Below are 113,262 nucleotides of genomic sequence, written 5' to 3'. Positions count from 1 at the left end.
CTGCATGACTAAACCGACAGCTTTGCGGATTTCATGCGGATGATATTGGCGCAGATCGACGCCATCGACGAGGATTTCGCCTTTAGCCGGCGCGTAGAATCCCGCCACCAATCGTCCGAAGGTCGTCTTGCCGGAACCGACCTTACCGATGATGCCAACTTTCTCACCAGGCGATATCGTGAGATTGATTCCGTCGAGCACAAGCCGCGTATTCAACGGATATTGAAATGCGACATTGCGGAATTCGAGCTTGCCATGTTCGACGGCCCGATTGACGAAACTCTCGGTCGCGACGCGCTCGTCCTGAAGATTCATAATGCCGTTGAGCGTCTTCATCGCGGAAATGGCGTAACGGAGACGCGTGAGCATTAGCGCAATTTGCGTGAGCGGCGCGACGGCCCGGGATGACAGCATCACCGCGGCGATAATGGCGCCGGTCGTAATTTCGCGATCCGCGAAGCGATAGGCGCCCGCGACGATGATGCCGATCGTCACAAGCTGCTGAAAGAACAGCGTAACGTTGACGCCCATCGAAGATATCGACTTGATCCGCTCCTGCGTCGCCGAGGCAACGCGGATCAGCCGATCCCAGCGCCTTAGAAATTGACCTTCGGCGCGCATGGTCTTGATCGTTTCGATCGCGCCGACAGCCTCGACGAGCATCGCATGGCGGAGCGAGCTCTCCGTCTGGGCTTTACCGATTTCTTCGCCAACGAGATATTGAAGCAGCACGCCGACACCGACCACCGCAATCATCGCAACGATCGGGATGGCCACGAGCCAGCCGGCGACCGCATAGATGACGATCAGATAGACGAAAACAAATGCCGCATCGACGAACAGCACGATGGTGCTCGACGTGAAAAACTCGCGCACAAATTCATATTGCGTGACGCGGTTGACGAATTCGCCTGTCGAATTCGATCGTGCCACGAGCGGCGTATTCATGATCTTTTCGAAGATCGCACTGGAGAGCGCGATGTCGAGGACCTTGCCGACCGTATCAAGGAGAAGCGCCCGCGCCGTTTTCAGAACGAGGTCGAACGTCAGAACGACGGCGAAACCGATCGCGAGCACCCAGAGCGTCGCCATCGCCGTATTCGGCAGCACGCGATCGTAGACGTTCATCGTGAAGAGCGGCGTGGCGATGCCGACAATATTGATGATGGCCGCTGCAAGACCGATCGATGCAAAACTTCGCCAATGCACCGCAAGAGAGCCGAAGAACCAATGCCCGCGATGCAGCGCTGTTGGAACGCCGGGATCGACCGCGCCGCGGCCGAAGAGCGGCGTGATCGTAATGGCGAGACCGGAATAATGATGTTCGATCTCGACCCGCGGCGCCTCCATGATCGAATCGAAATCCGGTGCATAGACCCGACACGTCGTGGGCGTGCATTCGAGCAAAACGATCGCGCGCCCTGCGCTCGTGAATACGATGCACGGCAGATAGAGGGGCGTGAGCTCGGCGAGCGACCGTTTCAGAATTTTCGCGCCGAGACCGATGCGGGCTGCAGCGGTCGGCACGAGTTCCGGCGTCAATCGGCCTTCGACAAGCGGCAAACCAGCGGTCAGCGCGGTTTCCGACGACGGTCGTTCATAGTTTCGGGCAAGAAACTGCAGACAGAGCAGCAGATCGTCCGGCGTGCTGGGATCTGTTGCTCTCTCAGCCGCGTACGAGAGGTCCGTCAAAGCTGCTGCCAAATCTGGTTCCGCTCGGGATGCCGAGCGGAAGAAGTTTAAATTAAAGTATTTACCACGGTGTCTGCTGGCGCGCGGGCGAGTAGCGCCCGTCGATTTCCGCCGGGGCCGTCGTCGGCACGCCATTCTGCGCGCGGGCAATCGCCTGGGCTTGCGGCGGGGGCGCCAAATTCAGGCCGCGTAGCAGGTCGCCATTCGCCGCCAGAAGCTGGTAATCGGCGAAGAGCGATGCGTATTGCGAAGCCGCTACGAGAACTGCTGCATTGAAGCGGGTGTTCTGCGCATCGAGAACGTCCAGTAGCGAGCGGCGTCCGACCTTGAATTGATCTTGATAGGAACCGAGAACCTGACCGCCCTGGTTCGCCTGCGTGGCGAACGTCTTCTGAAGATCGGCTTCTCGCACCCGCTTGTCCCAGGCAAGACGAACATCCTGCTCCACCTCGCGGCGGATTTCGTCGAGCTTCAGGCGGGCTTCGCTATCGCGACGGATTTCTTCTTGTTCGCCCGCAGCCTTCATGCCCCCATCATAGATGTTCCAGCGCATGACCAGCCGAGCGGAAAGATCGGTCGTCCGGCCCGGGTTGAGGTCGATATCATGGCCGGCGCGCGCACGGCCCTCGAAAAAGACTTCCGGATAATATTGCGCCCGCGCCTTCAAGATCGCCGCGTCGGCAGCGTCGACGTCGGCCCAACCGATCGCAACCGTTGGGTTGGTCTGTTCGGCATGACCAAGCGCCTGCGCGAGGTTGCGTGGCAGGAAGCCGCTGAGATTGGGAAGCGGCGCCAACGAGTCGAGAGGTTTACCGACGAGCGTGTAGAAGCGTATCTTCGCCTCGCTCAGGTCCTCTTCCGCCTGCTTGCGTTTTGCCAACGCCGCGGTGAGGCGCTCTTCGGCCTGGAACTGGTCGGCATCGGTGAGCGTGCCATCCTTCACGCCAGAGGTAATTTCCCTGACCTTATTGCGATGAAAGCTGAGATTTTGATCGGCAATCTGAACGATCCGCGCCTGCAGCAGGACCTGAATGTATTCGCGCGTGATGGCGAGCGCGATATTTTCGGAACGCTCCCAAACCCGGAAAGACGTTGAATCGACACGAGAAGCCTCGCGCTCAATGTCGGCAATCGTGGCGAAGCCATCGAAGATTTTCTGCGTTACCACCAATCCGGCTTCATCGGGCTGGAACATATCCTGCAGCGACGACCCGAAAATGTCAGATGAACTTGGATTCTGGCGATCGTATTTTTGAACGCCGACGGAACCTTCGAAATCGACGCGTGGTAGATATTCGCCGTGCGCTTGTTTCAGCTCAAATTCGAGAGCTTCGCGATCCTGGATCGCCTGGCCGATCTGCGGATTGGAGATAAGCGCCAGCGAGACTGCGTCCCGCAGGTTCATGGCGTGCGCCGGCTGGAAGCACAACCACGATGCTCCCAATCCAACGAGAAGAAATCGCGGAACTCGCGCAGAAAAATGTGACTGCACCACGCCACCCCAAATGCCTAGAGCAACCAATAGCTTCCAAGAAAAACCCCGGAATAAACTTCCCGAGGTCCGTTTTTAACCTTTTGTTAGGAAACGACGTTAGTGGAGACGCTTAAGCTCGCCCAGCAAAACTTCTCAGTAGCGTTAACATTGTCACAAGCTGTTGCAATCGGGCTACAGCAGCCTCGGTTGCGTGACGCAAGCCCGGCAAATTTCGCAAGACCGATGAAAGAAGTGCCGGCCGCCTTAATAGCCGCCGCGCGTCACGTATTGCTGCATGAGCGAGTAGAAGCACTCACACTGGGAAATGGTCTGGACGTCGAATTCGCCCGTCCGAAAGAAACCTGACGCAAATCCGCAATAATTCTTCGTCTCGTTGGCCCAGATCAACAGCGGCGACGTGTCATAGGCCGCGCGAGGACTTTGCGAGATGGCAATCGAGAGGGCCAGATGCTGCCACACGATTTGCCGGGTGGATTCGAAAACCGCGGGCGACACCGGCCCGCCATATTCGCTGCCGCCGCAGAAGCCGGCGTTACTTTCCCTCAGGTAACCTTGCGGGAGATCGGCGGCTGTCGCCACGGAAAGACCAGCTAAAATAAAAAGGTTCGCGGTAAAAAGAACAAATCCGCGCATTGCAAGTGTCGCCATGAACAGAGGCTTGTTAATCACGCGACAATAATTGCGCTTTGTTAATTGTCAATCCTGTTACGCCTCCGCATAGCGGCCCAAGATAAATCGTCCCGCCGCCCATCAATCGGACAGCAGGCTGCTGTCGCCCACGGCAGCATCGGCGACTTGCGATTTGATTTCGAGTTGCGAGACGGCTTGGCTGCGGCGGACGCCGTGAATCCAGCTCCCTATCGTGCTGACGGAATAAAGCGGCTGATAGCGAGCGATCGTCCGATCGTCGCGCACACGGGTCGTTAGATTGTCGAGGACTAGGTTAACGTGCCCGAGGCTGACGCTCAGGATCGCGTGCCCCTCACCATTTTCGAGGTCTTTGACAACGACAATGCGCATGTTCGCATTCGGAACGCCGAGCGCCGCCAGCATCCACATCTTGACCAGGGCGAATTCCTTGCAATCCGCCGAATGGCGACGCGCAACTTCTGCTGGCGACGCCCAATAATCCGGCACGCCATAATTGTCGGTGTCGCTGCGATAACGGATGCCGGCATTCACCTCGGCATTGACGCGCCGCAGGATCTCCACCGGCGAGGCGGTCTTGTCCGAAAAGCTGGCGCGCAGCTGCGCCCAAGTATGCATAAGCGGCGAGCCGCACAACTCACGATCGCCATTGCAGCTTGCACCGAAAAGCTGGCGCGGGGCGATGGGTGCAATCGCGTGCCAGCGCGCCTCGACGGCAAGATGGGATACGGCGATCGATACTGTGCCGAAAATTTGCGGATCTGCGACGGAGGCGAACATCGTTGTGACGGCCGGGCTCTTCGGCTTCGATGGTGCCGCGGCGACGATTCCGGTCAGGGGATAGGTGGCAAAGTCGACGGCGGCGATCTTGAGAGGCGAAGATTGTTGCCGATTTTCACCCTCCGTCGTGAACATTCCGACCGCATTGACCAATCCGATTTCTTCGGCGGCGCGAGCCGGATGGATGCCGCATATCAACATGACGGCGAGGAGGAGCGCAGCGAACGCATTGAAATTGCGTCGGGCGTCCAGCGACGCAACACGGCCGCCCTTTGAAACAATACGCATGACGATTGCGCCTCCGCGCGAAATTACGCGGCCGGTCGCCCAGCCTGCGCAGAGACAATTACGTGCAGGACGTTTAAACCCATTGAAAAAACTGGGATAATTCGATCTGAACCGATTGTATAAAATTCGAACTATTCGTCCGAAGGCGGCACAGACTTGCCAGATTCCAAAGCGCGAAACACGGCTTCAGACTGGTATGTCGGCCTTGATCACAGCGCGAGGATCGCAGTCGTCAACCTCGAAATCCTCGATGCGATAAGTGTCCATGCTGTCGGGTTTACGAATCAGCCGCATCTTCGCGACGCCGCGACGCGCGCCAAAGCTATCTGCGCGCTTGCTCGAGTGGGCGAGACAAAGATGAATTCGCCGCCCTTGTCCTCCGCAGACAGGTCTCCGTGGCGGCGCGTAGGAGCATGAACATCAGAAATTTACGAGCGGCCGCAATTGCGCTCCGGCGATCGCGTTCAATTCCTGGCACACATTGCAGCTTGCGTACGGTTTCGTACTTTCAGCTTCTTCATGATCCGATGCACGTGAACTTTGATCGTACTTTCGCTGATCCCGAGTTCCTGTGCGATGACTTTGTTTGGCCGTCCCTGCCGGACCGCATCCAAAACTGCAATCTCCCTTGGCGTAAGCGCATACATCGAGTCCTGCTTAGACTCTCTACCAAGGGCGCAAACCGAAAATACACAGGTCGGGTAATACGTGCCGCCGGCGATTCCGAGCTTTATCGCTTCGGTCATGACATCAAAGCTAACGCTCGTCGGTATGTAGGCACATACGCCGAGGGAAAACGCCGCGAGAACTTCATCAATATCCTCAGAATCTGCGAGGACGGCAAAGGGCGGGCAGGTACCTAGTTCGCCAAGAAGAGTCTTGGCTACTGCGACCGCGCGACTCGGATGCATGCCTTGTGCGAAAAACATGAGCAGATGATAGGACGCAACGCTTTTCTGCAATGTGTGATCGTTGACATCCGAAAAAGCCACGGTCTCAAAATACCCGCGGTCCGAAAATTCGCGTAACAGGCATTCTTTTAAAAGCGGGCTCACGCCGATCAGGCCAAGCTTCGGCCGTCCGCGAAAGCTTTCTTGAGGCGCCTCAGCGCGATGCGTGGTTTGAGCAAAAGAAGACATGGGACGGGCAAATTCCGTCCGAAATTCATCAGAAGAATAAATCATAACGTCTCGCTACTCCCCAACTAGCAGCTACGTTGCTATAAGGTCACACCCCCGAGAGTCTGAAATGTGCTAGCCCGATTAAATAAGGCAGCTGTATGATAAAAAAGTGTCGATATGAAAGCAGACATCAAATTTCTGCGACCGTGGGATTAACACGAAGCACAAGCTTAAGTCAACCGAGTTTTGCCCCTTGATCGCTGTTCCGACCGCAAAAATTATACGGGAAGAAATCTCGTTGTTGCCCGCGGGCGAATGAACCACACGCAGCATCGCGTCGCATTGCAATATCGCAACGCACGGAAGTGATCCGCCAATTTGTGAGTGGGATGAGTTTCATGAGCTCGCGCGGCTGGAAGTATGAATCGAGACCGAAGTTTCGAACGCTTCGAATAAATCGAACGCCACCCGTTATCGGGTTGGGCGCTATATTCCCGCTTTAACAGGGCGACCGACAACTCATAAACTCGTACGCCCTCGTCACGCAAAATGGCCGGATTGAAACCGATTCAGGCTCTGAACGAACCCGACGCAAGGGACTCCCGGACAATTGACACGAGCTCAAAATCCCCGTCAGGCCGTACTCCGCCTGCGCGCCGGGCCGCTTTCCGATCGTTGGGGCAATCGGGAAGAGACAATATCTCAATTAGAAGAACCGTCGTCGTGATCCTGTTGAATGATAGTAGCGCTGTTCCCGCTGCGGTCATGACGCTGGATGATAGTCAAACCGTTCGATCGTTTCATTTCGATCGTCGCATCACCGTCGCCAGAACCACTTTGGAAAACCGCCGCAGAATTCGTCCCGAGGCCGTCGTTGCCCATAAAAAGCCAAACGGCGGCGACCAGAGTTATCGCAACGGCGAGCAATTCTTTGCGGAATTTGAGCGACATGGCTTGTCTACCTGCGATAGTCGAAGCTCTTGGCCTCAATGGATTCAATAACTGGCTAACAGGCTTTCGATATTGCCGAATTGTATCGTCAGTACATTACTTCTTTGCCCGATTTGCGTGACATGCGCCGCATTGAGGGTTCCGGTCTGCGTGATTGTCGTGCTCGGCTGGTTGCCCACCTGGCCAACAGCGGCAACGTTATGGGTGCTATTTTGAGCGACATTCGAAACGGGCGCTCCCCCAATCTGGACCGCTCCATAAATCGAAACACCTGGGGACGTGAAATTGTACACGACCTGCCCGGCGGGATAAGCAAACGATCCCGCAGCCGAGGCGCTCCCTGCCGTCGATATCGACGCAATTCCAAGAAGCGTAAAGACGCCGATATAGCCCAGCTTTTTCATGTCAACGCTCCCAATGCGCGATATGTCCAACTTCCGGCGTCCGGTAAGGTGCTTGAAGAAGCGCCGCCTGAGGGCGGCGCTTCATGCGGAATTAGTTCTGGGTAATGATGGCGCCGTTGCCGAAGCCGAACTGAAGCGTGGCCGCGTTGTTGTGGTTGAAGGCGCCGCCCTGCTGGATGCCGGACTCGTTGCCGCCGCCGGCCTGGCCGATCAGGGCATTGTTGTGGCTGGCGAAACCACCTTGTTCGACAACGCCGACCTGGCTGAAGCCGAACTGACCGACAAATGCGTTGTTAACATTGAAGGCGCCGGCAAAAGCTGCGCTCGTGGAAAGCGCGACAAAAGCAGAAACGAGAAGAAGCTTTTTCATGGATGTCTCCCAAACGGTGGCTGAAATAGCGCGTTGAAAGTCATTCGCGCTGCCTATGACGCGGCTTTCGATCCACATCATGAAAAAACTATACTTATGTAATGCGGTTTATTTCTACTTATATATTGGTTTATTACGTATTACATCATTTATATAATTTGAGAATTAAGTTTATCTAGGTAAATCTAAAATATATAAGCTTATTAATACTTTTACTTATTCGATGTGCCGCTTTCTCTAAATTCAGCCGCCGGCTAAGCCAAAGTTTATGCGGTCCTGAAATTCGGGTGGGTGCGTCAATCTTTCGGAGAAGGAATGAACCGCACAAAAGCGACGGCCGCTCGGTGCGGGAGACGCAGGTATCCCGGAGATTTCCTGGGAATTAAAAAGCAACGCGGCGCATCAACCCGTCGGGCACGGCCCCCGTATTTCACCCTGAACTGCAGATGACCAGAATCCGGGCACCCAGATCCGATTGGAATTTCAATTTATTACCGCATCGCATCAGGGCAATGCGCACTCCATGTTGCCGACATACTACAATCCTCGTGAAAGAGAGTCGGGAGGAGGATTTCAGCCGCAGAAGCTGTTACGCTTAGTTGTTTTTTGGAAGTTCATTTCACGCTCAAGTAGCGAGGCTGCTGAGTGCAAAAGATTATTTCGCCCGGTGGGCACATAAGCGTTTCGAAGTGCTGTTTGGCGTTAGCCGCGTGGGCGTCAATTGCTGCGCCGGCTTCCGCACAGCAAGCCTCGCGCCCTGTTGCAAACGTCGCCCCCGCCCTTGCGCCGGAGCGGCTGCGCGTGGGTGGTGGCGGGGCAGTTTCAGCCTCGCTCGCGGTCCAGGTTGGCGCACCGCAGACCATTCCACCGGATGCGAAGCGACGTTGGGCTTTTATCAGAAGAGTGGTTATCGGCGGCGATTTTCCTGACCTCCAGGGACGGACTGCGGGGCTGGTGGCGGGCGTTCATGGGCGGCGATTGAATTTGGCCGATGCCTATCAATTTGCTGCTAGCGTGCAGCAAGCCTATGCCGATGCCGGCTATCCCCTCGTCAACGCCGTGCTTCAGCCAAGAGCCTTCGCCCGCGGTGAAATTCAGATCACGATTATCGACGGTTTCATCGAAGGCCTCGATCTCTCCGGTGTTCCGCAAGAGTTGCGCAATATCGTACGAAATCGGCTGGCGGCGCTTGTCGGGCGCAGCCACATCCGCCTTGCAGAGATTCAGCGCCATATTCTCTTGATTGGTGATCTTCCGGGAGTAACCGGCAGTACGCAAACAAGACTCGGCACCGAGCCCGACGGCGTGGTGCTGGTCGTCAGCGCAACGCTCAAGCCGTTCAGTTATTTCTTTGGCGTAGACAATTATTTGCCCAGTAATTACGGGACGTTCCTCTTCTCGACCGGCTTTACGCTCAACAATACATTGGGCTACGGCGAGACAATTCACGCGGACGCATCGTCGACGGATGACTTCGGACAATTCTTCGATGGGCGCGCGAAGTCACAGGCCTTCAGCCTTGGCGGCAACGTGCCAGTCGGGCCGGACGGTTTCACGCTCGGGGCAGGTTACGCGCAATCGCGCGTCGCGCCGACACCGTCGCCGGGAGAATTCTTGCCCACGGCCCCACCATCCGAAGGTCTTCAAGGCACATACCAGCGCGCATCGCTGCGAGCGAATTATCCTTTGTTGTTATCGTCCCAGCAAACAATTCGCGCGCAGCTAGGTTTCGATTTTACAGATAACGTCGGCTATCTCACACCGGCGCCGAATATTGTGACGCCCGCCGGCGAATCCATCTTCGATATCTATCACGACCGATATGAAGATATTCGCGTGGCGGGCGAATGGGATGTCAATTTCCCATGGGCCCTGGGCGGCAAAGCCGTCAGTGCGTTGCTCTATACGCATGGTTTAGGCGGTGTCTCCGGCGACGCCCTCGTGCCGCTTTCTCAGCCAGGTGCGAGCCCGGACTTCAACAAACTCGCAGGCGAAATTCGTATCTCCCAGCCGCTGCCCGAGGGTCTTGTCTTTGCGGGCTTGGGCCGTGCACAAACCGCCTTTGGCAGGCCGCTGATGTCGGCGGAACAGCTACAGCTTGCAGGGCCGGATGTTTTGTCCGGCTTCGGTCTCGGAACGGTTTACGTCGATCGTGGTGGCGTCGCGCGCGGAGAATTGCAACGACCGACTCCACTTCCGTTTCAGGGCGGTGGGGCGATCGCTTCGCCCTATGTCTTCGGCGCCTATGGCGGTGGCCGCCTCGATTCCGACATTCCTGGGTTAAACCCGGCCATTCATGCGCTTTCCTATGGCTTCGGCGTCAGAACCAATGCCAGCATCATCGGCTGGCCATTCAACGAAACGCTCAATCTCGAAGTCGCGCACGTTACATCCAATATGCCTTTCTCGCGCGATGGCTATGTCGGTTCGTTCCTTTATCAAATGACCGACTCGACAAACCCCTTTGTCGCACCGCCTGATCGACTTGAACGCCGATCTGACGGAATGCCGGCAAACTTTGGCGTTTCCGGCTTCTATGCAGGTCTGAATGCCGGCTATGCCATCGATGGCAGCCCAAAAATTTCTTCGACCGGCAGCGTCGTTTCCAACGCTGCCGACGCGCGCTTCTTTGGCAATGGCGCGCCCGTCTCGGCAGCGAACATCACCGGCTCGGCGCCCGCGTTCGGAAACTCGGCGATTGGCGGCGGCCAGGTCGGCTACAATCTCACCAACGACGTTTGGTTGCTCGGTGCGGAAGCCGACATCCAGGGTGTGGGGCAATCCACACTTTCAACGTCGTCGCGCATGGCCAACGCCACGGTTGCCGGCGTGACGGAGACCGCCACGACCGACTTCGACGACCGGAAGAGTCTGGATTGGCTCGGAACGGTCCGCGGCCGCATCGGTATGATGGCGATGCCGCAATTGCTCGCCTATGTGACCGGCGGTCTGGCCTATGGCGGCGTCAGCGCCGACACACGCGCCACGCAGAGCTGGAACGATCCATCTCTTGGACCTTTTGCCGCGACCGCGTCTTCCTCGGTGGCTCTCGGCGACTATTCCGCGACGCGGCTCGGCTGGGTGGCCGGCGCCGGTCTCGAATGGATGTTCGCGCCAGGGCTCAGCGTGAAGGGCGAATATCTTTATTACAATCTCGGTTCGGCGACCTTTACGTCCGGGACACTCACGACTGATGCCCTCGGCTTTACCAATGTCGTAAGCTCCAGTTCTTCCGCGCACTTCGACGGCCATATCATCCGGGTTGGACTGAACTATCATTTCGGTGCAGAGCCAGAACATAGCTTGCCGAATACGAAGGATCCGGTGGACGACGGCCCGGTCTGGACGGGGCTCTATGCCGGATTGAACAGTGGCTATTCATCTGGGTTGAATTCGCACGCCTCCAACGGCGCTGCTGTCGGCTCGACGGCTCTTGATCAACAGCTCAGCACAGAGGGCTTCACGACAAGCCTCGCTCCGGCCGCGGCGGGCGCGATTCCCGGCCGGTCGAATTCGATCCCGAACGGCTTCGCCGGCGGCGCGCAGGTCGGCTACAATCTTCAGCTCAACCGCGGCCTCGTCGGCATCGAAGCCGACATAGACGGCACCGGCGCCAGAGGTCACGGCGGTTATGGGGAGAACGATGTCTTCTCCAATGGCACGCTGGCGAGTACTTTTAGCCTGACCACCCGTGTCGACAATTCCATGGCATTGGACTGGCTCGGTACCTTGCGCGGCCGTTTGGGCCTCTTCCTTCATCCGGACATTCTTGCCTACGCAACCGGCGGCTTGGCCTATGGCGAAACAAGCTCGAGCACCTTCATCGACCAGCAATGGGCCGGCCCAATTCTCGTCGCGCCGAAGACCACGGGTGCAGTGGGCATCGTCAACAAACTTATGGTCGGCTGGGCCGGCGGCGGCGGTCTTGAATGGATGTTTGGCCAGAACATGAGCGTCAAGGCCGAATATCTGCTCTACGACCTCGGCTCCGCGACTTATGCGTCCTCGCCTTCGATCACGAGCATTTTCGGAAAATCGAACTCAGCGCTTCCCACCACAAGCGCGCACTATATGGGCGGGGCCGCGCGCCTCGGCTTCAACTATTACTTCAACCCATAGGTCGCAAACGAGGCCTCGTGACACCGGTTGTGCGTGGGCGATCCAAAGCTGCGTTTCAGACCGCGACGTCGGCTTTGATCGCGGCGTGAGGATCGTAGTCGTCAACCTCGAAATCCTCGATGCGATAATCGTCGATGCTGTCGGGTTTGCGTCGTAATCGCATCTTCGGCCATGGTCGCGGCGTGCGCTCTAATTGGGTGCGCGCCTGCTCGATGTGGTTGAGATAAAGATGCACATCGCCGCCAACCCAAATGAATTCGCCGGGCGTCAGGCCTGTCTGTTGCGCAATCATCAGCAGTAGCGCCGCGCCGCCGGTCCAATTGAACGGGACGCCGAGTAGCAGGTCGCCTGAACGTTGGAACAGTAGGCAGCTCAGCCTGCCATCCTGTGTGCAATAGAATTGATAGACCATATGACACGGCGGCAGCGACATCTGATCGATCTCGGCCACGTTCCAGGCGTGGAACAGCATGCGGCGGCTCGACGGATTTGCCTTGATCGTCTTGATCAGCGCCGCGATCTGGTCGTGCTCCTTTCCCTCCGGCCCGAGCCAGCGCCGCCATTGCTTGCCGTAGACTGGCCCGAGCTCGCCCCAGCGCGCCGCAAAGGCATCGCTATCGATAATTTTCTGCTCGAATTCGGATTGCGAGATCGCGCTGCCCGTTTCTTTGCGATAGCGGTCCAGCGGCCAATCGGTCCAAATGCGGACATTGCTTTTGAGCAGCGGCTGGATATTCGTACCGCCGGTCAGAAACCACAGCATCTCTTTGACCGAGGTCTTCCAATACACGCGCTTCGTGGTGAGGATCGGCACCGTGCCATCGGCAAGATTGAAGCGCGTCAGCGCGCCGAAGATCGAGAGTGTTCCGACGCCGGTCCGATCAACGCGCCGGTCTCCATGTTCAAGGATTTGCTCCAGCAGATCGAGATATTGAGCTTCGGAATGTCGCATCGGTCCGTGTCTTAAAAGGTGGTCAAGTTGAGCTCGCGGCCGCCGACAACACGGCGATCAAATTGTTTGCCGCGTGAAACAGCATCGACGTTCCCGCGCTTCCGGTTCGCTCGCGCAGCGCCGCGAGGATGAGACCGAGCGGAAAAACCGCGAGCGCATAAAGATGCGTCGATTCATAATGCGCCAGCCCGAACAGCAGCGCCGAAATAATCACGGCCGGCCAGCGGCCCCAACTCTGGTGCAGGCTCGTAAAAATCCAGCCGCGAAAATAGGTCTCTTCGACAACCGGCGCGACGATAACCGCAACGATAAAGAGCAGTGCGACGGCCATATGGCCGTGCGGCATTTGAAGCCAGGAATTGGACTGCGGATAGAAGTGGGCGAGTGCGGCACTCGATACCAAATCATAAACCAAACCGATCGCGACGATCACCCACAGGATTTTGTCACGCAGTGGCCAGAGCGGCGCGCACCAGGCGACAAGGCTTCGCCAATCCTGGCCTCCTCGCCAGCGCGCAACCACCAGAATGGACGCCAGCGCTACGACGTAAAAGAAAATCCCGAGCGCCAGCCGCGCGGCACTGAATTGATCGTCGATCTGTAGAGCCGACAGAACGGCCCGGGCTTTTGTCCGCGCATCGCCCATGCCGTGCACAGCAGCGTCGCCGAAATAGACCGCCGCAGCCGCGGCCGCCATGACGATAAGGGTAAGGACGATTGCCGCGACGATGCTCAGGCAGAGCCCAATGATTCCGTACGGCGCGCGCTTGCTTTGCATCTCGGGCGTTGCGTCCATCAGCCTTCAGTCCTTTAGCGCGCCAGCCTCGGCATCGCATTCTTGGGCCGCCCGCGAAAGTCGCCACGCGGTCATATCCCCAAGTCGCGAGGCCGGCCGCTGAGGCGGGACTTTCTAATTATTCCGTCTCTGCCTATATTCAGAACGCTGCCTTGCGCAGATATGGCGATAAACGGCATCGCAATAAGCTCTTCGGACCCGGGGGCGGTACCCGGCGCCTCCACCAAAACTCGTCATCAGGCGAGCTTCGGCGGGGGCGAAATAGGTTCGACGGGGAGTGTAAAGGGTGTTCTTTTGCTCGGCATGGTTCCACCGTCATCGGGCTAATTTTATAGTTGCCAACGACAACTATGCTCCGGTGGCCGTTGCCGCGTAATGCGGTAATGGTACCGATTCAAAGTCCTTAGGGGTAGCACTTTAAGGCGGGGTTCGGAGGCACCTGGCAACAGAAGCCTCCACTTTATCTGGGCCGGGATATTGGAATGGCGTCTGATCTCATCCGCTACGATCTTCTGGTGCAGGAAGCTCTGCGCTCGGTTTTGCGCAAGGTGTTGGCCGACGCGGCCCGCGACGGCCTGCCGGGCAACCACCATTTCGTTATTGTCTTTCGCACCGACGCACCTGGCGTACGGATACCTGCCAAGCTGCGGGAAAAATATCCGCAGGAAATGACCGTCGTCCTTCAGCACGAATTCTGGGATCTGGCGGTCACCGAACAGCATTTCGAGGTGCGCCTGCATTTCGATCGCAAGCCGGAACTGCTGGTGATTCCTTTCACGGCGGTCACCGGCTTCTTCGATCCCTCGGTCGAATTCGGCCTCAAGTTTGAAATGGCGAACGAGGCCCCCACAGCCACGAGCCAGCCCGCGATTGCGCCGCAGGCGCCAGCATTGCGGTCCGTTCCGCCGGAAAAGACCAAGCCCCGCGGCAGCGGCAGCGAACCAGCGGAGATCAATCCGAAACAGGCGGACCTGGGCGAGGCGGCCAAACCATCGCTTGGCAAAGGGTTGGGCAGACCTGAATTGAGCAAGTCCGAATTGGGCAAATCTACAAAGCCCGAACTGGCAAAGTCGGACGACACGCCAGCGGAATCGCCGACGAAGGTCGTGTCCATCGACGCCTTCCGAAAAAAATGAGTGAGATCGTCAATCTGCGCCGCGCTCGTAAGGCCAAGGGCCGCGCCGACGCAGCCCATAAAGCCGCGGGGAACCGGCTGCGGTTCGGGGCACCGAAGGCCGAACGTGAGCGCGCCGCAGCTACGCGCGAGTTGGAGCGCCGGCGCCTTGAGGGCCATCGCCGAGAAAGCGAGCCTGGTTCCGAAGATGCCTGATCGTGACGCGACCGCGATCTCCAAACATTCGCTGACCATCGCCGGTCACCGCACCAGCATCTCGCTCGAACAGGCTTTCTGGGAGAAATTGCGCGCCATCGCCAGTGCGCGCGGTCTGTCGCTGGCGGCACTGATCGGCGAGATCGACGCGGTACGCGGCAAAGCAAATCTCTCGTCCGCCATTCGCGTCTATACTCTAAATTATTCGAGTAGTTAAAACTCTTTGCAAGTCTGCCTATAGACCCGCGCCCAATCTGTTGGGCACCGCGTCGTTATTCATTTGCAACCATAGTAAACGCGACGGCTAACGACCAAAGTAGGCTAGACTACTCATTCAGCGGCTCATGTGGCCAAAGTGAAGCCATGGTATTGACCGCAAGCAAAGCCTCGTTTCGGTCGGGTACGGTGCTGGCATCGCCGAAACCATAATAATCGTTTTGGCCATGCACTTGAAAGACCAGGCCGTCCCGTCGAGGGACGAAGTAGACCCCGTTGAAATCGAGCCCGTAGTGAACGTCCGGCTGCGGAATCGCACGGGCCAGCTGGCCGCGCACTGGCGTGATCGACTGGTCGCCGAACAAAGCACGGGCGCCATAGCCCGTGGCGTTGATTAAAGTCTTTTGGCTCAATCGGCCGAAATCGGCAGGTGTGTGAAATTCATCGACCTCGATCTTACCGCCGTAGGACTGGAAATCCGCAATCAACATCCGCGTATAGTCGGAAAGATTGAACATCATGAACGTATTGCGCCGCAGATAGTGAGCGCCGAACGGGTGACTGCCAGGTGCGAAAACCTCACTTCGCGGGATGAGATCGCCAATGAGTTCGCGTTGAAGATCAGCGAATTTCGGCCGCTTATCACCGGACGCAATGTGGTGAGGCGTGGCATCCGGGTTGTCGGAGACAAAGTAATCATCGATGAATTCAACCGGATCGCCTGGCAGGCCAAGCAAGGTCTGATAGGTTCGGAAAGACTCGCGGGCCATTTTCGCCCACAATTGTTTGAAGGCCGGTGTGGCGTAATCTTCGAAGCAGATTCTCGAATCCGGGGTCCATATCCCGGTGGCCAATGAAGAACGGACGTTCGGCGGCAGGTCCTTGGCATAGATGGTAACTTCGGCACCGGCACGCTGGAGCAGAAGGGCTGACGTGAGCCCCAAAGCGCCACAGCCGATCACTGCGATGTCCCGCTCGCCAGTGGCCATCGCCTTCTGAACGGCGATGGCGCTCGATCCCCACGATAGCGACCATCCGCTACCGCCATGCCCGTAATTGTGAACGACGGTCTTTTGTCCGATCTGCTCAACATCCAGCCGCGGACCCTGCGCGCGGAAGGGACGAGTGCAGACGGTAATATTGGTAATGCGATCAGGACTGGCAAGGATGCGCGCCAATTGCAACATGGGTCCGCGATTAGTCTGAGGCTTGCTGGCGCCACAGCCTCCGAGGGCGCCTGCCGAAAGCACGGCGCCCATTCCAGCAAGTATCTGACGGCGCCCGACCTGTTCCATGCGATAGCTTCGAGCGAGCGCCCGTGTGAGAGACACACAAATTAGCGCGACCCGGACAGTTTGCCGATAAATATTCTCATCGACAAGAGGCCGTCGCGAAGCGCAAAAATTGGCGATGGGGCAACGGCGTTAATAACGCCCGGCGGCACTCGGATCGGCCGGCACAAGCTGCGGCGTGCTGGGTGCGGGCGGCGATGACGCGGCAGGTCGTGGCGCCGCTGGCGTGGTCTGTGGCGCCGGGGTGATCGGGAGCGGCTGCGTCTTTGCCGCCTGTTCCGCCACCTTCTGTTTTTCCGTTGCCAGCAATAGCTGCAAGCGTTCGAGCGTGGCGTCGCGGGCGCGGGCACGCAAGACTGCATGCTTCACGTCCTCGATCGCCTGCAAACGATCCGCCTCCCGCCGGCGCGCGCTTTCCAATCGCGCCAAAGCGACCGCATGTTCCTGAACATCGAACTCCTGGGCTTCGATCCGCGCCGTTTCGCGCGAGATAGCCCGCGCCGCAAGCGCGTTAACAAAACTCGTCGCGTCGATATTCCGCACCGGGCTTTCGAGCGGTCCCGCCCATTCCAGCGCGACTTGCGGGGAAACGTCGTTCCAATTCCGCGGCAGCTTCGTCAACGTGAGGACGCTACTTTGATCGAGCGCGAAGGTGCGTAGATCGAGCGACGCCTGCGTCTGCTGCGTCACGCCGGAATTGCCGGTCGCTGGCGTTGTTCCCTTGCCAGTAAACCGCAGCACCCCCGCGGCGAGGCCGACATCGAAGGTGGCAGACGCGACGGACAGAGCATGCTGGTCGAAAGCCGTGGACAAGGTCCGGTCGATTTCGGTCTCGTCAATGCTCAGCCTATCTTCCTCAACGTCGCTAAGGGTCTGTGCAATCGCTGTGGGATCGCTGCGCATCAATAGAAGATCGGAGACATTGAGCGTGCCGGACCCGGCGAGCCCCGAGATCAGTGTAGCGGGGCTCTGCCCGGTGCCAGCGAAATCGAATTTGCCAGACACCTGCCCCCCGCGCCGTCGGTAAATCCAGCGCATAATGATCGAGGCTTAGATGCCCCTCGGCGGCGGCCGTCGCGGCGCTGCGGCGCATCGTGAGATCGGCGAAGATGCGACCCGCGCCGAGCTTCGCCGAAAAGTGCTGCAATCCAACTTGTCCACCTGCAAGCAGCAGATTGAAATCGGCGCTCTGCGCGACGACATTCGATGTCAGGCCGAACGTCCCGACATGCAGCGCAATGAGAGCGGGCGGTAACGTCATCGGTGGGGCGAACGGCGCTTCAGACCAGGCAGCACCGCGTTTCGCAGTCCGTGCCGGCCCGAGCGCCAATTGAAGCAGTGTGCCGAGAGACAAGGCATCCGTCTGCAATGTGCCTGTGACGCCCTTATCCGCGCTATAGGTAAGATCGCCCGAGAGTTTGTTGACACCGCATGTGCCGCTCAGCGCACGCAATGCAAGTCCGTCGCCGCCAATATGTGCGGCGGCGCTGAGATTGAGCGGCAATCTCGTCTGCAAATTGGAATCGACGAGGCCAAGCGCGCGCAGCACGCTCGCGAGATCGGCGCTGGCGATCTTGAGCGTGCCCGCCGCGTGTGGATCGACTCTCTCCTGGCGTCCGACAATGCCGCTGAAATCGATCGCTGCGCCGGCAAGCGACGCGGCGACATGCGCGTCGAGGCGATCGAGCGGACCTTGCGCGGTGCCATTGAGCGTGGCCGCGCCCAGCTTTTTGCCCGGGAAGGTCGTGAAACCCAATTGCCGCAGCAGCGCGCGCGCTTCGGGCGCCTTGGCGCTGAGCGTCACATCAAGGCCCTTGCCCTGCGCCGGCGCGGCGGTCGCAACAAATTGCGTCGCGCCGGCCATGCCCGTGGCGTTGAGGCTGGTGAGATTGCTACCCGATGCACCCGTATCGCCCTTGACCGCGAGTACCAGATGCATCGGCGAGAATTCGGCACTATGCGCCGCGACGAAATTTGTTTCCGCACTTGGCGCGAGACGCGCGGCGAGTGTTGCGATGGCGCCGATATGCTCTGCGTCAAGCTGCAATGCCAGTTCGCCAGCGCCCGCACTCCAATGACCGCTCGCGGTCGCATTCGCGCCGTCGAAGCCACTGACATAGAGACTCTTGAGCTGTGAGAGCGCGCCAGTTTTGGCGAAGTCGAATGCGATCTGCCCTGTCTCGAGCGTCCCAGCGCCGGAGTCGGCGAGCTTCACCGAACGCGCGTCGAAGCGCAGTGCGAGGTCAAAATCGCTGGTCTGCCGCGCGAGGATGGAGAGATCGGGCAGACGCGGCAGTTCGAGTCTCTGCGCAGACAAATCGGCGAAAAGACGCGCCCGCTCGATCCCGATTTTCCTCGTATAGGCGAGCGTGCCGGTCAGCACCGACCCATCGACGTGGATGACGAGATCGCTGCCCACGGCGCCAACCTGCGAAATATTCGCCGTTCCTTCGAGCGCGGCGGATTGGAAGGGGACGTCCGGCAGTCCAAATTGCGGCAGGTTCGTATTGAGCCAATCCCGGAAGCGCGAAATATCGTCCGCACCGGCGACGACATGGCCTTTGAATACGGGCGCGCTGCCGGTCTCGAGCGCGCCGTCGAGCGCAAGATGCGCGCCGCCCGGACCTTTCGCGGAAAGGTGCACGATATCGTTTTGCGGCCCCGCCGCCGAAACGCTCCCCGCAACATCGTTCAACGCATCGCCGCCAAGGATCAGCGTCTGCGCGGCGAGATCGAGCGAGAGCGGCAAGTCGAACAGCGTGACGGCCGGCGCCGATGCGGCGTTTTCCGCGGCATCGGTCAGCCTCTGCATCGGTGCCGGCGCATCCTTGGCGGTAAGCAATTGGTCAAGATTGATTTGCTGCGCCTTCAGCTTGAGATGCATACGCGGCGCGGGGCCAAGGTCGAAGTCCGCATCACCGTCCAGGCTGGCGGTGAGATCGCCGCCAAACTGAATGTCGAGGTTGGATAATTTAGCCCGCCGCAGCGCCGCATCGAGCGTGCCGCTCGCCTGCCATGGCAGATCGAACGGCCCGACGCCGGACAGATGCAGCGCGCCGCTGGCGGTGGGCAGAGCGAATTCGGCCGCGGACGAATCGAAGGCTAGGTTTCCATCGAAATCCGCGCCCGGATGCTGCGCGCTTTCATCAATGCTCAGCTTCACCGGCAAATTCGCGCCTTCGCGTGCCCCGGTCGAGAGATGAAACGCCGCCGGCACACCGTTCATGTCGAAATGGCCGTCGCCGAAGAATGGCCCTGTCAGCGCATCGGCCTCAGCGGAGAGCGCAATCTTGTCGAAATGATAGGTTCGCTTTGCATCTCGATCGTCGAGCAGGAGACCGCCGTCACTGACCGAAATGCGCTCGAAACGCATCTGGCCCATGAAGCCATGCCGCGGCCGCCAAGAAGGCAGCGTGCTATTCGCCAGGCGCAATTGCACCTTCGGGGCAACGAACCGCGCCTCAACGAAATCGACTTCGCCGCGCAGCAGTGCCGCCAATGCGATTTCGAGGTGTAGTTCCGCAACCTTGACGTCGGTGCCCGAATCCGGCGCGGCGAGCTCGACATCGGCGAGCTGCAGATAAGGCGTGGGTAAGATCTTGAGATCGATGCCGCCACGGATTTTGACCTCGGCGCCGGTGAGGTTCGAAAGCTGCGCCTCAACCAGGCTGCGCTCGGCATTCCAATCGATGAAATAAGGCACCGCCAGAGCGGCGGTCAAAATCACGATCAGGACGACGGCGAGAACGGTGAGAATTTCGCGCAAAGTTGTTCAGCCGTCTGTAGGGCTGCGCCGCCAGCGGCGCAGCACATACGCCCGTAACGCACTCGTTAAAGCAAGGGGGTTAGACGATGTTGTCAAGCATCTGTTAGCTTCGTTCGCTGCCCGGTGGCAAGGCGGTAGAGGGCCATGAGGAGTCGCCAAGGAGCGATGCCAAAGAAGAAGGATGATAGGATGAACAGCCCTAGGCCGACTGCTTGGCTCACTTCTCGGAAATTTTTGATGATTTGGGCGCCGGCGTAAGTGCCGGATCCCCGCGCCTTCGATCCGCGTGGACACGGCACATCGAGCGTCCGTAGCGCCAGCAAAAGCTGGAATCGGCTCGGTACTCGGCGCGCGAATTGAGCGATGTTGGAAACAATTAGATCAATCGCCAGACGCCGGGCTTTTTCGTCATAATTGTCCGCTGGATCATAGTTCAGAATACCGTTGAGGTGCGCCATTCGGGAAAACGTATTGGCGCCGTGCAACCGATAGACACCAAGTGGACGATCAATCAGGACGCTGCCTGTCAAGGCACCGATCCCCCTCTAGTCTTACTGCGTCATAAATTTCGTAGCCTGACTTTCTTGATCGGTCGTGCACAGCAGGGACATCGCGCGAGTTGTCTGGCGAGCGCGACCGTTAATCGTCGTCGCATGGTCGCGATGGAGTTTGGGATGTGACGTTCTGTGCGCAGCGGCAGAGCCGCGGGGTCGCTGATTGGCGGAAAGACAAGGCGTTTGGAAGACCCCGCCGGGACGCATGCCCGAGGGGGGAATCGTCTGCCTTTCGCAGATCAGGAATCCATAGGAGGCAATGCACAGCGTCGCGTGATGATGGAAGCCGCGCCAGCCGCGGCCTTCGAAGTGCCCCAGGCCGATCTCCTGCTTGAGATCCTGATAATCGCGCTCGATGCGCCAACGCAGCTTTGTAAGGTCAACCAGACGCGTGAATGCGATTTTCTCCGGCAGCGTCGAGAACCAGTATTTTATCGGTTCAGCTTCGCCCTTGGGCCACTCGATCAATAGCCATTCTTCAAGCCGCGCCTCGGACAGATTGTAATCGCGATGGGCGGCACGAACGCGCAGGCGTGCGAAACGCGAGGTGAGCGGCTCGGCGGTTCCTTCGCGCCATGTGACCGTGCGCCAGGCTTTGGCCGGCAGGCTCTGCGCCAGCGCCTTCACCGAGATCGGTTGGTGGTGGCTGTCGCGGCGCATCAGGCTGGGTGGGCGGCCGCGGCCTGACCACGCCTTGGGACGAGCCGGTGCGGTGCCCGGCGCCCACACTGTGGTGTTGGGCAGAATGCCGGCGACATAGGTCAAGCCCAAGGCGGCAATGGCCCGGCGCAGCTCCGTGTTGGCGCCATAGCCAGCGTCCATCAGGACGACGCCGCGAGGCAGTCCCGCGTCATAGGCCGCGCGGATTTGCGCGAGCGCGATCTCGGGCTTGGTCTTGAAGCCGATCTCCTGAGGCACATGGGCTTTGCACCGCCGCAGTTCGTCGTCGGCCCAGTCGTGCGGAAGATAGAGCTGATAAGCTACCGGCAGGCTGGCGTGCCTGTTGGCCAGCGACAGCGAGACGGCGACCTGACAATTATCCTGCTTGCCCAGCTGGCCGCAATATTGCCGCGCCACGCCGACCGAATGCCGGCCTTTCTTGGGGAACCCTGTGTCATCGATGATCCACGCCTGGATTGGTCCATGGTCCTCGATCTTCGGCAGGACCATCTCCTGCACCTTGGCCAAAACCGCCTCATCGGACCAGCGTCCCTCACCCACGAAGTGCAACAGGGATTGGTGCTGTGCCGCCGTCCGTTCCGGCGCTGTCACCGCCGCCATCGGCTCAACGCTCTTGCGTTCGACCGGCATCAGAAGCCCGGTGCAATAATCGCGTAGCGGACGAGCTCGGTCCACATGACCGAGCACCCTCACCAGCCCTGCAACGTAACCCAAAACCGTTCCGCACAGCCATCCGTTCGAAGATCCATCATGGCCTCCGTGCCGAAATGAATCTCCCAAGCCTACGTGAGTCGCCTCCGCAAACCGCCGCGGCTTTCTGACTCAGTAAGATTAGGACGTGAACGCGAAGCTGAAGAAGATCGTTACGGATCTGTCGCTTGCCAGCGAGATGCTTCAGGACTCATCCGCCGAGAACTCTGAAGGCCTGGTCGCAAGCGCAAGATGGCGGCCAGGTCAACAGCAGCGGAGACAGATGGCGAACTGCGGGCGATTCCGCTCTTCAAAGTTGCATTCTTCTCAGTTTCGGGTGGCGCCGTCCATACCTGGCATCAGCCGCCCTTGCCGTTCCCTTGGCAATTCAGATATCAATCGCACCCCATCCGTCTCGCCTCCGTTTCAGGTGCAATTGTTTTGGGCGCTTTTTGCTGTAGCGTTTTTACCCCCTAGAGTGGCACTTCTTCCAAGCAGGATCTCAAAATTGACTCTAGTTTGGCGATTTCGGCGCCGGTTACTATCGCATGTCAACGTAATCACCGGCACATGGAAGATATTTAAGCTGCTCCTTCTGAAAAGCTTTTTTGCGGGACCATCCTCTTTGCGTCGAAGGTGGGTGAAATCAGTAGGACGACCGCGCGGGGGTTGGCGAAGGATCGAACGCCCTTTAGATGGCCCCGATTGGTTTGATAGGCAAATTCTAAAGTGGGCGGGATTACGACTTCAGATAGCGAAGGAGGAAGATCGCGTCTGGCTGCTGCGAGTGATTATGCAGCATGGCTATGCCTTTGACAGCTTTTGGCGGCCGAATTTCACCGATGAAACCTTACGCGATAATCCCGAGTTTTTGTATTATCTTTTTGATTTTCCGATGTTCATTAGTAGCCACGCCCGGCATGAGCGAATGATAAGATTTATCGAGCGCCTTTTCACAGACCTTGAGCAGTTGCACGCTGTCCCTCTTGATGAAGCGCTCAGAGCAGAAGTGGCGGAATGCGTTACGCGGCATTTTTCCTTCCTGCCGGCACTTTTCTCGGAAGTGAATTTACGCCCCCTCGCTTCCGCCGCCGGAAAGTGGACCGAAACCCATTTGAGAATGACTGGTCGTCAATTAGATTTTAATTTTGAGTCTCGCAGAACCAACGAACGCTTGCGCGTTGGAGTCTTTGTGAACGATTTTGAGCCGCGTAATGAAAGTTTCCTCGTGTTGCCATTTGGGTTAGGTCTAGATCGTCACCGTTTTGAACTCGTACTTGTCACTAGGCAGCCTCCTCCTACCTGCGCGTTTGGCGCAACAGTCAAGGAAGCGTTCGAGCGCATCGAAGTGGTCGACTTTGAAAGCGTAGACGAGAGAGTATCTGCAATACGTGCTCTTGACCTCGATTTTCTCATCATCGCTAATTACGTTGCGGCTCAAGCGTCAGATGTTCGACATCTTCTTACACACCGGCTGGCTCGGCTGCACATTCTGACAGTTGCGATAAGCCCAAGTACAACGGGCTTTCCTACGACGGACATTGTTCTCACCGCACGCAATACCGAGCCAAATGAGCAAGCCGAGAAGCACTATACAGAAACAGTGCATTGGCTTGAAGGGACTTTCAACTGCTTTGGCTTCGGTCCACGAGATCCCCGTAAGCAGGACGTAGACGTGGCCGACGTTGTAAAGGTCCGGGCGTCAGTCGTCTTCGCTTGCGGTGGCGTCATCTACAAGCTGACGCCCGCGCTCCGGCAAAGTCTTATAAATATTTTGAAATCCGCTCCAGACAGCGCGTTGATTCTATATCCATTTAATCCTAATTGGTCACTTAATCTAAGGGAAAAAAAGCTGTGTCGAGCGTTACTTAACGAATTTACCGACGCCGGCATTTCGCCTGGACGTATTCAGATATTGTCGCCGTTAACCCCGGCTCAGATTTTTCGAATGATGCAGCATGTAACTGTCTATCTCGACACGTTTCCGTTTTCGGGGGGGGCGTCATTGATCGAACCAATCCTCGCTGGGTGTCCAATTGTGACCCTAAGAGGCAGGACGCAGCGTGGCTTGCTCGGAACTGGCATGATGCGCGCGCTCGGCATGGATTTTATGGTCGCAAGTAATGCCGCTGATTACGAGTCTAAAGCCCTAGAGATCGCGCATTCACCGGAGCTGCGAGCCTCTTTGTCCAGACAGCTGTCCTTGGCTGCGAAAGAGGCTCCCTTCCTTGATCCAGATCAATTCGGCCAACGATTGGGCAAAGCGTTAGAACTCATTGCGTCGCCTAGGATTCTGCATTGATCATTCGCTTGGAAGCGCATAGGCGAGAAGGCGGCAAACAATTCCCACTTGCGACACTACGCGAGGGTGCTTCGGGTATGGCACGAACTCGATTGTTCTCTTTGATCCGACGCCGCAGCTCGGCGAGCAGGCATTAAATCTCGATTCACGGGAAAATTGCCGCTCGGCTACCTGCTCTCATGTTCGTCCTCAATGAGTTTGGGCAAGCGTGGTCGTCCCCAGGTTCACTTGGGTGATTTTATTTGAACGATGCCCAAGGCAGGAGGCGGGGCCAAAGACGACGGTTGAACAAGCTCTCATGCGCGGGTTGGGTAGTAAGCGGCAAGGTGATCTTTCAATTACCCATAAATTAGCGGCCGCTCTGCGCAGGGTATCCCGGGCGGAATCTTGCATCGTTAGAATCTGTTGTGATTCATTGTTGAGCACCTGATTCGAAATCACGGGATGCTCAATGGGTTTGAAGTTGAAGGAGCGCGGGGCGGCGTCTATTCAACGACTGACATCCGATATCGAGACGTGGATTGATCGGGAAGTTGCGGGATGCGAGTTTAAGGACGAGCGTCTTGGGCGACGGTTTTGCAAATTGCTCGGGCAGATCGGGAGCGACATGGGTCAAAGCATCCCGCAGATTTGCCGGGATTGGGCCAACACGAAGGCTGCCTATCGCTTTTTCTCCAACGAACGGGTCAACGAGGCGGATATTCTTCGCGGCCATTTCGAGGCGACGCGTGGGCGCGTGACCGAGGCAGAGGGACCGATCCTCGTCCTGCATGACACGACGGAATTCAGTTTCAAGCGCGAGAAGCCGGATTTGATTGGCTTTACGGGTAAGACGGCAGGGCGCACGCAGTGCGGTGTTCTCATGCATTCGAGCCTGGCCGTGACGACCGAGGGGCTTCCGTTCGGCCTGACTGCCATCAAGTTCTGGACGCGCAAGAAGTTCAAAGGGACGACGGCGCTGAAGCGAAAGGTCAATCCGACGCGGGTTCCGATCGAACAGAAGGAGAGCGTCCGCTGGTTGGAGAATTTGCGGCAATCGACCGACCTTCTCGCTGCCCCCGGACGATGTGTTCATATTGGTGATCGCGAGAGCGACATTTATGAGCTGTTTTGCTTGGCTGAGGAGGTTGGAACGCATTTTCTTGTGCGAACCTGTGTTGATCGGCTTGCCGAGGACGGTGATCATACGATTGCCGACGAAATGGATGAAGTCGCGGTCAAAGGCTTGCATCGGATCGAAGTCAAAGACAGCAATGGTGATTCAGATGAAGCACTTCTCGAAATCCGTTTCTGCAAACTTCGAGTCCTCCCACCAATTGGCAAGCAGAAGAAATATCCAGCGCTTAATCTAACCGTGATCCATGCTCAAGAGCGAGGAATGCCAAAGCGACGAAAGAAGATCGAGTGGAAACTTCTCACCAATCTCCCAGTTAAATCGCGTAAGGACACCATCGAGAAGCTCGAATGGTACGCGATGCGGTGGAAAATCGAGGTCTTCCATAAAATCCTCAAATCAGGCTGCAAGGCGGAGGAGTCGAAACTGCGGACCGCTGAGCGTCTAGTGAATCTGATCGCGGTTTTCTGTATTGTGAGTTGGCGCGTCTTCTGGATGACGATGCTCAATCGTTCCACGCCGAATGCGCCGCCGCAAATGGCGATGACCGAGATCGAAATTAAGCTTCTCGATCATCTAGTGAAAGATCGGAATGGTGATAGTCCTCGGCGAAAAACGCTCTCGCACTACGTCGTTAAAGTAGCGCGGCTTGGAGGATACTTAGCGAGAGCCAGCGATCCACCTCCGGGAAATATCGTGATATGGCGCGGTCTATCCAAGCTAACGGATATCGAATTGGGTGCTGCGATCGGGACAAAAATTTATGGGTAATTGAAAGCAAGGTGATCCCATCTGGCGGAGGATTTGACGAGTGGGTATTCAGACCGGAGCGATATGCTCTGGTGTGATCTTCTATGTCTACTCCTAGGTCTGGTGATAGAACATTCCATATGATCGAGGCGGTTCCGGTTGCGGAACGTCTTGAGGGTGCTCCGGTTCGTCTGCACCGGCGGTGGTCAGATGAGCTCAAAGAGCAGGTGGTAGCGGAATCTTTTCTGCCTGGGGCGAATGTTTCCGCGATTGCGCGTCGCGTCGGCATTGATCCGTCGCAGCTTTTTTCCTGGCGTAAGGCGCTTCGCAAAGGCGGCGTGAGGATGGCCGCGTCGCAGCCCGATGCACTGACCGAAGATAAGGCGAGTTCACGGCTGGTCAACCTCAGTCGCGATCGTCGCCGATCTGTTCAAGCTTTGGCAAGACGCGCTTCCACGTATCTCCGGCAAGTCCAAACTGGCGGAGGCAATCCGCTACGCCATCTCACGGCGGGCGACGCTCGAACGCTTCCTCACAGATGGCCGCGTCGAGATCGACTCCAACATTGTGGAGCGCGCCATCCGGCCGCAAACAATTACGCGAAAGAACTCGCTCTTCGCGGGCAGCGACGGCGGTGGACGAACGTGGGCAACCATAGCGACATTGCTGCAGACGACAAAAATGAACGATGTCGATCCGCTCGCATGGCTCACGCAAACGCTCGAGCGTCTCGCCAACGGCTGGCCCAACGCCGAGATCGATGCTCTCCTGCCCTGGCACTACGCAGCCTGAACGGCAACGGCTAACCGCTTACGCTGCGTGTTATCGCGCCCACGCCGATGCCGTGGGCCGTCGATGCGAGCGAAGGCAGGCGCGGCGCCTTCGTCTATTCGATCGGAAATGTACGAAAGCGTGGCAGCCAGGCGAGTCTAGCGGGCGCAGCTGCCGCTGGAAGGGCCGTGACGAGCCTTGTCTGAACTGCAAACCGTGGTACGTTATCTTTCGAAAAATGCCACCTTGGGAGGCATGGGTGAGAGTACGCGCACTTTCTTCGATCTGGAAAACAACATTTAGCGCGCGTCGCCACGATCTCGTTATGGGCTGTGCCGCGGGTTATAAACCGGACATCGTGAAGCCCTTCGTGGAATCTCTTTTTTCACTTGGAGAGTTTATTGGCACAGCGGTCATGTTTGCGAACCCTTCTGATGACGATCTCATAACATATTTGGAAAAACACGGTGTCAGAGTCGTGACTTTCAAACCGAGCGAGTACTCAGTTCCCAATCCACATATGGCACGCTATTTTGCTTACGCTGCGTATTTGCGGTCCAAGTTGAACGACAGAAAGCACTTTCGATATGTGCTTTTGAGCGACGTTCGCGATGTGACCTTTCAGAAGCCGCTGTTTTCAACGCTCGGTAACGCTCTTGAAGTGCATTACGAAACGCCGCTTACAAGAATTGGCGAGGAACAGTGGAACTCTGATTGGATCCGCCGTGAATTCGGTGAGCAGGTCTTAAAGTCGCTTGAGGGAAGGCGTGTCTCGTGCTCAGGGACAGTGAATGGTCGGCCAGAGGAAATTTTAAACTATCTTGAAAAGATGCAGTCAGCCATCATGGGTTTGCCGGCGCACATCAAAAATGGCGAGCGCGGTGATCAGGCGGTGCACAATTACATCCTCCATAGCGGACTGTTGCCTGAGGCTTCCCCTATCGAAAATTTCGTGCGAGTTGCGACGCTGCACTTTGTGGACCGTGAAAGCGTGTGCGCCGACTCAGACGCACGCGTTATAAATCCAGACGGATCGATTAGCGAGATTGCTCACCAATGGGATCGCCACCCATCTCTGATGAAAGCGATTAACACGAAGTACGGTGTTAATTCATAAAGTGCGCACGAGATCGTGGCGACTCGGCACTAACGTCGCGAAATCATCTCGTTATCGTAGAAAATTTTGCATTGGACGATTTCCCTTCCTTCTGTATCCGGTGACACTTGCCCCTCCCCAGAGCCGAAAATTTGCTCCGAGCGTAACGTAAGCACGGCCATATGCAAGGCCCTGGGCTCCTCGCCCAGGGCGTGTTCCGGTCAGCCCTCGGAGGGCACGGGGAGGTTCGATCGTTTATATTAAAAGGGTAGATTTTGATTTTGCCGCGGTCTAGCTTACGCGGCTCTAATCCTGGGGAGGATAGGGGCGAGTGAGCAGACAAGCCAAAGGCGACTGGGAGATGCCGGTAAGTCTCCCGCTCGTATCTATCATCGTATCCAATTACAATTACGGGGCGTTCTTGCGCGATGCGGTCGAGTCTTCTCTCGCGCAGACATATCCGAATTGCGAATGCATTGTTGTCGACGATTGCTCCACAGATGACAGCCCGTCTGTTTTAGAGCAGCTCGCTAGCGAGCAACCAGAAGTGAAGATAGTCGCTCTGCAGAAGAATGCGGGCCAGTCTGGCGTGGTTATCGAAGGCTTGAAAAAGGCGAGCGGCAATTATGTTCTGATGCTCGACGCCGACGATCTTCTTTTGCCAGAGTGCGTCGCGTACCATGTTGCGTTACATTTATCGACGCGCCGCCCAGTCGGGTTTAGTTGCTGCAATGCATTGCAAATTGTCGACAAAAACATAGTGACGACACAGGCCTATCCGTTTGGGATTTCGTTTCCAACCTTCCCGATAGATGCCAATCTGCTGAGAAGCATCGACGACAACGAGCTGGTCCTAAGCAAATTTAAATTTCCTGCTATTAGGTCGGAAGATGTCAGACACATACCTGCTACTTTTAATGGTCCATGGCCGTGGGCGACCACGTCTTGCATGTTTTTCCGGCGGGATGCGCTAGATCTTATTTCCGGCGCGCAAGAGTTTCAGACAATCCGCATCTGTACCGACAATTATGTTGCCAGATGCATCAATATGCTGACCGGAAGCGTCTTGCTAGACAAATGCCTCGTTGCTTACAGACTTCACGGGTCAAATAACTTTGTCAGGCGGCCGCCGCTTGATAACTTGATCAATTTCCATCGATCGGAGGAATCGAGCAAACTCACCTATCGGGTTTTTCTGAATGATCTCATTTCTCGTTTTGGACACTATTATGCCTGTTTTTTTGGGCCAGAGCGGCTGGTCGAAATTGCTGAGATGATGGATTCAGATCCGTTTCTTGGCGAGTCGCGTTTGCCTAGCTTGCTAAGACAGAATCGTGAAAGCCTTGAGAGCGAACTCGGCGCGGAGTTTGTCGAAAATTGGATTAACCGCCTGGAGAGCAGTGAAGAAATCCTGGCGCCCGTCGAAGGTGCCGACATGGAAACTCCGGCGCCCATCGAAGAGGAGCCGAGCGGTTTTGCCGCGAAGATGCCGTGGCGACTTGAACTGGAATACGCCAAGTTTCTGTGCACGATCGGTTTAAGGAAAGATGGCTCTTTCCTATGGGAGCATGCCAACCGACGAAGAAATGCGGCCGAGAAGCCAGCCTGAATCGGCCGCATCTACGATGAAGCAATAACAAGCCGCCTTCGGGCGGCTTTTTCATGCCCGGCGCGAGGGCAATAAGGCAATAACCACAGGTGAATGGGTGAATGGTAAGCGGTTAGCCGCGGCCGTTCAGGCTGTATAGCGCCAGGGCATGAGAGCATCGATCTCGGCGTTGGGCCAGCTGTTGGCGAGACGCTCGAGCGTCTGCGCGAGCCAGGCGAGCGGATCGACATCGTTCATTTTTGCCGTCTGCAACAATGTCGCTATGGTTGCCCAGGTTCGTCCGCCGCCGTCGCTGCCGGCAAAGAGCGAGTTCTTTCGCGTGATTGTTTGCGGCCGGATGGCACGTTCCACAATGTTGGAGTCAATCTCGACGCGGCCATCGGTGAGGAAGCGTTCGAGCGTCGCCCGCCGTGAGATGGCGTAGCGGATTGCCTCCGCCAATTTGGACTTGCCGGAGATACGTGGAAGCGCGTCTTGCCAAAGCTTGAACAGATCGGCGACGATCGCGACCGAGGTTTCCTGGCGGGCTGCGACGCGTGCATTTGGATCTTTGCCGCGCACCTTCTCCTCGATCTCCCACAGCTGGGTCATGCGTTCGATTGTCGTGGTCGCGAGTTTGGAACTGCCGGCGATGTGCAGTTCGTAAAATTTTCTTCGAACGTGGGACCAACATCCCGCGAGCGTGATGGCATCATTGCCGCGGTCGGGCCGCGCAAGACGATTATAGGCCGTATACCCATCCACCTGCAGGATGCCCCGATAATTGTCGAGATGGCGGGCGACACATTCGCCCGACCGGCTATCCTCGAAGCGGTAGGCAACCATCGGCGGACCGCTGCCGCCGAAGGTCCGGTCATCTCGCACGTAAGCCCAGAGATAGGCTGTCTTGGTGCTGCCGGAGCCTGGTTCCAAGGTTGGCAGCGTGGTTTCGTCGGCGAAGATCCTCTCGGCCTTCTTGATCAGCGTGAGGACGTGGTCGGAGAGGATCTCGAGTTCAAATCCGAGCCGGCCCATCCATTGCGCCATCAGGGCTCGGTCGAGATCCACCTTGTCGCGGGCGTAAATCGCTTCCTGGCGGTAGAGCGGCAGGCCGTCGGCATATTTTGAGACCGCGATCTGCGCCAGAAGCGCTTCGGTCGGGATGCCGCCCTCGATGATATGGGCTGGTGCCGGGGCCTGAACGACGCCATCTTCGTTCCTGAAGGCGTATTTCGGCCGGCGCGTGACGATGACACGGAACTTCGCCGCGACCACATCGAGCCGCTCCGAGACATCCTCGCCGATCAGGATCTTCTGCTTGCCGGCGTGCTCCGGAAGCTCAGCCGGTTCGATAACGATCTCGACCCGCTCGAGATGCGGCGCAAAACCCTTGCGAGGCCGTGCGGCTCGTTTGGCCTTGTCAGGGTCCTGCCGTTTATCGAGCTCGGCCTGGATGGCCCCGAGCCCGGTTTGAACCTCGTCGAAGACGAAGGCACTCTGTTCATCGTCAAGCGCATTGGAGCCGAGTTTTTCGGAGCGGCGCCCGAACCTTGCCCGCTCCAGCGTCTTGAGGATCGAGGTCAGGCGCGCGATCCGTTCTTCGGCGCTCGCATTCAGGGCTTGAAGTTCGGCAACTTCACCCTTGAGAGCATCCGTTTTCTCAGCCATGGCCAGCACCATGGCTTTGAGCGCATCAACATTGTCGGGGAGATCGAAAACCGGCGCCGGCATGACGCAGATCAGAGCATATTTTCACCCCGGTGGCGCGCATTTTCGGCCGCGTGATTCACTCTGCCGCAGCGATTTACCCAACAAACTCAGGCGGCTTCACTGTCACCGCATGAACCCGCTTCCAATCCATGCCGTCGACAAGCGCCATCAGCTGCGCCTGATTGAGTTGAACCCGATGATGCCCGATCTTCGGCCAGCAGAACTGCGCTGTCTCCAGGCGCTTCGCATAAAGAACAACCCCGGACCCGTCCCAAAAGACGATCTTGATTCTGTCGGCCCGCTTGGCACGAAAAACATAAAGAGCGCCGTCGAACGGATCACTGCCGGCGTCCCGCACCAGCGACAATAACCCGTCCATGCCTTTTCGAAAATCGATCGGATGACTGGCCAGAAAAACTTTGACGCCGGACGGGATCATGCCGAGCGAACCGCGCGCACCACGCGCCGCAAATGTGCCTCATCAGCCATGGCGTCCGCACGGATGACAATATCGCCGACAACGATTTCGATAAATGCCGACGCGGACGTCGCGGGTTCAGGCGAGGCATCCAGCTGCGGCGCCGTCAGGCTGACCGATCCCTTACGCAGCGCCTTCCGACGCCAATCGAAGAGCTGCGAAGGGCCAATACCGATGCGACGCGCGATCTCCGACACGTTCGCGCCAGGCACCAGAGAGTCGGCTATCGCTTGATCTTTGAGCTCATCTGACCATCGCCGGCGCAGACGAACCGGAGCGCCCTCAAGACGTTCCGCAACCGCCTCGATCATATGGAAGCTTCTATCACTAGAACTAGGCGCAGACATAGAAGCTCACATCAATGCTTGTGATCCAGCATCAATAACTGCTCCCAAAATCCCATGCCAGATGGGATCACCTTGCCGCTTACGGTGAATGATGCCACAACCGTTTCGCTACGGCGCGTTTCTGCGCGCCGGGATCGCTGCTGCATGCCTGTTTCTGGTCGCGGCTTTCGCGCCGAATGCCCATGCGGCCGCCGACATCACCACCATCATCATTTCGGGGTACATCATCATGCGCGCCATCATCACCATGGCCGCGTCCGGCTGGCGCACCATCATCACCGCGCTCGTATCGTCATCGATGTCAGGACCGGGGCGATTGAGCACGATCCTTTTGCGTTTGTCGGCTCGCTGTTTCGGCCGCCGGCGCCAGCTTTACTGACGATCGATCATCACTTCATTCGCCCGGCTATCGAGGCGGCCCAGCGCGTCGGGCGCATGGCATCAGCTGGATATGCGGCCGCCGCCGCTGCGGCCCGTCGGATGGGCTTCCCGGTCGCCCTGGCGCTCGCTGAGGCGAAACAGGAAAGCTCAGGCAATTGCCACGCGAGATCGCCTACCGACGCACGCGGCGTCCTTCAGGTCGAGCCGTACACGGCGATCAGGGACGGCTTCGATCCGCGCCGCCTCTATGAGTGCGAATACGGCGCCGTCGCCGGCATCACCGAATTGCAGCATCAGATCGAGGCGGAAGGCGGCATCACCTGCCATGCCATCTCACGCTATTACGGCAGCGATGCCTACCTGAGCCGGTTCCGCGACGGCTGCGCGCCGTATGGACGCCAGGTGCTCGCCCGGATGCGCGCCATCGAGCGCGAGCCCGAAGCCTCGATCATGCTGGCCGAATGGCCGGTTCCACAGCGTCACCATCACCATGGGAGAGACATATGAAAGTCTCCGCAATCGGGCGCGCCGCGCTCGAGCAGCGCGAGGGTGTCCGCCTGACCGCGTATCCCGACACACGCGGCATCATCACGATCGGGGTCGGGCATACCGGTCTGGAAACGCCACCTAAGCCCTACGAGGGCATGAAGATCACACGCGAGCAGGCTGATGCCTTTCTCGCTGCTGATCTGGCGCCGATCGAAGCGACGATCAACCGAGTCTTGAAACGGACGCCGACGCAAAACCAGTTCGACGCCATGGCGAGCCTCGCCTTCAATATCGGCAAGAACGGCTTCGCCGGATCATCTGTGGTTCGCGCCTTCAATCTTGGCGAGATCACCGCTGCCGCTAACTCGTTCCTGTTCTGGGATAAGCCAGAGGAATTGATCGGGAGGCGCCGCGAAGAGCGCGCGCAGTTTCTGACGCCTGACGGAAAATACGAGCTGCCGGCGTGATGCGCGACAACCTCAAAGCGACCGGGACACTCGCCGCGTTTCTGGCTGTCGCGGTCGTTATCTTCTGTGCCAGTCGCTCGCTGGCCTGCGATGCGCTAACGGGCGCCGACAATCAGACTTGTGCGGAATGGGCGCCGATCTCGGGCGATGTTGCCGAGGATGCCTGCCAGACGGCTGCGCTTGATGTGGAGCGTGTCAACCACGACCTGGCTGATCTTGACCGGCCGCGCCAGCCGGGGAACCCGATTTGGACGCGCGAATTTCTGCATAAGCTGCGCAATGAAGCCTTGGCCCGGCAGGTCAGGGCTTGCGCGACGCATTCGGTGGACATGCGATGACACAGTCCGGTTGGCTCGCTGTGGTGGTTATTCTCGTCTTCCTGGCGCTCATAATCGTGCTGCCTGATTTCAATCTCGTCAGCGATGGCGAGGATAGTGACGACGCTGACGACTACTTCTAGTGCAGCGTTTTTGAATCAGCGCCGTGCAGCGGATGGCTGTGGCCGCCCGAAGCACCAGATCCAGACGCTCCACTACCGCCAGAGCTTGCTCCGGTCGGGCCTCCGGTTTTGATCTTTGCGCCGTTCACGTCCGATGCGCTTTCCGCCCTATTGACCTGATGCGGTGTCTTGACCGGTTTTCGGTGATGATAAGTGGCGGCCGACGTCCAGCCTGAGCTTTGGGCAAAAGCGGCGTTGATGCCGAAGAACGAAATTCCAACTGCAGTAGCCATCGCGACAAAACGCATTTTTCTCTCCTCGCTTAGCCCTGCTTAACGCATCCCGCGCCGCGCGGTTCGCGGCAATCTGAAAAGGAAATCTCATGCTTCCGTTCGCCCTCATCGGCGGCGCGATCGCGCTCGTCTTATTCCTGATCTTGAACGCATCTCGGAGGCCGCATCACGCTGTCTACATCATCCCGGCGGGCGCTCTCTTCTATGGTGCGCTCGTCATTTCCGGATATGCCGCAACGGCAGTTTCTCCGGTGCAGGCCGCGCCGATTGTCGTCCCGTGGGGCAGTCTGCTTGTTCAGTTGCTGATCTCACTGTCGCCGGCGATCCTCGGGCTTAGCGCGCTGGCCTATACATGGATCAAGAGCAAGCTTCCTGCGGTGATTGTGGCTGGGCTGAACGCAGCGCACGCCGACACACTTCTAAATCGCGCTGTTAATCAGGCGATCGCACTCACCGAAAATGCGGTGAAGGGCAAGACGATCAATGTCACAATCGCCAATCAGGTGATCGCCACGGCTGCGCAATTCTTGGCGCAAGAAGCGCCGGTGCTCGTGAAGGAATGGGGACCTCGGCTCGGCAAGATCATCGCCGGGAAACTTGCCGATCTCAACATGCTTGGCGACGATGCCCATGCCGGCACGCTCAATCTCCATCCTGCGGTGGCGCCAAACCCTCCCGGGGCCGCGGCAAAGTGAGTGTCGCGGCCGACGTTGGCACTCTCGCGTCGAACGGGACCGTCACCAAGATCGCGAAGGCCTTGGAATACGGCTCGCAAATCAATTTCGCTGCGGCCTATCAGGCGTTCAAGACCGCCGATCTCGCCGGCGAAATTCAGACCGGCGATGATCTTCTCAAAGTCATCGGCGTCTTCATCCCGCCCGTCGCTATTGCGGCCAACGATCTCGGCGCCGCGATCGCCGGCTACGAGATCCTGCTCAACCTCAGCAAAGACCTGCATCTGAACGCCGGATCGCTCGCCGACAATGCCGGAGAGCGGCAAGGCCAGATCATCGCAGACCGCTTCGGCCGGTAGTCGAAACCATCCCCTCATCATCATCGGAGAACTGTTATGGGTGTCTTAGAAACTATCGAAAACGCGATTGAGACGACCGAAGCAGACGTCGAATCCTGGATTGTCGCCATTATCAAAGGCGAAAAAGTTGTTGCCAGCAAGCTCGAAGCTGGCCTGAATTGGCTCGCCAGCAATACGCCGGCTATTTCGGCTGGCGTCGCGTCAGTGGAGACCATGGTCGAGTCGATTGTCGCTGCCACGCCAGGCGCCGCACAGAACGCCACCGTCACGAAGGCAATCGCCGATGCCAACGAGGCCGTCGCCGGGCTGAACGCCTTCGCCAATGCCGCCAACACGGGTAGCAACCAGGCTCAGGCCGTTGTAGCGGGCTACGTCGCCTATCAGAGCGCCGCCGCGGCAGTTGCAGGTGCCAAGGCTGCTGTGGCTGCTACGCCGGCCGCCACAGCCCCCGCCGCCTAACGGGCAGCGCATCCAATCACCGCCGCGCGAGTTGTGAGGGCAAGCTCTCTCATCTCCACGGCGGTGACTTATGTCAGAAGTGATACGCTTACCCCGAGAGGCCCGGAAGATGGATCAGGAGCACGCCGGCGATGATGACGCGCCGCGTCTGAAGTTTGATAAACGAGAACTCACCGAGCCCATCGTTGAAGCCGACAAGGAGCTTCATAAAAATTGGCGCTTCGAGAAAGACATACCGATCGGCGCGCTGGTCGGCATTGTCGGCTTAGTCATCACCGGAGTGACCTGGTATCAATCGGTGAACGATCAGATCGCGGCGATCCGAGCGGCTGAGATTCATGATGCCACACAGATCGACAATCAGACCTCGGTGTTTGCGAGGATCGCGTCCGATTCCAACAACACCAATCTTCGGCTGACCGCCGTCGAGGTGAAGTTGAGCGATGTCATCGATGGCATCAAGCGTATCGAGGAACGGCAGGGCGGCGATCCGCCGGGCAAATAATTGGAACCAAAATTCAGCGCTGCCGTTGAATATCTGTCATAGTCTTTGTCCCCACATTGCCCCGTCTGGCTTCGGTCAGGCGGGGCTTTTTTTGCGTTTAAGCGGGGATTCTCTTCGGCCCGGAGTGATCTCGGACCGCAAATCGAACGATGCGCTCAATATCCGCTTCACCGGAACCGACGCTATGCACGATCCTTGCTGCGATGGTTTCGGTGCGAGGATCTGATCGGTCCACGATCCCCAGCCTGACGAGAGCCTCTTCATAAGCGGCGACCATGGCCGCGGTCTGTTCAGGGACGAAGCAGCCATTCTTGATCAGTCGATATATCGCCATCTCCTAACCCTCAGCTAAATTGCTCGCCTGCATCTAGGCGATAGTTAGGTATCCGGGTTCTCGCTTTGCGTGTGTCGGCGCACAGCATCAAGTGGTCTCTTGTCGCCCTTCGTACCTTGACGCCGAGTGTGTTCCGCCTATGTTCTCACCATGGCTCACGATCGCGCCTATATCCTCGGCGGTTTCGCCACCGAATTCATCTATATCGCCTGCTGGCATTGTCCGCGGCGCGGCCGTTATCGCGTCGCAAACGCAATGACTTTTGGAAAGGATGCGCTCCCTCAGTATGCAGGAACACGGCAGAAGATCGCGAATATCATTCTGGAAAACCAGGACGGGAGGCCTATTCGCATCGTCAACTCGCAAGGCTCATTCTGGGAATTCGACAAAGAAGGGCGGATAGACGCAGGCCTTCAGGACACAGTGGCCCAATTCATGTCGTTTGCGTTCGAGCACGAAAGTAATAACTCGAAGGTCATCGACTTATCACCGAAATTAAAGCGACGTGAATTTGATGCCGAACAGCGATGGACTCTCACTAAAGATGATCTCGATCGCATAACGAAGGATATCTGGCCCGAGTCTAAAGACGTGCGGAACGAGGTCAAAACCGTCAAGGGGGTATCGCTAAAAAAGCCACCGCTTACTTATGAGGCGAAACAGGCGCTCGCCGAAATCTCCAGCAAAGTCGGCTCCATCGAGTTTCAAATCGAGATGCTATCGGAGCCTGCGCTCAAAGGTCTTGCATTCGAAGCACGCCAATTAGCGACCTCGTATTGGGAAGAACCCCCGTCCATTTGAAAGACGGGCCGAAGCGCTGGTGCACAGTGCGCCGAAGCTGACGCGGCTCGAGATAACGCGCATGGAAACTGCGTTCGGCTGGCTGGCCGAGCTGCGTGCCCACGACGCCGGCATGGCGCTGCAGCTCATGTATTGGGCGAACTGGATGGCGCGGCGGAGGAAGCTGCGCGATTTGTGCAAGTCGAAGAAATGGGCGTATTCGACATTTCAGATGAGAGCCAACCGGGCCAGGAAGTGGATCGCCAATCATATTATTAGCCGAGGCGACGCTCTCTTTTAGGCAAAAATCGTCACGCAGCTTCAACGTCCGGTTTTCTACTTACCAGACGTAACGGATTGTTCCTGTCCCGGAATAGATATCAGAGCCTGAGGCGAGTTCGCCGTCGAATTTGGCGATAATCGATAACGCGGGAGTCAGCCAAAGTTGGGCGCCATCGGTGACGAGCGCTGAGTTGCGCGGAATTTTCGCACCAAAAACGGTAAAGTTCGACCCAGGCAAAGTCTGAAATACCGCGGTGAGTGACGGCGTGCTCACAAAATCATGCGCCCACGCCGTGCGAGTGAAGAGATCAATCCGGGTTCCGCCAAATTGTACAAGGGTGTCGCCACGCAAGCCGAGTTCGGTCCTGACGTCGGTCGCATCGGCGGAATTGTAATTGAGCCCGAAGCCGGCGCCACCAATGTCGCGTTCGCTATACGCCGGCGTATGGAAATCTTGCGGCTGCACGGCGGCATAAGGAACAATCGTGACCGGAGACTGCAAGATCGGGAGCGGCAAGGCGACTGGAATTCGATAACCGCCTTCGATGCGTCCGCCGTAGCTCTGCGCATCGAAGTTGGCGGATAGCGAGTCACCCAACGCCTGACGGTTTGTTGTGATCCAGTGATTTGCAAAGCCGAACGCGCCGGCGACGTAGAAACGACCGAAGCGCGTTGAGCCGTAAACACCGGCCTGGAAGGCGTCGCCCTGGCCGCCGCCAAGCCCGTCCGACAGTCCCCAGTTCATCCCGGCGCCGGCGAGAGCTAAACCAATGACAGTGTTGGCGTTCACATGATAATCGAGTCCGGCAGCAGACCCGTAAGCCGCGGCCGTGACGTTGTGACTGCCGACCGTTGCGCTGCCAGAAAAATTGCCGATGCCGCCGTAGCCGGAAACCCAGGCTGAATAGTGCGGTTGATAAACGAGCGGGGCCGGGCCCTTCGTCACGGCAAGCGCCATCATGGCGCGTTGGGCAGGTGATGCGTTCTGTGTTTGATCAGCGTAGGCAAGCGGGCCACCGTTGGTCGTCATCACGCCGGAGGGGCTGTCAGGGAAATCGTCACCCCCGCGTCCGTCGACAAACGGATCGACCAAGACCGACAGAAAGTCATCCATCATTTCGAAGGCGGCGGCGTTGGCGCCTGTGGACGCTTCACCCGAAAGCTGCGTCATCGCCTGAGCTAGCTGTGGGCCAGTGAGATTGTAGAGATTCTGGATAGCCGCCGGTCCATTGCTTCCCTGATTTGAAGCGGCATCGATTGCGGTCGCGACATTAAACTGATTGTGAGAGGCATTAGCTGGAAGATTTTCGACGAGACCGAGAGCTTGCAGCAAGGTGATGATCAGTTCGCCATCGCCTGCGCCGACACCTGCCAATAGAAGTGGGTCGAGCCCGGTATCGTAGGAGCCGCCTCCACCGGCTACCCGGCCGCCGTCGCCGCCGGAATAACCACCGCCGCCACCGCCACCGCAGGAACCATTGCCGGAACCGCCACCGCCAAATCCGCCCGCGGCCGGGCCAGCGCCGCCGGCCAAGCCACTCGCCCAGTCGGTGCCGCCTTGACCGGGGTTGAAGTCGGATGCGCCATCGCCGTAAAACCCAGCTCCCCCGGAGCCCCAGGAACCAGAGGAAACAATACCTCCTTGACCGAGGTCCATCGTTTTTGTCGTTGGAGTATATGTTTCGTTGGAACCACTTGCGTTCGTCCCGTATGGGGTAAGCGAAGCGTCTGTACCGTTCTGAAGGACCTGCATGCGCGTGCCGCCGCCACCGCCAGCAACGATCAACGGGTCTCCAGAGGAGTCCACGAAGAACGTGCCGCCGCCGCCGCCGCCACTGCACCCATCAGACGTTCCCATGCCGCCCACCGCATATTGGTAGGTTTGGCCCCTGCGGAAATTGAAGTCGCCAATCACCTCGGCGCCGCTGCCGCCAGTAAACCCAGCCTGCGCAGACACCCCTGCGGCGCCAATTGCCTCGACGGAATAGCGGCCAGACGTCGGAGCGGCGAACGTCCCGACCGAGCCTGTATAGGTATATGTATAGACGGTTGCCGCGACTGCATTTACGTTGCCAGCGAGCAAGGCAAGGCTGGCGAATGCCGCGGCAGCGGCGCTAGATGAATTGCGCCCCATCTGATTCCCCCCGGAAACAAATCAATTAATAGTGCAGTGTTAGCTACTACTTGATTGGGAATCTACACGCAAAGGCCGACCACACAGTCGCCGTGGCGCTGGTGTCTATCGAAAAGGTAGAGCAGCGGCAGATTCGCCACAGCGGAGGGTGGGATCATTTTGGAAAATCCGTTCATCCGTTCGGTGGTAAACCTGCAGCTCGGCAGATTGCTTTGCCATCTTCTCCTCGTAAGCAAGGCAGATTGGCAGATTGCCTCGCCTGCGCCTGATTGACCTTAGACTGCAAATCACCGCTACATGCGCGCATGTGATGGGCAAGCTGCGCCTGAGTCGCTAACCGCCATTCTGGAACCGGATCTGGACCGTCGACGTTAGAGGCGGGTACGATCTAACTCCCATGCTGACTGAGCGGCACACCTCGGATGTACAGGGTGCCGCCTTTTTAAGCGCTAGTCGTGCAAAGCCGGTGGCATCGCATTTTGAACTTTGCGCGACAGCGGGCGTTACCGCGCTATGTGGAGGTTCCATCTTAGAGATATTGCGGGGGCGAGCGTAGAGGTCAACGACACCGGCCAGCGCATTCTGACTGTTTACACTCCGCTGGCGACGGAAATGGGATCGCCCGATTGGGAGCGGTTCCGCGTATTGCGCGCCAAGCTGTTAGTCTTGGCTGATCCCCGAAAGGGCTTCGACGAGGTCAGAATCGCGACGTTACGACCGGACAGCTTTGATCAGGAACCCTACAGCCTCTTTGAGCTCGGCGATCCGATTGTTTAGATCAGGCCTTCCGTTCCGCTAAACCTTCCCGTGTGACCTTGAATGCGCCTTGAGGTAACCGGAGAATTCCTCGTCGGACATGACTCGAACCTGCTCTTCGATGCTTCGGTACCCGGAACATAGCAAAGCGGAATCCTCCGGGTAACTTCCGGTCCACAGCCAGCGCCCGACGCGGCGCAACAAACCAGCGATTTTCATCAGCACTCTCCGTTTCAGGAAGAACGGCAGAGCTGTAGTTACGCATACGAGGCGCGGCATGAAATTGACCTCAGTCAAATCATCAAATGTTGACGCGGTCGGCCACGATGCCGATGCCCGGGCGCTCCACGTCCGCTTCAAGAGCGGCGATCACTATGTCTATGCCGGCGTCGGTCGCGAGATTTTCGATCTAGCCATGGCCAGCGATTCCATCGGGCGTTTTATTGCTGCCCATGTGAAGGGAAAATTCGAGTTCACGAAGCTGGATCGCGAGGAAGCCGGTGGCAAAGATCATCTCGCTGAGCCAGATCAAGCGCCCGATGCCTCCGGAGGACATGATGGGACCGGAGAGCGTGTTCTGCGACAGGCCGATCCGGCCAGCTCCTGAGCTACGCGAATGGGCAGTCAACACATTCATCGATCCCGATGGCCCGCTCGCCAACGAGGATCATATCCATCTGGTCGACGCTGACATCGGATTTCTCTGGGCTGCGGCACCAAACACGCGGCAGATGAACAGCGTCGTCGGCGAAGCCGAGATGCCGACGTTCCGCTGCGGCAAATGGCAGAAAGCTCGGCAGGAACAGCAGATCGCGGAATGGTTCGGATCAGTTCCGGACTTCCTGATTACGATCTTCGCCCCTTATGCCGCGGCCTGCGATGACGCGAGCTTCTGTGCGCTCATAGAACACGAATTGTTCCACTGCGGCCAGGAGCGCGACGAGTTCGGGGCACCGAAGTTCAAGATGAGTGGCGAGCCGGCCTTTGCGCTGCGGTCGCACGATGTTGAGGAATTTGTCGGTGTGGTGGCCCGCTATGGCATCGGTGCCGCCGCCGGCAGAACCGCTGATCTGGTTCGTGCCGCAAACAAGGGCCCGCAGATCGCGGAATCTCTCATTCACGGCGCCTGCGGAACATGCGGGCGCAAGGTCGCCTAAATGATCTCGCCAGATTCGACGAGCCTTTTGAATTCCGAATACGAATAAAACCGATGATGATATTCGAAAACGTAAGTCCAATCGAAGCGCCTCTCAAAGGCCAAGATATTTCTCAGTTCGTTTGAAGCTGTGATTGCGACATCGACCGGTTGGCCTTGTTGATCGGATCGGAAAATTTTGAAACGCGGGCTGGGCTCACCTGAAATTTGAATCTCTGACACGCCGTCCTCCTTGAGGACACCGCCCTAATCGTAGCCGGTCGAAATGGCAAGCGCACCCAAACTCACCAACGAAGTTCGCGCCTTCGTCGTTCAGTCGCTGGCGATGTTCGATAGCCCGAATACCGTTGCCGAGTCGGTCAAGAAAGAATTCGGGATCGAAATCACTCGGCAATCGATCGAACATTACAACCCAACGTCGCGCCAAGGCCATGATCTGGCAAAGAAATGGGCAGATCTGTTCGAGGCGACGCGCAAAGAATTTCTCGACGATACCAAAGCCATTGCGATCTCGCATCGTTCCGTCCGGATCAGGGCGTTGCAGCGAATGGCCGCCAAGGCCGAAGAGATGGGCGGCCTCTATACCAATCGGCGGGAGCTTACGGGCCGCAGCGGAGGGCCGATCGAAACCGTCAGCACTCAGATGACCGCGAAAGAGGCGGCGGATGCCTATGCCGCAACCCTCGACGGTACAGGCTGAGGCGTGGCCGCCAAACTATGTCGATGTCTTCGCCTGGCGTCAGCAGCAGGTTTTGCGGTTCCGCGGCAACCCGGCTCTGATCCGAGGCGCCTTCGAATATTATCGGACGCGGCCGGCTGAGTTCATCAATCATTGGGTCGATACTTACGACCCGCGGAATGCCGCTGGCGCAGTCCCGGCGCGCATCCCGCTGATCCTGTTCCCGCGGCAGGCCTGATGGGACAGGAGTCGGGCCTCGTCGAGAAATGCGGCGACATGGGCGCGACGTGGATCTGCTGCGCCATTTCAGTCTGGCTCTGGCTATTCTGGCCGGGATCATCTGTCGGGTGGGGAAGCCGAAAAGAACAGCTCGTCGACAAGATCGGCGATCCGGACAGTATCTTCGAAAAGATGCGGATGATCGTCCGTTATCTGCCGCGCGAATTCTGGCCGTTGGGTTTCAAGCCTGACGATCACATGACGTACATGAAGTTCGTCAATCCGGTGAGCGGCGCCACGATCACTGGCGAGGCCGGCGACAACATTGGCCGCGGTGGCCGGAAACTCATCTATTTCAAGGATGAGAGCGCTCATTATGAGCGGCCGGAAAAGATCGAAGCGGCGCTTGCGGACAATACCCGCGTCCAGATCGACATATCCTCGGTCAACGGCTTAGGGAACGTCTTTTACAGACGACGTGAAGCTGGGGTGGATTGGGTTCCGGGCGCCGAGATCGCGCATGGTCGCACCAACGTCTTCGTCATGGATTGGCGCGATCATCCCGCCAAGACTGAAGCCTGGTATGCGCAGCGGAAACGGAAGGCCGAAGATGATGGCCTCCAGCATGTTTTCGCACAAGAGGTCGATCGAAATTATGCCGCCGCGGTCGATGGCATTATCATCCCAGCCGAATGGGTTAAGGCCGCAATCGGGGCTCACGAAAAGCTCGGTTGCGACGATACCGGAGGCTGGGCTGCCGGGCTTGATGTCGCTGACGGTGGCGGAGATCGTAATGCTCTTGCCAAACGCAAGGGATCGATTCTTAAGTCGGCAGAGGAATGGGGCGAGCGCGATACCGGGATGACGGCGCGCCGTGCTGTTTCATCCTGTGACGGCCTCGGCTCCATCGAACTGCAGTATGACAGCATCGGCGTCGGCTCCGGCGTCAAGGCCGAAACCAATCGGCTTGCCGACGAAGGATTATTGCCTGGCCAAATCACGATCATGCCGTGGGGCGCCAGTGAGACGCCCATCGATCCAGACGGCCATGTCGAGCCGGACGACGAAAACACTCCGCTCAACAAGGATTTCTACGGAAACCTCAAGGCTCAGGCCTGGTGGCGGTTGCGGCGCCGCTTCGAGCGCACTTGGCGTGCGCTCAATGAGCCGGGCTTCACGTGGAAACGGCCGCGGCGGGCTATGGCCTTACCGCGTCACGCCGATCGGTCTTGATCCGGTCGCCAACCTTTATCGGAATCAGCGATGGCGCCACGACCATAGACCATACATTCATGGCCAAGCTCAGTGAGCTGTCGATACAGGCCATAACCACAGGGGCCAGCTTCATAACAGAAACGCAACTGCTGACCATTCTTGCTTAGACGCTCTGCAAGCTTGCCGATGTGATCGCCGCGGTTCGGGAAATTGCCAAGGTGGCACACCTCGCCAGTGCGTCCCTCCTTTGCGAGCGCGACCGAAATCGTGGCCTTGCGGACTTCCATACCCACGAAGGATATTGTTCATCAGGTCCGTCCCCCATGTCTGAGGCTCGGCGCCGGCCAATCCGACGCAACCCTCGATGGAAATGCCGCGGAACGGGCCGCCAGCCCAGTCAGACCGCGAACATAGGGTCTAGCCTCGATGCGCCGACAGGGTGTGGAGACGACCAAAAAGCTCAATTCCGGCGCAATTCGTAAGGTTGCATATTGCCCCGCCTTCGTCTAAGCCTAACTTGGAGCAGGTGAGAGCCTTGATGCGGACATATCTTATCGTAAGCTGGGCGCTGGAGACGGGACGGAGATAGGCTCCGCTCTCGCATCTGGCGCTGCTTGAGGCCCTCTGGGGCCTTTTTTATTGCCAAATTTCCTAAATCCCGCAGAAAGCACACGCGGAGGGCGAGATGACACGCATAATGACCGGCGCGGAAATGGTGGTCGAGGCCCTGAAGGATCATGGCGTCGATACCCTATTCGGCTATCCGGGCGGCGCCGTTCTGCCGATCTACGACGTGCTCTATCACCAGACCGAGCTGCGCCATGTCCTAGTCCGCCACGAGCAGGGCGCTGGCCATGCGGCCGAAGGCTATGCTCGCTCCACAGGGCGGCCGGGCGTCATGCTCGTCACCTCGGGCCCCGGCGCGACCAATGCGATCACGGCGTTGACGGATGCGTTGATGGATTCGATCCCAGTGATCTGCATCACCGGGCAGGTGCCGACGCATCTGATCGGCTCGGATGCCTTTCAGGAATGTGATACAGTCGGCATCACCCGGCATTGCACCAAGCACAATTATCTCGTCCGTTCGATCGAGGATCTGCCGCGCGTGCTGCACGAGGCTTTTTACGTCGCGCAGCACGGCCGCCCGGGTCCCGTCGTCATCGACATCCCAAAGGATGTGCAATTCGCGCGCGGCGAATATTTCGGGCCGAAGAACGTCGAGCACAAGACCTATCACCCCCGCCTCGAGGGCGACCCCGAGAAGATCGAAGAGGCGGTGACGATGATGGCGGCCGCCAAGCGGCCGGTCTTCTATACCGGCGGCGGCGTCATCAATTCAGGCCCCGAGGCGTCGCGGCTGTTGCGCGATCTCGTCGCCGCGACGGGGTTCCCGGTCACATCGACCTTGATGGGTCTCGGCGCCTTTCCGGCGCACGACCCAAAATGGCTCGGTATGCTCGGCATGCACGGCACATTCGAGGCCAACAATGTGATGCACGATTGCGATCTCATCGTCGCCGTCGGCTCACGCTTCGATGACCGGATCACCGGCCGCCTCGACCAGTTTTCGCCCGGCTCGAAGAAAATTCATATCGACATCGATCCGTCTTCGATCAACAAGAACGTCAAGGTCGATCTCGGCATCATCGGCGATTGCGCCCATGTGGTTGCGGCGCTGCTCGCCCGCTGGAAGGCGCGCGGCTGCCAGACGGATGCTGTGGCGCTGCAGAATTGGTGGGCGCAGATCGATAAATGGCGGGCGCGTAAATCACTCGCCTATAAGAACTCGAATAATGTCATCAAGCCGCAATATGCGATCGAGCGGCTTTATGCGGCGACCAAGGGACGCGACACCTACATCACGACGGAAGTCGGCCAACATCAGATGTGGGCGGCACAGCATTTCCATTTCGACGAACCGAACCACTGGATGACCAGCGGCGGCCTCGGCACGATGGGCTACGGCCTGCCTGCCGCAATCGGCGTGCAGATGGCGCATCCGCACGCACTTGTCGTCGATATCGCTGGCGAGGGTTCGATCCTGATGAACATTCAGGAGCTTTCGACAGCGGCGCAATATCGTCTGCCGGTGAAGATTTTCATCCTCAATAATGAATATCTTGGCATGGTCCGCCAGTGGCAGGAATTGCTGCACGGCGGGCGCTATTCAGAGAGCTATTCGGAGGCGTTGCCCGATTTCGTCAAACTGGCGGAATCATTCGGCGGTCATGGCATCCGTTGCTCAGACCCGGCCGATCTCGATGCGGCAATTGCCGAAATGATCGAGACGCCGAACATGGTTGTCTTCGATTGTCATATCGACAAGACCGAGAATTGCCTGCCGATGATTCCATCCGGCAAGGCGCATAATGAGATGATTCTGCCGGATACGGAGGAAGCGATCGGCGATGTGATCGATTCCGCCGGCAAAGTCCTGGTTTGAGATCGGGGATGGCTGAGATGAACGCCCCTATCGCACCGCTTTCGCCCTATTCCTCTGCGCTTGGCAAAGAGAACGTCGAGACGCATACGCTCTCGATCGTTGTCGACAACGAGCCGGGTGTGCTCGCCCGCGTGGTCGGGCTCTTCTCGGGCCGCGGCTATAATATCGATAGCCTGACCGTCGCAGAATTCGCCCATGCGGAGCATCTCTCGCGTATCACGATCGTAACCTCCGGACCGGCCGCGGCAATCGAGCAGATCGGTCATCAGTTGAACCGGCTTGTTCCCGTCCACAACGTCAAGGACTTGACGCTACGCGGCAATGCGATTGAGCGCGAACTGGCGATGATCAAGGTCGCTGGCACCGGCACGCCACGCCAGGAGGCTTTGCGGCTTGGTGAGATTTTCCACGCTCGCGTCATCGACACGACGACGGAATCCTTCGTCTTTGAACTGACCGGTCCGGCGAAGAAGATTGATGAATTCGTCGAACTGATGCGGCCGCTCGGCCTCGTCGAGGTCGCGCGGACTGGCGTCGCCGCCATGTCGCGCGGCAGAGAGCCGACCTGAAACTTTGACTTCAACCTGAAGGCCGCAGCGCGGCCCACTAACCGGGAAAACTCGTCTATGCGCGTATATTATGATCGTGACGCCGACCTCAATCTCATCAAGGGCAAGAAGGTCGCCATCGTCGGATACGGCAGCCAGGGCCATGCGCATGCGCTGAACCTGCGCGATTCCGGCGTCAAAGATGTCATCGTTGCCCTGCGCGAAGGTTCGACCTCCGCAAAAAAGGCTGCGGCAGAGGGCCTCAAGGTCATGTCGGTCGCCGAAGCCGCGAAGATCGCCGACGTCGTGATGATGCTGACGCCCGACGAATTGCAGAGCGACATTTATCGCGAACATCTCGCGCCTAACCTTAAGGAGGGTGCGGCGCTGCTTTTCGCGCATGGGCTCGCGATTCACTTCAATCTCATCGAACCGCGCAAGGATCTCGATGTGCTGATGGTGGCGCCGAAGGGCCCCGGCCATACCGTACGCTCGGAATATAAGCGCGGCGGCGGCGTGCCCTGTCTCATCGCGGTGGCACAGGATGCCACGGGTAATGCACACGATCTCGCGCTCTCCTATGCCTCGGCCATCGGCGGCGGCCGCGCCGGCATTATTGAGACGAGCTTCCGCGAGGAATGCGAGACCGATCTCTTCGGTGAACAGGCTGTGCTCTGCGGCGGCCTCGTCGAATTGATCCGCGCCGGTTTCGAAACGCTGACCGAAGCGGGTTACGCGCCGGAGATGGCCTATTTCGAATGCCTGCATGAAGTAAAGCTGATCGTCGACCTCATCTATGAGGGCGGCATCGCCAACATGAATTACTCGATCTCGAACACCGCCGAATATGGCGAATATGTCAGCGGCCCGCGCATCGTGACGCCCGAGACCAAAGCCGAAATGAAGCGTGTTTTGAGCGACATTCAGACCGGCAAATTCACCCGCGATTGGATGCTCGAAAACAAGGTCAACCAGACTTCGTTCAAGGCGAGCCGCGCCCGCTCGCAGGCACATCCGATCGAAGAAGTCGGCGCTAAGCTGCGCGGGATGATGCCGTGGATCGGCGCCAATAAGCTCGTGGATAAGGAAAAGAATTAAATCCGCATTGTTTAAAAGCGTGAGCTCGTTGGGTGGCCGGCTGCCCGGCGGGGGGACACCACAGGTGTTTCCAAAACTGGCGGAGGCCGGCCTTCTCAACGCGGCAAGCAGGATTGGATGGCCAATTGTTGTAGCTGGGGCATTCGTGCTTCAGTGAGCTAAGTGAAGTCTTGATGCTCCTATGGGCCCTGATTCGAGGCTGGCCCCTTAGCGAGATAATCCTTGAGGAGCAGGGCCCGGGCACCGTTAGCAGTCGCCGATGGATGCCCGTCTCCGGCTATCATCAACTGCGTGCCGGGCGAAAATGTCTTGGGAGTTAGATATACATCCAAGACGCTTATGCCCGCGTCGCGTAGCCGTTTTTGGATCCGTGCGTCTGTGAAGGCTGATTTATCCAGATATGGACCGACGTACGGAATGTATAAAATTATCAGGCGACCACCATATTTTTGCTTCACCAGTTGTGCGGATCGAGCGAATTCGGCAATGTAAAGTTCTACATCTGCGTTACTAACGGGTTTTGTGATCGACCCGGCAAATCGACTGAATAGCGAGCTTCCTGAAACGATGTCGCTGAGAGCCCGCCGCCATCCTTCTAGGCAGGCGCCCTGGTAGAAAGGGGTTCCGTCGCGCAGCGTGTAACGCGGTGCTCTGGACATGAATCCCGGGCGGCACGCAGACCGCTCGATAAGCCAATTGCCCGTCTCATAGATAAATAGCTTCGTGTTGTTCAGAAGCGGATCAAACATTCCGGTTTCTATCGCGCGCAGAAATTGCTGTGGTCCGTAACCGGGAAATCCGAAATTGAGCACATGGACTTTGCGCCCTGTGATATCGGCATAGATCTGCGGCAGCGTTTCGGAATCCGGCAAACCCTGGCCGAATGGTACGCGTCCGAGAGGCGCCGCCTTGCGGGTTGATTGAGTTTCGGCTCAGCATGTGGCCTTAAGTCTATACTTAAGGTCGGTTTGATGAGAGCTGAGGTCCTGACCGGGGTTGAGCGCCGGCGCCGATGGTCGGACGACGAGAAGGCGCGGCTCGTTGCCGAGACACTGGTGCCTGGCGCGAAGGTCTCAGCCGTTGCGCGTCGATATGGGATTTCTGCGAGCCTTCTGTTCTTCTGGCGCCGCCGGGCACGCCTGGATGTTGAAGCGCCACTTCACTTGGTCCCGGTGAGGATCGCGTCATCGGATGGGAGTGAGGTTGCCCCGGCCATCGTCGCGTCGCCTGGGCCTGAAAGACGGAGGTATCCGGACGAAGCGATTTTGAGGCGTTCGCCTGTCATCGAGTTGGATTTTGAAAGCGGTGCGCGGCTGCGGATTTTTGATGTTGCCGATGCGGGATTAGTGAAGACGGTCATCGAGGCCATGACACGCTGATGCTCACAATCCCGGGGAATGTGCGCGTCTGGCTTGCGACAGGGCATACGGACATGCGGCGCGGCTTCCGGAGCCTTGCGTTGCTTGTGCAGGAGAGCCTCAAGCGTGATCCGCATGCTGGCGATCTTTACGTTTTTCGCGGCCGGCGCGGCGATCTCATTAAGGTAATCTGGTTTGATGACCAAGGGGCATGCGTGTTTTCGAAGCGATTGGAACATGGCCGTTTCCTATGGCCCTCGATGGCGGACGGTGTCGTTACGATAAGTGTTGCCCAGCTTTCTTATCTTCTTTCCGGGATCGACTGGCGTATGCCGCGGGAGACGTGGCGTCCGAAAGCGGCGGGATAATCTGTGACGGATTGACTCGGGCGCAGGATCCGAGGCGATTTTTGCCTGCGAATATGGTTGGATCGGGTCGTGACAGACGCTTCCGATCCGCTTCCTTCCGACCTTGCAAGTGCCCATGCGCTGATCTTGGCGCAGCGGGAGCTTTTGGCCAATGAGCAAGCGTTGAGGATCGTCGCCGAGAGCGCGGCAAAGGTCGGCGCCTTGGAGATCGAACGCCTGAAATTGATGCTGGCGAAAGCCCGTCGGGCGCAGTTCGGCCAATCCTCGGAACGCGGCAGGCTTCTGATCGAGCAGCTTGAGCTTGCAATCGAAGATCTCGAGGAGACGCAGGCCGCCGAAGCGACAAGGGTGGAAATTGCGGCGCCGGAAGCCGCCAGGGAAAAGCGCGCCCGTGGCCCGCGGGGACCGCGTAAGCTGCCTGACGATCTACCGGTCGAACGGATCGTCGAGCCGGCCCCTTGCTCCTGCGGCAAATGTGGCGGACGGCGCCTGCGCAAGCTCGGTGAAGTCGTCTCCAAGACGCTGGAATGCGAACCGCGGCGCTGGAAAATCGTCGAGCGCGTGCGGGAGAAGTTCTCGTGCCGCGACTGCGAAGGTATTACCGAGGCGCCAGCACCCTCGCATCCGATCCCACGTGGTTTTGCCGGTCCGAGCCTGCTTGCCATGGTGCTCGTCTCCAAGTTCCTGCTGCATCAGCCGCTGAACCGTCAAAGTGATGCCTGTGCCCGCGAGGGCATCGAGATCGATACCTCGACGCTCGCCGATTGGGTCGGCGCCTGCGTCGTCGCGCTCGATCCCCTTGTTCAGGCGATCCGAGTTCATGTTCTTCGGGCAGACCGCATTCATGCCGATGACACCAGGGTTCAGGTTCTTGCGAAATTGAAGACGATCACCGGGCGATTGTGGACCTACGTTCGTGACGATCAGCCTTTTGGCGGCACTGACCCGCCAGCGGCCTTTTTTGAATACTCACGCAATCGCGCCGGAGAACATCCGCAACGGCATCTGGTCGACTATGTCGGCATCATGCAGGCGGATGCCTATCAAGGCTATAACGAGCTTTACAAGCTGGCGCGTCGGCCTGCGCCGATTCTCGAGGCGGCGTGCTGGGCGCATTGGCGGAGACACTTCTTCGATCTGGCGAAGGATGGAAAGGCGCCGATCGCGATCGAGGCCGTGCACCGCATGGATGAACTTTTTGAAATCGAGCGTATGATCAACGGCAAATCGCCTCGAGAGCGTCTCGCCGTCCGTCGTGAGCTGTCGAAGCCGCTGGTCGATAGCCTTGAGACTTGGTTGTCTGAGCAGCGTGCGCGGCTCTCTGCCAAGAATGACACAACGAAGGTCATCAATTATGGCCTCAGCCGCTGGACGGCCTTCACACACTTCCTGGAGGATGGCCGCGTTTGCCTCAGCAATAATGCCGCCGAACGCGCGGTGCGTGGAATCGCCGTCGGCCGCCGCAACTGGACATTCGCGGGCTCCGACGAAGGCGGCCGCCGTGCCGCATCGGTTTATACATTGATAGAAACCTGTAAGCTGAACGACGTCGATCCGCAGGCTTGGCTCACCGACGTCCTGGCGCGCCTCCCCGACCATCCGGCAAAGGAGATCAGCCAACTATTGCCATGGGCATGGAAAGCTGCGCGCCAATCCGCGCAGGCTGTGGCCGCCTAAACAACTACCCTTCGTCGAACCCAGATCCGCCTGCGGTGCAAACCGGATGCGTACGCCGAATGTGAACGAGTCGCCGAAGAAGGCGACAGTGGGATCGCCCGGACCTGATTGCGTTCGACGCAACAGCTGATTATCGATCGTGTAATCGACGTTGTAGATCAGACGTCCGTCGACGCCTGTTCTGGCGGCGTGATAGGTGCCGGGAGCAGAAGGCCCCCAGCCCAAAATTGGCCGGGAAACGGAGAAACCCCGCGTATTGATGGCCTGGTCGGGTTGCATGGCGGTTGCCCGACCTCGATCAAGGACAATCCCAAGACTGTCGCGGCTATCGCAGTCGCTGTGTTCCGCAACCCGCCATGAAGTCCGATCGCTAAATCGACAATCAGCAGGAAGGCCAGAAATTCGTATGCTGCCTGAGAATACTTGGAGTGGGTCAGCGATACGACATAGGCCAGTCCGCAAAGTAACAGCGGAAATACGGCAAAGATAATAAACCGGCGTCGAACAATTGCTGACATCATCACCCCGATATATTTTCCCTCGCGTCTGTGCACCTTCTTAACTGCTCTGTGGTGCGCACGCGAGACCGGTGAGACCGCAAAAATTTCGAAGGGAGTTGCGGTCCGCGACCTTCAGGATGTTCCAGAGTTCTTTCAGCCTCTGGCTTGACCCGCGAGAAATCGGGTGCATATACATCAATACAAGCGCATATGCGCCTATTAGCTCATGGAGAGACGGATGAATATCGAAGGATCGGTCGCGTTGGTCACGGGCGCCAACCGCGGCCTTGGCAAAGTCTTGGTTGAGCAATTGCGCGCGTGCGGCGCCAAGAAAATCTACGCTGGAGCGCGCGACCCGTCGAAGGTCGCTCATTCTGGCGTTGAGCCGGTGAAACTCGATATTACGAGTGCCGCCGACGTCGAGGCTGCGGCCAAGGCCCTGAGCGACGTCACCCTGGTCATCAACAATGCCGGCGTTGCGTCTTTTTCCTCGCTTGCCGACGACGGCTCGCTGGAGATCGCTCGAAAGGCGATGGAAACAAATTATTTCGGCACTTTACGCGTCGCCAATGCTTTCGCGCCGATCCTCGCCAAGAACGGCGGCGGCGCCCTCGTCAATATGCTCTCTGTCTTGACCTGGATCACCTATCCATCGCTTGCCGCCTATTGCGCGTCGAAATCGGCCGCCTGGGCGCTCACCAATGCCCTGCGGCAGGAATTGAAAGCGCAAGGCACGCTTGTTGTCGGGGTTCACGCCGGGTTGATCGACACCGATATGGCCGCCGGGGTCGAGGCGCCGAAGGTCACGCCGGAACAGGTCGCGAAAGCCATCCTCGATGGGGTCGCAGCGGGGCACGAGGAGGTACTTTCTGACGATCCCTCGCGCCATATCAAGGCAGCGCTTTCAAACCAACCGGGGCCTTACCTCTAGGCCGGCTTCACGCGCTCGCCGTTAAAACCTCTATTGTCTGGATGCTGGCACAGTCTTAGTCTTACTGCGTCATAAATTTCGTAGCCTGACTTTCTTGATCGGTCGTGCACAGCAGGGACATCGCGCGAGTTGTCTGGCGAGCGCGACCGTTAATCGTCGTCGCATGGTCGCGATGGAGTTTGGGATGTGACGTTCTGTGCGCAGCGGCAGAGCCGCGGGGTCGCTGATTGGCGGAAAGACAAGGCGTTTGGAAGACCCCGCCGGGACGCATGCCCGAGGGGGGAATCGTCTGCCTTTCGCAGATCAGGAATCCATAGGAGGCAATGCACAGCGTCGCGTGATGATGGAAGCCGCGCCAGCCGCGGCCTTCGAAGTGCCCCAGGCCGATCTCCTGCTTGAGATCCTGATAATCGCGCTCGATGCGCCAACGCAGCTTTGTAAGGTCAACCAGACGCGTGAATGCGATTTTCTCCGGCAGCGTCGAGAACCAGTATTTTATCGGTTCAGCTTCGCCCTTGGGCCACTCGATCAATAGCCATTCTTCAAGCCGCGCCTCGGACAGATTGTAATCGCGATGGGCGGCACGAACGCGCAGGCGTGCGAAACGCGAGGTGAGCGGCTCGGCGGTTCCTTCGCGCCATGTGACCGTGCGCCAGGCTTTGGCCGGCAGGCTCTGCGCCAGCGCCTTCACCGAGATCGGTTGGTGGTGGCTGTCGCGGCGCATCAGGCTGGGTGGGCGGCCGCGGCCTGACCACGCCTTGGGACGAGCCGGTGCGGTGCCCGGCGCCCACACTGTGGTGTTGGGCAGAATGCCGGCGACATAGGTCAAGCCCAAGGCGGCAATGGCCCGGCGCAGCTCCGTGTTGGCGCCATAGCCAGCGTCCATCAGGACGACGCCGCGAGGCAGTCCCGCGTCATAGGCCGCGCGGATTTGCGCGAGCGCGATCTCGGGCTTGGTCTTGAAGCCGATCTCCTGAGGCACATGGGCTTTGCACCGCCGCAGTTCGTCGTCGGCCCAGTCGTGCGGAAGATAGAGCTGATAAGCTACCGGCAGGCTGGCGTGCCTGTTGGCCAGCGACAGCGAGACGGCGACCTGACAATTATCCTGCTTGCCCAGCTGGCCGCAATATTGCCGCGCCACGCCGACCGAATGCCGGCCTTTCTTGGGGAACCCTGTGTCATCGATGATCCACGCCTGGATTGGTCCATGGTCCTCGATCTTCGGCAGGACCATCTCCTGCACCTTGGCCAAAACCGCCTCATCGGACCAGCGTCCCTCACCCACGAAGTGCAACAGGGATTGGTGCTGTGCCGCCGTCCGTTCCGGCGCTGTCACCGCCGCCATCGGCTCAACGCTCTTGCGTTCGACCGGCATCAGAAGCCCGGTGCAATAATCGCGTAGCGGACGAGCTCGGTCCACATGACCGAGCACCCTCACCAGCCCTGCAACGTAACCCAAAACCGTTCCGCACAGCCATCCGTTCGAAGATCCATCATGGCCTCCGTGCCGAAATGAATCTCCCAAGCCTACGTGAGTCGCCTCCGCAAACCGCCGCGGCTTTCTGACTCAGTAAGATTAGCAGGCTGCTGAAAAGCCCTCTTCCTTTGCGGGGCTGATCGTGATTCCATTTCGTTGGGAGACAGCAGCATGCGCGGCAGTGACGAAGGTTCGGGACAGCTTTTCAGTTATGTTGATCTGGAGGCGCGGGTGCGCCGTGATCATCCGTTGCGAGTGATCCGCGCGATCGCCAACGAGGCGCTCGGCGCCATGGCGGCGGATTTCGCCGGCCTCTATTCGAAGGTCGGCCGTCCGTCGATCCCGCCGGAACGGCTGCTGCGGGCGATGCTGTTGCAGGCTTTCTATTCAGTTCGCTCGGAACGCCAGTTGATGGAGCGATTGGATACCGACTTACTGTTTCGTTGGTTTGTCGGGCTCACCATCGACGATCCGGTGTGGGATGCGACGGTGTTTTCCAAGAACCGCGATCGTCTGCTCGATGGGGCGATCGCCGCGAAGTTCCTCGCCGCCGTGCTGGCCCAGCCGCGCGTCAAAAGGCTGATCTCGTCGGATCATTTCTCCGTCGATGGCACGCTGATCGAGGCTTGGGCCTCGATGAAAAGCTTCAAGCCGAAGGACGATTCAGGGGATCAGCCGCCGTCAGGTCCTGGCCGCAACGCCGAGGCGGATTTCAAGGGTGAGAAGCGCTCGAACGAGACACATGCCTCGACCACTGACCCCGAGGCCCGACTTTATCGCAAGGGGCCGGGCATGGAAGCAAAACTCGCTTTCCTCGGCCACGCCTTGATGGAGAACCGTTGCGGCCTCATCGTCGATGCCTGTCTCACGCCCGCCAACGGCCATGGCGAACGCATCGCGGCGCTGGCCATGATCGAGCCGCGCGCCGATCGGCCAAAAGCCATCACGCTCGGCGCCGACAAGGGTTATGACGCGGCCGATTTCGTCAATGAACTGCGAACCATGAATGTGCGTCCGCACATCGCGCAAAATATCAGCGGCCGGCGTTCAACCATCGACCGGCGAACAACGCGCCATCAGGCCTATTCGGCGAGCCAGCGCATTCGTAAACGGATCGAGGAGGCCTTTGGTTGGATGAAGACCATCGCCGGGCAGCGCAAGACAAAGTTTCGCGGCGTCGATCGCGTGGGCTGGGCCTTCGCCTTCGCCGCCGCAGCCTACAACCTCGTCAGACTACCGAAATTGATTGAGGAGATGACACCATGATGCCACCTAAGGCCCCGCTCGTCACGGCAGCGTCCTACGCGCCATCGCCCAGGCCATTTTCCGAAATGCGTCAGCAAGCCTGGCCGCGCCTGAAGCACGACAATTTTCAGCAGCCTGCTAAAGCAGCTTCAGCCGCCGAATCTCCGGCGGCTGCACGCCCTCGTATTTCTTCTTCCAATTGAAATAGGTCGCCGGGCTGATCCCGGCCTTCCGGCAAATGTCCGCAACCGAAACCCCGTCAACGCTTGCTTCAAAATGAACGCCTTCTGCGCATCCGAAATTTCGACGCCTTCATCGTCTTCCGCTCCCCCAAGCCGAGGAATCAGCCAACGGAAAACTCTACCTAAAAACGATCCAGTTTGCCGGGAGCAGATCAGATGAATCATGCCCTAAAATAATCGGATTCACATTCTCAAACACGTTCTCCTTCCTTGTGTTCACGGCACCCACTTTAGCTAACGCCATGACACTGCGCGCAGCTAGATAAAAATCCAAGGATTGGTCGGCAGGATTTCGCAGCGATTCCTAGTGTGCTAACGAGTCAAGTAACACATTTATTACTCGTCATAGCATTCATCGCAGCCTGAAAATGTTTAGAAAGCGCAACCCGGGAAAGGATTTAGACCTTCATGATCGAAATCACTTCGCAGGAGTGCAGATTTATATATCCACTCGCTCTGCCAGAAATCACTGTCATCATAACCTGCTATAATTACTCAAAGTTTCTGATAGCAGCCGCGAAGTCTGTTCAGGATCAGACATATCCAAACTTCGAATGTTTAGTGGTCGATGACTGCTCCACCGACGACTCGTTCGACAAAATATCCGATTTTATTAGAGAGACTGACGACAGCCGATTCCGTTGCCTACGGCTCGGTAAAAACCTCGGCCAAATGGGTGCGATCAAAGCAGGCATCGAAAATAGTACAGCTCCATTCATTGTTTTAATGGACGCTGACGACCTTATTATTACAGACTTCTTGAAGACACATCTTGAAGCCCACCTAAATTCTTCATTCTCGGCCGCCTTGACGGCATCAGATACTATTCAAATAAACGAACACGGCCACATTCTTGAATCGACGTTCCATTCTTTATCAAAATTTCGCACGCACTCCGAAGAAGACGCCAAAATCAAGGAAATACCTACGGATGCGCTCGGGAATATCTTCGACAATCATATCACCTTCAAAAAACGTCCCGCGTCAATTCGCTATATCGAGCCGTATGCGGAGGGCTGGAATGTCGTCGCAATGTCATCTCTCATGTTTCGACGAGATGTGCTCGAACTGATTATGCCAGACAATGTTGATCGGCTAAGGATTTGCGCTGATTTCTATCTCGTCACTTATGCTCATAGCATAGCTGGAACAATCACGATCAGTGAATCACTGTCGGCGTTTAGAATGCACAGGAAAAATAATTTCAGCTTCAACCCAATCCTTGGGGGGCGTCACCTACCGGGCCATTTTCCATCTGAGCATTCCGATCTCATTCGTCGAGAGATAGCCAACCACATTGTAATACAATTTGACATATTAAGCCGCGTACTGGGCGCCGCGCGTTGCAACGACATGATCGCAAGATATGGGCCTATCAAAAACGTCTCAAGCGCCGAAACCCAAAGCAGCCCCCTGGAAAACGGTAGGGGGAGAAAAACCAGGCGTGGCCTTGGCTTCTTCAAAAGGACATTCGAAAGCGCCAAATCATGATCGATCTATCAATTCCCGGTCAAATGACCGAAAACGAACTACGAGGCATCGAGGCAATTGCCGCTGGCGCTCCCCAGAACGCGCAAATCGTCGAAATTGGCTCCCTCTTCGGCCTTTCCAGTGTAACGTGGGCATCATCGGCGCCGCTTGGTAGCACGGTCTTCTGCATTGATCCGTGGGTCAGGGAGCAATGGATTATCGATCTGGTCGAAACCAAAATACCTAACTGTCCCATTTTCTCCCGAGAAGCTTTCAACAATTTCACGAAAAGTTACAAAAACATTACGCCGCTTCAAGGCTATAGTCCTCAAGATTTTACAAATTGGCGGCAACCGGTTGACGTTCTATTCGACGATGCGATGCATCATAATCCGTTCTTGCGAACGAACCTGCGTTTTTGGCTTCAGTTTATGAAGCCAGGCGCGGTTATGTGCGGGCATGATTATTGCCAAATGTGGCCGGACGTCATCGCCGAAGTCAACTTAATAGCCGAAGAGCTAAAAATAGCGGTTTTTACAACTGAAACGCTTTGGTGGATGAGGATGCCGAATGATTTCCGGCCAAAGAGTTATAATCGCAGAGGGCACAAATCGTGGCAGGCAATTCTACAGCCTTAATCTTCTCTACAGACGAAACTTATGCCCCGCTTGCGAAAGGCCTAGTGTTAAGTCTTGTCGACAAAAACTCAATCAATCTTTCATTATGCTTGGTCGATATAGGCTGCTCGCCAGAAACATTGACCTGGATGAAAGAGCATGGTGTGACAATTAGTGCGTTTGATCGCGCGAAATATCTGCCAATAAAGCTAAATTCCGCTGTCAAACAATATCAGGACGCACAGTTATGTCGACCGTTTCTCCCTTCTATTTTTCCCGACCATGAGGTTTACCTTTGGTGCGACTCCGATATTTGGATACAGAATATCGAGTCACTGAATTTGTACATCGATATCGCAAAGAAAAATCCCGAGAAGGTGGCTATTTCCCCTCTCATAGACGTTTCATACAAGTATCATTTTGCGGACGGCATGGAGTTCATGCGATACGCTCGACACTGGTTCCGGGGATGCTATGGGGCGACTATCGCCGAAACTTATGCGGATCACGCAATACTCAGTAGCGGTCTTTTCGCCATGCGTATGGACAATCCGATTTGGAGTCTTTGGGCGTCTGAGCTCATTCGTATATTCGAAGGCGAATTCGAAGATCATTACCAAAGTCATCTGGCCGAACAGACGGTTCTAAACTACTTAGTCTATAGTCGGGGCGCCCTTGGCGTTTTAGAAGCACTTCACAATTATAATTGCCATATCGGATCAGCTGTTCGACGAAATGGAGCCGTAGTCGTCGACGCGATTCCCTACCGCAAAATAGGCGCAGTTCATCTAACTTATAGCAGTAAGATGCTTCCTGAGTACCTTAGATCCGGCCTTCTTTATAAAGAAGGTAGCTATCTTTCTGACGTCGAGAGAGCCAGCCTCTCGAATATCTCGCATTATTAATCAAGATGCAGAGCATGCAAACCGACGAACGTCTGCTCAGTTTTCAAGAGCGTCTCTTTGAAAAGCTTGACGGAAAAGTTCATAGTGGCGTTTTCAAAGGGATGAGAGTGATAAAAGATGCAAGTTGGTACGGCGGCCAAATACTTCAAAAATTACTTGGTGTCTATGAAACGGAACTTTCTGGCGACATCGAGAGGATGGTTTATAACAACCCAGAAGTAGTAATAAATATTGGATGCGCCGAAGGTTACTACGCCGTCGGTTTGGCCAAACGACTAAGCACCGCCAAAATTTACGCTTTCGATATCGAGATGGAGGCCCTGCGCATCTGTGAAAGAGCCGCGAAAATAAATAGCGTGGAAGATCGTTTCTATTTTCAGACCCGTGCTACCCGATCCTCGTTGGAGCCAATTTTGAGCAAGAATAAGAAAACTGCTTTTATTGTCGACTGCGAAGGTTGTGAACGGCAAATCTTCGAAGCCCTTTCAAATGATCTTTTGAGTTCGTCCATGATCCTCATTGAGTGCCATGATTTTGTCGATCCAGGCGTGACAGAATTCCTAGAACAGAAACTTTTCGCAACTCATTTGCTGCATTTTGTGACCAGCGAGGATCGTGATGCGCGCGAAGTCGAGTTGTTGGAAGACTGTGACGAGGAAATTCGTTGGGACGCGCTTTCAGAAGGCCGTCCTGAACAAATGCACTGGCTTTTAGCCTATCCGCGTAGTAGCGGTTAGTGGGAGTCAATGAGCCTGTCTTTTTTGGCCCAACTGGCTGAGTCCGGGCGATAAATTGTGGCAAGGTGTGGCATCGCTTCGGTAGGATGCCGGACTTTCTATAATGTCCCTGCGCGCCGCAGGAACAATTTAATCCCTTCCCTGCCTCGGTCCGCCCTCGTCAATCAGTTCTCGAGGATTGGAGTTCTGCAGAGGCGAGGTTCTCTGGATGCGTCTCGCTGCAGACGGTTAGGGCAGAGCCACACCCCCCGCACGGAGTATTGTTAACGACTTTCGCACGGTATTGCTCTTGAGGTACAAGAGAACGGCAATCGGTTATGCCGGCTAACTTGAGGAACGAAAAGTGAAAATCGCTATGGTCGGCTCAGGCTATGTGGGCCTGGTCTCGGGAGCCTGTTTCGCGGATTTCGGTCACAAGGTCTGCTGCATCGACAATGATCCCGCGAAGATCGAGGCGCTGAAGTCCGGCAAGATGCCGATCTACGAGCCCGGCCTGGCCGAACTGGTGATGACCAACGTCCGTCAGAACCGGCTGACATTCGCCGATGATCTCTCGGCTGTGCGTGAGGCCCAGGCGGTGTTCATCGCCGTCGGCACGCCGTCGCGGCGCGGCGATGGTCATGCCGATCTCACCTATGTCTATCAGGCGGCGCGCGACATTGCCGCGGCGATCAATGGCTTCACGGTCATCGTGACGAAATCCACTGTCCCGGTGGGCACCGGCGACGAGGTCGAGCGCATCATTCGCGAAGTGCGGCCGGACGCCGAATTTGCCGTCGTCTCCAATCCGGAGTTCCTGCGCGAAGGCGCTGCGATCGCCGACTTCAAGCGGCCGGATCGCATCGTCATCGGCGTCGAGGACCCGCGTGCCGAAGCCGTGATGCGTGAGGTCTATCGGCCGCTCTATCTCAACCAGGCGCCGATCCTCGTCACCAGCCGCCGCACGTCGGAACTGACCAAATATGCGGCGAACGCCTTCCTCGCGACCAAGATCACATTCATCAACGAGATTGCGAGCCTCTGCGAGGAAGTGGGCGCGAATGTGCAGGAGGTCGCGCGCGGCATCGGCCTCGACAATCGCATCGGCTCAAAATTTCTGCATGCCGGGCCCGGCTATGGTGGCTCCTGCTTCCCCAAGGACACGCAGGCCCTGATCAAGACGGCGCAGGATTATGGCGCGCCGATCCGCATCGTTGAGACGGTCGCGGCGGTGAACGACCAACGCAAGCGTGCGATGGCGCGCAAGGTGCTCGCGGCGTGCGGCGGCAACGTACGCAACAAGACGATTGCTGTGCTCGGCCTTACCTTCAAGCCCAACACCGACGACATGCGCGATTCGCCGTCGATCGCGATCATCACGGCGCTTCAAGATGCCGGCGCCAAGGTCAATGCTTTCGATCCTGAGGGTATGGACCAGGCGCGTCACTATCTGGACAAGCTGAATTATTGCAGCGACCCCTATAGCTGCTGCAAGGATGCCTCGGCGCTCGTCATCGTCACCGAATGGGATGCCTTCCGCGCGCTCGATCTCGACCGCGTCAAGTCGCTGTTGATCGAGCCAATTCTCGTCGATCTGCGCAATATCTATTCGCCGGACGAATTGCGCGGCAAGGGCTTCAAATACCTCAGCATCGGACGACCTAATCTCTAATTCAAGATAACAGGCTACGCAAGGGCCTTGGTACCCCGCTCTTTGAGGAGGTTTTCGAAATAGGCGATCGTGAGGATAAGGCCTTGTTCAAGGGAGACAACGGGCTCCCAGCCAAGCTGTTGCCGGGCGAGTGTTATGTCGGGCTGACGCTGCTTAGGATCGTCTTGCGGCAGGGGCCGCGTGACGATTCTCGATTTTGAACCGGTCATGGTGATGACTTTTTTGGCCAGCTCGCCCACTGAGAACTCCGCGGGATTACCAAGATTAATCGGACCGGTGAGATGAACTGGGGAATTCATAAGTCTGACGAAACCGTCGATCAGGTCGGTGACGAAACAAAATGAGCGTGTCTGCGATCCGTCGCCAAAGACAGTTATCTCCCTTCCGAGTAACGCTTGGCAGATGAAATTGGAGACGACGCGGCCGTCGTCAGGACGCATAAAAGGGCCATAAGTATTGAATATGCGCGCCACCTTGATCTTCAATTTATGCTGCCGGTGATAATCGAAAAACAGAGTTTCAGCGCAGCGCTTACCTTCATCGTAGCAGGAGCGGGGACCTACCGGATTAACATTGCCCCAATAGGATTCGGGCTGCGGGTGGAGGATGGGGTCGCCGTAGACCTCCGAGGTCGACGCCTGCATGATAGGAATTTTCAGCCGCTTCGCCAGACCGAGTGTATTGATGGCGCCGAGCACGCTAGTCTTCGTTGTCTGGACAGGGTCCAATTGATAATGGATCGGTGAGGCGGGACAGGCGAGATTGTAAATTTCGTCGACTTCGACGAACAGCGGAAAAGTGATGTCGTGGCGTAATAGCTCGAATCTTTCATTGCCGATTAGACTGGCAATGTTGCCACGAGTGCCGGTAAAAAAATTGTCGACGCAGAGGACTTCATGGCCCTCGTTAAGAAGATGCGTGCATAAGTGGCTTCCAAGAAACCCAGCGCCACCCGTCACAAGAATACGTTTTTGGCCAAGGAACATACGATATTTCTCTTCGACTCTGCTAATGCGGCAACATGCAGCCGTTACTTAGAAACAATAAGCAAGAAAAGCAAATTGACCTTAGCCTAAATTATCCAGTTGCGCTCAACACGGCTCTTACGCTCTTACATTCGCGTTCCCCCGCAGGGCACACTATCGGTGTCCCTGTACCGATTGTCCGTTCGTGGCCGCCTCGGCAGCGCAAATGAGTTCTCCTTATGATGAAACCAGAAGAGCTTTATGGTTCACTGCGTGACCTTCGCGCTTGAGCAGAACGTGGAGGCGCCGTAGCCAGCGCCGGTTCTTGAGCGAGCCAGATTATCCCGAAGGGCTAGATCATTCGGATACACGGAAATGCCTAAATCGCAAGGGCGAACAAAGTTTTTTTTGAACCGCAATCCCTCGCGCCGCAGGAACAGCCAAACGGCATTGTGCGACACGCTCACGCCGCGGGCCGCCAGTTCCTTCTTCAGTCCATGTAGCGTCAGATGCGGTGTCTGCTCGATCCGCTCGGCGATGAAAGCCCGGTGCGGATCGAGAACGCGCTTGCGATGCCCGCCCATCCTGGCCGGCGCGACAGAACCGGTTGACCGATACCGCTGCGACCACTTCACGACCGACGAGATCGCAACACTGAACCGCTCCGCTACCGAACGGCAGCTCTCGCCTGCAAGAACCGCCGCCACAACACGCTCCCGCAAGTCATTTGAAAGAGGTCCGGCCATTCGATGCTGGCCTCCGGCCCAGCCAGCATCTTGAATCACAAACCTCACAGAAAGGGAATCGTCCCGATTCTATAAATCAGTGAAACGCTCTAATGAGACCTGTGCGCGGGTCGCTGGACGAGGGTTGGCATTTATGATTCCATTGGTCTGAACAATGGATTGAGGAATGCGATGGCACGTCGGCGCATTGGTCAGGAGAGATTTGGTTTTGCCACTGATCGCGACCAACGCTCCTCGCTGGATGATCTTGTCGAACTGATCGACTGGACGCCGATCGATTGTGCCCTGCGTGTGATTTCCTGTGCTGCCAAGGGAGAGCCGGCCTGGCCGCCACTGTCGTTGTTCAAGGCGATGCTGCTTTCAATCTGGTACGACTTGTCAGACGTCAAGCTTGCCGAGGCGCTGGATGACAGAGGCTCGTTCCGACGCTTCTGCGGATTTTCGGTTTCGGAGCCGACACCCGAGCGCACGGCTTTTGTGCGTTTCCGAAAGGCCCTTGTTGGCCATGGCTTGGACAGGATCCTGTTCGAGGAAATCACTCGTCAGCTCAAGGCAAAGGCGATCCGTGTGAAGACCGGCACGCTTGTCGATGCGACGATCATTGCCTCGACCAGCGAGGGTGACGGCGAAGCGCATTGGGTCAAACACAAGGGCAGACCGGCGGTTCATGGTTTCAAGGCCCATGTCGGCGCCGATGCCGATACTGCCCTTGTCGAGGAACTTGCCGTCACGCCTGCCAATGTCAACGATGGCAGGGCTGGCCCCGATGCTCTGCCGGCCAATCCCGGCGAGGTGTTTGCCGACAGTGCTTATCGAGGAAGCCATTTCGCGGCGGCCGTGCGTGCGAAGGGCGGGACGCCTCGTATCGTCGCCACCGGCATGTGGGGCCGTGACGAAGCCGAAACATCGGCACGCCTTCATGCCTGGAACCGGCCCATTCACCGCATCCGCGGGCGGATCGAGACGATCTTCGGGACCTGGAAACGCAGCTACGGTCTTCGACGCATGCGATGGCGAGGACTTGCCAAAGCTGCTGTGCAAATCCATTTCACCGCCATCGCCTACAATATGAAACGCACGCTCACGATCGCCGCCAAGGCTTGAATCAAAGGCTTGAATCAAAGGCTTGATCACAAGAAACCATCCTCAATCGCGGCTCAACGGCTGTAGCGGGACAACAGTGCGGCGGTCGAAAAGCGGAACAACGATAACCACGCCAAAAGTCAGCTAATTCAATAATAAAGGCTGCCCGCGCACAGGTCTCCCAGCGACTCGCTGCGTTTTCCGCTTCGCCTCGTTGGGTAAATCCCGCGAGCGAAAAATCTGCCGTATCAAAGCGCTGCCATTTGTGCGAACCGCCGCCAAAGATCCCGGTCTCCTGCAAGGTGAGAAACTCTGGGTTTAAGCCGCCGCCGTCCAACCAAAGCTCGCTACGCGAGGAAGTCCCTTCCTAGGGACGGGAACATTATGCGTGAGGCCACAACTTATTTAAGATGTTCGAAAAGCGTTTTTCGTGCGGGTGCGACTTAGCGAAGAATCGAAGTGTCTCAGATTTGACCTTCCAACTCCCGTCTTGGGGACTTCGCATGAGACGATAGAATTTTCTATCCTTTACCGCTTCTTCGCGATTGGCAGCATCCACTTCCTTATAGTACCCCTCCAAATCGGCCGAGGCTTGCCCCTCTCGTTGGGTAAATCTCGCAAGCGAAAAATCGACCGTATAAAGCGCTGCCGTTCGTGCGAACCGCCGCCAAAGATCCCAGTCTCCTGCGAGGCGAAACTCAGGATTTAAGCCGCCGCTGTCCAACCAAAGCTCGCTACGCCAGAAAGTCCCTTCCTGCATGATGAAGTTCTTCCGTCTTCCATCATGCAAGCCGGCACTCAAATTTTTTCGAGTGAACTTCTGCTGTCCCCAAGGGGTGAAATTTCCTTTGTCATCTCGCCCTATGAAAGGGAGCCCGGTTAGCCATTCTACATTTGGAAGTTCATTAAAGATCGACGCCACGGTTGCCAGCGTTCCAGGCAGCAGCATGTCGTCGGAGCCAAGCCATGTCATAATCTGCCGGGTACGTATGCTTTTCGCGGCGCGGTTTATCGCGTCATAGATACCGCGGTCGTTCTCTGACGAGAACGTTACTCCCCGCGCGGCCCACGCCTCTGCAATCTTGCGCGTGTCATCCGTGGAGGAATTGTCTTGGACATGGACGTGAACGCGATGGCTGCCTGGCTGTGTCAGCAGGATGCTCGCCAAGCATCGTTCGAGATAATCCGCCGAATTATGCGTCGGGATTACGATAAAAAACTCTGACAAGCCGTTACCTCCGCATCCGATTTTCGTTTCCTAGGGACAAGGCTGAGTCGAGTCGCCGTCTGGCTTGGCTTATCACGCAGACTTGAAGGCAGGCGCCGCGCAAAGTAAATAGCAGGAGATACGAACGCATTCTTTCCCTGCGTCTCGGCCGGGCCGATACCGAACGATAGCGCTCAGTTAAGCGCCCCGCGTTCGTGGCACTCGTACTCCTTTGCCACCCTGCAACGTTGTCTATTGACCGCCATCGGACGGCTGCGGCGCGTTCGGACCGCCGCGCTGCGGCGGCACAGAAAGCTGCTGATCGGCCTTAGGGCCACCTTCGCGATACTCGCGCCACGTTTTAGCCGACGACGATGCAGCGAAATCAATTTCCCTCTGTATCTGGTCAAGCCCGGCATCGCTCTGATCACTGCGACCACGCCTGATCAAGAATATCGTGGGCGTGATGAAAGTCGGAGACCGTGATCTGCCCGGTCGGCTTCATTGCCCGGGCGTAGGTGTTGATCAGCGAATTGACCGCGATGCCGGGTCACTGCGACCAATCGGCGTCGGGGTGCATTTCCGTCGCACATGTGATGATGGAATTCATCACAGACGATCCTTGCATTCCTCGACCCATGCCCGGCGGCAGTAGTCCGCCGGTCTGGTAATAATTCTCGGCAGCCGCGTCGAGGGCCTGCGGACACAGGGCGCCTTGCGCATAAGCGCTTTTGTAGAGAGCCTACCCTTCCATTGCTAGAATAGCTTGTTGCAAATCCTTGAAACGCCGCGGCAATGGCGTCTGCGGGACGATTGGCTGGCCTCGGCCGTCCCCTTGCGAAGCTGCGGCCGCGCGCGCCGGTCCCGTTCTCGAACATGCTCATCGTCGAAGCCACCGCCTGCCGCATCCTCGGGTTGGAAAGATCAAGCCGTGTGTTGCGATCGAGGCCAAGGTTGCCCGCAACGGACGCGGCATAGTTCGCGGTATTGTTGCCGTCAAACGACGCACCCATTTATTGATAATACCCGAGACGGTATTGATACCGGCCTTCGAATATCGGCTAATCAGATTGGTGGCGGCGTTTAGGCGGTCCTGTCGATGTTGCCGGGCTTATCGTTTCGCAGACCGCGTGAGAGCAACCCGCTGCCCGGCAATTCGATACCGTTGCGCCGGGCATAGGCACCGAGAATCTTTCTGACTTGTTCCTGCTGATCGGCGTTGAGCGGCGCGCTGATCGACCTTCAAGGTGCGGGCCACATTCACCGCGGCCGTACCGCTGTTGCCCCCGGTCGGGAGCATCTGGCCGACCAAGGCGCCGTCGCGCGCGGCCGCACGGTTTTGACTGTCACTGTCAAACGAGGGCGCCGTGGTTGACCGTGCCGCAGCGGCGGAAGATTGCTGAGATCAGGTGGGGCCAGAGCGGGTGAACTTAGCACGGTCCCGCCGCCGGCCCCGCCAACCCCTGAAAGCATCGCGCCTTGATAGGTCGGCATCGGGAAATACAGGCCCACCATCGCTTAAGCCGCTGTCGCGAATTCGCCGAAATGCTTATCGGCTTCAACAAGATATTTTAAGTGAGCCGCGGCCAAGCGATCAAAATACCCGAAGTGATGTCGATCGCCTCCAAACCTGATTTCGGAAGGCCACTTGTTGCTATCCTTGTGCCAATGCAGCCCCTTGAGGCCACTGATGGCGCCCGGCCGAACACGCCTATCGCCCACATTCCGCGAGCGGGTCGCCTTACGAAGATTGCCCCATCGGCCGTTAGCTCTGTCAAGATCGCAATGGTCGTTTTTATCTTCGGGCCACTCACTGGTTGTATAAAAGCACGCGAGGCGCGTTCAGGTAGCATTTCCTTGAAATCTTAGTTTGGAGTCAGCCGTCTTCACGACTGCAACCCGCTCGCGCTCCGGCTTTAACGCAGATGGAACGATCAGCGCGCCAGCGAAATATTTCAGTCTCCGGATCGTAGGAGACAATCTCCCTCAAAACCTCAGCGGTCAGTGTGATCACCTCAGGTTAGCGCCCCCCGCACAGGGCATGAAAAAGCCGCCCGAAGGGCGGCTGCATCAGTTGAGACTTACCCGGCGCTCTCTGAGAGTTGCTATGTGCTGGGCTGGGACATACGCTAGCCATGCTTCGCCCGCTGCTTGGTAGCCCGCACACTGCTCGGCGGCGGAAGTGTCGCTCTCTACCAACTCCACGGACAATCGTACCGATCCCCTTCTAAAAGCTCGCTCGCGTCGCAACAAACTCCCCATAGGTATGCTCATCCCCAACGCATCCTCGCCTTCTTGACATCCAGAGTAGATATCTAACACGCGGCTATGCTAATTGTGCGCTATAGTAGTGAAGATTAAAAAATAGAGGTTGAGGGATTGGAGTTCCTATGGGCGGTCGGATTGCACCAGCAGCGTTTCTGGATGATACGCGACAAGAACTCGGCTCTGCGGAGCAGGCGCTTCTCCGGAGCCACGCCACGTCAGCAACGGACAAGGGATGGAACGCGCGCCTCTATCGCCTGCCGCGTTCCGAAAATCCGTTTCTTTGGTATCGCTATAACTCGCGACGAGATTGGTTTGATGGATGGGCGGATGCCAATGCCATGTTGATGCAGGGCACGATAGACGATTCACTTATTAAACAAGCGGCCGGCCTATGATGATATCTACTGCCTCATCTGCACAGTCTTCAACCGCAGCCTCTCGCCGTGCATCTTGCGCTGATATCGAGTTGAAACTATTTAGCCGCAACGGGCTTTCCGACGCCTCGCACCGAGCATGAAAAAGCCGCCGAAAGGCTGCGCGTTATTGTTTGATCGTAAATACGACCAATTCAGGCCGGCTTCTCAGCCGCATTCCTTCGTCGGTTGGCATGCTCCCATAGGAAAGGGCTATCCTTCCTTAAACCGATCGTGCACAGAAACTTGGCGCATTCCAGTTCAAGTCGCCACGGCATCTTCGCGGCAAAACCGCTCGGCTCCTCTTCGATGGGCGCCGGAGTTTCCACCTCCTCAGCGTCCTCACCGACAGGTGGCGCGACGGGGATGTCGTCATTACCAGTGGATGCCCGAAAACTTCGATCCGGCCCTCGTCAACGTCGAATGGATCACTGACGAACTCGCCATCCTTGCCAAACGCTGGTCGCGCAAACCCGCCAAACGCTCCAAAGCAAATTAAGCCTGCGGCCTTAGGCCAATGCTTACGACAAGACGCAAGTGCCGACTCATCATGAGAACCTGCGGTGAAAGAAAAATGATTCTTTTCGTAATCCGCGGTTATGTATCCGGCAGGCTGCCCTGCAAAGCGACCTCGGCCGCGTCTGGCGTCACCCACGAAAACTGCGGAAGCTGGTGTCGCGCAAAGGTGAATTGCCGTTTCGCATAGGCGCGGCTTTCGCGCTTGACGAGATCAGCGGCTGCGTCGAGATCGGTCTCGCTTTTGAGATGACGAAGCAACGGCGGCACACCCAGCGCTCGCATCACCGGCAGTGCCGGATCGAGGCCGCGGCGTTTGAGCGATGCGACTTCATCCAAAGCGCCGGACTGAAGCATTGTATCGAAGCGCCGATCGATCGCCACCCTTAGTGTATCGCGCTCCGGCGCAAGAAAAATCGCGCGGCAGGCGGAGATGTCGAGCAACGGCTTGCGTTTCGCGCCTTGGAAGAACGCGAGGCTCTCCCCCGTCGCAGCATGGACCTCCAGCGCACGCAAAATACGCTGCGGATCGCTTGGCCGCAGCCGCACGGCCATGATCGGATCGCGCGCCGCAAGTTCGGCGTGAAGTGCGGCGACGGACGTCCTCTCGGCCCGCGCCCGCCATTCGGCCCGGATCGATTCGGGCACGCGCGGAATCTCCGATAAGCCTTGAGTCAGCGCCTTGAAGTAGAGTCCCGTGCCGCCGACGAAGATCGGAAGCCGGCCTTCGGCGCGTAACCGCAGGAGGACCCTTCCCACATCTTCCACATAGCAGCCAACCGAATAATTCACGGCGCCATCGACGTGGCCGAAGAGCATATGGGGCGCGCGCGTCTCGTCTGCTGCGGTCGGCCGGGAAGTGAGGACACGAAGGTCGCGATAGACCTGCATCGAATCGGCGTTGACGACGGCCGCGCCCCAACGCTTAGCGAGACGCAACGCGAGATGCGACTTGCCGCTGGCCGTCGGACCTGCGATCAGAAACGCTGAAAATCTATTTTCCGCCATGGAAAATTCTTATGACTCATGGAGCAGCATTTGTCTGCGGTCGCATGCGACCAGCGCCAGCCGCGAGTGCAAGGACCTCGTCGTTCAGCCAGCGTCCGGCCGCGGCCAACCCGCCCCTCGCCGATAGGGGTTCCACCGTGATCGCGCACGAAGCGTCCATAAGTGCCAGTTTAACTGGCAGGCGACAGAGATCGCAGGGTGAGGCGAAGCGCGCGCCGTGGTTGCTGAGTGATTGTCGCACCAGTCCTGCTCGCCACGGGCATTACGCTCACTGCGGGCGATTCCCGTCTGCGTGGCACTTCCGCGTCTGAATCGTATCGCTTAACGAACTCGTTCGCGAAGTGTCGGGACGAGCGACACCCCTCGAATTAGCCTCGTATGCAGATGACGGTCTTTCCCTGGACATCTCCGTTGGGCAATCTATTCGTGTGACGGGATACGGCCAGACATTCGTGAGGAATTTCAATATATTGAGAACAAGCTTCCAAAACTTCCCGAGATTACGCACCAAAATATCCATTTACTTTCAAAGCTTCGCTGGAAAAATCTCGTCCAAGCGCATTAGATAGCGAATGGCAACGCTGGATTCAGAATGATTGTATGGCTCGCCTCGTATCCTCGTTCCGGGAATACGCTCTTGCGCACACTCTTATTGAGATGCTTCGAACTCAATACATACTCATTATATGACGACAGCGGCGACATCGGTGCGTGCCCGGAATTGCGATCTGCTGTTGGGCACGTTAACCACGGATTGGATCAGAAGAAGTTCTACAAACAAGCGAAGCGATCGAACGAAATATTCTTTGTCAAAACGCACGACGCGCCCCGCGATAATGCCAAGGCGATTTACGTCGTTCGTGATGGGCGGTCCGCCATTATCTCTTACTATCACTATATGAGAAATTTTGCTTCGAGCGCGACGGTTTCTGCGAGAGGCATTGTCGTGGGCGAATGTTTGTTTGGCTCGTGGGGCGAACACCTTAAGCAATGGACACCAATGGAGCGTCACGACACATTGCTGTTGAAGTACGACGACTTGCTCAGCAATCCCTATAAAGTCGTTGAAAATGTCTCTTCTTTTATTGGCCGCCCGATCGTCAGAGTCAGTTTTCCGTCGTTCGCTGATCTAAAGTCGACGAACGCAAATTTTTTCCGATGCGGCAATGACATTGAAAATATAGAACAGCTCCAAGGTGACGATTTGGATCTGTTCTGGCGCATGCACGGAGACTTGATGTTAAAATACGGCTTCCCGCACTCCGTGCCGACATCGAGTTAACCGGATGCGGCGAGTAGATCGAAGGCTTTGAGCCAAATCAGGAACCGTTCCCCTTTTCCCCGAATGCCCCAGCGGCATTCATAAAGTTACTCCTGTGCGTTCGCTCATCCCAAACTCGGCCCCGATCCACGGCAAGAAGTTGTCGATCTGAAAGTGTAGTGGGAGCGCCTCGTTAAAATATTAAGCTCGAGGCCACAACTTATTTAAGATGTTCGAAAAGCGTTTTTCGTGCGGGTGCGACTTAGCGAAGAATCGAAGTGTCTCAGATTTGACCTTCCAACTCCCGTCTTGGGGACTTCGCATGAGACGATAGAATTTTCTATCCTTTACCGCTTCTTCGCGATTGGCAGCATCCACTTCCTTATAGTACCCCTCCAAATCGGCCGAGGCTTGCCCCTCTCGTTGGGTAAATCTCGCAAGCGAAAAATCGACCGTATAAAGCGCTGCCGTTCGTGCGAACCGCCGCCAAAGATCCCAGTCTCCTGCGAGGCGAAACTCAGGATTTAAGCCGCCGCTGTCCAACCAAAGCTCGCTACGCCAGAAAGTCCCTTCCTGCATGATGAAGTTCTTCCGTCTTCCATCATGCAAGCCGGCACTCAAATTTTTTCGAGTGAACTTCTGCTGTCCCCAAGGGGTGAAATTTCCTTTGTCATCTCGCCCTATGAAAGGGAGCCCGGTTAGCCATTCTACATTTGGAAGTTCATTAAAGATCGACGCCACGGTTGCCAGCGTTCCAGGCAGCAGCATGTCGTCGGAGCCAAGCCATGTCATAATCTGCCGGGTACGTATGCTTTTCGCGGCGCGGTTTATCGCGTCATAGATACCGCGGTCGTTCTCTGACGAGAACGTTACTCCCCGCGCGGCCCACGCCTCTGCAATCTTGCGCGTGTCATCCGTGGAGGAATTGTCTTGGACATGGACGTGAACGCGATGGCTGCCTGGCTGTGTCAGCAGGATGCTCGCCAAGCATCGTTCGAGATAATCCGCCGAATTATGCGTCGGGATTACGATAAAAAACTCTGACAAGCCGTTACCTCCGCATCCGATTTTCGTTCCTTGCGCCTCCGCGTCGTGGCCCCAGCGCAAGAGCGAGCGTTTAGATGAACCACAGATTGTTGCTCACGTACTGGCCCCTTCGATGCTACAACAAGGGGGGCCGTTGTAGTTTGATTTGCGGTCGAGCGGTATCGTCGTCGAATGCCTCGCCCACCGCGCAAACTGCCGGCTAAACGTAAGACTGAAGAGTGCTTTTCAGCAAGCGTTTGAAGGCCCTCCTGAACCCAGCGCCCGACAAAAATTGGAATGGGTCACCTCCGCCTCGAGGAGTACCTCCTGTTCGCACATTATGTCTCGGTCGCATGCGGCGATTTCTTCGCCGCGGCGGGCCAGCTCGCTTTCGCGTTTTTTGAGCTTTGGTCCTCGCGCAGCCGCTCGTACGATCCCCTCGATCTGCGCGCCAATTGCTTGCAGATCCTTAAAGTTTGCCTCGCGGCGCTCTAGGTGTTTGATCCCAGGTTTTAATGGTGCAATCCTATCAGAAGACTCAAAGGATGCGCTATGGGGCAAGTTTTACACGGGAGCGCCACAACGACAGAGGTGGTCCGTCGAGCGATACAAAATAGTCAAGCGAGCCTGAGAGCCCTCGCCAAGCATTATGGGATCAATCAAAAGACCGTCGCCAAGTGGAAGAAGCGGGAGGCCGTTTCCGATCTGCCGACCGGTCCAAAAGCGCCGAGGTCCACGGTCCTTTCAATTGAGGATGAGGCGATCATCGTCGCCTTCCGGCGTCATACGCTGCTGCCGCTCGATGATTGCCTTTACGCTCTGCAGCCGACGATTCCACATCTGACGCGGTCATCCCTGCATCGCTGCCTGCTGCGGCACGCCATCAGCCGACTGCCGGAAGTGGAGGGCGACAAACCGGCGAAGAAAAAGTTCAAGAGTTACCCGACCGGCTTCTTCCACATCGACATCGCCGAGGTCCAGACCGCCGAGGGCAAGCTTTACCTCTATGTCGCGATTGATCGCACCAGCAAATTCGCTTTCGTGCAGCTGGTCAAAAAGACCGGAAGAACGTCGGCCTCAGCCTTTTTGGAAAGCCTCATTGAGGCTGTCCCCTACAAAATCCACACGGTGCTGACCGACAACGTCCTATCTCAGGAACGGAGACGAGAGAGCAGACAATATGCCTCTGTACACGCAAGCATGGGCTTGCGTGATCTCTTTTGTCAACTTCTGCGCACGCGTACTTCATTGAACTCCACTCCACTCGCAACATTCACTCTTCAGGCGGCATCCACCGGCGAAGGAAGTTCTCGTCCATAGCAAACATAGGGTCCAGCAAGGCGTGGCCCTGACCGTCTTCAATACGAGATACAAACCCAGGTGGAAGACCCAAGCATTATCTACAGGGTTGCGGTTGCACCCTCACGGCAGCTGCTGAGAGAGGTTCTTCCGCCTGGTACCGGCGCTTCGATGAAGGGCCGGTAATCGGAACCGCTTTTGATGACAGCGTGCACGACACGCGCCATCTTGGCGGTAATTGCTGTGAGCGCTTTGCGCTTGAGATCTGGATTGTCTCGATCTCGAGCGACATAGCGCTCGTATTTATCTCTGAAGCTATTGTCACGCTGGCGGATCGCGACCTGGCCGGCGATCCAGAGCGTTCGGCGTAATCGGGCATTGCCATACTTTGAGAGCTTGGTCTGGCCGCGGAAGCTGCCAGATTGCAAAGTCGAGAGATCGAGCCCGCAGAACTTCAGAAACTGTCGGTGATGACCGAACCGCCGGAGATCTCCCCCTTCGGCAATGATCGTCAGGGCGTTGATCGGACCGATGCCCGGAACCTGACGAAGACGTTGATAGTCCGCGTTTTCGCAAAGCAGGCTATCGGCGAGATTCTCGATCTCCCCACGTTGCCGGATCAGACCCCGAGCTTCGGCAAGCACCATCCGGAACATCTGAATGGCGGGAGCATCTGGCGGCAAGGGCAACCCGATCGAGGTGCGTGCCGTCTCGTAAATATCGGCGAGCAGACGCTCTTTAGAGACTTTCCGCCCAATCACCGCCCAAGCCGCCTGGAGGAAAGCCTCCTTGCTCAAGGCTGTGATACTCGCAGGCGTCGGAAACTGCTCAAGAAAAGCGAAAAACCAATCGCTCCGACTATTGCCTTTAAAGCGTTCGACCTCGGGAAAATAGAGCGGCAGATAATGCGTCAGGATCCGATGCTGAATCTCGGTTTTTGCCTTAGAGATTGTCTCATGTGTTTTTGAAAGTTCCTGCACATCATTGATCCCCGCTTTCAAAGGATCATGATAATGCTGTGTCGCGCCAATCCGCAGCATATGCAGGATGACCTGGGCATCCTTGGGATCGTTCTTGTCCCAGCTATTGTGGAGGGCCTCGCGCGTTCGCGCGAGCGCCATGGACGAGATCAGCCGAGCTTCAAATCCGGCTTCGATCAGACGCCAGGCCAGAGGTCGATGATAATTGCCGGTAGCCTCAAAACCGCAGACGATCGGCCGCTCGTAACGTAACAAAGTCTCGACCAGGCGGTCATGTTCGGGCCGCGTGTTCAGCACGCTCAGCCGACGGCGGCGTTGCTGGGGCCCGGCCTCGATGAGGACTTCATTGCGGGCTTTGGCGACATCGATGGCTACCAGGACGGTATTGTTCGGAATAGGCTGTCTATTGGTCATGACCGGCCCCTCCGGAATGAGGCTTGAACACCACCATTCTAGAGGCATATCGATCGGCCATGGCCGCCTCGCGCGTCGCGTGCTTGCTGCTTGAGGGCAGCACGCGCCGCTTGGTCGGCGGCTCGCTCATCCTTCCTGAGGTGCTACGGCATCCAGTTCACATTCCCTCCACGCTACGCGGACGGCCCGACGGCAAGATATATGACGCACATGTTCGACATGCGCTGCATAGAAAACGGAATCGAACATCGACTCACCAAAATCAAACATCCCTGGACCAATGGTCAGGTCGAACGCATGAACCGGACAATCAAGGACGCGACCGTCAAACGCTATCATTACGAGAGCCACGCCCAACTCGAAAAGCACCTCATCGACTTCATCAACGCCTACAATTACGGCCGCCGCCTCAAGACGCTGAAAGACCTCACGCCTTTCGAATATATTTGCAAAATCTGGACAGACGACCCAAAAAGATTCAAGCTAAATCCGCTCCAGAAATCCTTGGGACCAAACACCTAGAGCGTCGTGCGCGGAACAGCTCTTCTCGCTCGGAGTTAATTCCGATTGGGTGTTCTTGAGATGCTACTAAGTTCCACCGATTCCCTCCGCGAGCCCTTCCGCTTCGACCGTTGCTTCCTTGAATGCCGAAATCGCCAAACGGTCGCGGACTATCGGCGCCTTTGGAACACCACGCGGAATTCGCGGATCGAGTTCGGAGGCAGCGTCAGCCGCCCACCTGTCTTGGGCTGCTATGTAGGCATTTTTGATGCCGCATTTGCGCTGGATTCTTTTCAGGATTTTGCTGATCGACATTTTCAGCATCGATGGCCCGCGGAAACCGTCCCTTTTTGTACGGCCGGATATTAGCGATCGGTTGTGACGTCAGCTTTCAGCTCCCGCAGGATCGAAATGATCCGCTCTCCTGGAAAACTCGATCGTCTCATGGCCCGGCCCCGCCATTGGTCCGAAGTCCATCTTTCTTTTGAAAATTGGGGGGCCACTGCATATCAAATTCCTCCTCAATGCTAACGTGATTTCAACGGATTTGCGCGCTTCCTGAGCTACCGACATCTTTCGTGAGCGATGAAATGACTGAGTTTAAAGCCTGGACCTATGCGCAGGCTCGAGCCTTTCTTTGGCCAGCAGAAAAACTCCCTGCAAGCTGGGTCCCTGGTAATCCGCCACCTCGGCCTTTTCGGACTCCGGTCGATGACAGTATCGAGGAATTGCAGTTGGCGGGACGGCTGCGTGATAAAATCCCGCCATTTGCAGCCGGCGCTCAGGGTCAAATATCTAGAAGAGACGACCTCAACGAATTTTGTCCTTTCCGAGAAACAAGATCTCACTGGATTCCCTTCGCGCTGCAGGTGGCGCGACTGGAGGAGGAAAGGCATCAGCGGCGGGTGAGCATCCGTGGCCGTCTAGACACTGATATCGAATCCGCTTTAGAGGCGCTTAAGAATTTCGTCCATCATGACGTGCATGAGACGGCCGGCGTCGAACGCGCGCTCCTCTCCCCTCCGACCGCCTCGCTCGACACCGAAGTTATGGAAAACCAGCTCGTCCGGGACTTGCCTGAAGCGGAACAGAAAGTGATCGGGCGCCCGCCTACTAACGAAGAAGCAGAGATGTTCGGTGATTTCCTTCTTGTTCGCCGGGCTATGGCGGCGAAAGAAGCAGCATCGAACGCACGTGTCGAAATCAGCGCATTAAAATCGGAGAGAAGGCTACTTTACGTCCCTCGGGCCGACTTCAATCAGTGGAACATATCATTTGTTCATACACTTGGGTTTGCATGGCGACGATTTACCGGAGTCGACCCGTCGCGCGCGCCGGAGAGCCCGTTTTCGCGTTTTGTTGATTCCGCCTATCAAAGCCTCGCCCGGGATGAAGAGCTATTCTGGAACCACCCATGCCGATTTGTCGCAGAACACTATGCCCGTGATTTCTCTTACGTCGATAGAGACCCGCCGCTGGTAAGCAGGGCCCTCCCGATTTGGGAAGAAATTCTGAAGGCATTGTTAAAGCGAACTAATAATCCGCTCGACAATCGCGTTTGAATGCAAAGGCGGCGTTAAATTTGTGCCGCCTCGTCCTCATCTTGCCGATCGATATACAGACTCGAAGAATGCGCCATTAGCGAATTCCGAAGACTGGCGAGCGGATTTGGCCGAATGAACTGCGCAAACAATCTGAATCGCATCTAAGTACGACGCGCGCTTCTACCATACATAGTAGCGCCTCCAATTCGAACGCCTAGAGCGGGTGAGGCTACGCGCCTGAAATCGATTTTCTTGCCGCTTCCCTGACCAAACGTGACCTCCAGACTCCAAGCGCACATAGGGCTCGGCGGTTCTTCCGCGAACTTACGTCATGAGAGCTAAATGCGAATTTAGCGCATTAGCTCTCATGGAAGAGAACCAGCAAGCCTGACAATGTGACCGCCATAGGGTTCGCACCCACGAAGTAAGCACACGGTCCAACTCGAGGCCCCCCAGCTCGACAGCCTGATTAAACTACCCCGCTCTTCAATGCCTTACGGCACAAACCTGACCGCAACATCCATACCTTGGGTGATCGCAGCTGCGCGCATGCAATAGCAACAGCGATCCGCCCCCACGACAAGACAAATTGGCGGTAGCACACCATGCCACGCGGAATCAAACTTACAGAGCCATACCGGACGCTGGAGCGTCATGCCACATCGAAAGAATGGCATGGTATTCAGCAATACGCGGGTCGGCTATCGGCGCTCGGAATTAAGCCCAAAGACATCACCAACTCAATTCTGACGGGCCAGCTTTCGGAGATCGTGTCTGGCGGCGCATCGTCGGCGCTCCGGCTCTATCGCACAAACCAGTTCATTAACGCCGTGAATTCCTTGCGCGCGCGCAAGCCGTGGCTCGGCCTTCCGCGCCTGGCACGAATCCCGACCCGCGGCGACAAGCGCGAGGCACTCCAGAACAAACTGCTCGACTCCTATCGCGTCGAGTTCGGCGAAATCCTGAAAGAGATGCCACCCGGCTCACGTGAAACTTTCGCGAACTGTTTCTTAAACATCGGGCTCGCGCTGCAAGCCGCTGGATATAGCCAGTTCACGGTGGCGGATCTCCTTAAATCCGAGTGTATAAGAATCGCCTTGCGTTCTTTTGGTCCCACTCGCAAGGCAAGTGCAAGCCGCAGTGTCGCTCTTACGCTGCTTAGGCATCTCGCGAACTATTATGCCGATGACGATGCTCTTGAGCGCCTGAAATACTTTCGCACGCGAATCACGCTCCGGGCACACGGCATCCCGAATCACATATTACTGCGGCTCACGCCCTATTACGATCGTGCGGAAATCGCGGCCATCGCAAGAAAAGCGCGCCTTGCAGTTGATCGTCTTGAAAAAGTACAAAACTTGACGAAGCCCGTACTCTACGCGGCGCAAGCAGGCATCATCCTCGTCATTTCGATTTTCTGTCTATATCCATACGCCCTTTTGAAGGACCTTCGTCTCGTACAAAAACGCGGCTTAGTGCGCCTCGTCGACAAATCTGGTCGCGAGGTCGATTCCAACTGGCCTAAGCCAGTTCGAGCTATTATTCGCCGCTACCACAATGCCATCGCTGATCATCTCGATACCAGGAGTACCGGCCTGTTCGTCACGCTCAAGGGTCGTGCACGGAATTGGAAATCAGCTACGCGTCCACATACGCGGTACGTGATGCGCAAATGGGGCATCACCCTGCCCCCGCGTTACATACGGCTCATCGGCGTCATACAGCTCCTTTTTGCGAATACGCCGCATGACGAGATCTGCGCTCGCGGAAAATGGAAGTCTGTCGAGGCCTTCAATTTCCATTATCGGCAGCTAATACGCGACATCAAGGTTCTACGTGATGCGGAAAATTCCGATGACGACGAAGATGTGTAAGTCCATGCCAGCCCCCTCACACGGTGGAACGAAACCAATCCATGCGGTCCCCTTCACAAAGTTGAGTTATGCCGATCACCGCCTACTCGTCGATTGCGGGAAACGAATAGCTAACTCACAAGGTGAGGCCGAAAGGATGGGCTACCATTGGCGTCGACATGTGTCATCTATCGAGCGCTGCTATCCGGATCGTCTCGCCCTTTCCCCGAGCAAGCGATATAGCGCGGACCTCATTGATGATTACGTATCCCATTCCCTTCGTACCACAAGCCATAAGGCAGTAGGTGACGCCCTACGACACATACGTCAGATTTACGATACGTTTTATCGCGATGTTGATCTGAGCCGCTTAAACTACCGGATTGAGCTGTTGGGATCACCCAGCGGAAAATCGAGGCGCCGTCGCACCATTCCTCTTGACGACCTGCCTCCCCGCTTCGCAAAGCTAATCGAACCACTCCTATCCGGGCCGCCGCTGAATCCCAACGCGTCATACGCCGAGCAGCAAGCCTTTAGGACCGCTCGGAGAAAAAGAATGGGGACTCGCTATACGGCCTGCGGCTTTTGGGGTGCTCTTGAGCGCGCGGGCGTCGCCTGGCGCCACCGCCCCCCGGCCTCGTTGATTTGCCCCGATTTTCTTGGAGTCTGGCGTGCGGATATCGGAAATTCCGACAACCGCCATAAAGTGCTAGATCGTTATCGGGAGTTAAGCACCGCGATGGGGGCGCTCGTCTCCCCGGCAGCGGCTGCAATTATCGATAAGCACGCCGAAAGATTTCGAGCAGAATCCTCAAGTTCGCAATGTAGCACGCGGATCGACAAGAACGAAATAACCTCAGATGATAAATTATTGTATGACGAATTGCAGATTCTCAATACATCCCTCGCCAAAGACGACCTCGATCGCGAGCCCGGCGAACCCAACTCGGTAGAACTGGATAGGCAAAAGCCGATCAGGGATGCCTACCGCGCCTTCCAGCGATCATTGATGAAACACGCACCTGAAATTTGGCGTCAGCCGCGAGACAAGCGCGATATAAAACGAGCCGTCAATTTTTACATTGAAGATTTGCGTCTTAGATGCCGGCCGCGTACTGTCGCCAATCACCTTTTTTTGCTGCAAACCGCGCTTCGCCATATCTCCCCTAACAGGAAATATTATTTCCTTTCCGCTCGCATAAAAGAGCTACGAAAAAGCGACCCCGCGGCCCCGCCAAAGAAGCCCGACATCTCAAGCAAAGAACTGAAAGATATCGGCGCTGCCATGCTTGAGGACGCTTGGCGTCGCATTCAGGATTTACGTCTCTGCCCCTATCGCTATTGCCCGTTTGGTCCCCTGGCGGAACAGTTCCGGGATGGGCTGATTATCGTTATCTTCGCGAACCTGCCACTGCGCGTCAGAAATCTTTCCGCGCTGGTGCTGGGCATCTCCCTCCAACGAAACTCTCGGGGGAGATATACAGTCGTATTCCCTCCAGAACTGATGAAGAATAATAGGTCTTATTTTCAGAGCCTGCCGCGGGCGGTCTGTAAATTGATCGACCGGTATCTGAGGCCCCTCGAAGCGACGCGTTACATGGACTCAACATCCGTGCGCGAGCTTATCTGCCCATCCAGCACTTCGGACGCGCTTTGGCTATCACGGCAGGGTGGCGGACTCCATCGCGGCTCCATTAAACGCATTGTTCCTGAGGTCATCTTCAACCGGACTGGACAACGGATTTCTACTCACAAGTTTCGTCGGATCTTAGCCACAGAAGCATACGAAAGGGATCCCGACAGCATACTCGTTTCCGCGTTGCTCTCGCATATGCAATCATGTTCGAAGCTACATTACATCGACCCTGAGGTTCGAGAACGTCGCTTTGCTGGTCGTCAGATCACCCTCGAGAAAATGGCCACACAATGTCTCAGCCGACGGTCCCGTGTTCGGAGCCTCGCAGCATGAGGAGCGTTACGATATTGCGTCAGCGGGGGGCTGATTTATTGGGCTGAACACCGTAATCACCGCCTTTGACAAGATCGCTTCTTACAGTCGAGCAATACGAATATCGAATAAGAAGCCTCTAGCAGGCTGCTGAAAAATTGCGGTGCTTCAGGCGCGGAGAGAGTTGCTGCTGACTTTCCGAGAATGGCTTTGTCGATGATGACGGTCGGCGGATGTGGCTGTGATGAGCGACGCCTTAGGTGGCATCATGGTGTCATCTCCTCAATCAATTTCGGTAGTCTGACGAGGTTGTAGGCTGCGGCGGCGAAGGCGAAGGCCCAGCCCACGCGATCGACGCCGCGAAACTTCGTCTTGCGCTGCCCGGCGATGGTCTTCATCCAACCAAAGGCCTCCTCGATCCGTTTACGAATGCGCTGGCTCGCCGAATAGGCCTGATGGCGCGTTGTTCGCCGGTCGATGGTTGAACGCCGGCCGCTGATATTTTGCGCGATGTGCGGACGCACATTCATGGTTCGCAGTTCATTGACGAAATCGGCCGCGTCATAACCCTTGTCGGCGCCGAGCGTGATGGCTTTTGGCCGATCGGCGCGCGGCTCGATCATGGCCAGCGCCGCGATGCGTTCGCCATGGCCGTTGGCGGGCGTGAGACAGGCATCGACGATGAGGCCGCAACGGTTCTCCATCAAGGCGTGGCCGAGGAAAGCGAGTTTTGCTTCCATGCCCGGCCCCTTGCGATAAAGTCGGGCCTCGGGGTCAGTGGTCGAGGCATGTGTCTCGTTCGAGCGCTTCTCACCCTTGAAATCCGCCTCGGCGTTGCGGCCAGGACCTGACGGCGGCTGATCCCCTGAATCGTCCTTCGGCTTGAAGCTTTTCATCGAGGCCCAAGCCTCGATCAGCGTGCCATCGACGGAGAAATGATCCGACGAGATCAGCCTTTTGACGCGCGGCTGGGCCAGCACGGCGGCGAGGAACTTCGCGGCGATCGCCCCATCGAGCAGACGATCGCGGTTCTTGGAAAACACCGTCGCATCCCACACCGGATCGTCGATGGTGAGCCCGACAAACCAACGAAACAGTAAGTCGGTATCCAATCGCTCCATCAACTGGCGTTCCGAGCGAACTGAATAGAAAGCCTGCAACAGCATCGCCCGCAGCAGCCGTTCCGGCGGGATCGACGGACGGCCGACCTTCGAATAGAGCGCCGCGAAATCCGCCGCCAGGGCTCCGAGCGCCTCGTTGGCGATCGCGCGGATCACTCGCAACGGATGATCACGGCGCACCCGCGCCTCCAGATCAACATAACTGAAAAGCTGTCCCGAACCTTCGTCACTGCCGCGCATGCTGCTGTCTCCCAACGAAATGGAATCACGATCAGCCCCGCAAAGGAAGAGGGTTTTTCAGCAGCCTGCTAGGTGCTGTCTGCTTCAGACATGCAAGACATGCACATCTCTGCCGCGGCGGCGCCGAGCACTTGTGATACGCGGTGATATTCGCGCAGCAATACCACGGTGCCTAAATTACAGTCCGCTCTCGCTCTCATCCGAAGTCAACGCGAGCATTTATTATAGAGTTTAAAACCATCGTTCGTCCCTCCAGATCAAAGACAGCTAACCTCATCATATTGATTAGCCCAAAAAATGAAATGTCATGGAGACCATGACCTCCCCCAGGAAAGAAAGTTAAATAAATGCCTGCACCGACAAACGTCGATATTAAAAAAGCCCTCGATACCTATCTGCGAGCGAACGCATATCTCGCAGACATCTTGGCAAGAGACGAATCCACGCCCTCGGTCGCGAAAGCTTTTCCGCATCGGAAGCTGCTGCTCGTCGATTGGGCCTCGAACCTGCCAAAGCTTCCTCTGGTCGCGCCTGAACAATCCGATCTGGATTGTGGTTCGACCGAGGTGCCATCGCATGAAACAGTACGCATCTACATCGCAGGTTGTGAGGGTTTAAAAGCGCTGGCGCGCGAATTTTCGCTGCCGCTTTTCAAGATCGGCACTACGCAAGGCGATCTTTTGCAACGACTGGCGGCGCTTGATGCCGACCAATATGCGGCCAACTATCGCCGCGGCAAAAAAATGATCACCGAGCTGGGCTTCAATCGCTGGAGTATGACCACGCTCGATTTCGATCTTCCAAGGGCGCTTAACAGCCCGATCTGGATCGAACCCCGCGCTCTGCGTGTCCGCCTGCCCCGTTCAATCTCGACGGAAGCTTTCGAGCGCCTTGTGCGCGAGGCGCTGTCCGAGATTTCTTTGGCGACCTGGCTCGAAACGGCTGATGGCCAGCGGCATTTCGCGGAACTCGGAATCGATTTGGAGCGCGCGCATCGCTACACGCCTTACGCTTATGGCGCGAAGTCGCGTGTCTCGCGGGCGGAAGAGATTTATATCTTTCGTCGCGCCGACATGCCGCGGCTGTGCAAGATTGTCGAATCGATCGCTTCCTCGACCTGACCGAGCGCGTTAAAACGTCATCGTGAGAAGTTCATTTCCAGGTGGCGATGGAGTTTCGGTTTACCCCGAAAGGTCCGTCGTCCCCCTGGAGTGAATCATATGAACGCGGACTGTTTACGGGACACCTCCTAAGCTTCCGGCAGAGGAATCACGAGCCAGATCCAAAGCCCTTCTGGCGCCGCGTCTTTGCGACGGCGATATTACATTTCCGCTCCACGTAGCAGGAGATCTGTCGCGAAGGCTCTCACGCATGCGTATCACTCTTGTCGTTGCGTGATGAATGTGCCATTCGCCAGCGGCCATTGCTTGCGCACTTCGTCCGGGTACCGTGAGAGGAGAATTATTTGCTCGTTTTGTACTTTTCGCCGGGATCGAGCTCGCTCGCCATCCATATCGCGTTGAATGAGATCGGCGCGCCCTTCGAGGCGAAGCCCGTTCTCGTCGCCACGAAAGAGACGCGCAAACCGGAGTTCCTCGCGATCAATCCCGAAGGCAAAGTACCAAGTTTGCTTATTGACGGCCGGCTTTTGACCGAAGTCCTTGCGATCCTCTTCTATCTCGGCGAAAAATATCCCGAGGGAAAATTGCTTCCCGAGAGTCTTGAGGGCAAGGCGCAAGCGCTTTCCTGGATGTCATTCCTTGCTTCGACTGTGCATGGCGCACGCGCTAATGGAGAGGAAGTGCGAGGTGCTTTCCGTCTAGCCGCCAACAGGCTCGGCGATCGTGCATGGGCGCTCGGCGACTATTCCGTTGCCGACATCTTCCTTTTCCGATTGTTCTGGCGGTTCGCGGCACGATTCAAATTCGTGGCTGGCGAGTTTCCCACGCTCGAAGCGCATCGCGCCCGGATGCTGGCGCGCCCTGCGGTCGTCGCTACGCTAGCTGCGGAGGTTCTCATCGCGGAAAAAGCCGGGCTTACATTGCCTTAAACCCGAAGATGGTCTTGCCTCTCTGGACGGTCGCTCCTGGCATCTCCGCGCTGGCATGGTTTCATCATCGATTTTCGATCGAGGAGGCCTTCAGTGAAGCATCTCAATCGGATTTGGATTGGATACGTCGAAGCATACTTGCCAGCTTCACGGTGTGGATGCCGTGGAGGTGCGCCGCGTTCCGAGGCCCTTGACCGTAACCTCAGCTTGGACTTTCCCAGTTCGCGCAAGGCCCGAGATAATCGGAACTTCGGAACTTCGCTGGGCCGATTGGGAAAATTTCATCGGCTTTCGATGCCTCCGGCGTTGCTCGAATGGCGAACATAGACGGAACGATACTGGCGCAAGCCAAGGCTTACCCACAGGATCACCTGATGTAATGAGTGAAATGTAAAAAGGCGGAAATGCCCTTTAAATCAAGCAATTAAGACAACGCATAATATTTAATCTGAGCCACCCGAGCGGTTTCGGGTCTGTCGCTTTTGATCAGCAAACCGCCGTTTATGCCGATTCTGAGGTTCTGAATAAGACGCGCTTTTAGATGTTGCGTTCTCGCGCTCGCGCTCTTGGCCGAGCCCAACCCAGTACTGAGCGCCATGTGCTGAACGCGTCTCTAGCGATCGAGCACCACACCGCGTGCCCGGCTGCGACGGGCGCGCAAAACTCTTGCCGGTCTTACTTCTTATCATTATGTAGGTAATATCACTACATAAAGGGTGTCGACAATGGATGAAACTGTCCCGGCAGCGGATGCTAACCGGAAATTCTCCCTCATCCTCCGCAGTGTAGGTCAAGGGAACAGCTATGTCGTAACAAGTCATGGAAGGCCTGTAGCGCGCATCGTTCCTGCAACCGGGCATGAATACGTCGCAACCGGCGCGCGGGCAGCGCTGCTAAGCCGCCTTGAGAAACAGTCTGTCATCCACGCGGGCCACTGGACGCGCGATGATCTGTATGAGGACCAACAGTGAAACTTGCACTCGACACCAACATTCTGGCCTACGCAGAGGGCGTCAACGGTGCCGACAGGCGGAGCGCTGCGCTCGATCTTGTGCGTCGTCTTCCACCGGAGGCCGTGCTCATTCCGGTCCAGGTCCTTGGTGAACTGTTTAACGTTCTCGTTCGCAAAGCGGGCAAGTCGCGCCGCGAAGCGCGCGACGCCTTGCTTGGCTGGCGTGATGCATTCCCTCTCGTTCAAACATCTGCGGAGGTCGTACAGTCGGCTGCCGATCTGGCAACAGATCATCGATTGGGCATCTGGGATGCTGTAATTCTGTCGGCATCCTCACACGCCGGATGCCGATTACTTCTCTCCGAAGATCTTCAGAAGGATTTTACATGGGGCGGCGTAACCGTCGTTAACCCCTTCGCGTCAGAACGGCATGCACTGCTCGAGGCGCTTTTGAACGATTGAGAGGGGCCTCGCTGAATCGAGCGGGGAACTCCTAAACTTCTTCGCTTTCGCGACTTCAACGACCCGGAACACTTTCCGCTCGGAGCCCTGAAAGCGACCAGAACCCAAGTCGGGGCTCTACGGGAAAGCAACAACTTGATTTTAAACCGGCCATAACGACGACCAGCTTTCCTGACGGCGTTGCATGATCGATACCTCAGAAAGCAACAAAGTAGGTTTATTCTGACCTGCAACAGGCGACGTTAGGCATTCGCCCCGCATGTGGCTTTCAAATCAGAGAGTTACGATCACTCGCTCATCAGGAACGCGACCGAAATCGCACTCTTTGGAACGGGACGGCGATTTCGTAGGTGTCGCTTTTAGCCTCCAAACGGCGCCGAAACCGTGGCTCTGGACTCTTGCCGCATGAAATGATATCAAAATGATAGCATTTCTTATTTTCGGAGGGTGACAATGACGGCAAATCTCCTTGTCAGAAACCTTGACGACGAAATCATTGCGCGTCTCAAAGAGCGTGCGATGAAGCATGGTCGTTCGGCCGAAGCCGAACACCGGGAAATCCTTCGTCAAGCCCTGATCAACGAGGCAAGCGACACCTTCGACGAACTTGCTGCAAAGATCCGAGCAATGACTCCTCATGACAAGAAGCCCACCTCATCTGAGGTCCTGCTTCGCGAAAGTCGTGATGAACGATGACTTTATGCGTCATAGATGCAAGCGTCGTCATAAAATGGTTCATTCAGGAAGATGGAACCTCCGAAGCTCTTGCTCTTCGTACAAAAGGGCTCGCATTCATCGCTCCCGATCTTCTCGCCCCGGAATGCGCTAACATCCTCTGGAAAAACTACCGGCGAAACGAAATTTCACAAGGGCAAGCCGAGGCCGCCGCAGACGCTATAGCGACCACAATCGATATCGAATTTATACCAACACGATCCTACATTGCCGCGGCAGCCCGAATCGCAATTTCTCTGAATCATCCAGCTTACGATTGTTTTTATCTCGCGCTCGCGCTTCAACGCGATTGTCGTTTCATAACTGCCGACCAACGCCTCCTCAACAAGCGGCACGAGGAAAATGGCAGGCAATTCCTGAAGCTGGTTGTCGGTCTTGCCGAAGCCAACCAATAATAGACTTCACGCCGCTTCTCGCGCACCTATGTCGTCTGCGAGAACAAGCGGGTAATCGCCTATTTTTGCATCTCGGCTGGCTCGATTGAACGCGAAGCGGCCCCACGCAAGGTACGACGCAATGCGCCGGATATCATCCCGGTGTCCGTCATTGCGACTAGCAGTCAGTCTCGACCATTCCGGAAAGGGTCTCGGCCCCGACATTCTTTCCGATGCGCTGCATCGGATCGCCATTGCCTCACAAAGCCTCGGCATGGCGGCAGTTCTGGTCCACGCCAAAGATGAAGCCGCCAAGCATTTCTATATGAAGTGCGCCGAGTTCATCGAACACCCGGCATGTTGATTTCCACTGAGAGCTGATGGAGTGGATGCCCCCTCCCGACGGCATCGCGATGTGCCAGAGTGATGTTGCAACACGTCACTCAGAGGAAAGAGCATCCATGAAGGAAGTTAGCATTGTCGGGCTGGACCTTGCAAAGCGGGTCTTTCAAGCACATGGCGCCGGCGCCGATGGCGGTGTCATCTTCCGCAGAAAGCTGTCCCGCAGCCAGGTTCTGGCCTTCTTCATGGGGCTGCCGAAGTGCGTTGTCGCCATGGAAGCATGTGCAACGGCGCATTATTGGGCTCGCGAGATCGGCAAGCTCGGCCACGAAGTTCGCTTGCTGCCGCCCGCTTATGTGAAGCCCTTTGTCAAACGCCAGAAGAATGACGCGGCAGACGCCGAAGCGATTGTCGAGGCCGCCATGCGGCCCTCGATGCGGTTTGTCGTTCCTAAAACCGAGAGCCAGCAAGCCTGCTCAATGCTCTTTCGGACGCGCGATCTCTTCGTGCGCCAAAGAACGCAACTCATCAATGCCGTCCGAGCCCATTTAGCTGAGCACGGCATCATTGCACCGCAGGGCATTTCAAACTTAGCATCGCTGACAGAGGCTATCGAAGACAATATTGGCCTCGACCTGATCGTCGTGGAAACCGCACGGCTTTATCTTGAACAGATCGAGATGCTGTCGTCTCGTATTGCCAGCTTGGAGAAGACGCTCAAGTCGGAAGCCAAACGATCGGAGAGCACGACCCGGCTGATGTCCATGCCAGGGGTGGGGCCGATCACCGCTATGGCGATCGAGGCCTTTGCCCCCGCTATGACGACGTTCCGGAAAGGGCGAGACTTTGCAGCATGGCTCGGGCTGGTGCCTAGACAGCATTCGAGCGGTGGAAAGCAGGTCCTCGGCCGAACCTCGAAGATGGGACAACGCGATATCCGGCGGCTGTTAATCATCGGCGCGATGACCGTGATCCGCTGGGCGTGCCGCAAAGCGCCGGCCGAGAACTCATGGCTAGCCCGCATGTTGATGCGCAAGCCACGCATGCTCGTCGCGATCGCGCTCGCCAACAAAATGGCACGTTCGATCTGGGCAATGATGACGAAGAATGAAGGCTACAAGGATTCCGGTCTGGTTGCCGCGTAAGCAAAGCCGGCAGCGAGATCGGACCGTCGGCGTGTGAGGAGGTCAACGAAGGGTAAGGACAAAGATCGGTGACAGTGGGTCTGGGAATGCATCCGGGTCAGAGAGCCTTGAGCTCGCAGAGCTGATTTGCACCAGGTCCGCGTAGCTCCATACCGGCCAGCGGTCAAAATCGAGCCGCACGAAAAGGCCTGATACATGACCGCACCCGATCACACGTTCGAGCCGTTCGAAAAAAGCCTTGCACGAACGGGGGCATCCATACATGACCCGGCGCAGAGGGCTATTTCCACCGAGAATTCTCAGTGGAAATCAACACATCGAGATCAATCAGCCTATAGCGACGGCCCGCGATCCAACTCAGGAGCCCGCCAACTACGTTGAGGCAACGCCACGCGCCATGCCGAACGAGCCTCTCTTCGACGAGACGAACGGCGTAGCACTCGACGAGCCGTCCGTGCGGCCCGCTTCTGAGACGCCGGTACAGCCGGCTTCTGCCCAAGTACTCTTCAACTTCCATCTTCCTGTTCTCCGCTGTTGACAGCGGAGGCACAGAACGAACTATGCCGAACCGACCAAACATCGGTCAGCCAGAAAACTGGGGAAAACGACCCGACTCGGCATAGTTCGGCGGGCGGCATAAACCTGTAAGCTGAACGACGTCGATCCGCAGGCTTGGCTCACCGACGTCCTGGCGCGCCTCCCCGACCATCCGGCAAAGGAGATCAGCCAACTATTGCCATGGGCATGGAAAGCTGCGCGCCAATCCGCGAAGGCTGTGGCCGCCTAAACAACTACCCTTCGTCGAACCCAGATCCGCCTGCGGTGCAAACCGGATGCGTACACCTTAGCAAAGCCTATGAAATGCGAAACGTCGTGTCCCACGGTTACGACAGCATCAACCTGGCGATCGTTTGGCGCACGATCAAAGACTTTCTGCCCGGCCTGACTGAGAAGGTTGCGGCCACGTGGCGCGCGCTTACTGTTGCGCTGGCGGCAACTCCCAAGAGACCGCAGGCTGGTTAACCGCCGTAGCCTTTTCTGCGCTTCCGCGCTTCTTTGCTTTTCCGCTTCCTCGATTGACGCGAACGCAACGTCGCGCCGCTACCGTCGAAGTTGATGCCGGGCGAACGCCGTGTCGGAGCGCTACATAAACGAATGACAGAGGAATCCTATGACGGACTTCCACGCCGAAATCCGGATAGCCAGAAATTGCAACGACCACATGGGTGGAGCGCGTCGATAATATGATCGGAACGGCCTCGATCACACTCGACTATTCCACGGCAAAATCTTTTGGCTCGAATTCGCGATGGGTCGAGCAGAATTCGCAGGTGACGCCAATCTTGCCGTTTTCGCCGACCATGTCGTCACGCTCAGCTTGCGTGAAATTGCGCAGCATGGCGGCGATGCGCTCGTCCGAGCACCGGCAAGCCGCGCGGATGGCCTGCGGTCCGAAAACCCTGACCCCACGCTCGTGAAACAGCCGGAACAGCAGCCGTTCGCTCGAAAGGCCGGGATCGACCAATTCGTGATCTTCCACCGTCGCAGCGACGGCTTTCGCCTCCGCCCAGGCATCGTCCTCAAGTGTCTCAGGCAAAATAGCACCTTGGGGCGCGTCGCCCGGCGCAAGATCCGCCTGGCGCTGGCGCTCGACCGAAGCCGGCAAAAATTGCAGAAGCAGGCCGCCCGCCCGCCAACTCGTTCCCGCACCCGTCAGACTCTCGGCGACGGCGAGACGCACGAAGGTCGGAATCTGTTCGGATTGGCGGAAATATTGATGCGCCGCCTCGCCCAGGCCCTGACCTTCAAGCGCCACGACGCCTTGATAGCGCGCGACATCGCTGCCCTGCTCGATCGTCAGCGCCAGATGTCCGTGGCCGAGCAATTCGGCGCCAGGCGCCATCTCGGCAAGCTTGGCCTCATCGAATCGAGCAAAAGCGCGCAACCGGTCCGGCGCGTCGAAATCGACGACAATCATATCGACGATGCCATCGCTGCGGGTCTGCAATTGCAGCCGGCCTTCCGATTTCAGCGCCGCGCCCAGAAGAACCGTGAGCGCCGCCGCCTCGCCGACAAGCCGCGCGACCGGCGGCGGGTAAGCATGACGGGTGAGAATTTCGTCGATCGCCGGTCCGAGACGCACAACGCGGCCACGCACATCGAGCGGCTCAACCGCGAACGGCAGAACCGTATCATCGTAAGCCTGATCGGAGACAGGCCGCAGCGGCGTTTCCGCCTCGCTCATCCCGCCACCGCGTCGAAACACCAGGCGAGAATGCCTTTCTGCGCATGCAGACGGTTCTCGGCCTCGTCGAAGACAACCGATTGCGGTCCGTCGATCACGTCGTCGGTCACCTCCTCGCCGCGATGCGCGGGAAGGCAATGCATGAAGATCGCGTCCTTGGCCGCGGCCTGCATCAATTTGGAATTGACCTGATAGGGCGCGAGCAAATTGTGACGAAAGTTCTCGTCCTTATCGCCCATCGACACCCAGCAATCCGAGATCACCGCATCGGCGCCCCGCACCGCCTCGTAAGGATCGCGCGTGATATTGAGCCGCGCATTATTCGTCTTCGCCCAGGATTTGACTTCAAGCGGGACGTCGAGTTCTGCCGGTGACGCGACATTGATGGTGAAATCAAACCGCTGTGCCGCCTGGATCCAACTCGTGAGGACATTGTTGGCATCGCCGGTCCAGGCAACCGTGCGATCCTTGATCGGCCCACGATGCTCCTCAAACGTCAGCACGTCCGCCATCACCTGGCAGGGATGCGATTTCTTGGTCAAGCCATTGACGACCGGTACTTCGGCGTTGCGCGCCAGCTCGGCGAGTTCGCTATGGTCGAGCACGCGGATGACGATGGCGTCGATGAACCGGGAGAGCACCCGCGCCGTATCCGCGATCGTCTCACCGCGGCCAAGCTGCATTTCCTTGCCGGTCAGCATGATCGTTTCACCGCCGAGCTCACGCATCGCCACATCGAAGGAGACGCGCGTGCGGGTCGAGGGCTTGTCGAAGATCATCGCCAGCACTTTGCCGGTCAGCGGCCGCACGTCGGCGAGATGACCCTTACGCCGCAGGCTCTTGATCTTGCCGGCGAGCGACAGGATGCGCCGCAATTCCTCGGCCGACACTTCCGAGAGGTCGAGGAAATGCTTCGGCGCGGTTTCCAGCAATAAAGCCGAACTGGTCATGCGGCCCCCCGCCGCGCGGCCTTCGCCCGCGCCACAGAAAGAGTCTCCGCCACGGCGTTGAGCCGGGTCAGCGCCAACGCGATTTCGACTTCGGTGACCGTCAGCGGCGGCAACAGGCGCACGACATTATCGCTCGCCGGGATGGTGATCAGCTTTTCCGCCAGCGTCGCGTTGACGAATTCGATCACCGGCCCCGCAACCTTGATGCCGGACATCAGGCCCATGCCGCGCACGTCCTCGACCACGTCAGGATAGCGCTTCTGCAATTCGCGCAAGCCATGGCTGAGCGCTGCGCCCATTTTGGTGACATGGGTGAGAAAACCATCGGCCAGAATCAGGTCCAGCACCGCGTTGCCCACCGCCGTCGCCAGAGGATTACCGCCATAGGTCGTGCCATGCGTGCCAGGCGTCATGCATTCACCGACTTTACGCGTGGTGAGGAACGCACCGAGCGGAAAACCGCCGCCAATGCCCTTGGCAAGAGTCATGATGTCCGGCGCAGCACGCGAATGCTCATAGGCAAAGAGTTTGCCGGTGCGACCCATGCCGCTTTGCACTTCGTCTAGGATGAGCAAAAGCCCGTGCCCATCGCAGAGCGCGCGCAAGGCTTCGAGGAATTCCGGTGTCGCGACGCGGACGCCGCCCTCGCCTTGTATCGGCTCGATGAGGATCGCTGCCGTCTGCGACGTGATCGCAGCCTTCACCGCCGCGAGGTCGCCGAAGGGGACGGGATCGAAACCCTCATGTGGCGGCCCGAAGCCTTCGAGATATTTTGGATTGCCACCGGCGGCCACTGCCGCGAGCGTGCGGCCGTGAAAGGCGCCCAGGAAGCTGATGATCCGATAGCGCTCCGGATGGCCGCTGACGAATTGGTGGCGACGCGCCGTCTTGATCGCGCCTTCCATCGCCTCGGTGCCGGAATTGGTAAAGAACACCAGATCGGCGAAGCTTTCCGCGGCAAGCCGCGCGCCCAGCCGTTCCGCCTGCGGAATCTCGAAAAGATTGGACACGTGCCAGAGCTTCTCGCCCTGCTCCGTCAAAGCCTTGACGAGATGCGGATGCGAATGGCCCACACTTACAACAGCGATACCAGCACCGAAATCGAGATATTTCTCGCCGTTCGTCGCATAGAGCCAGGCGCCCTCTCCCCGCTCGAAAGCGAGATTGAAGCGCGCATAGGTGGGTAGAAGCGACGAGGCCACGGCAAAAGCTCCAGCAAAGAATCCGGTGCGCGGTCCTGCCCGTGACGCCGGATTGGGCGATCTCCCAAAGAAAAGTGCCGCCCCGGGGGAGCGGCAACACGAATTTGTATTTTACGGGGCCCGCGCACAGCGGTCAAATCATCGCCCCAACCACAAACGGCGATCTTTCGCGCCACCAGCCCCGAGTCACAATGACGCGGGCGCCCGTCCGACCTGGACGCTTGTTGAAAACGTTGTGCGGCAAGACATGGCGACTCTTGCGCAAGATTCAACGGCTAGTGTAGCTTCCCAGAGGTCGACTACGACATCTCGTGCGGCGGGCCTTTCAAATGCATAACTTCTTGTACGACGCCGGTTTTCCGGCGCTGCGTCGATTCCGGATTCCGCCCGTCGCTTTAGGAGCGCCGGATTGCGTCAATCGCGTTCAGCCAAACTTTCCGATCAAAATCGAGGAGGACTGAATGTCCTGGACCGATGAACGAATTGAGCTCCTGCGTAAGCTCTGGCTCGAAGGGCTCAGCGCCAGCCAGATCGCGCGCGAACTAGCAAACGGCATCAGCCGCAATGCCGTCATTGGCAAAGTCCACCGGCTCGGCATGTCCGGGCGGGTCAAGGCGGCGGTTCCGGCCTCTGTCCGGCCCAAGGTGAAGACGGCGCGGCCAGTCGTCCACCAGCGTATGAGCGCGCCGATGATGCGCGGGAATACGGCGCTCGCGCTCAAATCGCAGCCGATCGAAGCGCATCTCCCGGCACCGCGGGAGGAGGATGTCGTGATCCCGATGTCCGAAATGGTCACAATCATGGAGCTGAAGGAATCCATGTGCCGTTGGCCGATGGGCGATCCATCCTCCGGCGAGTTCCGCTTCTGCGGCGGCAAGAAGGGCGCCAATCAGAGCGGGCCCTATTGCAGCTATCACGCCCGCATCGCCTACCAGCCGGTGCAGGATCGCCGCCGGCGCCTGCAATCGGCCTGATCAGCGTCGCAAGGCCAATCGGTCGGACTACGTCCGGCCGGCGGCAAACTCCCGCGAAGCAATCCGTGGAGCTTTACCACGTATATTGCAGTGTTCCGGTTCCGCCATAGGTTTGCGAATTACCAGCGAATTCGCCATCGAATTTGGCGAGCACCGACCAATGCGGCGCGAGGAACAATTCGGCGCCAGCGGAGACCAGCGCCGAATTATGCGGAATCGGCGCGCCATTGACGATGAAGCTCGTGCCCGGCAGCGATTCAAACGCCGTGCTGAGCGATGGATTGCTGACGAAATCATGCGCCCAGGCGAGTTTTCCACGCAGCGCTAGGGGCATATTGTCGAGCGACGTGACCTCCTCGAAGCGTGAGCCGATCTCGGTGCGCACATCGCTGGCGCTCATCGCATTGTAGGAGAGACCGAAGCCGCCGCCGGTGATGTCGTTTTCACTGTAGCCCGGCGTGACGAATTCCTGCGCCTGAACCGCGGCATAGGGCGTCACGCCGATGGGCAGATTGCTGAGGTGATAACCGCCCTCGAGCCGGCCGCCGTAGCTCTGGCCGCCGAAATTCGCCTGCAATTGATCGCCCAGCGCGGTGCGGTCGGTGTCGAACCAATTGTTGGTGAAGCCGAAGTCGGCGGCACCATAGAGCGGACCCGCATGGGTGATCGCATAGACGCCCGCCTGCAGCGCCGTGCTGCGGCCGCTGCCACTGACACTAGCGAGGTTCCAGTTGGTGCCGCCGCCAGCGAGCGCAAAGCCGAAGAGCGTCTCGGGCGAGACATGATAATCCATGCCGCCAGCAAAGCCGAACGTATTGGCATTGAGCCGGTTTGAGCCCGTCGCGGCATTGCCGTCGGTGTTGCTGACCCCGCCGTAAGCCGCGCCCCAGGCGCTCCAGCGCGGCGTGTAGATCGGCGCAGGTGGGGGCCCCTTGAGGATTGGGAGTGTCTGACCGTCGGCATAAGCGAGCATGCCCGATTCACGGCCTTGCGTGCCTGCGGCCGAAGCGCTGAAACCTTCGCCGCCGCCGCCGGCGCGCCCGTCAACAAAGGGATCGAGCATCACGTTCAGGAACTGGCCTTCCAGCTGAAACGCCGCATGTTCCGCGCCCGTATTGCCTTCGCCATCGATCTGCGAGAGAGCGGCGCCCGGCAGGGCGCCGAACTTCGTCGGAATGCCGCCGTTGGTGTTGAAGGAATTGACCAGCGCAGTGGCGACATTCTGCTGATTGCGGTTGAGCGCGGTGTAAGTCGGCGCGCTAGGCGGGACATAGTTCAGCACGAGATTGAGATAGGCATCGTTGGCATCATAGCTCAGCGAGTCGGTAAAGTTCGCTGGGAGATCGACGTTGGTCACGCCGGAGAAGGTCGTGCCGTTGAGGCCGCCCGCCGAGGTCAGGATCGTATAGGTCTTGGAGATATAGCTGCCCGAGGCGAAGTTTGCCTGCACCGTGCCGCCGAGCGCGGCCGTGCCGCTGACGTTGGCGAGGCTCGATGTCGTCGGATTGAGATAGATCTGATAGGTCGAGCCCGACGCCAGCGTCAAATTGCCGTTGATCGTCTCCGACGACCCCGGCGTGCCATCGCCCGGCGCAAAAATGCCGCCGGAATTAACCGTCGTCGCGCCGACCGAACCCGTGCCTGTCAGTGTCCCGCCAGAATTGATCGTCGGATCGAAGACCGAGCCCGTCACATCCAGCGTGCCACCATTGTTGACGGTCACATCGCTGCTGGTAATCGAACCCGTCACCTCCAGCGTTCCGCCGTTCACCGTCGTTGCGCCGCTATAGGTATTGGCACCGGTCAGCGTCAGCGTCCCCGGCCCATCCTGCACAATAGCGCCTAGTCCGCTGATTGTGTTGGCAAGAGTTACCGCAGAGCTCTGCACGAACGTGACGTTCGTGCTGGTCGTATCGAGCGCGATGCCGCCGTTCAGATGCCATGCGCCGGAGAGTGAAATTTCGTTGGCGCCGCCGGTGAATTCGATCGCGTCGGCCTGCGTCCCCGAGCCGCCATCGGCGAATCCGCCGGAGATTGTACCTGAATTGGTGACGGTCAGCCCGCTGCCGTCAATGCCGGCACCGCCAGCACCAGCGCTGTCAGTCCCAGCCCCGCCGTTACCGCCCTCAATCGTCCCCGAATTGATAATTGTGAGACCATTGAGCCCAGCGCCGCCAGCGTTGTCACCACCACCAATGGCGCCGCCTCTGAAGCCATTACCGCCGCTGCCAATACCTGCACCGCCACCACTACCGTCTTCGCCAATGTCGGTGCCGCCATCGCCGCCGGCGATGATACCGGAATTGATGATCGTGGAACTGGTAATCGTAAAGCCGGCGGCACCGCCGCTGTTACCGCCGGCGCCTGCACCGCCGCCACCGCCAATACCCGCGCCACCGCCGCCGCCGGCGAAGGTGGCCGCACCGCCCTGGATGGTGCCCGTATTCGTCAGTACATCAATCGTCCCGCTCCCAGGAGAGCCGGCATTGTCGCCGCCGCCGCCGCCGCCGACACCGGCGCCGCCGCCACCCTGGCCCAACCCTTGACCACCCGTCCCATTGCCGCCGTTGGCGCCGCCATGAGCGCCGCTGCCACCACTGCCGCCGCCGAAGCCACCACCACCACCGCCGCCGCCGTCGGTGGCGACGGTAGCACCATCGCCGCCAGTCACCTGCGCGAAGCTTTGCGCCGGCATAGCCACTGTGAACGTTCCGGCAAACACCAGAATCAGCGTGGCGGCGAAAACGGCTTTGGTCACAAGAGATCCCCGAACAATAATGCGCTGCGCGGCCGGTGTCCGATCACGGCGTGGAAATATATTTTAAGCCGCACGGGCCAGCGTAGCTTTTGACGTGAGCGGCACAATACGAGCTGGGTTCACAACGCCGTTATTAATGAGAACGCGGACGCTTTTCGGAATTCTGTTACACGGCGAACACACTCACGTATAAAGAATCCACGTGCTTCTGCGCATGGTCGAGGAGCAACAATGAATGCGGACCCATCGATCGCAGCAAAAGGCCGCCGCCAGCGTGCCCGTATCGCTGGCCGCCGCGCGGAAACCTGGGCCGCGCTCTATTTGCAGAAGGGTCCCGGTTCGAAATCCGCAGCGCGTAACACGGAAACCACGGTGGCCGTTAAGCTGCGATGATCTATGCAAGGCGGGGGTGGCCGAGCGTCGGCCACAGTATCGACCTGCAATCCTATTCGGTCTTGCCGAACGTCTCGTCGAAGGAATAGCCGGCGCCGCGGATCGTGCGGATCGGATCGCGCTCGCCGACCAGCGACAACGCCTTGCGCAGCCGGCCGACATGAACGTCGACGGTGCGCTCGTCGATCTCGGCCGAAAAACCCCAGATCGAATCCAGTAATTGCGCGCGCGAGAAGACGCGGCCGGGTTTGGCCATCAGATATTCGAGCAGGCGGAATTCGGTCGGTCCAAGATGGACGTTCCGATCGCCGCGGCTGACGCGCCAATTTTCCCGATCGAGCGCAAGATCGCCTGCAATAAGCAGCGCTGCGACACGATCCGGACGGGCGCGGCGCAGTAAGGCGCGTACGCGCGCCATCAGCTCGGGAACCGAGAATGGCTTGACGATATAATCGTCCGCGCCGATCGAGAGACCGCGCACCCGCTCGCTCTCGTCGCCGCGCGCTGTCAGCATGATGACTGGAAGGCTGCGCGTTGCATCGCGTGCCCGCATGCGCCGGCAGATTTCGAGCCCTGAGACGCCAGGCAGCATCCAATCGAGGATGACGAGATCGGGCGGCGACTCGACCAGCCGCAACTCCGCTTCGTCACCGCGCTCGACACGCTCGACGATGAAGCCCTCGGCTTCGAGATTATAGCTCAACAACAGGCTGAGCGCGGCCTCATCCTCCACGACAAGAATACGCGGCGGCGCGACGGCGGCGGAATTGACCCGGGGCGGCGCGGTTCGCACGTCTTGCTGCGAGCGCGCATCCGGAACTGAGACGATCTGATCGTTCATCTAGGACTCACTTCGGCATGGGCAGATAATCGGCCGCGGGCGAGGGGCCTTTCGGCCGATCCATCGGCAGACTTTCTCCGGTGACCAAATAGACAACTGTTTCCGCGATATTGGTGGAATGGTCGCCAATCCGCTCGATGTTCTTGGAGCAGAAGAGGAGATGCGCGCAGAACGAGATATTGCGCGGGTCTTCCATCATGAACGTCAGCAGGTCGCGGAAAACCGAATCTTCTAGCGCATCAAGTTCTACATCGTGCGTCCAGACCATGCGCGCGCGTTCAACATCGCGCAGTGCATAAGCATCGAGCGCGTCCTTCAACAGCATCGCGGCCGCCTCATGCATCGACTTCAGGCCGACTATGGCGCGGGGGAGCCGCGTCTCACCAGACAGCTTCAACGCCCGCTTCGCGATATTCTTGGCCAGATCGCCGACGCGTTCGAGATCGCCGGAAATACGGATCGCCGCGACGATCTCGCGCAAATCCGCCGCCAGCGGCTGGCGCTTGGCAATCGTCAGGATCGCCTGCTCTTCCACGTCGCGTTGCAGCACGTCGAGCCGCAAATCCATTGAGATCGTCACGCGCGCAAGATCGGAATCAAGCGTCGCGAGCGCATCCATCGCATTGCTCAGCATTTGCTCGGCGATGCCGCCCATTTCCGCGATCTTGCGGCCAAGGGCTTCGAGCTCGTCGTCGTAGGCTCTGACGGTATGATCGGTCATGGCAATAGGGTCCTGAAACCGGAAACCTCAGCCGAAGCGGCCGGTGACGTAATTCTGCGTCCGCTGGTTTTCGGGCGCGGTGAAGATTTGATGCGTCAGTCCAAACTCGACGAGCTCGCCGAGATACATGAAGGCCGTGTGTTCGGAGACGCGAACCGCCTGCTGCATGTTATGCGTGACGATGGCGATCGTGTACTTATCTTTCAGTTCGTCAATCAACTCTTCCACTTTCGCGGTGGAAATCGGATCGAGCGCCGAGCAGGGCTCGTCGAAAAGGATAACTTCCGGGTGGATGGCGACGGTGCGGGCGATGCACAGGCGCTGCTGCTGACCGCCGGAGAGCGACAGGCCGCTGGCGTTGAGCTTGTCCTTGACCTCTTCCCAAAGCGCGGCGCCGCGCAACGCCGTTTCCACCCGTCCTTCGAGATCGGCGCGTGACACGCGCTCGTAAAGCTTAACGCCGAAAGCGATATTGTCGAAGATCGACATCGGGAAGGGCGTCGGCTTCTGGAATACCATGCCGACACGCGAGCGCAGCAAGTTCAGATCCTGCGATGGCGAGAGAATATTCGTGCCGTCGAGTAAAACCTCGCCCTCGGCCCGCTGGCCAGGATAAAGATCGTACATGCGGTTCAACACGCGCAGCAAGGTTGACTTGCCGCAGCCGGACGGCCCGATGAGCGCCGTGACCTTATTGCTGTAGAGCGGGAGATTGACGTTCTTCACCGCATGGTGCGCGCCATAATAGAATTGCAGATTCTTCACGTCGATCTTCGTCGGAAGAGCCTTTTTCACCGGCGTGGTCGCTGCCACTACGGAAGGGCCTGCGGTCGTCATCGTGTACGTCCTTGCGAACTGAGAGTCCGCGCCAGGATCGACAATCCGAGCACGGTAAGCGTGATGAGGAGCGCGCCTGTCCAGGCGAGGCTCTGCCAGCCTTTGTAGGGGCTCATCGCGAATTGGAAGATGATCGATGGCAGGCTCGCCATCGGCGCATTGAGGTCGGTCGAGAAGAATTGGTTATTCAGCGCCGTAAAAAGCAATGGTGCCGTCTCGCCGCTGACGCGGGCGATCGCGAGGAGAACGCCGGTGATCAGTCCCGCCTGCGCAGCCTTGTAAGCGATCCGTTGCACGACGGTTGAGCGCGGCAGACCCAGTGCGCTCGCCGCCTCGCGCAGAGAGCCCGGGACGAGAAGTAGCATGTTCTCGGTGGTGCGCACGACGATCGGGATCACGATGACAGCGAGCGCCACCGCGCCGGCAATGCCGGAGAAATGTCCCATGCGCGTCACCATCACCTGGTAGACGAACAGGCCGACAACGATCGACGGTGCGCTGAGCAGGATGTCGTTGATGAACCGCACGACCGAGGCGAGCTTCGAATTGCGCCCGTATTCGGCCATGTAGGTGCCGGCGAGGATGCCGAGCGGCGTACCGATCAGGACACCAAGGATGGTGATGATCAGGCTACCGACGATCGCATTGAGAAGACCGCCTTCGCTATCTGGCGCCGGGGTGCTTTGCGTAAATACTTTAAGCGAAAGGCCGGAGAAGCCGTTCCAGAAAAGCGTAATAAGAATGAGCACCAGAAACGTCAGGCCGAAAACGACCGAGGCGTAGCAGAGGCCGAGCCAGATGGCGTTGGCGCGCTTGCGGTTTTCGTAAAGTGCCATGATTACCGCCCCGCCTGCCTCTCGAGCCGCATCAGCATCAGCCGCGAGATCGAGAGGACCACGAATGTGATGACGAAAAGGATGAGCCCCAACTCGATCAGCGACGACGTATAAAGTTCGTCAACGGCTTCGGTGAACTCATTGGCGATCGCGGCGGAAATCGTTGTGCCGGGCGCCATCAGCGACGTTGGGATCACGTCGGCATTGCCGATGACGAATGTGACCGCCATGGTTTCGCCGAGTGCCCGGCCAAGGCCAAGCATGACGCCGCCCAGCACGCCGACCCGCGTATAGGGGATGACGATGTTGCTGATCACCTCCCAAGTGGTGAATCCATTGCCATAGCCGGCTTCCTTAAGGAGCGGCGGGACCGTGTCGAACACGTCGCGCGACACGGCGGAGACGAAGGGAATGACCATGATCGCGAGAATGAGGCCGGCCGTCAGCAGGCCGATGCCGTAGGGCGGCCCGGCGAACAGGATATTGAACACCGGCACTTTGGCGAACAAACCGATCAGCAAGGGCTGAACATGTTGCTGCAGGAAAGGCGCGAGAACAAACAGGCCCCAGAGCCCGTAGATGATCGAAGGAATGCCGGCGAGAAGCTCAATCGCCGTACCAATCGGACGGCGCAAGGCATGCGGGCAAAGTTCGGTAAGGAAGATCGCAACGCCGAGGCCGATCGGCACGGCAATGACCATCGCGATGATGGATGTGATCACCGTGCCGTAGACCGCCGCCGGGGCACCATACTGGCCGGTGGCAGGGTTCCAGACATTGGTGAAGAGAAAGCGGAAGCCGAACGCTTTAAAGGCGGGAATCGAGCCGTTGATCAGCGTCGCGATGACGCCGCCGAGGAGCAGCAGGACGATGACAGCGGCGCTGAGCGTCAGCCACCGAAACGCGGTGTCGCGAAACTTGAACCCGGTCAATACGCGGGCGCGGGCGGCAGCTTCGTCAATCACGCGGCCACTCTTCACTGCTATATCCGCCAAACGTCGCCTCCGCACTTAGCGCAAGAAATTCGTTCGCGATGCGCTTCGCTTATTTTCAAGCCGCACAATCTACGCCGGATGTCGGCGCCTGCGTCATGCGTGAGACTTGCCGCGGCGATCTGTGCCCGCGGCGGTCCTTTACCGTGAGACGCGGCGGTGACGCCGCGCCTCAAACTTCCTAAGCGAAGCCGCTTAGTTCACCAGAGCCTTGCCGTCAGCTCCCTTGACGTCATCCGCCCATGTCTTCTTGATGAGCGTCACAACCGCCGCCGGGATCGGGATGTAGTCCAGAGACTCGGCCGCCGGACCGCCCTTGTCGAAGGCCCAAGCGAAGAATTTCAGCGCCGCTTTGGCGGCCGGCTCGTCCTTCGGCTGCTTCGGCAACAGGATGAAGGTCGCTGCCGTGATCGGCCAGGACGCATCGCCCGGCTGGTTGGTGAGGATCAGGTGGAAGCCCGGGGCATGCGCCCAGTCGGCATTCGCCGCCGCGGCTGCGAAAGCACCCGCCGTCGGGGCGACGACCTTGCCAGCGCCGTTGATGAGCTTGGTGTAGGTCATCTTGTTCTGGAGAGCGTAGGCATATTCGACATAGCCGACAGCGCCCTTGGTCTGGACGACATTGTTGGCGACGCCTTCGTTACCCTTGGCGCCAATGCCAACCGGCCATTGTACGGCGGTCGCGGAACCGACCTTCGCCTTCCAATCCGGCGAAACCTTCGACAGGTAGTCGGTGAAGTTGAAAGTGGTGCCCGAACCGTCGGCGCGGTGGACAACGGCAATCGCGGTCGAGGGCAGCTTGACGCCCGAGTTCAGCTTGGCGATTGCCGGGTCGTCCCAGGTCTTGATCTCGCCCAGGAAAATCTTGGCGAGGGTCGGGCCGTCGAGAATGATAGAACCGGCGGCAATGCCGTCAAGATTGATGACCGGAACGATGCCGCCCATGACCTGCGGCCATTGAACGAGACCGTTCTTGTCGAGGTCGGCAACTTCGAGCGGCTTGTCGGTCGCGCCGAAGGTCACGAGGCGCGCTTCAATCTGCTTGATGCCGCCGCCGGAGCCGATCGACTGATAGTTCAGGCTATCGCCGGTTTCGGTCTTATAGGCCGCAGCCCATTTGGAATAGATCGGATAGGGGAATGTCGCCCCGGCACCTGAGATGTCGGTAGCCTCGGCGGCGACAACGGCGCCGATAACGGCACCAGCAATCAAACCCACCTTGGCGAGGGTCTTGAAACTCATCTTAAGCCTCTCAAAACTGAGAAAATAGCGCTGTACGTCCGGCCTTCGGCCCAACCGCGCGGCCGCACCCTAGGAAGGTCGGGCAACGCATTTACGACGGTCATATGACGTTTACATGACGGGGGTCGCGACGTGCCTTTTAGCTTTCGAAAAGCGGCAGCGTCACAATGAAGGTCGCGCCTTCTTTCCATTTGGATTCAATGTTGAGGCGGCCGCCATGGCGCGCGATAATATGTTTGACGATCGCGAGGCCAAGCCCCGTGCCGCCCTTCGCGCGGCTCTGCCCGGCATCGACGCGATAAAAGCGCTCCGTCAGGCGTGGTAAATGTTCCGGCGCGATGCCTGTGCCGAAATCACGCACGGCGATATGCGCCTGGCGTCCCTGCTCGCCGAGTTCGATGACGACGCGCCGGTCCTTCGTTGCGGGGTCGGACGCGCCATATTTGATCGCGTTTTCGATCAGATTCTCTGCCACGCGCAGAAGCTCATCGCGATCACCCGGCACGACGACTTCGGCCGGCGCTTCGATGACGAGTTCGACGTCGCGCTCTTCCGCGACAGGCGACAGCGTATCGGCGATATGTTTGAAAATGCCGACGAGATCGACAGGCGTTTCCGGCCGCACATGCAGGTGCTGCTCGATGCGCGACAACGACAGCAGGTCGTCGACGAGACGCGACATGCGCTGCGCCTGCTCGCGCATGATCGCCAGAAAGCGGGTGCGCGCTTCCGCATCTTCCTTTGCCGGGCCCTCCAGCGTTTCGACGAAGCCGAGCAGCGACGCGAGCGGCGTGCGCAATTCGTGGCTGGCGTTGGCGACGAAATCGACGCGCATACGCTCGAGGCGGCGGGCATCGCTGAGATCATGCAACGATAGAAACAGCGCCCGCTCGAAATTGTCGTCGGCAAGCGGTGCGATATTGACCTCGAACAGGCGCTCGACCGGAAACTTTTCGACCCAGACGACACGCTGGCTGCGGCCCGCATCGCGCACACGGTCGATGGCGTCGAGCACATCGGGCGAGCGGAGCGTCCGCGCCAGCGGAATATCGGTTTGCAGACCCGGCAAAATGGCGTGCGCAGCGGAATTCGCCGCAACAATACGGTCATGCCTGTCGATGACAATGACAGCCTGCGGCATCGCCTCCGCAAAATTGCGGATGAGGGAACGGTCGCGATTGCGGGTCTTCTCGTCCATACCGCCCTGAAACAGGTTGTCGTCAAAATTCAAGGCACGCCGCCCGGCGTCCAAAGAACATCGCCTTCGCCGAAGCGATTGAGATGCCGCGCGGCGACGAAGAGGAAATCCGATAATCGATTAATGTATTTCAAGGCCGGTGCGCCGACGCTTTCGCCGGGCTGCGCCGTCAGCGTCACCATCACCCGCTCTGCCCGCCGCACAATTGCGCGTGCGACATGCATCGCCGCCGCGGCCTGCGAACCGCCGGGCAGCACGAAAGACGTGAGCGGCAGGAGATCGGCGTTCAGGGCATCGATTTCGTGTTCGAGGCGATCGACTTGCTGTTGCGTCACCCGCAGCCGCGACGGCGCACCCGCCCCTTCCGGCACGCAAAGATCGGCGCCGAGATCGAAAAGATCGTTCTGGATCGCGGCAAGAATCTGGGAGAGTTTAGCCTCGTTCGAGGCTTCGCCCAATGCGGCGCGCGCGACGCCGAGGAAAGAATTCGCTTCATCGACCGTACCATAGGCCTCGATCCGCAGATCGTCCTTGCGCCGGCGCTCGCCGTCGCCAAGCGACGTCAGGCCCGCGTCACCGCCGCGTGTATAAATTTTGCTGAGCGTGACCATCGGCCTACCTCCGCAAAAACAGAACGCCGATGATGATGAGAATGGCGAGTGCCTGCAATCCGACGCGCCAACGCATCAACTTTTGCGACAGGTTCGGACTGCCGCCGCGCATCATGTTCACCAAGCCAGCGACGAGCACCAGAAAGACGGCAAAAACCGCCACGGCCACAAGCACATTGCCCAACTGATGCATGGTCGTTTCTTTAGCGCGAAGTCAAACGCGTGTCACAACTTTGTTTGCGCTCAATAGGGCTTCAGCAGCCGTTCCAGATAATCGAGCTCCTCTTGCGACCGCCAGGGGTCGCTCAAGCGGCGGCGCAATTCCTCAAGCACGCGCTGCGCCCGCTCGGCCGCCGGCAGGCCTTCCATATTCAGCCGCGAGTCTGGATTGAGCACCGGATCGTTAGCCATCGGCCGGCCAAGTGGATCCTGATCGCCCGCGCCTTCGGCCTGGCCTTCGCCACTCTGGCTGCCGGGCCGCTGCCCCTGGCCTTGTCCCTTCTGCATCGACTGCGCGAGTTGATCGGCGCCTTTGCGGAGTCCTTCGAGGGCGCGGCCCTGCGAGGCGACGGCGGAATCGCCGGGGCTTTGACCCTGGCCTTGCTGGTCGCCTTGACCCTGGTCGCCCTGACCTTGTTGTCCGCCCTGCTGCTGGCCTTGTTGACCCTGTTGTCCTTGGCCTTGCTGCCCTTGCGGCTGCTGACCTTGATTGTCCTGGCTCTGGCCCTGCTGATCCTGTCCCGCCTGGCGCCCGGGGCTCAGCGATTTCTCGGCATCCTGCATGGCCTTCTGCGCGTCTTTCAGGCCGGATTGGTTCTGTCCGAATTTCTTGAGCTCGTTTTGCAGCTTCTGCAGCGCCTGCCGCAGCGCCTGCTGCTGATCGTGCAATTGCTGCGCGGTCATCGGCTGCTGCTGGCCGCTCTGGTCCGGCTGATCCGAATCCTGCGAATGCGCGAGCCGCTGCGTCTGGTCGCGCAACTTCTGCTGGTCATGTGTCAGGCGGTCGAGATCGCGCATCGCCTGATTCATCGCCTGCGTCGTCGGGTCCTGATTCTGCTGTCCGGCCTGCTGCAGATTTTCGAGCGTGTTCTGCAATTGCTCGAGCATTTTCTGCGCGTCTTCTTTATCGCCGGCATTGGCCATCTGCATCATGCGGTCGATCATGGATTGTAAATCTTGCCGGCTGACGGATTGCGGGGCGTTGGGCGAGCGCGCGCCGTCTTGCTGACGTTGCTGCGCCTGGCGGGCGGCGAATTCGCGCAAGAACTTGTCCATTGCCGCGCGCAAATTGTCGGTCAGCTTGCGAATTTCATCCTGCGAAGCATTGCGTTGCAAAGCGTCGCGCAATTTCTGCTCGGCCGAACGCAAATCCCGCTCGGCATCTGCGAGGCTGCCGTTCTCGATCTGTAGCGCCATTGCCCAGAGAAAATCCGCCGTATCCACGATATCCTTATCGCTCTGCGCGTCCTGCACCATGTCTGCCGCGACCGAGAGGCCGAGGAAAACCGATGCCGGGACGCCGAACACATCCGGCGCAATCATCAAACCATCGAGCGCCGTCTCCACCTTGTCGCGTGCTTCGGGATAGAGAACGAGATTGCGCCGCTGCTCGACAAGCGCCTTGGCGATCGGCTTGACGAACGGGCGTTGCGGCAAGGTGATTTCAATCGGATCGCTGCGGCCGATATTGCCGCCTTCATCATGCGCGACGAGCGCCATCGTCACACGCGCGCCGGACCACGGATGATCGGAAAGATCGCCGGTCGTCTCGGCCTCGCCAGTGCCTCCCGGCGGCAGGACCAGGGAGAGGCGCGGCGGTCCAACGACCGAACGGACCGTCCCGGCGACGCCATCGACATGCGGATCGGCGAACACCGCTTCGGCGGAAATCGCCCCGTAATCGTCGCTGATCTTGTAGGCGAGTGTAAGGGAACCCCGCGCGTTGAAGCGCGGCGCATCGGTCAATTCGATTTCCGGGGGATTGTCCGGAATGACCGAGATAGCGAAAGTTCCGACGGTCGTGCCGGCATGTTTCAATGTGAGCTGTGCATCGCCGCGTAGTATTAAACGACGCTCGCTTTCGCCCGGCGCTTGCGGCGCGTCGTGTTCTTTTTTCGCGGCCTCAAGACCGCCCTGAGTTTCGACGCCGACGTCCCCACCCGCACCGCGTATAATCAGCACCGAATTGATCGGCGCTTCGACTCTCGTCGCTTGATCGGGCTGGCCGAGTTTCAGCAGCACGGGCGGTTTGCCGGTGTAGGCGGGCGGATCGAGCCAGGCGTCGATCCGATAGCTCGCTTCGGCGGGCACGGCGGCACGCCAATCGAAAGCGGCGGCAATGCGCGCTTGTTTTTCCGGCCCCGCGATGAAGGCACTCGCAGCGAGAAAAACGAGAACGGCGGCGCGGATCGAATAGGGGTCGAGACTGGCGACGCGCGGCGACGGCGCGCCGACACGAAGCCGACCGACGTGACTCAAAAGGCGCTTGCGATGCAAATTCCAGAGCGCCTGCGTCGTCGGATCGGAACTCGCATTGGCGAGTTCATCGTTAAGGCCGGAAGCCGGGCCGTGCGGCAGGTCGGAATTCTGGTCGATCCGGGCGAGCGCCGCCTTGCGCGCCGGAAGGCGCACGCCGAAGAACGGCACAAGGACGGCGATGAAGGCAATGCCAAAGAGGCCAACGCCTAGTTCACGCCAAAGCGCACCGATCTCTAGCCACAGACCGGCGAAAGAGACCGCAACGAAAAAGCCGGCCAGGAACAGCGGCGGCACAAGAGCGCGCCAAAGCTGCTCCCAGAAAAGGACAGCGCGAGCGCGGGCGACCAGCCGGTCGAGTTGGCTCAATGGCACATTCCCATTCTTGTTATTGTTGGTCTCGGCCAATGACGGCTCCGGATGTGCCCCCGCGCAGGGGTAGATCGCAATTGGGTCCGCGAAAGGGCGATTATCCGGTCTTATGGCCCAAATGCCGGAAGACTTCCACGCCAAGCAAGCTGTCGGCCAGATAGTGCCGGCCTGCTCTGTTCGCCATACCGGCCGCGCTCCTCTTAAGAGGCCTTGAATGCCTGATACCCTAACGCTATCTTACGTTCGTCTTACTTTAATGTGGATCAGCCGGATGGCTAACGCCGATAAGCTCACGACTAGGATTTCTACAAAGGGGCAGATCATCCTGCCGAGCACCATTCGGCAGCGCCGGGAATGGACTGCGGGAACGCGGCTCGTCGTCGAGGAGACGGCGGAAGGCGTGCTGCTGAAGCCAGCGCCGGCCTTCCCTGAAACGCAGCCCAAGGACGTGTTCGGCTCACTCCCCTGCAAAGGCAAGCCGAAGACACTGGGGGAAATGGATTTGGGCGTGCTCGCTGAGGCCAAGCGGCATGCTGGCAATTGATGCCAATTTGATCGTCCGTTACATGACAGACGATCATCCGAAACAGTCGCCACGCGCTCGCGCCCTGATCGACGGACACGCGGTTTTCGTCACTATAACCGTGATACTTGAAGTCGAATGGGTCCTGCGTAGTGCCTACGGATATCGCTCGGTGGAAGTGGTCCGCGCGCTAAGAGCATTCGCGGGCCTTCCCACCGTGACGATCGAAGACAGTTCGACCGTGGCGGCCGCGCTCGATCTTTCCGAGAAGGGAATGGATTTCGCTGATGCGTTGCATTTGGAAAAGTCAGCGCATTGCCAAGGATTCATCACCTTCGATCGCAAGTTCATCAAGACGGCCAAGACGGCAGGTTGTGATAATGTTCGTGAAGCCTGACACGGACAAGACATCAATCGCACGACACTCCCGCTCTGGAGTGCGAATTATCGGAGCCAAGGCGGCAATTTGTCGAGGCCGATCAATTCCTCATAGGTCTCGCGTGGGCGCACCAGGGCGTAATCGGGGCCGTTGACGAGCACTTCCGGGACCAGAAGCCGCGAATTATAGGTACCGGCCTGGACTGCGCCGTAGGCGCCCGCCGACAACACGGCGAGAAGATCGCTAGGCTCGGGTTCCGGCATCCTGCGGTCGAGCGCGAGGAAATCGCCGGTCTCGCAGACTGGGCCGACGACATCGGCGAGGATTTCCGGCGCGCCGGGCCGAGGCTGCACCGGAATGATCTCATGATGCGCGTCATAAAGCGTCGGCCGGATCAAATCGTTCATGCCGGCGTCGACGATGACGAAGGTCTTGGCCTCGGCCTTTTTCACGTAGAGAACGCGGGTGACGAGAATGCCGGCATTGCCGGCGATGAGGCGGCCCGGCTCGAAAATCAATTGCTTGCCGAGGCCGCCGAAATGACGCCGCACAATCTTGGCGTAAAGATCGGGGTGAAAGGCATCGCCCTTATCGTCCGGCCGGTAGGGTATGCCGAGGCCGCCGCCGAGATCGATATGCTCGATCTTATGGCCATCGGCCGCCAGCACGTTCAAAAACTCCGCCACCAAAGCGAAGGCATTGTCGAACGGCTCGAGGTCCGTGATCTGCGAACCGATATGAATATCGATCCCCGTGACTTCGATCCCCGGCAGCGCCGCGGCGTGAGCATAGACCTCGCGCGCCCGCGCGAGCGGAATACCAAACTTGTTCTCCGCCTTGCCGGTCGAAATCTTCGCATGGGTGCGCGCATCGACATCCGGATTGACGCGCAGTGCGATGCGCGCCGTGCGGCCCCGCGCCGAAGCAATTTGCGAGATCGCCGCAAGCTCGGGTTCCGACTCGACGTTGAAGCACATGATGTCTTCGTCGAGCGCGGTGCTTATCTCGACGGCAGTCTTGCCGACGCCGGAAAAGGTGATCTTCGCCGCCGGGATGCCCGCGGCGCGAGCCCGGCGCAGTTCACCTTCCGAGACGACATCCATGCCGGCTCCCAATTGGCCGAGCGTCTTCAGCACGGCCTGATTGGAATTGGCCTTCACCGCATAGCAGACGAGAACCGGTAATTCGCCGAACGAGCGTTTGAAGACCTCGTAATGGCGGGTGAGCGTCGCTGTCGAATAGCAATAGAATGGCGTTGCGACCTCTGCTGCCAGACGGTCGATATTGACTCCTTCGGCGTGGAGAACGCCGTCCTTCAGCGCGAAATGGTGCATTCGCCGGCTATTTCACTAAGGGATCGAGGAGAAAGGTATTGCCGCTCACGGCCTGCGTCCCGCTGTTCGCGGGCGTCGGCTTTCTGCCGGGCTGCGCCGGATCGCCCGCCATGGGATCGATATTCTTGGTCTGCATCGGCACGACCTGGCTCGCTGGCGTATTTGGCGGCGGCTCAAGATCACCGCGCCTGCCGCAGCCGGCGAGCGCCAGTGCGAGAAAGACGAGGCCGAAGACGCCGCATCGACGGCAGGAAGAAGGATTCACACAACAGCTCCGCTAAGCCTCGGCCTTATAAACCAAGCCTTTGGCAAAACGAAGCCGCCGGCCTGCACCGCCCTTAATTCCCCGGCTTTTTCAGGCGATCGAGCCAGGCTTGTGCCTGCTTTGCCACGTTCGCGGGCGCCGTGCCGCCGTAGCTCCTGCGGCTCGCGACCGAATTCTCCACGCCAAGCACCGCAAACACATCCTCGCCGAGCCGCGGTTCGACCTTTTGCATATCGGCAAGGCTCAAGGCTTCAAGGCCAATGCCACGTTCGGCCGCCAAAGCCACCAAATGGCCGGTGACGTGATGCGCCTCGCGAAACGGCAGTCCGAGTTCGCGGACGAGATAATCGGCAAGGTCCGTCGCCGTCGCATAGCCCGCACCCGCCGCCGCTTTCATCCGCGCGAGATCCGGCGCGAAATCGCCGACCATGCCTGTCATCGCCGCAAGGCAGAGCGACAAGGTCTGGAGCGCGTCGAACGTGCCTTCCTTGTCCTCCTGCATATCCTTGGAATAGGCGAGCGGCAGGCCTTTGAGCACCACCAGCAGGCCGCTGAGCGCGCCGATCACCCGCCCGCTCTTGCCGCGCACGAGTTCGGCGGCATCCGGATTGCGCTTCTGCGGCATGATCGACGAGCCGGTCGAGAACCTGTCGGAGAGCCGCAGGAAGCCGAATTGCGGCGTCGTCCAGAGCACAATCTCTTCAGCAAAACGCGAAAGATGCACAGCGCAAAGCGCCGCGGCCGAAAGTGTCTCAATCACGAAGTCGCGATCCGACACGCTGTCGAGCGAATTGGCGGTCGGCCGGTCGAAGCCGAGAGCTTTGGCAGTTGCGAAGCGATCAATCGGAAACGACGTCCCAGCGAGCGCCGCGGCGCCAAGCGGGCTTTCGTTGAGCCGCACCCGCGCATCATGGAAGCGGCCGCGGTCGCGCGCCAGCATTTCGACATAGGCGAGCAGATGATGGCCGAATGTCACCGGCTGCGCCGATTGCATATGGGTGAACCCGGGCATCACCGCCCCGGCATAGGCCAGCGCCTTTTCGGCCAGCGTCTGTTGCAGCGCGCGGATCTGCTCGTCGAGTGCATCGATGGTCGCGCGGATATACAACCGGAAATCGACCGCCACCTGATCGTTGCGCGAACGCGCCGTGTGCAGCCGCCCGGCGACGGCGCCAATGAGGTCGGCCAGACGCGACTCGATATTCATATGAATATCTTCGAGCTTGCGCGAATAGGCGAATTGGCCGTTCTCGATTTCGCCACGGATGCGGCCTAGAGCCTCGGCGATGGCGGCGGCATCGGCTTTCGACAGAATGCCGGTTTCGCCCAGCATCGCGACATGGGCGAGCGAGCCTGCTATGTCCTGCGCCGCGAGCTTCTGGTCGAAATCGATCGAGGCATTGATTTCTTCCATGATCGCGTCGGGGCTGTCGGCGAACCGGCCGCCCCACATCTTGTTGCTCATTGGTTCCGCTTTCAAAGATCGGCCGAAGTTCATTTATGTCAGATCAAGAGACAAAGAAGCGCGGCCTGCCGTCGCCCGTCACATCGATCATCGCCCTCGGGCTTGTGGTGATGTTCATATACGGGATGAAGGGCTGGCGCCGCAACGAAGCCGCGAGCGCCGCGTCCTGCCCCGCGGCGCATGCGATCGCCGCCCGGCTCGCGCCTTTGGTCCACGGCGAGGTCGCGGCGCTGGCAATCGACAGCAATCCGCAGCCGATGCCGGCGCTCACCTTCATCGGCCCCGACGGCAAACCAACGACACTCGCGGCCTTCAAGGGCCGTAACGTGCTTCTGAACCTTTGGGCGACCTGGTGCGTGCCCTGCCGGATGGAAATGCCCTCGCTCGACAAATTGCAGGGCGCACGCGGCAGCGATGATTTCTCTGTCGTCGCGGTCAATATCGACACCGCCAAGCTCGACCGGCCGAAAGCCTTCCTGAAGGAAATTGGCGTCAAAAATCTGAGTTTCTACGCGGATAATAGTGCCAACATCTTCTCGACCCTAAAGCAGGAAGGCAAAGTTCTCGGCCTGCCGACGACGATCCTCGTCGCCAAGGACGGCTGCGACATCGGCACAATGGCGGGTCCGGCGAAATGGGATTCGCCCGACGCCTTGAGCCTGATCAGCGCGCAGAAGCAGGCGGCCGAGACCCCGAAAAGCTGATGGCATGTGTTCCGAACAATTGAAGATGGGAGATTTGAAAATGCGGCTGCTGATTTCGATGCTTTTAGGCGTCTCGCTGTCGGCCGCCATCATGGCGCCGGCATTCTCTGAGCCCCTCGCGCTGGCATCTTGCGCGAAGTTCACCTCCGCCCGTGACGAGAAAGCATCGCTTTTCGCCGGATACATCTACGGATTCGTCGCGGCGCGCATGGGCTATAAGGACGAGAAGCGGCTCACCGCCGCCGCCGTCAAGGTTCGCGCCGACGCGCTGAAAATCTGCCAGAAGACCTCCGATGCATCCTTCGCGAAAATCATTGATGCGCTGACGGCCGATCTCGCCAAGAGATCCTGGCTGCAGAAGCTTTGAGGCTTGGGCCGCACGCCGGCCTGTGCTACCCGCCGCCATGCTCGAAGGCCTGCCACCCAACAACGCCGCTTTTCTGATGCGCCTACGCTGCGCCGATTCAACGACAGCGCAACGCGTCGCCGACATCATCGTCGAAACCTTCGACCCGGCCGAGACGGCAGCCAGCGCCTTCGAGGAAACAGGCGACCGGCCTGACGTCGAAGGACCGTGGCTCGTCGAAGCCTATTTCGGCACGGCGCCGGATGAAGCCCAGGTGCGCGACCTCGTCAGCCTCGCGGCAGGCGCGGAACTGGCCGCAGAAGCGGAGTTCGGCCGTGTCGCGAAGACGGATTGGGTTGCGGCCTCGCTGGCCGGAATCGCGCCGGTGCGTGCCGGGCGGTTTCTGCTCCACGGCGAGCACGACCGCGCCATCGTGCAGTCGAACGATCTCGCTATCGAAATTGAAGCGGCGCTTGCCTTCGGCACCGGCCATCATGGCACGACGCGCGGCTGCCTGATTTTCCTCGATGCCATCGCCAAGCGCAGGCGGGCGCGCAAAATCCTCGATGTCGGCACCGGCACCGGCGTGCTCGCCATCGCCGCCGCCAAGGCCTTTCGGCGGCCCGTCGCAGCGGGCGATGTCGATCCCGTTGCGGTTGCCACCGCAATGGTCAACGCGGCGCGTAACGGCGCTGGCAGCTTTGTCCACATCGTACAGGCGCGCGGCCTCGATCATCCGGCGCTGCGCGGCGATTACGATCTCATCACCGCCAACATATTGGCAGCGCCCCTGCGCCGTCTGGCGCCGGCGCTCGCCAAAGCTCTTTTGCCTGAAGGGGAAATTATTCTCTCAGGCCTTCTCGACCGCGATGTTCCGGGCATTATCAGCACCTATCGGACGCAGCATTTGCGCCTCGTCGCGCGGCTTGACATCGACGGCTGGGCGACGCTTTTGATGCGCCGATAGAGCCTCGGCCTGAACCGAGGCTCTAATTTTTAGTTTGACGCGTTTTCTTCACGCGAACCGGTATGCACTTCGCTCGAAAACGCTTTGACTAAGGGAAAAACGGATGAGTTCGGATACGATTGTCATCGTCGGCGCGGGCCACGGCGGCGTGCAGCTTGCCGCTTCGCTGCGCGAGGAAGGATATGGCGGAAAGCTTGTCCTTCTCGGCGATGAAAAGGATCTTCCGTACCAGCGGCCGCCGCTTTCCAAAGCCTATCTGAAGCATGCGACGCCAGAGGACGGCGTGCTGCTGCGCGGCCCGGATTTCTACGCCCAGAATAACATCGAGCTTCTGCTTGGCGAGCGCGTCACCGAGATCGAGCGCGACGCGCGCCGTCTGCATCTGAAATCCGGCAAGACGCTCGAATACACAAAGCTTGTACTAGCGACGGGTGGCATACAGCGGCGTTTGCCGATCGAAGGCGCAGACATGGAGGGTGTTTTCGCGCTGCGGACAATGGAAGAAGCACGCGCGCTTCGCGACAAGCTCGCAACGTCGCAAAACGTCATCGTCATCGGCGCCGGTTTCATCGGCCTCGAATTCGCTGCGACAGCAGCATCGCAAGGCCGCAAGGTCGATCTGTTTGAATTGGCCGACCGGCCGATGGGCCGCGTGGTGACGCCGCAGACATCGGCGTTCTTTGCGCAGGCGCATAAGGCTTTTGGGGTCAATCTGCATTTCGGCCAGAGCGTCCTCGCGATCAAGGGCGACGGCACGAGCGTCACCTGCGTCGTCTTGAATGATGGCACGACCATGCCGGCCGACATGGTGCTGGTCGGCATTGGCCTGGTGCCGAGCGACGAACTCGCGCGCGCCGCGGGGCTCGACGCTCCGAATGGCATCAAGGTCAATGAGAAGCTCGCCACATCGGACGAAAACATCTTTGCAATCGGCGATGTCGTCTATCACTACAACACGCATCGCGGCGCCGAGATGCGGCTTGAATC

107 protein-coding genes, 1 other RNA gene and 10 pseudogenes (2 of these 118 only partly in view) are annotated in these 113,262 nt (G+C 58.2%); 67 read left to right on the top strand and 51 right to left on the bottom strand.

Annotated features, from left to right (window positions below):
* From WDN02_RS07115 to WDN02_RS07075, 9 genes and pseudogenes are all read right to left on the bottom strand, one after another.
* On the bottom strand, nt 1-1,704 hold the 5' portion of the coding sequence (locus tag WDN02_RS07115) for a type I secretion system permease/ATPase (RefSeq protein ID WP_337292822.1). Its footprint begins 459 nt before the window's first position; the window shows 1,704 of its 2,163 coding nt (coding positions 1-1,704); its start codon is at nt 1,702-1,704; the stop codon falls past the left edge of the window.
* 49 nt (nt 1,705-1,753) lie between these two features.
* Nucleotides 1,754-3,097, bottom strand: coding sequence for a TolC family outer membrane protein (locus tag WDN02_RS07110; protein WP_337292821.1), 1,344 nt, complete (start codon nt 3,095-3,097; stop codon nt 1,754-1,756).
* 333 nt (nt 3,098-3,430) lie between these two features.
* Nucleotides 3,431-3,820 (bottom strand): hypothetical protein, encoded by a 390-nt coding sequence (locus tag WDN02_RS07105; protein ID WP_337292820.1) that lies wholly within the window; start codon nt 3,818-3,820, stop codon nt 3,431-3,433.
* Between the two features lie 117 nt (nt 3,821-3,937).
* The gene (locus WDN02_RS07100; RefSeq protein WP_337292819.1) at nt 3,938-4,903 is read right to left on the bottom strand and encodes a transglutaminase-like cysteine peptidase; all 966 of its coding nucleotides are present in this window, start codon (nt 4,901-4,903) and stop codon (nt 3,938-3,940) included.
* A gap of 186 nt (nt 4,904-5,089) precedes the next feature.
* A pseudogene (locus WDN02_RS07095) lies at nt 5,090-5,197 on the bottom strand (thymidylate synthase); the annotation flags it as partial.
* Nucleotides 5,198-5,367: 170 nt separating this feature from the next.
* A complete protein-coding gene (locus tag WDN02_RS07090; RefSeq protein WP_337292818.1) occupies nt 5,368-6,087 on the bottom strand; it encodes a response regulator transcription factor in 720 nt (239 codons plus the stop codon).
* Nucleotides 6,088-6,726: 639 nt separating this feature from the next.
* The gene (locus WDN02_RS07085; RefSeq protein ID WP_337292817.1) at nt 6,727-6,975 is read right to left on the bottom strand and encodes a hypothetical protein; all 249 of its coding nucleotides are present in this window, start codon (nt 6,973-6,975) and stop codon (nt 6,727-6,729) included.
* 44 nt (nt 6,976-7,019) lie between these two features.
* Entirely contained in the window at nt 7,020-7,379 is a 360-nt protein-coding gene (locus tag WDN02_RS07080) for a hypothetical protein (RefSeq protein ID WP_337292816.1), read from the bottom strand.
* A gap of 91 nt (nt 7,380-7,470) precedes the next feature.
* On the bottom strand, nt 7,471-7,830 hold the full coding sequence (locus WDN02_RS07075; RefSeq protein ID WP_337292815.1) for a hypothetical protein: 360 nt from the start codon (nt 7,828-7,830) through the stop codon (nt 7,471-7,473).
* Between the two features lie 615 nt (nt 7,831-8,445).
* On the opposite strand from WDN02_RS07075, the gene WDN02_RS07070 reads away from it, so the two are divergent.
* Nucleotides 8,446-11,868: an outer membrane beta-barrel protein gene (locus WDN02_RS07070; RefSeq protein WP_337292814.1), complete on the top strand. Its 3,423-nt coding sequence runs from the start codon at nt 8,446-8,448 to the stop codon at nt 11,866-11,868.
* A gap of 55 nt (nt 11,869-11,923) precedes the next feature.
* On the opposite strand, the gene thyA is transcribed toward WDN02_RS07070, so the two are convergent.
* A complete protein-coding gene (gene thyA / locus WDN02_RS07065) occupies nt 11,924-12,820 on the bottom strand; it encodes a thymidylate synthase (RefSeq protein ID WP_337292813.1) in 897 nt (298 codons plus the stop codon).
* Between the two features lie 22 nt (nt 12,821-12,842).
* Nucleotides 12,843-13,616, bottom strand: a complete 774-nt coding sequence (locus WDN02_RS07060; RefSeq protein WP_337292812.1) for a type II CAAX endopeptidase family protein — start codon at nt 13,614-13,616, stop codon at nt 12,843-12,845.
* 107 nt (nt 13,617-13,723) lie between these two features.
* Here WDN02_RS07060 and ssrA point away from each other — a divergent pair.
* The 4 genes from ssrA (at nt 13,724) to WDN02_RS07040 (ending at nt 15,163) form a co-directional block, all read left to right on the top strand.
* Nucleotides 13,724-14,076, top strand: a transfer-messenger RNA (tmRNA) gene (ssrA, locus tag WDN02_RS07055).
* Nucleotides 14,077-14,098: 22 nt separating this feature from the next.
* Nucleotides 14,099-14,752, top strand: coding sequence for a ClpXP protease specificity-enhancing factor SspB (locus tag WDN02_RS07050; RefSeq protein ID WP_337292811.1), 654 nt, complete (start codon nt 14,099-14,101; stop codon nt 14,750-14,752).
* On the top strand, nt 14,749-14,946 hold the full coding sequence (locus tag WDN02_RS07045) for a DUF4169 family protein (protein WP_337292810.1): 198 nt from the start codon (nt 14,749-14,751) through the stop codon (nt 14,944-14,946). Before WDN02_RS07050 ends, WDN02_RS07045 begins: the two co-directional genes overlap by 4 nt.
* On the top strand, nt 14,858-15,163 hold the full coding sequence (locus WDN02_RS07040) for a ribbon-helix-helix domain-containing protein (RefSeq protein ID WP_337292809.1): 306 nt from the start codon (nt 14,858-14,860) through the stop codon (nt 15,161-15,163). The genes WDN02_RS07045 and WDN02_RS07040 overlap by 89 nt, the downstream gene beginning before the upstream one ends.
* Before the next feature lie 109 nt (nt 15,164-15,272).
* Here the strand turns inward: WDN02_RS07040 and WDN02_RS07035 are convergent, their stop codons facing one another.
* The 5 genes from WDN02_RS07035 to WDN02_RS07015 all read right to left on the bottom strand — a co-directional run bounded on the left by WDN02_RS07035 (nt 15,273) and on the right by WDN02_RS07015 (nt 22,169).
* Complete coding sequence (locus tag WDN02_RS07035) at nt 15,273-16,349, bottom strand: FAD-dependent oxidoreductase (RefSeq protein ID WP_337292808.1); 1,077 nt, start codon at nt 16,347-16,349, stop codon at nt 15,273-15,275.
* Between the two features lie 237 nt (nt 16,350-16,586).
* Nucleotides 16,587-17,357, bottom strand: coding sequence for a hypothetical protein (locus tag WDN02_RS07030; RefSeq protein WP_337292807.1), 771 nt, complete (start codon nt 17,355-17,357; stop codon nt 16,587-16,589).
* Nucleotides 17,320-20,220: an AsmA family protein gene (locus WDN02_RS07025; RefSeq protein WP_337292806.1), complete on the bottom strand. Its 2,901-nt coding sequence runs from the start codon at nt 20,218-20,220 to the stop codon at nt 17,320-17,322. The genes WDN02_RS07030 and WDN02_RS07025 overlap by 38 nt, the downstream gene beginning before the upstream one ends.
* 92 nt (nt 20,221-20,312) lie before the next feature.
* Nucleotides 20,313-20,750, bottom strand: a complete 438-nt coding sequence (locus WDN02_RS07020) for a hypothetical protein (RefSeq protein ID WP_337292805.1) — start codon at nt 20,748-20,750, stop codon at nt 20,313-20,315.
* Nucleotides 20,751-20,771: 21 nt separating this feature from the next.
* Nucleotides 20,772-22,169 carry an IS701 family transposase gene (locus WDN02_RS07015; protein ID WP_337292775.1) on the bottom strand — a complete coding sequence of 466 codons (1,398 nt, stop codon included), beginning with the start codon at nt 22,167-22,169 and terminating at the stop codon, nt 20,772-20,774.
* A gap of 124 nt (nt 22,170-22,293) precedes the next feature.
* Between WDN02_RS07015 and WDN02_RS07010 the strand changes: the two genes are divergently transcribed.
* The 6 genes and pseudogenes from WDN02_RS07010 to WDN02_RS06985 all read left to right on the top strand — a co-directional run bounded on the left by WDN02_RS07010 (nt 22,294) and on the right by WDN02_RS06985 (nt 29,787).
* Nucleotides 22,294-24,447: a hypothetical protein gene (locus WDN02_RS07010; protein WP_337292804.1), complete on the top strand. Its 2,154-nt coding sequence runs from the start codon at nt 22,294-22,296 to the stop codon at nt 24,445-24,447.
* 451 nt (nt 24,448-24,898) lie between these two features.
* Entirely contained in the window at nt 24,899-26,332 is a 1,434-nt protein-coding gene (locus tag WDN02_RS07005) for an IS4 family transposase (RefSeq protein WP_337292803.1), read from the top strand.
* Nucleotides 26,333-26,415: 83 nt separating this feature from the next.
* Nucleotides 26,416-26,676 (top strand): annotated as a pseudogene (locus WDN02_RS07000) (transposase); the annotation flags it as partial.
* A gap of 40 nt (nt 26,677-26,716) precedes the next feature.
* A pseudogene (locus WDN02_RS06995) lies at nt 26,717-27,103 on the top strand (transposase); the annotation flags it as partial.
* Nucleotides 27,104-27,341: 238 nt separating this feature from the next.
* Nucleotides 27,342-28,199: a hypothetical protein gene (locus tag WDN02_RS06990; RefSeq protein WP_337292802.1), complete on the top strand. Its 858-nt coding sequence runs from the start codon at nt 27,342-27,344 to the stop codon at nt 28,197-28,199.
* A gap of 310 nt (nt 28,200-28,509) precedes the next feature.
* The gene (locus WDN02_RS06985) at nt 28,510-29,787 is read left to right on the top strand and encodes a glycosyltransferase family 2 protein (RefSeq protein WP_337292801.1); all 1,278 of its coding nucleotides are present in this window, start codon (nt 28,510-28,512) and stop codon (nt 29,785-29,787) included.
* 126 nt (nt 29,788-29,913) lie between these two features.
* On the opposite strand, the gene WDN02_RS06980 is transcribed toward WDN02_RS06985, so the two are convergent.
* The 3 genes from WDN02_RS06980 to WDN02_RS06970 form a co-directional block, all read right to left on the bottom strand.
* Nucleotides 29,914-31,497: an IS66 family transposase gene (locus WDN02_RS06980; protein ID WP_337292069.1), complete on the bottom strand. Its 1,584-nt coding sequence runs from the start codon at nt 31,495-31,497 to the stop codon at nt 29,914-29,916.
* A gap of 73 nt (nt 31,498-31,570) precedes the next feature.
* Nucleotides 31,571-31,915, bottom strand: a complete 345-nt coding sequence (gene tnpB, locus WDN02_RS06975) for an IS66 family insertion sequence element accessory protein TnpB (protein ID WP_337292070.1) — start codon at nt 31,913-31,915, stop codon at nt 31,571-31,573.
* On the bottom strand, nt 31,912-32,265 hold the full coding sequence (locus WDN02_RS06970; RefSeq protein WP_337291549.1) for a transposase: 354 nt from the start codon (nt 32,263-32,265) through the stop codon (nt 31,912-31,914). Before WDN02_RS06970 ends, tnpB (WDN02_RS06975) begins: the two co-directional genes overlap by 4 nt.
* 124 nt (nt 32,266-32,389) lie before the next feature.
* Here WDN02_RS06970 and WDN02_RS06965 point away from each other — a divergent pair, with 124 nt between their 5' ends.
* Genes WDN02_RS06965 through WDN02_RS06945 form a run of 5 tightly spaced genes read left to right on the top strand, consistent with a single transcriptional unit; the run spans nt 32,390 to nt 34,098 of the window.
* Nucleotides 32,390-32,680, top strand: a complete 291-nt coding sequence (locus WDN02_RS06965; protein WP_337292800.1) for a hypothetical protein — start codon at nt 32,390-32,392, stop codon at nt 32,678-32,680.
* 56 nt (nt 32,681-32,736) lie between these two features.
* A complete protein-coding gene (locus WDN02_RS06960) occupies nt 32,737-33,189 on the top strand; it encodes a lytic transglycosylase domain-containing protein (RefSeq protein WP_337292799.1) in 453 nt (150 codons plus the stop codon).
* Complete coding sequence (locus tag WDN02_RS06955) at nt 33,186-33,638, top strand: lysozyme (RefSeq protein WP_337292798.1); 453 nt, start codon at nt 33,186-33,188, stop codon at nt 33,636-33,638. Before WDN02_RS06960 ends, WDN02_RS06955 begins: the two co-directional genes overlap by 4 nt.
* Entirely contained in the window at nt 33,635-33,976 is a 342-nt protein-coding gene (locus tag WDN02_RS06950; protein WP_337292797.1) for a hypothetical protein, read from the top strand. The genes WDN02_RS06955 and WDN02_RS06950 overlap by 4 nt, the downstream gene beginning before the upstream one ends.
* Nucleotides 33,973-34,098 carry a hypothetical protein gene (locus WDN02_RS06945; protein WP_337292796.1) on the top strand — a complete coding sequence of 42 codons (126 nt, stop codon included), beginning with the start codon at nt 33,973-33,975 and terminating at the stop codon, nt 34,096-34,098. Before WDN02_RS06950 ends, WDN02_RS06945 begins: the two co-directional genes overlap by 4 nt.
* Here the strand turns inward: WDN02_RS06945 and WDN02_RS06940 are convergent.
* Nucleotides 34,095-34,385, bottom strand: coding sequence for a hypothetical protein (locus tag WDN02_RS06940; protein ID WP_337292795.1), 291 nt, complete (start codon nt 34,383-34,385; stop codon nt 34,095-34,097). The genes WDN02_RS06945 and WDN02_RS06940 overlap by 4 nt on opposite strands.
* A gap of 74 nt (nt 34,386-34,459) precedes the next feature.
* Here WDN02_RS06940 and WDN02_RS06935 point away from each other — a divergent pair, with 74 nt between their 5' ends.
* The 6 genes from WDN02_RS06935 (at nt 34,460) to WDN02_RS06910 (ending at nt 37,782) form a co-directional block, all read left to right on the top strand.
* The gene (locus tag WDN02_RS06935; RefSeq protein ID WP_337292794.1) at nt 34,460-35,065 is read left to right on the top strand and encodes a hypothetical protein; all 606 of its coding nucleotides are present in this window, start codon (nt 34,460-34,462) and stop codon (nt 35,063-35,065) included.
* Nucleotides 35,062-35,403: a hypothetical protein gene (locus WDN02_RS06930; protein WP_337292793.1), complete on the top strand. Its 342-nt coding sequence runs from the start codon at nt 35,062-35,064 to the stop codon at nt 35,401-35,403. Before WDN02_RS06935 ends, WDN02_RS06930 begins: the two co-directional genes overlap by 4 nt.
* Nucleotides 35,404-35,439: 36 nt before the next feature.
* A complete protein-coding gene (locus WDN02_RS06925) occupies nt 35,440-35,862 on the top strand; it encodes a hypothetical protein (RefSeq protein WP_337292792.1) in 423 nt (140 codons plus the stop codon).
* A gap of 109 nt (nt 35,863-35,971) precedes the next feature.
* On the top strand, nt 35,972-36,367 hold the full coding sequence (locus WDN02_RS06920) for a hypothetical protein (RefSeq protein ID WP_337292791.1): 396 nt from the start codon (nt 35,972-35,974) through the stop codon (nt 36,365-36,367).
* Nucleotides 36,368-36,851: 484 nt separating this feature from the next.
* Nucleotides 36,852-37,502: a hypothetical protein gene (locus tag WDN02_RS06915; RefSeq protein ID WP_337292790.1), complete on the top strand. Its 651-nt coding sequence runs from the start codon at nt 36,852-36,854 to the stop codon at nt 37,500-37,502.
* A 61-nt stretch (nt 37,503-37,563) separates the two neighbouring features.
* Nucleotides 37,564-37,782 carry a hypothetical protein gene (locus tag WDN02_RS06910; RefSeq protein WP_337292789.1) on the top strand — a complete coding sequence of 73 codons (219 nt, stop codon included), beginning with the start codon at nt 37,564-37,566 and terminating at the stop codon, nt 37,780-37,782.
* A 39-nt stretch (nt 37,783-37,821) separates the two neighbouring features.
* Here the strand turns inward: WDN02_RS06910 and WDN02_RS06905 are convergent, their stop codons facing one another.
* Complete coding sequence (locus tag WDN02_RS06905) at nt 37,822-39,897, bottom strand: autotransporter outer membrane beta-barrel domain-containing protein (RefSeq protein WP_337292788.1); 2,076 nt, start codon at nt 39,895-39,897, stop codon at nt 37,822-37,824.
* 612 nt (nt 39,898-40,509) lie between these two features.
* On the opposite strand from WDN02_RS06905, the gene WDN02_RS06900 reads away from it, so the two are divergent.
* The 6 genes from WDN02_RS06900 (at nt 40,510) to WDN02_RS06875 (ending at nt 43,940) form a co-directional block, all read left to right on the top strand.
* Nucleotides 40,510-40,674, top strand: a complete 165-nt coding sequence (locus WDN02_RS06900) for a hypothetical protein (protein ID WP_337292787.1) — start codon at nt 40,510-40,512, stop codon at nt 40,672-40,674.
* 256 nt (nt 40,675-40,930) lie between these two features.
* Entirely contained in the window at nt 40,931-41,260 is a 330-nt protein-coding gene (locus WDN02_RS06895; RefSeq protein WP_337292786.1) for a KTSC domain-containing protein, read from the top strand.
* Nucleotides 41,208-41,810: a putative metallopeptidase gene (locus WDN02_RS06890; protein ID WP_337292785.1), complete on the top strand. Its 603-nt coding sequence runs from the start codon at nt 41,208-41,210 to the stop codon at nt 41,808-41,810. The genes WDN02_RS06895 and WDN02_RS06890 overlap by 53 nt, the downstream gene beginning before the upstream one ends.
* Nucleotides 41,811-42,074: 264 nt before the next feature.
* On the top strand, nt 42,075-42,509 hold the full coding sequence (locus WDN02_RS06885) for a DUF2280 domain-containing protein (protein WP_337292784.1): 435 nt from the start codon (nt 42,075-42,077) through the stop codon (nt 42,507-42,509).
* Nucleotides 42,481-42,726: a hypothetical protein gene (locus tag WDN02_RS06880; protein WP_337292783.1), complete on the top strand. Its 246-nt coding sequence runs from the start codon at nt 42,481-42,483 to the stop codon at nt 42,724-42,726. Before WDN02_RS06885 ends, WDN02_RS06880 begins: the two co-directional genes overlap by 29 nt.
* Complete coding sequence (locus WDN02_RS06875) at nt 42,726-43,940, top strand: hypothetical protein (RefSeq protein WP_337292782.1); 1,215 nt, start codon at nt 42,726-42,728, stop codon at nt 43,938-43,940. Before WDN02_RS06880 ends, WDN02_RS06875 begins: the two co-directional genes overlap by 1 nt.
* On the opposite strand, the pseudogene WDN02_RS06870 reads toward WDN02_RS06875, so the two are convergent.
* Nucleotides 43,912-44,068: pseudogene (locus WDN02_RS06870) on the bottom strand (IS110 family transposase); the annotation flags it as partial. The gene WDN02_RS06875 and the pseudogene WDN02_RS06870 sit on opposite strands and share 29 nt — an antisense overlap.
* Nucleotides 44,069-44,607: 539 nt before the next feature.
* Between WDN02_RS06870 and WDN02_RS06865 the strand changes: the two are divergent.
* Genes WDN02_RS06865 through ilvC form a run of 3 tightly spaced genes read left to right on the top strand, consistent with a single transcriptional unit; the run spans nt 44,608 to nt 48,014 of the window.
* On the top strand, nt 44,608-46,368 hold the full coding sequence (locus WDN02_RS06865) for an acetolactate synthase 3 large subunit (protein WP_337292781.1): 1,761 nt from the start codon (nt 44,608-44,610) through the stop codon (nt 46,366-46,368).
* Nucleotides 46,369-46,385: 17 nt separating this feature from the next.
* Complete coding sequence (ilvN, locus tag WDN02_RS06860; protein WP_337292780.1) at nt 46,386-46,937, top strand: acetolactate synthase small subunit; 552 nt, start codon at nt 46,386-46,388, stop codon at nt 46,935-46,937.
* 57 nt (nt 46,938-46,994) lie between these two features.
* Complete coding sequence (gene ilvC / locus WDN02_RS06855; RefSeq protein ID WP_337292779.1) at nt 46,995-48,014, top strand: ketol-acid reductoisomerase; 1,020 nt, start codon at nt 46,995-46,997, stop codon at nt 48,012-48,014.
* A 179-nt stretch (nt 48,015-48,193) separates the two neighbouring features.
* Here ilvC and WDN02_RS06850 read toward each other — a convergent pair whose 3' ends face one another.
* Complete coding sequence (locus WDN02_RS06850; protein ID WP_337292778.1) at nt 48,194-48,886, bottom strand: hypothetical protein; 693 nt, start codon at nt 48,884-48,886, stop codon at nt 48,194-48,196.
* A gap of 99 nt (nt 48,887-48,985) precedes the next feature.
* On the opposite strand from WDN02_RS06850, the pseudogene WDN02_RS06845 reads away from it, so the two are divergent.
* The 4 genes and pseudogenes from WDN02_RS06845 to WDN02_RS06830 all read left to right on the top strand — a co-directional run.
* A pseudogene (locus WDN02_RS06845) lies at nt 48,986-49,147 on the top strand (transposase); the annotation flags it as partial.
* 245 nt (nt 49,148-49,392) lie between these two features.
* Nucleotides 49,393-49,740, top strand: a complete 348-nt coding sequence (tnpB, locus tag WDN02_RS06840) for an IS66 family insertion sequence element accessory protein TnpB (protein ID WP_337291548.1) — start codon at nt 49,393-49,395, stop codon at nt 49,738-49,740.
* A 69-nt stretch (nt 49,741-49,809) separates the two neighbouring features.
* Complete coding sequence (locus WDN02_RS06835) at nt 49,810-51,417, top strand: IS66 family transposase (RefSeq protein ID WP_337292777.1); 1,608 nt, start codon at nt 49,810-49,812, stop codon at nt 51,415-51,417.
* A gap of 738 nt (nt 51,418-52,155) precedes the next feature.
* Nucleotides 52,156-52,848: an SDR family oxidoreductase gene (locus WDN02_RS06830; protein ID WP_337292776.1), complete on the top strand. Its 693-nt coding sequence runs from the start codon at nt 52,156-52,158 to the stop codon at nt 52,846-52,848.
* Nucleotides 52,849-52,909: 61 nt separating this feature from the next.
* On the opposite strand, the gene WDN02_RS06825 is transcribed toward WDN02_RS06830, so the two are convergent.
* The gene (locus tag WDN02_RS06825) at nt 52,910-54,307 is read right to left on the bottom strand and encodes an IS701 family transposase (RefSeq protein ID WP_337292775.1); all 1,398 of its coding nucleotides are present in this window, start codon (nt 54,305-54,307) and stop codon (nt 52,910-52,912) included.
* Between the two features lie 189 nt (nt 54,308-54,496).
* Between WDN02_RS06825 and WDN02_RS06820 the strand changes: the two genes are divergently transcribed.
* The gene (locus WDN02_RS06820; RefSeq protein WP_337292774.1) at nt 54,497-55,591 is read left to right on the top strand and encodes an IS5 family transposase; all 1,095 of its coding nucleotides are present in this window, start codon (nt 54,497-54,499) and stop codon (nt 55,589-55,591) included.
* A 120-nt stretch (nt 55,592-55,711) separates the two neighbouring features.
* Here WDN02_RS06820 and WDN02_RS06815 read toward each other — a convergent pair.
* Nucleotides 55,712-55,872, bottom strand: a pseudogene (locus WDN02_RS06815) (transposase); the annotation flags it as partial.
* A 348-nt stretch (nt 55,873-56,220) separates the two neighbouring features.
* Here WDN02_RS06815 and WDN02_RS06810 point away from each other — a divergent pair.
* The 5 genes from WDN02_RS06810 to WDN02_RS06790 all read left to right on the top strand — a co-directional run bounded on the left by WDN02_RS06810 (nt 56,221) and on the right by WDN02_RS06790 (nt 61,192).
* Nucleotides 56,221-57,303, top strand: coding sequence for a glycosyltransferase family 2 protein (locus WDN02_RS06810; protein WP_337292773.1), 1,083 nt, complete (start codon nt 56,221-56,223; stop codon nt 57,301-57,303).
* Complete coding sequence (locus tag WDN02_RS06805) at nt 57,300-57,920, top strand: class I SAM-dependent methyltransferase (RefSeq protein WP_337292772.1); 621 nt, start codon at nt 57,300-57,302, stop codon at nt 57,918-57,920. Before WDN02_RS06810 ends, WDN02_RS06805 begins: the two co-directional genes overlap by 4 nt.
* Nucleotides 57,896-58,804, top strand: a complete 909-nt coding sequence (locus WDN02_RS06800) for a hypothetical protein (protein WP_337292771.1) — start codon at nt 57,896-57,898, stop codon at nt 58,802-58,804. Before WDN02_RS06805 ends, WDN02_RS06800 begins: the two co-directional genes overlap by 25 nt.
* A gap of 14 nt (nt 58,805-58,818) precedes the next feature.
* Entirely contained in the window at nt 58,819-59,541 is a 723-nt protein-coding gene (locus tag WDN02_RS06795; RefSeq protein ID WP_337292770.1) for a 50S ribosomal protein L11 methyltransferase, read from the top strand.
* A 343-nt stretch (nt 59,542-59,884) separates the two neighbouring features.
* Complete coding sequence (locus WDN02_RS06790) at nt 59,885-61,192, top strand: UDP-glucose/GDP-mannose dehydrogenase family protein (RefSeq protein ID WP_337292769.1); 1,308 nt, start codon at nt 59,885-59,887, stop codon at nt 61,190-61,192.
* A 14-nt stretch (nt 61,193-61,206) separates the two neighbouring features.
* Here the strand turns inward: WDN02_RS06790 and WDN02_RS06785 are convergent, their stop codons facing one another.
* A complete protein-coding gene (locus tag WDN02_RS06785; RefSeq protein ID WP_337292768.1) occupies nt 61,207-62,178 on the bottom strand; it encodes a UDP-glucuronic acid decarboxylase family protein in 972 nt (323 codons plus the stop codon).
* A gap of 383 nt (nt 62,179-62,561) precedes the next feature.
* A pseudogene (locus tag WDN02_RS06780) lies at nt 62,562-62,903 on the bottom strand (transposase); the annotation flags it as partial.
* 171 nt (nt 62,904-63,074) lie between these two features.
* Here WDN02_RS06780 and WDN02_RS06775 point away from each other — a divergent pair.
* On the top strand, nt 63,075-64,007 hold the full coding sequence (locus tag WDN02_RS06775) for an IS5 family transposase (RefSeq protein ID WP_337292767.1): 933 nt from the start codon (nt 63,075-63,077) through the stop codon (nt 64,005-64,007).
* A 361-nt stretch (nt 64,008-64,368) separates the two neighbouring features.
* Here WDN02_RS06775 and WDN02_RS06770 read toward each other — a convergent pair whose 3' ends face one another.
* Complete coding sequence (locus tag WDN02_RS06770; protein ID WP_337292766.1) at nt 64,369-65,214, bottom strand: glycosyltransferase; 846 nt, start codon at nt 65,212-65,214, stop codon at nt 64,369-64,371.
* A gap of 2,369 nt (nt 65,215-67,583) precedes the next feature.
* Between WDN02_RS06770 and WDN02_RS06765 the strand changes: the two genes are divergently transcribed.
* The gene (locus WDN02_RS06765) at nt 67,584-67,856 is read left to right on the top strand and encodes a hypothetical protein (RefSeq protein ID WP_337292765.1); all 273 of its coding nucleotides are present in this window, start codon (nt 67,584-67,586) and stop codon (nt 67,854-67,856) included.
* Nucleotides 67,857-67,974: 118 nt separating this feature from the next.
* Nucleotides 67,975-68,373 carry a hypothetical protein gene (locus tag WDN02_RS06760; RefSeq protein ID WP_337292764.1) on the top strand — a complete coding sequence of 133 codons (399 nt, stop codon included), beginning with the start codon at nt 67,975-67,977 and terminating at the stop codon, nt 68,371-68,373.
* 98 nt (nt 68,374-68,471) lie between these two features.
* Here WDN02_RS06760 and miaA read toward each other — a convergent pair whose 3' ends face one another.
* A complete protein-coding gene (gene miaA, locus WDN02_RS06755) occupies nt 68,472-69,398 on the bottom strand; it encodes a tRNA (adenosine(37)-N6)-dimethylallyltransferase MiaA (protein WP_337292763.1) in 927 nt (308 codons plus the stop codon).
* A 592-nt stretch (nt 69,399-69,990) separates the two neighbouring features.
* Here miaA and WDN02_RS06750 point away from each other — a divergent pair.
* Nucleotides 69,991-70,680, top strand: a complete 690-nt coding sequence (locus WDN02_RS06750) for a sulfotransferase domain-containing protein (protein WP_337292762.1) — start codon at nt 69,991-69,993, stop codon at nt 70,678-70,680.
* Between the two features lie 180 nt (nt 70,681-70,860).
* Here the strand turns inward: WDN02_RS06750 and WDN02_RS06745 are convergent, their stop codons facing one another.
* A complete protein-coding gene (locus WDN02_RS06745; protein WP_337292761.1) occupies nt 70,861-71,706 on the bottom strand; it encodes a glycosyltransferase in 846 nt (281 codons plus the stop codon).
* 276 nt (nt 71,707-71,982) lie between these two features.
* Here WDN02_RS06745 and WDN02_RS06740 point away from each other — a divergent pair, with 276 nt between their 5' ends.
* Together WDN02_RS06740 and WDN02_RS06735 are read left to right on the top strand one after the other, a co-directional pair.
* Nucleotides 71,983-72,180 carry a hypothetical protein gene (locus tag WDN02_RS06740; protein WP_337292760.1) on the top strand — a complete coding sequence of 66 codons (198 nt, stop codon included), beginning with the start codon at nt 71,983-71,985 and terminating at the stop codon, nt 72,178-72,180.
* A gap of 57 nt (nt 72,181-72,237) precedes the next feature.
* Nucleotides 72,238-72,828: pseudogene (locus tag WDN02_RS06735) on the top strand (IS481 family transposase); the annotation flags it as partial.
* Between the two features lie 257 nt (nt 72,829-73,085).
* On the opposite strand, the gene WDN02_RS06730 reads toward WDN02_RS06735, so the two are convergent.
* Nucleotides 73,086-74,378, bottom strand: coding sequence for an IS110 family transposase (locus WDN02_RS06730; RefSeq protein ID WP_337292759.1), 1,293 nt, complete (start codon nt 74,376-74,378; stop codon nt 73,086-73,088).
* Between the two features lie 207 nt (nt 74,379-74,585).
* On the opposite strand from WDN02_RS06730, the pseudogene WDN02_RS06725 reads away from it, so the two are divergent.
* The 4 genes and pseudogenes from WDN02_RS06725 to WDN02_RS06710 form a co-directional block, all read left to right on the top strand.
* Nucleotides 74,586-74,900 (top strand): annotated as a pseudogene (locus WDN02_RS06725) (integrase core domain-containing protein); the annotation flags it as partial.
* A 569-nt stretch (nt 74,901-75,469) separates the two neighbouring features.
* Nucleotides 75,470-76,441, top strand: a complete 972-nt coding sequence (locus WDN02_RS06720; RefSeq protein ID WP_337292758.1) for a hypothetical protein — start codon at nt 75,470-75,472, stop codon at nt 76,439-76,441.
* A gap of 587 nt (nt 76,442-77,028) precedes the next feature.
* The gene (locus tag WDN02_RS06715; RefSeq protein WP_337292757.1) at nt 77,029-78,297 is read left to right on the top strand and encodes a hypothetical protein; all 1,269 of its coding nucleotides are present in this window, start codon (nt 77,029-77,031) and stop codon (nt 78,295-78,297) included.
* Nucleotides 78,298-78,832: 535 nt separating this feature from the next.
* The gene (locus WDN02_RS06710) at nt 78,833-80,245 is read left to right on the top strand and encodes a hypothetical protein (RefSeq protein WP_337292756.1); all 1,413 of its coding nucleotides are present in this window, start codon (nt 78,833-78,835) and stop codon (nt 80,243-80,245) included.
* Nucleotides 80,246-80,490: 245 nt separating this feature from the next.
* On the opposite strand, the gene WDN02_RS06705 is transcribed toward WDN02_RS06710, so the two are convergent.
* Nucleotides 80,491-81,585, bottom strand: a complete 1,095-nt coding sequence (locus WDN02_RS06705) for an IS5 family transposase (RefSeq protein ID WP_337292413.1) — start codon at nt 81,583-81,585, stop codon at nt 80,491-80,493.
* Between the two features lie 347 nt (nt 81,586-81,932).
* Between WDN02_RS06705 and WDN02_RS06700 the strand changes: the two genes are divergently transcribed.
* The 5 genes from WDN02_RS06700 to WDN02_RS06680 all read left to right on the top strand — a co-directional run bounded on the left by WDN02_RS06700 (nt 81,933) and on the right by WDN02_RS06680 (nt 85,745).
* Nucleotides 81,933-82,706, top strand: coding sequence for a hypothetical protein (locus tag WDN02_RS06700; RefSeq protein WP_337292755.1), 774 nt, complete (start codon nt 81,933-81,935; stop codon nt 82,704-82,706).
* A 344-nt stretch (nt 82,707-83,050) separates the two neighbouring features.
* Nucleotides 83,051-83,635 carry a glutathione S-transferase N-terminal domain-containing protein gene (locus tag WDN02_RS06695; protein ID WP_337292754.1) on the top strand — a complete coding sequence of 195 codons (585 nt, stop codon included), beginning with the start codon at nt 83,051-83,053 and terminating at the stop codon, nt 83,633-83,635.
* Between the two features lie 725 nt (nt 83,636-84,360).
* Complete coding sequence (locus WDN02_RS06690) at nt 84,361-84,606, top strand: type II toxin-antitoxin system prevent-host-death family antitoxin (protein WP_337292753.1); 246 nt, start codon at nt 84,361-84,363, stop codon at nt 84,604-84,606.
* Nucleotides 84,603-85,049, top strand: a complete 447-nt coding sequence (locus tag WDN02_RS06685) for a PIN domain-containing protein (protein WP_337292752.1) — start codon at nt 84,603-84,605, stop codon at nt 85,047-85,049. Before WDN02_RS06690 ends, WDN02_RS06685 begins: the two co-directional genes overlap by 4 nt.
* A 453-nt stretch (nt 85,050-85,502) precedes the next feature.
* On the top strand, nt 85,503-85,745 hold the full coding sequence (locus WDN02_RS06680) for a hypothetical protein (protein WP_337292751.1): 243 nt from the start codon (nt 85,503-85,505) through the stop codon (nt 85,743-85,745).
* 167 nt (nt 85,746-85,912) lie between these two features.
* Here WDN02_RS06680 and WDN02_RS06675 read toward each other — a convergent pair whose 3' ends face one another.
* The gene (locus WDN02_RS06675; RefSeq protein ID WP_337292750.1) at nt 85,913-86,176 is read right to left on the bottom strand and encodes a hypothetical protein; all 264 of its coding nucleotides are present in this window, start codon (nt 86,174-86,176) and stop codon (nt 85,913-85,915) included.
* A gap of 154 nt (nt 86,177-86,330) precedes the next feature.
* On the opposite strand from WDN02_RS06675, the gene WDN02_RS06670 reads away from it, so the two are divergent.
* Both WDN02_RS06670 and WDN02_RS06665 read left to right on the top strand, forming a co-directional pair.
* Complete coding sequence (locus WDN02_RS06670) at nt 86,331-86,522, top strand: hypothetical protein (protein WP_337292749.1); 192 nt, start codon at nt 86,331-86,333, stop codon at nt 86,520-86,522.
* Between the two features lie 97 nt (nt 86,523-86,619).
* Nucleotides 86,620-87,645, top strand: coding sequence for an IS110 family transposase (locus tag WDN02_RS06665; RefSeq protein WP_337292748.1), 1,026 nt, complete (start codon nt 86,620-86,622; stop codon nt 87,643-87,645).
* 372 nt (nt 87,646-88,017) lie between these two features.
* Here the strand turns inward: WDN02_RS06665 and WDN02_RS06660 are convergent, their stop codons facing one another.
* Complete coding sequence (locus WDN02_RS06660; RefSeq protein WP_337292747.1) at nt 88,018-88,155, bottom strand: hypothetical protein; 138 nt, start codon at nt 88,153-88,155, stop codon at nt 88,018-88,020.
* Between the two features lie 130 nt (nt 88,156-88,285).
* Here WDN02_RS06660 and WDN02_RS06655 point away from each other — a divergent pair.
* Nucleotides 88,286-88,432 (top strand): annotated as a pseudogene (locus WDN02_RS06655) (transposase domain-containing protein); the annotation flags it as partial.
* 486 nt (nt 88,433-88,918) lie between these two features.
* Here WDN02_RS06655 and WDN02_RS06650 read toward each other — a convergent pair.
* Genes WDN02_RS06650 through WDN02_RS06640 form a run of 3 tightly spaced genes read right to left on the bottom strand, consistent with a single transcriptional unit; the run spans nt 88,919 to nt 92,042 of the window.
* Entirely contained in the window at nt 88,919-89,890 is a 972-nt protein-coding gene (locus tag WDN02_RS06650) for an Hsp33 family molecular chaperone (RefSeq protein WP_337292746.1), read from the bottom strand.
* The gene (argF, locus tag WDN02_RS06645) at nt 89,887-90,840 is read right to left on the bottom strand and encodes an ornithine carbamoyltransferase (protein ID WP_337292745.1); all 954 of its coding nucleotides are present in this window, start codon (nt 90,838-90,840) and stop codon (nt 89,887-89,889) included. The genes WDN02_RS06650 and argF overlap by 4 nt, the downstream gene beginning before the upstream one ends.
* Complete coding sequence (locus tag WDN02_RS06640) at nt 90,837-92,042, bottom strand: aspartate aminotransferase family protein (RefSeq protein WP_337292744.1); 1,206 nt, start codon at nt 92,040-92,042, stop codon at nt 90,837-90,839. The genes argF and WDN02_RS06640 overlap by 4 nt, the downstream gene beginning before the upstream one ends.
* A 461-nt stretch (nt 92,043-92,503) precedes the next feature.
* Here WDN02_RS06640 and WDN02_RS06635 point away from each other — a divergent pair, with 461 nt between their 5' ends.
* Entirely contained in the window at nt 92,504-93,016 is a 513-nt protein-coding gene (locus WDN02_RS06635; RefSeq protein ID WP_337292743.1) for a GcrA family cell cycle regulator, read from the top strand.
* A gap of 73 nt (nt 93,017-93,089) precedes the next feature.
* Here the strand turns inward: WDN02_RS06635 and WDN02_RS06630 are convergent, their stop codons facing one another.
* Nucleotides 93,090-95,774 (bottom strand): autotransporter domain-containing protein, encoded by a 2,685-nt coding sequence (locus WDN02_RS06630; protein WP_337292742.1) that lies wholly within the window; start codon nt 95,772-95,774, stop codon nt 93,090-93,092.
* Between the two features lie 231 nt (nt 95,775-96,005).
* Between WDN02_RS06630 and WDN02_RS06625 the strand changes: the two genes are divergently transcribed.
* Nucleotides 96,006-96,167 carry a hypothetical protein gene (locus WDN02_RS06625; protein ID WP_337292741.1) on the top strand — a complete coding sequence of 54 codons (162 nt, stop codon included), beginning with the start codon at nt 96,006-96,008 and terminating at the stop codon, nt 96,165-96,167.
* 52 nt (nt 96,168-96,219) lie between these two features.
* Here WDN02_RS06625 and phoB read toward each other — a convergent pair whose 3' ends face one another.
* The 10 genes from phoB to WDN02_RS06575 all read right to left on the bottom strand — a co-directional run bounded on the left by phoB (nt 96,220) and on the right by WDN02_RS06575 (nt 106,328).
* On the bottom strand, nt 96,220-97,008 hold the full coding sequence (phoB, locus tag WDN02_RS06620; RefSeq protein WP_337292740.1) for a phosphate regulon transcriptional regulator PhoB: 789 nt from the start codon (nt 97,006-97,008) through the stop codon (nt 96,220-96,222).
* A gap of 7 nt (nt 97,009-97,015) precedes the next feature.
* Nucleotides 97,016-97,729: a phosphate signaling complex protein PhoU gene (phoU, locus tag WDN02_RS06615; RefSeq protein WP_337292739.1), complete on the bottom strand. Its 714-nt coding sequence runs from the start codon at nt 97,727-97,729 to the stop codon at nt 97,016-97,018.
* A 27-nt stretch (nt 97,730-97,756) separates the two neighbouring features.
* Complete coding sequence (gene pstB / locus WDN02_RS06610) at nt 97,757-98,566, bottom strand: phosphate ABC transporter ATP-binding protein PstB (RefSeq protein ID WP_337292738.1); 810 nt, start codon at nt 98,564-98,566, stop codon at nt 97,757-97,759.
* Nucleotides 98,563-99,402, bottom strand: a complete 840-nt coding sequence (gene pstA / locus WDN02_RS06605; RefSeq protein ID WP_337292737.1) for a phosphate ABC transporter permease PstA — start codon at nt 99,400-99,402, stop codon at nt 98,563-98,565. The genes pstB and pstA overlap by 4 nt, the downstream gene beginning before the upstream one ends.
* A 2-nt stretch (nt 99,403-99,404) precedes the next feature.
* Complete coding sequence (gene pstC / locus WDN02_RS06600) at nt 99,405-100,397, bottom strand: phosphate ABC transporter permease subunit PstC (RefSeq protein WP_337292736.1); 993 nt, start codon at nt 100,395-100,397, stop codon at nt 99,405-99,407.
* 192 nt (nt 100,398-100,589) lie between these two features.
* Nucleotides 100,590-101,636, bottom strand: coding sequence for a phosphate ABC transporter substrate-binding protein PstS (gene pstS / locus WDN02_RS06595; protein ID WP_337292735.1), 1,047 nt, complete (start codon nt 101,634-101,636; stop codon nt 100,590-100,592).
* Between the two features lie 139 nt (nt 101,637-101,775).
* Complete coding sequence (locus tag WDN02_RS06590; RefSeq protein ID WP_337294885.1) at nt 101,776-102,834, bottom strand: ATP-binding protein; 1,059 nt, start codon at nt 102,832-102,834, stop codon at nt 101,776-101,778.
* A gap of 29 nt (nt 102,835-102,863) precedes the next feature.
* Nucleotides 102,864-103,445 (bottom strand): cob(I)yrinic acid a,c-diamide adenosyltransferase, encoded by a 582-nt coding sequence (locus WDN02_RS06585; RefSeq protein ID WP_337292734.1) that lies wholly within the window; start codon nt 103,443-103,445, stop codon nt 102,864-102,866.
* Nucleotides 103,446-103,449: 4 nt separating this feature from the next.
* Nucleotides 103,450-103,638 (bottom strand): twin transmembrane helix small protein, encoded by a 189-nt coding sequence (locus WDN02_RS06580; RefSeq protein ID WP_337292733.1) that lies wholly within the window; start codon nt 103,636-103,638, stop codon nt 103,450-103,452.
* Nucleotides 103,639-103,688: 50 nt separating this feature from the next.
* Nucleotides 103,689-106,328 (bottom strand): TIGR02302 family protein, encoded by a 2,640-nt coding sequence (locus WDN02_RS06575; RefSeq protein WP_337292732.1) that lies wholly within the window; start codon nt 106,326-106,328, stop codon nt 103,689-103,691.
* 235 nt (nt 106,329-106,563) lie between these two features.
* Here WDN02_RS06575 and WDN02_RS06570 point away from each other — a divergent pair, with 235 nt between their 5' ends.
* The gene (locus WDN02_RS06570; RefSeq protein ID WP_337292731.1) at nt 106,564-106,836 is read left to right on the top strand and encodes an AbrB/MazE/SpoVT family DNA-binding domain-containing protein; all 273 of its coding nucleotides are present in this window, start codon (nt 106,564-106,566) and stop codon (nt 106,834-106,836) included.
* On the top strand, nt 106,823-107,212 hold the full coding sequence (locus tag WDN02_RS06565; protein ID WP_337292730.1) for a type II toxin-antitoxin system VapC family toxin: 390 nt from the start codon (nt 106,823-106,825) through the stop codon (nt 107,210-107,212). Before WDN02_RS06570 ends, WDN02_RS06565 begins: the two co-directional genes overlap by 14 nt.
* 47 nt (nt 107,213-107,259) lie before the next feature.
* Here the strand turns inward: WDN02_RS06565 and lysA are convergent, their stop codons facing one another.
* The 3 genes from lysA to argH all read right to left on the bottom strand — a co-directional run bounded on the left by lysA (nt 107,260) and on the right by argH (nt 110,258).
* Nucleotides 107,260-108,528: a diaminopimelate decarboxylase gene (gene lysA, locus WDN02_RS06560; protein WP_337292729.1), complete on the bottom strand. Its 1,269-nt coding sequence runs from the start codon at nt 108,526-108,528 to the stop codon at nt 107,260-107,262.
* 7 nt (nt 108,529-108,535) lie between these two features.
* Complete coding sequence (locus tag WDN02_RS06555; protein WP_337292728.1) at nt 108,536-108,793, bottom strand: lipoprotein; 258 nt, start codon at nt 108,791-108,793, stop codon at nt 108,536-108,538.
* A gap of 73 nt (nt 108,794-108,866) precedes the next feature.
* Complete coding sequence (gene argH, locus WDN02_RS06550; RefSeq protein WP_337292727.1) at nt 108,867-110,258, bottom strand: argininosuccinate lyase; 1,392 nt, start codon at nt 110,256-110,258, stop codon at nt 108,867-108,869.
* A gap of 35 nt (nt 110,259-110,293) precedes the next feature.
* Here argH and WDN02_RS06545 point away from each other — a divergent pair, with 35 nt between their 5' ends.
* The 4 genes from WDN02_RS06545 to WDN02_RS06530 all read left to right on the top strand — a co-directional run.
* Nucleotides 110,294-110,962: a TlpA disulfide reductase family protein gene (locus WDN02_RS06545; RefSeq protein ID WP_337292726.1), complete on the top strand. Its 669-nt coding sequence runs from the start codon at nt 110,294-110,296 to the stop codon at nt 110,960-110,962.
* Between the two features lie 40 nt (nt 110,963-111,002).
* On the top strand, nt 111,003-111,329 hold the full coding sequence (locus WDN02_RS06540; protein ID WP_337292725.1) for a hypothetical protein: 327 nt from the start codon (nt 111,003-111,005) through the stop codon (nt 111,327-111,329).
* 37 nt (nt 111,330-111,366) lie between these two features.
* The gene (locus tag WDN02_RS06535) at nt 111,367-112,275 is read left to right on the top strand and encodes a 50S ribosomal protein L11 methyltransferase (RefSeq protein WP_337294884.1); all 909 of its coding nucleotides are present in this window, start codon (nt 111,367-111,369) and stop codon (nt 112,273-112,275) included.
* Between the two features lie 103 nt (nt 112,276-112,378).
* Nucleotides 112,379-113,262, top strand: the 5' portion of a protein-coding gene (locus WDN02_RS06530) for an FAD-dependent oxidoreductase (protein ID WP_337292724.1). It continues 349 nt past the right edge of the window; only the first 884 of its 1,233 coding nucleotides appear in the window; its start codon is at nt 112,379-112,381; its stop codon lies off the right edge, out of view.

Source organism: Methylovirgula sp. (genome assembly GCF_037200945.1).
GTDB lineage: Bacteria > Pseudomonadota > Alphaproteobacteria > Rhizobiales > Beijerinckiaceae > Methylovirgula.
Note: the sequence above shows the minus strand (reverse complement) of the source record. Positions and strands in the feature narration are given on the sequence as shown.

Excerpts from the sequence above, each read along its gene's own strand:
- WDN02_RS07110 (WP_337292821.1), bottom strand. The coding sequence starts at position 3,097 with ATGAACCTGCGGGACGCAGTCTCGCTGGCGCTTATCTCCAATCCGCAG.
- WDN02_RS07105 (WP_337292820.1), bottom strand. The coding sequence starts at position 3,820 with ATGCGCGGATTTGTTCTTTTTACCGCGAACCTTTTTATTTTAGCTGGT.
- WDN02_RS07100 (WP_337292819.1), bottom strand. The coding sequence starts at position 4,903 with ATGCGTATTGTTTCAAAGGGCGGCCGTGTTGCGTCGCTGGACGCCCGA.
- WDN02_RS07090 (WP_337292818.1), bottom strand. The coding sequence starts at position 6,087 with ATGATTTATTCTTCTGATGAATTTCGGACGGAATTTGCCCGTCCCATG.
- WDN02_RS07085 (WP_337292817.1), bottom strand. The coding sequence starts at position 6,975 with ATGTCGCTCAAATTCCGCAAAGAATTGCTCGCCGTTGCGATAACTCTG.
- WDN02_RS07080 (WP_337292816.1), bottom strand. The coding sequence starts at position 7,379 with ATGAAAAAGCTGGGCTATATCGGCGTCTTTACGCTTCTTGGAATTGCG.
- WDN02_RS07075 (WP_337292815.1), bottom strand. The coding sequence starts at position 7,830 with ATGATGTGGATCGAAAGCCGCGTCATAGGCAGCGCGAATGACTTTCAA.
- thyA (WP_337292813.1), bottom strand. The coding sequence starts at position 12,820 with ATGCGACATTCCGAAGCTCAATATCTCGATCTGCTGGAGCAAATCCTT.
- WDN02_RS07060 (WP_337292812.1), bottom strand. The coding sequence starts at position 13,616 with ATGGACGCAACGCCCGAGATGCAAAGCAAGCGCGCGCCGTACGGAATC.
- WDN02_RS07050 (WP_337292811.1), top strand. The coding sequence starts at position 14,099 with ATGGCGTCTGATCTCATCCGCTACGATCTTCTGGTGCAGGAAGCTCTG.
- WDN02_RS07045 (WP_337292810.1), top strand. The coding sequence starts at position 14,749 with ATGAGTGAGATCGTCAATCTGCGCCGCGCTCGTAAGGCCAAGGGCCGC.
- WDN02_RS07035 (WP_337292808.1), bottom strand. The coding sequence starts at position 16,349 with ATGTTGCAATTGGCGCGCATCCTTGCCAGTCCTGATCGCATTACCAAT.
- WDN02_RS07030 (WP_337292807.1), bottom strand. The coding sequence starts at position 17,357 with ATGCGCAGCGATCCCACAGCGATTGCACAGACCCTTAGCGACGTTGAG.
- WDN02_RS07005 (WP_337292803.1), top strand. The coding sequence starts at position 24,899 with ATGGGTTTGAAGTTGAAGGAGCGCGGGGCGGCGTCTATTCAACGACTG.
- WDN02_RS06980 (WP_337292069.1), bottom strand. The coding sequence starts at position 31,497 with ATGCCGGCGCCGGTTTTCGATCTCCCCGACAATGTTGATGCGCTCAAA.
- tnpB (WP_337292070.1), bottom strand. The coding sequence starts at position 31,915 with ATGATCCCGTCCGGCGTCAAAGTTTTTCTGGCCAGTCATCCGATCGAT.
- WDN02_RS06970 (WP_337291549.1), bottom strand. The coding sequence starts at position 32,265 with ATGATCGAGGCGGTTGCGGAACGTCTTGAGGGCGCTCCGGTTCGTCTG.
- WDN02_RS06965 (WP_337292800.1), top strand. The coding sequence starts at position 32,390 with ATGATGCCACAACCGTTTCGCTACGGCGCGTTTCTGCGCGCCGGGATC.
- WDN02_RS06960 (WP_337292799.1), top strand. The coding sequence starts at position 32,737 with ATGGCATCAGCTGGATATGCGGCCGCCGCCGCTGCGGCCCGTCGGATG.
- WDN02_RS06955 (WP_337292798.1), top strand. The coding sequence starts at position 33,186 with ATGAAAGTCTCCGCAATCGGGCGCGCCGCGCTCGAGCAGCGCGAGGGT.
- WDN02_RS06945 (WP_337292796.1), top strand. The coding sequence starts at position 33,973 with ATGACACAGTCCGGTTGGCTCGCTGTGGTGGTTATTCTCGTCTTCCTG.
- WDN02_RS06940 (WP_337292795.1), bottom strand. The coding sequence starts at position 34,385 with ATGCGTTTTGTCGCGATGGCTACTGCAGTTGGAATTTCGTTCTTCGGC.
- WDN02_RS06935 (WP_337292794.1), top strand. The coding sequence starts at position 34,460 with ATGCTTCCGTTCGCCCTCATCGGCGGCGCGATCGCGCTCGTCTTATTC.
- WDN02_RS06925 (WP_337292792.1), top strand. The coding sequence starts at position 35,440 with ATGGGTGTCTTAGAAACTATCGAAAACGCGATTGAGACGACCGAAGCA.
- WDN02_RS06920 (WP_337292791.1), top strand. The coding sequence starts at position 35,972 with ATGGATCAGGAGCACGCCGGCGATGATGACGCGCCGCGTCTGAAGTTT.
- WDN02_RS06915 (WP_337292790.1), top strand. The coding sequence starts at position 36,852 with ATGGCTCACGATCGCGCCTATATCCTCGGCGGTTTCGCCACCGAATTC.
- WDN02_RS06910 (WP_337292789.1), top strand. The coding sequence starts at position 37,564 with ATGGAAACTGCGTTCGGCTGGCTGGCCGAGCTGCGTGCCCACGACGCC.
- WDN02_RS06905 (WP_337292788.1), bottom strand. The coding sequence starts at position 39,897 with ATGGGGCGCAATTCATCTAGCGCCGCTGCCGCGGCATTCGCCAGCCTT.
- WDN02_RS06900 (WP_337292787.1), top strand. The coding sequence starts at position 40,510 with ATGGGATCGCCCGATTGGGAGCGGTTCCGCGTATTGCGCGCCAAGCTG.
- WDN02_RS06895 (WP_337292786.1), top strand. The coding sequence starts at position 40,931 with ATGAAATTGACCTCAGTCAAATCATCAAATGTTGACGCGGTCGGCCAC.
- WDN02_RS06890 (WP_337292785.1), top strand. The coding sequence starts at position 41,208 with ATGATGGGACCGGAGAGCGTGTTCTGCGACAGGCCGATCCGGCCAGCT.
- WDN02_RS06885 (WP_337292784.1), top strand. The coding sequence starts at position 42,075 with ATGGCAAGCGCACCCAAACTCACCAACGAAGTTCGCGCCTTCGTCGTT.
- WDN02_RS06880 (WP_337292783.1), top strand. The coding sequence starts at position 42,481 with ATGCCGCAACCCTCGACGGTACAGGCTGAGGCGTGGCCGCCAAACTAT.
- WDN02_RS06875 (WP_337292782.1), top strand. The coding sequence starts at position 42,726 with ATGGGACAGGAGTCGGGCCTCGTCGAGAAATGCGGCGACATGGGCGCG.
- WDN02_RS06865 (WP_337292781.1), top strand. The coding sequence starts at position 44,608 with ATGACACGCATAATGACCGGCGCGGAAATGGTGGTCGAGGCCCTGAAG.
- ilvN (WP_337292780.1), top strand. The coding sequence starts at position 46,386 with ATGAACGCCCCTATCGCACCGCTTTCGCCCTATTCCTCTGCGCTTGGC.
- ilvC (WP_337292779.1), top strand. The coding sequence starts at position 46,995 with ATGCGCGTATATTATGATCGTGACGCCGACCTCAATCTCATCAAGGGC.
- tnpB (WP_337291548.1), top strand. The coding sequence starts at position 49,393 with ATGCTCACAATCCCGGGGAATGTGCGCGTCTGGCTTGCGACAGGGCAT.
- WDN02_RS06830 (WP_337292776.1), top strand. The coding sequence starts at position 52,156 with ATGAATATCGAAGGATCGGTCGCGTTGGTCACGGGCGCCAACCGCGGC.
- WDN02_RS06820 (WP_337292774.1), top strand. The coding sequence starts at position 54,497 with ATGCGCGGCAGTGACGAAGGTTCGGGACAGCTTTTCAGTTATGTTGAT.
- WDN02_RS06810 (WP_337292773.1), top strand. The coding sequence starts at position 56,221 with ATGATCGAAATCACTTCGCAGGAGTGCAGATTTATATATCCACTCGCT.
- WDN02_RS06805 (WP_337292772.1), top strand. The coding sequence starts at position 57,300 with ATGATCGATCTATCAATTCCCGGTCAAATGACCGAAAACGAACTACGA.
- WDN02_RS06795 (WP_337292770.1), top strand. The coding sequence starts at position 58,819 with ATGCAAACCGACGAACGTCTGCTCAGTTTTCAAGAGCGTCTCTTTGAA.
- WDN02_RS06785 (WP_337292768.1), bottom strand. The coding sequence starts at position 62,178 with ATGTTCCTTGGCCAAAAACGTATTCTTGTGACGGGTGGCGCTGGGTTT.
- WDN02_RS06775 (WP_337292767.1), top strand. The coding sequence starts at position 63,075 with ATGGCACGTCGGCGCATTGGTCAGGAGAGATTTGGTTTTGCCACTGAT.
- WDN02_RS06765 (WP_337292765.1), top strand. The coding sequence starts at position 67,584 with ATGGGCGGTCGGATTGCACCAGCAGCGTTTCTGGATGATACGCGACAA.
- WDN02_RS06760 (WP_337292764.1), top strand. The coding sequence starts at position 67,975 with ATGAAAAAGCCGCCGAAAGGCTGCGCGTTATTGTTTGATCGTAAATAC.
- miaA (WP_337292763.1), bottom strand. The coding sequence starts at position 69,398 with ATGGCGGAAAATAGATTTTCAGCGTTTCTGATCGCAGGTCCGACGGCC.
- WDN02_RS06750 (WP_337292762.1), top strand. The coding sequence starts at position 69,991 with ATGATTGTATGGCTCGCCTCGTATCCTCGTTCCGGGAATACGCTCTTG.
- WDN02_RS06740 (WP_337292760.1), top strand. The coding sequence starts at position 71,983 with ATGGGTCACCTCCGCCTCGAGGAGTACCTCCTGTTCGCACATTATGTC.
- WDN02_RS06730 (WP_337292759.1), bottom strand. The coding sequence starts at position 74,378 with ATGACCAATAGACAGCCTATTCCGAACAATACCGTCCTGGTAGCCATC.
- WDN02_RS06720 (WP_337292758.1), top strand. The coding sequence starts at position 75,470 with ATGACTGAGTTTAAAGCCTGGACCTATGCGCAGGCTCGAGCCTTTCTT.
- WDN02_RS06715 (WP_337292757.1), top strand. The coding sequence starts at position 77,029 with ATGCCACGCGGAATCAAACTTACAGAGCCATACCGGACGCTGGAGCGT.
- WDN02_RS06710 (WP_337292756.1), top strand. The coding sequence starts at position 78,833 with ATGGGGACTCGCTATACGGCCTGCGGCTTTTGGGGTGCTCTTGAGCGC.
- WDN02_RS06705 (WP_337292413.1), bottom strand. The coding sequence starts at position 81,585 with ATGCGCGGCAGTGACGAAGGTTCGGGACAGCTTTTCAGTTATGTTGAT.
- WDN02_RS06700 (WP_337292755.1), top strand. The coding sequence starts at position 81,933 with ATGCCTGCACCGACAAACGTCGATATTAAAAAAGCCCTCGATACCTAT.
- WDN02_RS06690 (WP_337292753.1), top strand. The coding sequence starts at position 84,361 with ATGGATGAAACTGTCCCGGCAGCGGATGCTAACCGGAAATTCTCCCTC.
- WDN02_RS06680 (WP_337292751.1), top strand. The coding sequence starts at position 85,503 with ATGACGGCAAATCTCCTTGTCAGAAACCTTGACGACGAAATCATTGCG.
- WDN02_RS06665 (WP_337292748.1), top strand. The coding sequence starts at position 86,620 with ATGAAGGAAGTTAGCATTGTCGGGCTGGACCTTGCAAAGCGGGTCTTT.
- WDN02_RS06650 (WP_337292746.1), bottom strand. The coding sequence starts at position 89,890 with ATGAGCGAGGCGGAAACGCCGCTGCGGCCTGTCTCCGATCAGGCTTAC.
- argF (WP_337292745.1), bottom strand. The coding sequence starts at position 90,840 with ATGACCAGTTCGGCTTTATTGCTGGAAACCGCGCCGAAGCATTTCCTC.
- WDN02_RS06635 (WP_337292743.1), top strand. The coding sequence starts at position 92,504 with ATGTCCTGGACCGATGAACGAATTGAGCTCCTGCGTAAGCTCTGGCTC.
- WDN02_RS06625 (WP_337292741.1), top strand. The coding sequence starts at position 96,006 with ATGAATGCGGACCCATCGATCGCAGCAAAAGGCCGCCGCCAGCGTGCC.
- phoB (WP_337292740.1), bottom strand. The coding sequence starts at position 97,008 with ATGAACGATCAGATCGTCTCAGTTCCGGATGCGCGCTCGCAGCAAGAC.
- phoU (WP_337292739.1), bottom strand. The coding sequence starts at position 97,729 with ATGACCGATCATACCGTCAGAGCCTACGACGACGAGCTCGAAGCCCTT.
- pstB (WP_337292738.1), bottom strand. The coding sequence starts at position 98,566 with ATGACGACCGCAGGCCCTTCCGTAGTGGCAGCGACCACGCCGGTGAAA.
- pstA (WP_337292737.1), bottom strand. The coding sequence starts at position 99,402 with ATGGCACTTTACGAAAACCGCAAGCGCGCCAACGCCATCTGGCTCGGC.
- pstS (WP_337292735.1), bottom strand. The coding sequence starts at position 101,636 with ATGAGTTTCAAGACCCTCGCCAAGGTGGGTTTGATTGCTGGTGCCGTT.
- WDN02_RS06590 (WP_337294885.1), bottom strand. The coding sequence starts at position 102,834 with ATGGACGAGAAGACCCGCAATCGCGACCGTTCCCTCATCCGCAATTTT.
- WDN02_RS06585 (WP_337292734.1), bottom strand. The coding sequence starts at position 103,445 with ATGGTCACGCTCAGCAAAATTTATACACGCGGCGGTGACGCGGGCCTG.
- WDN02_RS06580 (WP_337292733.1), bottom strand. The coding sequence starts at position 103,638 with ATGCATCAGTTGGGCAATGTGCTTGTGGCCGTGGCGGTTTTTGCCGTC.
- WDN02_RS06570 (WP_337292731.1), top strand. The coding sequence starts at position 106,564 with ATGGCTAACGCCGATAAGCTCACGACTAGGATTTCTACAAAGGGGCAG.
- WDN02_RS06565 (WP_337292730.1), top strand. The coding sequence starts at position 106,823 with ATGCTGGCAATTGATGCCAATTTGATCGTCCGTTACATGACAGACGAT.
- lysA (WP_337292729.1), bottom strand. The coding sequence starts at position 108,528 with ATGCACCATTTCGCGCTGAAGGACGGCGTTCTCCACGCCGAAGGAGTC.
- argH (WP_337292727.1), bottom strand. The coding sequence starts at position 110,258 with ATGAGCAACAAGATGTGGGGCGGCCGGTTCGCCGACAGCCCCGACGCG.
- WDN02_RS06545 (WP_337292726.1), top strand. The coding sequence starts at position 110,294 with ATGTCAGATCAAGAGACAAAGAAGCGCGGCCTGCCGTCGCCCGTCACA.
- WDN02_RS06540 (WP_337292725.1), top strand. The coding sequence starts at position 111,003 with ATGCGGCTGCTGATTTCGATGCTTTTAGGCGTCTCGCTGTCGGCCGCC.
- WDN02_RS06535 (WP_337294884.1), top strand. The coding sequence starts at position 111,367 with ATGCTCGAAGGCCTGCCACCCAACAACGCCGCTTTTCTGATGCGCCTA.